Genomic DNA, 91,798 nt, shown 5'->3' with positions numbered 1-91,798 from the left:
GGGGATCCAGCTCTTGAATCTTCTTGAAAAAAGCTGGAACGCCAGCCCGGTGGATCCCCACTGCGCGAGGATGACGATTCCCCATTTAAGCTGGAATATAAATGCAATCACTCACCATCGCAAATTGCTTAAAACTTTCATCCCAGCTTTTGGGGGCTAGCGACAGTCCGCGCCTCGATATAGAACTTCTGCTTACCCATATTCTCCAAAAAGATCGTACTTATCTTTTCACTTGGCCTGAAAAAGAATTAACTTCTCAAGAAGCAGATCAATTCCAAACATATTTTAACCGTCGTAAAAACGGTGAACCTATTGCTCATATTATTGGCCAACGCGAATTTTGGTCGTTGCCATTGATGGTTAACAACTCCACTCTAATTCCGCGCCCTGATACAGAGCTGTTGGTTGAAGCAACTCTGGGGTTGTTTGCGGAGGACGATGATGCTCAACCTCGTCGTTTGCTAGATTTAGGTACGGGAACAGGCGCAATCGTTTTAGCCTTGGCGAATGAAAAGCCATCATGGCAATGTGTGGGAGTGGACAAAGAAATTGCTGCCGTAGAGCTTGCAGAAAAAAATCGCCTTCAGCTTAAGTTGAGTAACGTAAAGATTCACCAAAGCGATTGGTTTTCTGTGTTAGATGGTGATAAACGCTTTGACGTTATTGTCAGCAATCCGCCCTATATAGATCCCGATGATGAACATTTAACACAAGGCGATATTCGCTTTGAACCTTTGAGCGCATTGATCGCTGACAAAAACGGATTGGCTGATTTGGAATTTATTATCCAACATGCACCGTCATTTTTGCGCAGTGCAGGTTGGTTGTTGGTTGAACATGGTTATGATCAAGGTGAAGCGGTGCGCGATTCATTTGCAAGTAATGGCTTCGATAATATCAACACCTTTCGCGATTTCGGCCGAAACGAACGCGTAACCATTGGACAACGTAAATGAACGACCAACAACTCTTGCGTTATTCGCGCCAAATTATGTTGCCCGATCTGGATTTGGACGGGCAGGAAAAACTATTGGCCGCGCGTGTACTTATTATTGGGTTGGGTGGTTTAGGTTCGCCGGTAGCAATGTACTTAGCTGCAGCGGGCGTCGGTCATTTAACTCTGGCTGATTTTGATACAGTCGATTTAAGTAATTTACAACGGCAAATTGCACACACTACGGATCGCATTGGTGAAAGCAAAGTAGAATCTGCTAAAAAGACAATCAACGCACTGAACCCGGATGTACAGGTGAGTTGTATTACTGAGGTTCTGGATGCGCATTCATTGCAAACCTGTGTAAGCCAATCTTCAGTTGTGGTCGATTGCTGTGATAACTTCGCAACACGTTTTGCCGTTAATGCTGCCTGTGTCGCGGCGAAGGTGCCTTTAGTATCGGGCGCAGCGATTCGTTTGGAAGGACAGGTAGCGGTGTTTGATAGCCGTCAACCTGAATGTCCTTGCTATCGCTGTTTGTACGAAGAAGAATCTGAAGAAAACACCACCTGTGCAGCTAACGGAGTGCTCTCGCCGTTGGTAGGTGTTATTGGCAGCATGCAAGCCTTGGAAACCATTAAAGTCATTGTTGGTTTTGGAAAAACGCTTGCGGGAAAATTACTCATCTTCGATGCGCGTTACAGTCAGTGGCGTGAACTTAAGTTACCAAAAGATACACACTGTCCCGTCTGCTCCGATTCTAAATAAGCCCGCGACTCCCCTACAAAAATTTGCTAGGATCGCGGGCGTATTACCTTTAAAAATTTAACATATAAAAATCGAAACGGAGTTTTTATGTCCAATCCGCAATTTGAAGTTGTCCTCAAAGGTGTGCTTGCTGGTTTTGATGAGGCGAAAGCCAAAGCAGATTTTGCAGCGCTCTTTTCTTTGGATGCAGAAAAAGTTGATCGCTTGTTTTCCGCAAAACGCACCGTATTAAAATCTGGTATCGCTGAAGATGTCGCTAGCAAGTATGTTGCTCGGCTTGCTGGTATTGGCGTAGAAGCAGTTGCTGAGGCTATTGCAGTTGAACCTGCCGCGCCAGAATTGAGTTTGGTTCCTATAGAGTCCGGTAAAAATGAAATTGAGCCATCCGCCGTTGAGCAACAAGCAGCGCAGGAACCTGCCCAGGCTTATGCCTCAAGTGAAAACTTTATTCGCCCGCAAGTGAAGGCGGAATCCGCATCCAGCTCATATCAATCGAGTTCTGCTGATGCTTCATCGCAAGAAACTGTGCGTTACCCCTTCGCATTCACGGGTAAAGGTTTTGAGTATTTCAAAATCTGGATTGTAAATATTCTGCTGAGCATTGTTACCTTGGGCATTTACTCCGCATGGGCCAAGGTTCGCAACAAGCAATATTTCTACGGCAACACTCACATTGCCGACTCAACCTTTGAGTACACTGCGGAACCCATAAAAATTTTGAAGGGTCGCATTATTGCATTTTTGCTCTACGTGGCTATTGGTGCATCGGGGCATATTTCACCCATTTTTTCTATTGTGGTTTCGCTCTTGTTCTTGGCATTTTTACCGTGGATTATCGTTGCTTCGTTGCGCTTCAATGCGCGTCATAGTAGCTACCGCAACATTAGTTTCCGTTTTAATGGAACAATTGGTGGAGCACTGGCCGCTTTTATTGGTTGGCCAATATTGGGTGTTCTTTCTCTGGGTCTACTCCTTCCTTTCGCATGGAAAAAACAAGCCGCATACGTCACTAACAATCATTCATACGGTGCAGAACCCTTTAGCTTTGATGTGCATGTAAAAGAATATTACAAAATGTTGCTCATTTTAATCGGGGCGACGGTGGTGTTCTTTATCGCCTTAGCGGTGTTGGGTGGTGCTGCGGCAGCGTCTTTATTTACTCTTGGTAAATTTAACCCTGCCGCGCTAATGGCCTTCATTCCCATGATGATTGCCTACTTTGCATTTTATGTTGGCTTGGGCGCATATGTTGTTGTCTCTTTGGCAAACATTCATTGGAATAACACCCAATTACAACATCATAAATTTGAAGCTAATTGGTCGGTATTCTCGTATTTCAAATTATTGGTTGTTAATACATTAGGGATTTTGTTTACCTTGGGTCTGTTTGTTCCTTTCGCAAAAGTGCGTACGGCTGCATACAAAGCTGAACATACAGCTCTCTTGGTACAAGGTGACTTGGACGGATTTATTGCGAACAAACTCGAAGAATCTAATTCGCTTGCGGAAGGCGTTCATGATTTGTTTGATATAGACATCAGTCTCTAATCCTACAGACGCGGTTATCACTGGGAGTTAATAATGGTTTTGCAGGGAATTTGGTTTGACGGAAAAACATCGGCATCGCAGCCGGTGGAATTGCGCATGAATGAAGTGGGTACAATCAGCGTTATTCGTGTTAGCGATCAAACCTTATTGACGACCGCGTCTATTACTAATATTGATGTAAAATCGCGGGTGGGTAATACCCCCCGCTATATCTATTTTCCCGACGGAGAAAAATGTGAAACCCGCGATCACGCGGTCGTAGATCGTTGGTTAAAGCAATATCGTCCTTCAATCAAACATAGCCTTGCGCATAGTTTGGAATCCCATAGTTATTTTGTAGCGCTCACACTAGTGCTGGTTATTGCCTTTAGTTGGGTGACTGTTGTCTACGGTCTTCCAGCCGCTTCTCGTTATATTGCATACCATTTGCCGGAAAAGGTAATGGACAGAGCAGCAACAGAAACGCTGCAATTTCTTGATAAGGTTCATTTAAAACCCACAAGTTTGGATGAAGAAACTCGCGCTCGTATTCTCAAACATTTTGCGCCGGCTATTGCGCAAAATAGCGATCTTCGCATTAAAATCATTTTTCGTGGCGGTGGCGACATAGGCGCAAATGCTTTTGCGTTGCCAGATGGAACGGTTTTATTTACTGACGAAATTGTGCATTTGGCAAAAAATGACGATGAATTATTATCTGTGCTTGCGCATGAAATTGGCCACGTAAAATATCGCCATTCATTGCGGTCTGTTATTCAAGGTTCTGTTATTAGTTTCGCGGTGGCTATGGTGACTGGCGATGTATCAGCCGCATCAAACTTGCTCGCGAGTTTGCCCGTGGTATTTACTACCCTGTCATATTCGCGTGATTTTGAGCGCGAGGCTGATAATAATTCGCTCCTATTTCTCGATGCTAATCATATTGAGCGGCATTATTTTGTAGACCTTATGGAGCGCTTGAGCTACCAGGTTGAATGTTCGCTTCTGCTGGGGGATAAGGGAGACAATTCTTCCAGCGACTCGTCAACAAATGAATCTGCTGGTAGCAGCTCATCAGAAAGCGGATCAGTTGATAAAAAAGAAGCTGTAGATAAGAAAGAAGTTGTAGATAAAAAAGGCTGGCAGTATGTAGAAGCGCATCGTGAAGAATGCGATAAACTGATGGCTTCCCGCGGCGACAGCATTTTTGATTCTAAAGTGCTCGGTTATTTTTCTTCGCATCCGCAAACAAAAGAACGTACCGCTAAGTTTAAGCAACCATCGGCTCCAACGCCGGTGTCACCGTAAAATGTTTGCAATGTTTAGTGATAGGCTTTTTATACATGTCTGCTCCGCAGTTTGATATTGTTTTTCGCGGTGTGCGTGCAGGTTTTGATCCTGCCTTGGTAAAAGGCCAATTCGCTAGTCTCTTCAAGCTCGATCCTGCAAGAGTCGAGCGAATTTTTAAATCCCAACGAGTCACCTTAAAAAATAATGCTGACGAGCGTCTTGCCAATATTTTTGTGGCACGGCTATTTGCGATTGGTGTTTTAGCAGACAAACTTCCCGTTGAAATAATCCCATCCAAAGCGATTTATACAGAAGATCGCGGCGAAGTTTCCTGCGAATCGAACAGCATGCATCAGCCTGTTGACTTTATTTATGGGGAACTAATTCGTCGCATCCCATTTGAGTTTAACGGAACAGGCTTGGGTTATTGCAAGGTTTGGCTTGTCAATTTGCTAGTGTGCCTTTTGAGCGCGGGCGTTTTATATCCGTGGGCGAGAGTGCGAACTTTGCGTTATTTTTATGAAAATACCCGTCTTGATGGCGAAGCTTTTTCTTATACATCTAATCCGCAAAAAATCTTTTTGGTTCAATTTGCTCTCGTAATTTACGCAGCCGCTTTATGTTATGCGTTTTTTAATTCGTTATGGCTAGGTTTACTGGGCGTTGTCATTTTACTAGCAGCCTTTCCTTATTATTGGGTGTTGCGTAATCAATTTCAGCTCAATCATTCCTTCTATTGTGATACGCATTTTCAAAAAATTATGAATCTAAGGGAAGCCTATGAGGTGCTTTTGGTATTGCCTTTGGTTGCATTAGTCACTTTTGGGGTTGCGGTTCCTTACATTGTTTATAGAATTCAAAAGTACCGCGCCGAGTCCATTTCTATCGGCGGCTACGAGTTTAGCTTCTCTGCCCCGTTGAAACCTTACCTAGCACTTTTGCCCAGCTTATTGATAGCTGAATGCTTAACCGCATTTAGTTATTATTATCGCGAATATTTACCCACCATTTTTTGGTTGCTCTTATTGATTGGTGTGTGGCTTTTGGTGTTTATACGTTGGCGCGTTGCTTTGGTGAATTTGCAGTGGGGGTTTATCAGTAGCAAATTAGGAAATTTTGTATCAACTTGGGATATAACAAGTTACAACGCACTGGTTACCAAAAATATTCTATTGTGCGTTGTGACTCTGGGTTTGTATTGGCCGTGGGCAAAGGTAAATAACGCCAAATACAAAGCTCAATACCTAGCTTTCTTCGCGAATCAGAGATTTAGAAAGTGGAGAAGAAAAGTGAGCAAAGAAAAGTGATTAAAGCTGAATTTATATCAGAAACAACACAGTTAAGCTTGCGATAGGTCAGCGCCTCTTCGCAAGCTTAAGAGGCAACAGGCTTAGCGAAAAAATGCCTCCTTCAGCTCAGCATGTTGCTCTGCTTTCAAACGCGGCCCAAACTGAGCTACAACTTTACTCGCGGCTAGGCTTGCGAAATCGCCTGCTGTTTGAAAATTGTGGCCTTGGGTTAATGCATACAAAAATGCACCGGCAAACATGTCACCCGCACCATTTGTATCTACCGCGGTAACTTTGTTGCCTGCGATTTTAAATTGCGTGTTTCCATCAAATACCAATGCGCCGTCACTACCACAGGTAATAGCGAATTGTTTGCAATGTTTTTTCAATGCTTCGGCGGCATCTTGCAGCGAATATGTTTGCGTAAAGCTCATGGCTTCGTCGCTGTTGCAGAACAAAATATCTACACCATCGCCAATCATTTCTACTAAACCGTCGCGGAAAAATTGAACCATCGCAGGGTCAGACAAGCTCAGTGCCGTGCGGGTATTGTTAGCTTCCGCATGTTTGCGTAAAGCCACTGCTGCTGCGCGGCCTGTCGGGGAAGTGACCAAGTATCCTTCAATATAAGCGAATTGCGATTGCGCGATTGCATCTACATCCAACTCATCCTCTGACAAGGTTTCGCTGATCCCCAAGAAGGTATTCATAGTGCGTTCAGCGTCGGGTGTAATCATGACAAGGCATTTGCCGGTGGTGCCCGCCGGTGGATTGATGTGTGCAGGGTAGGTCACACCCGCCGCTTTAATATCGGCGATATAAAAGCGTCCGTTTTCGTCGTCTGCTACTTTGCAGGAGTACACATTCTTACAACCGAAATAACTCGCCGCGATAATCGTGTTCGCTGCAGAGCCGCCGCTGGCTTTATGCGATGCGACCAAATGATCGGCAAGGTAGCTGATAAGTTCGCGTTGGCGTGCTTCATCAACTAAGGTCATAACACCTTTGTCCACATTCATGGCAATAAGGTCGGCGTCGGTGAGGGTAATTTCGGTGTCTACGAGGGCGGCACCTATGCCGTATATGTGATATTGCTTGCTCATGGTAAGGCCTTGGTCAGAATCAGAATGTGAGGCGGGCATTATGCTAAAAAGGTTTAGCTCGATAAAGCCTTATCGAACCCGTAAAATGGACAATCTCAAGATGTTGGCAATTGTGGAAATTTATTTTATGTGCGCTGGCAGCCTTATTGCGGCTGTTTGATCACGGAAAATATATTTCCAGAAGTGCTTTTTCCTAGAACTTATCTTCAATTGGATATCTGAATGACTAAACGTCGCTTTCTGAGCCGTAATAAAAAATCGTCAGGTGGAAGTTCTTTCCAGATTCCGTGGAAGCTTTTGTTGTTAATCGGCTTAGGATTAATACTGGTCGGCACCATCATTCTGGGTGTGTGGAGCCTGTATCTCGATAAAGTCGTGCGTGAGAAATTTGAGGGTAAAAAATGGTCGCTCCCCGCACGAGTTTATTCTCGCCCGCTTGAGCTTTACGAAGGATTACCACTTACGCCCGTGCTTTTTGAAAAAGAATTAGAAGCATTGGGGTACCGTACAGCTGCGCCCGTAAGCTCATCGGGGCAGATGTCTCGTCGCTCTGCCAGCAGCACTGAAGTTACTTACGAGATATTCACGCGCGGTTTTAATTTTTGGGACAAGAAAGAAGAACCCCAACGCTTTAGCCTTCGTATTGATGACGGAAAAGTTGCCTCTTTGATGGATGAGAAAGGAAATGCAATTCCACTTGTTCGTATGGAGCCGGAAGAAATTGGCGGTATCTACCCAAACAATATTGAAGATCGCGTGTTGGTGAAGTTGGATCAATTACCGCCGCTGTTGGGCGAAACTTTATTGGCTGTGGAAGATAAGCACTTTCTAGAACACCACGGCGTATCTCCCGAAGCTATTTTGCGTGCGATGTGGGTGAACGCGCGCGAGGGTGAAGTTGTGCAGGGTGGAAGCACGCTTACTCAACAGCTGGTTAAAAATTTCTACCTCACATCCGAGCAAAGTTTAACGCGCAAAATTCCCGAAGCCATTATGTCTGTGTTGCTGGAACTGCATTACAGCAAATCAGAAATCTTGGAAACCTACATCAATGAAGTCTATTTGGGCCGCAGCGGATCGCGTGAAATTCACGGCTTTGGTTTAGCGGCGCAGCATTATTTCCGTCAACCTTTGCATGAACTCAATCCGCAAGAAATTGCGTTACTGGTTGGCTTGGTTAAAGGTGCTTCCTTTTACAACCCATGGCGTAATCCTGAGCGCGCAAAAAAACGCCGTAATTTGGTGTTGGATGTGATGCGTCAGGAAAACCTTATTGACGATAAACAGCTGAAGCTTGCCCAAGCAGCACCGCTCGGTTTAGCGGCTGAGTCTGATGTCAGCTTGATTAATTACCCCGCCTTTGTGGATTTGGTTAAACGCCAACTCAAGCAAGATTATCAAGAAGATGATTTGCGCAAAGAAGGCTTGCGTATTTTTACGACCATTGCGCCCATGGTCCAGCGTCTTGCGGAAAAAGCAGCGGCCACGCGCGTCGCTCAGCTTGAAAAGCAATACAAACAAAAAGACCTGCAAGTCAGCATGGTGGTGACGTCCGTCGGTAGCGGCGAAATTCTTGCACTCATTGGCGATAAAAATCCGCGCTTCCCCGGATTAAACCGTGCGCTGGATGCCCACCGCCAAATTGGTTCTTTAATGAAGCCTTTCGTGTATTTAACGGCACTTGATCAACCGCAAAACTACAATCTGGGCACTCTAATCAGCGACGATCCCGTTAGCATTAAAGGCGGCGATGGAAAATTGTGGGAGCCAAAAAACGCCGACAATTTGAGTCATGGAAATATGCCTTTGTATCGCGCGCTTGCGCAGTCAGAAAACCAGGCAACTGTGCGACTGGGCATGCAGCTCGGTGTTAAGACCGTTATACAAACTGTTAAAGCCGCAGGTTATCCCGGTGAAATTCCTCAAGTGCCCTCGATTTTAATTGGCGCTGTAGACATGTCACCGATGGAAGTTGCAGGTATGTATCACACGCTCGCAGCGGAAGGCGTCTACACGCCCTTGCATGCCATTCGCGAAGTCTTAAATGCTGAAGGCCAACCACTTAAGCGTTACCCCATTGAGCTGGACCAACGCTTCTCCGGCCAGAGCACCTTTGAATTACAGTACGCTTTGCAGGCCGTGTTGCGCGAAGGTACAGGGCGCAGCGTTTACAATTCCTTCCCAGCGTCGCTTCCATTGGCAGGAAAAACCGGCACTACCAACGACCAGCGCGACAGTTGGTTTGCAGGCTTTAGTGGCGAGCATCTCGCCGTAGTCTGGGTAGGCAAAGACGATAACGCCAAAACGCCCTTCAGCGGGGCGACCGGTGCCTTGCAAGTCTGGGCAGATTTAATGCGTCAATTACCAACGCAAGGCGTTAATCAGCAACCACCGGAAGGTGTGAGCTATGATTGGATTGATACATCGACAGGTTTGCTGAGTGCTGAGCATTGTGAAGGTGCGGTTTGGTTGCCTTTGCATAATGATTTCAAGCCAAAAGAATCGGTTGAATGTAAAATTAATGGCGATACTGAAGAGCATTGGTGGCAAAAGATTTTCCACTAATTGGCTGCAACATTGATTAGGAAAGTTACTCAGTGAAAAGACATTTATTAATTCCCGTTGCGATTTTTATGCTCACTCAACTAGTGGGTTGTGCAACACACACGGCAACACAATCTGCACCACCGGTCGTCGAAAAATCGCAGCCCACACCTCCACCCGTTGTAAAACAACCTGAAAAACCGGTGGAGCCTGTAACACCACCTCCCGCCGTTCCGCAAACGCAAGCACCTGCGCCTTCTGCAACCAGTAACGCAACGGCAAGTTTGGTAGCGCAAGCGCGTGCTCAATACCAAGCCAAAAATTATCAAGGTGCAATTGCAACTGCTGAGCGAGCTTTGCGTATTGATCGGCGTTCGCCCGAAGTGTATTTAATTTTGGCGCAGAGTTATGTGCAGTTGGCTAATAAACAATTAGCCATGCAGTTTGTGCAGCAGGGGATTCGTTATTCGCAAGCTGGAACAGAATTGGCGCAGGCGTTGATGCAGGTAAGAGATTCAATTCAGAAGTGATGTGTGAAGAGTCGTCCGAGCGACGACTCTTTATGATGTAAATAATCGAACTGCGATTACTTTTTAGCGTCAGCTTTATATGAATAAAACAACAACAAAATAACACCCGCCATAATCGCCATATCGGCCACATTAAAAATGCCGGTGCGCAAACTTCCAATTCCCATATTCATAAAATCCACCACGCCGCCGTTATTTGTCACGCGGTCATATAGATTACTAAAGCCCCCGCTCAAGACTAAACCGCAAGCGAGGTTTTGCAGTTTGTTCATGGATTTGTCACGTACGGCGTAAATGGTAAAGCCAATCAAAAAAACGCTGACCAGACCACTGAAAATAGTATCGCGTACACTCTCGGGCAAATCTTTACCTAAACCAAGAAACGCGCCGTGATTTATTGAGTAGGTGAGTACAAAGAAATCATTCCACCAACTTAATGTTTCTCGGCCAAGTAAATAAGCTGTGGCGAGGTACTTTGTCCATTGGTCAATAAGAATAGAGATAAAAGACGTTACACCGATTAATAATAATTTTTGTTTCATCGAACATTTCCTGAAAGCGCCATAAAAATTCCGGCGGCAACTAATATAAACCCTGAGGTACTGTTAAACAGTTTTTGGTGATTAGGTGCTTTAAGCCATTGCATAATTTTGTTTCCCGCAAGGGCGTAGATCAGCATCCAAATTAAATCGGTCACCAAAAACGTAATGGTTAATACCAAAAACTGTAAAGCGAGTGGTTGTTGATAATTAATAAATTGCGGAAACAATGCCCCGAAATAAATAAGTCCTTTGGGGTTGCTGAGCGCGATAAAAAACGAACTCCACCATACTGATTTTGTAGAGCTTAACGCCGGTGTATCTTCGGTGCTCTCTAGCTTTATCGGCGTTCTCACAATTTGGATGCCCAGGTACACGAGATAAAGTGCGCCCAACCATTTCATCGCATTAAATAGAAAATCGTTTTGGCTGACGATAAAGCCCAACCCTAATGCCGAGAGACCAAGCAGCACTAAGTTTCCCGCGCTTGCGGCTATCATTCCCACAATGGCTTTGCGTAAACCCAAGCGGCCACCGTTGCTCATGCACGAGAGCATCACCGGCCCCGGGCTGGCGGATACAACGAAAGTCACTGATAAAAATAAACTGAAATTATTAATGGGCATCGGTTATCTCGCACAAGGCCGCTATCTTAGTTGAGCTGGGCGCAGGCAGCTAGTCTAAGTGCGTATTTAGCGGGTATCCGTAAAATTCTCTTCTATACTCAATGCAATATCGATCTTAGAACGGGTGATCTATGACAAATGCCAGCATTGCGAAAGCCGTGAAAATTCTTGAAGGGCTTGCAGCCGGTTTAAATGATGCTTACTGGGAGGCGAGTACCGTTGACCGTAAGGATTTCTTTTACGACATCATTAGCGCCGTTCATTCAGAACTGTCGGAAATTGGGAAGTTAAGTGTGTTGGATCATGACTTGGTGTACGAACCCATTACCGCCGATTTCCGTGCGGCGCGTACCAAGTTAACTCGTTTGCGTAAGGTGTTGGATGAGTTTGTATTGCGCTCAAGCACAGCAACTCGGTTGGATAGCTTGATTAATGACGCTGTTTCCTTGCCTGCAAGATGATTTTTGTGGCTTTGATAACTTTAAGCATCCTAATTTGTGCGGTTTATCTCAAATTAGTGCAAAAAAACATCAGTTGAAACTGGCAATTTTTTAATCTGCGCTAATACTTAAGTTACTGAAAGTGCATTGCGATGCACGCTGTGTCAGGTGGGTAAGGTTGTAACCCAGTTTGGATTTCCCCTTTATTTGTACTCTAGTATGGTCTTGGCCGGTGTTGTTATCAGCACCGGTTTTTTTATGCCCACAAGAAGATCCCCCAACTAAAAGCTGTTTTCTTCGCTCGGGAAAATTCCCGCTTTTACATCAGCCACGTACTTTTGCATGGCGCCGGGAATATCATTAGCTTCCAGCAAGAAATTTTTAGAGAACTTGGGTGGCTGCTCTGTTAAACCCAATATATCGTTAATGACAAGCACCTGCGCATCCGTATCTTTTCCAGCGCCTATACCAATAGTAGGGATAGGGATTTCAGCCGTAATTTGCGCAGCGAGCGCGGCGGGGATGCATTCCATCAATAATAAATCCGCGCCCGATTCGGCCAAAAGTTTTGCATCTGCGAGCAGTTTGTCTGCTTGAGATTGTTCGCGCCCCTGCACACGAAAGCCACCAAACTTATTTACCGATTGGGGGGTTAGGCCAATGTGGGCGCAGACGGGAATGCCTCGATCGGAAAGCATACGCACGGTCTCTGCTAGCCATGCACCACCTTCCAGCTTCACCATGTGTGCGCCAGCTTGCATGATACGCGCACAATTGCGTAAAGCATCTTCCGGTGTCGCATAGGTCATAAAGGGCAAGTCGCCCATAATCAGGGATTTTTTATTGCCGCGAGCGACGGCCTCAACGTGGTAAATCATCTGCTCCATGGTGACGGGAATGGTACTGTCGTAACCCAAAACCGTCATTCCTAGCGAATCTCCCACCAGAACTACCTCAACACCACAACGTTGCGCCATGGCGGCCATATGGGCGTCATAGAGGGATATAACAACGAACTTCTCGCCAGAACCTTTAAGCTTGTGCAATGTATTGACGGTAACCGCTTTCGTCAGCGCACTGTTAGTGGTTGGGGTGCTAGTGGTAATGGTTCCGTAAGGCATGATGTCGTCTCGTAAATGCGCTTGCTGTAAGCAAGACGTGATGCGAATTAGTGAACTCAGCCCACTTACAACATGGGCGTAGGATTGTAGTAATGTCGGCCGCTTTTGATGGTTAGAATATATTCCACCAACTGCTTAAAGTGCTCGCGGTTTTGCGCCAGGTTTAAATCCTTCGCGTTGACGATAAGTAAGGGTGCGCCGTCGTAATAATGGAAAAATTCAGTGTAGGCATCGTTAAGCGCTTTTAAATATTCCGTGCTGATGTGCTGTTCACTGGCAATACCGCGCTGGCGGATGCGATCCGAGAGTACATCCAGCGGTGCTTGCAGGTAAATCACCAGATCGGGCCGCGGGGCGTTAATCAGCAGCTTTTCGTAAACCTGACGATAGATATTGAGTTCGTCGTCATCCAAGGTAACGCGTGCGAAGAGCTGGTCTTTTTCAATCAGGAAATCCGCAACACGCACAGGTTCAAACATGTCGCTTTGACGCAAACTTTGCAATTGATTGGCGCGCTGGAACAAAAAGAATAACTGTGTAGGCAAGGCCGTAGATTTCGGATCTCGGTAGAAACGTTCCAAAAAAGGGTTTTCTTCGGGCTGCTCTAGCAACATGTCGTAATTGAATAACTTGGCGATGTTGCGAGCGAGTGTGGTTTTGCCTACGCCTATACAGCCTTCAACCGCGATATAGCGCGGCAGCTCGGTGTTACTTAAATCCAAAGACAAATCTTCAAACACAGGGTTCACAGCAAGCTCCTGATGCGCAATCGACTGCGCTGATTATTCTAGTCGTGCCAGCCCGTCTTGTGGGCAAGATGAAATAAGTTCTTGCAGGCTTTCGCCGTTAGGTAAATTTAAGTCCGGGGCGATATCTACCAAGGGGTAAAGCACAAAGTTACGCTGGGTAAGGTATGGATGAGGAACCTTTAAGCGTTCGCTATCAATACAGCGGTCATCCAACAATAAGATATCCAAATCCAGCGTGCGCGGCCCCCAATGTTCTATACGAACGCGCCTATGGCTTTGTTCGATTGCTTGTAGGGCGTCGAGTAACTCAAGAGGCTGTAAATCGGTTTCCAAGAGGGCGACTGCATTGACGTAATCTGGCTGCTCGCCCGGGCCAACGGCTGTGCTGCCATAAAGGGGCGAGCGTTTTAACAGTTGGCTAGAGGCTAGGGTGGATAATTCGAAGAATGCTTGTTCCACTTGCGCGCGTGGATTTTCGAGATTACTACCAAGACCTATGTAAGCAAGCATGGCGACTATTCAGCGCTGGCGGCGCCTGCGGGCTTGCGCGGACGGCGACGACGCGGACGGCTATTGGAATTTTGTTTGCCAAGATCCTTAACCATTTGCTCCCGCTCGTCTTCGCTAGCGCTTTGAAAACTCGTCCACCAGCTGCCCAACCCATTGAGTTTTTCGCCAGCATCTTCGCGCATCAACAAAAAGTCGTAAGCTGCGCGGAAGCGTGGGTGATCTAAAAGCCGCAGGGCGCGCAGGCCTTGTCGGCTAGGCAGGCGAGCCTGCAAATCCCAAATCTCACGCATAGGAATCAGGAAGCGCTTGGGGATAGATGTGCGTGATAACTGACGGCTAATCACCGTTTGGCAGGCTTCCAAGTAGGCGGCTTGCGGTGGCATTTTTCCTTCCAGCAACTTCAACTCGTGCTGAAGCGCCGGCCATAATAAGGCAGCGTAGATAAACGCGGGCGTGACGGTTTTGTCGGAACGTATGCGTTTATCGGTATTGATCATGGAGCGCTCAATCAAGGCCGCGCCCAGCTCATCGCCTGATTTAATGGCTGTGTCCGCGCCAGGAAAAAGTTGCTTCAGTAGATCGTATTCGCGCAATAGGGTGAAAGTGGCGGTAGCCGATCCGTTTAGAAACAGCTTTAACACTTCCTCAAACAAGCGCGCTTCGGAAATATTGCTTAATAAGCTGCCTAGCTCACGAATAGGCTTAGCGGTGTTGGGCTCAATTTTAAAACCTAACTTGGCCGCAAACCGAATGGCGCGTAGCATACGAACTGGATCTTCTTTATAGCGCGTTGTAGGGTCGCCAATGATGCGGAGGGTGCGGTTCTTGATATCTTCCAAGCCGTTACAGTAATCGTGAACGGAAAAGTCGCGCGTGGTGTAGTAGAGCGCGTTAACGGTGAAATCGCGGCGTGCGGCGTCTGTTTCTATGGTTCCGTAGACGTTATCGCGCAGTAACATTCCGTCTTCGGTTTTGGATTTTTCGTGTGCGACATCTTCGTGATGACCACGGAAAGTCGTCACTTCAAACACTTCGCGCCCGAAGCGTACATGCACAATCTGGAAGCGACGCCCAATAATGCGAGCGCTACGGAACACGCGTTTAATTTCTTCGGGCTTTGCATCAGTCGCAATATCAAAATCTTTGGGATGCCCACCCAACAGCAAGTCGCGCACACCACCACCGACCAGATAAGCCGTAAAACCGGCATCTTCCAGTTGTTTAATGATCTTGATAGCGGCAGGGCTGATATTTTTACGTGAAATATTGTGCTGATCGCGCGGAATCACCACCAATGAAGCCTCTTTAGGCTCAGCAGGTCGCGAAGAGAAAAAATTGATCAAACGTTTCAGCATAATATCCATGCACAATTGATAGGAAGGGCAAAACAAGGCCGCGAGTTTATCAGAACCCGCATTGCAGAGGAAATCAAAGCCGTTATTCGGCTGTCGGACTATTGTATATGGTTCAATCAGTCCCAAGAGCACGGTCATAAACGATGGATCCCCGCTACGCGAGGATGACGACTCCCTTCTTCCGTTAATCGGATCAAAAAATGGCATTAGGAATAAAGGTAAGGAATGAGGGAGGATTTGAATCAGCCGTGAGCTTCGAAGGAATAGCGTGGTTAGCAAATGGACAAAAATGCAGGAAAGCATTTTTGCACAGCCGAAGGCTGTCCGAGGGGTTTGCGCCATGAATGGCCAAACGACTAATCAGTAGGAGGGCTGCTCAAAATAGGTCGGACTATGAGGAAGCTGATTCCGTCCCAGCAAATGACCAAAAATGCAGGAAAGCATTTTTGCACAGCCGAAGGCTGCCCGAAGGGTTTGCGCCATGGACGACCTACATGGATGTGGGAAGTTTCTTGGAGTGTCTGGAACACGGAAAGATGGCGCAAATGAAAACGGGAAAGCTTTGTAAGCTTTCCCGTCAGGAGGGTAGCACAACTGAGGTGCTCATATAAGGCAACTAATGGGGCGCTTCCATACACAAATCCAAACTCGCTTGCTATCCCATCCTCTGCCTAATCTGTCTTCCGCTTTATTTTTGTATCTTATTGCTTTTTTCTTCTAGCGCTGGTCTTGCTTAATCTACATGTCGTTATTGTTATGTTTCTGCTTTTTATTGTTTTTTGTTGTTATTAAATATTTCAGTTTCTTATTGTTTGTTGTTGTTATTGTAAATTTTCAGTTTCTTATTGTTTCTTGTTGTTATTGTCATTAGTGCTTTTTTTATTATCGTTTATTGTTTTTAGTGTCCGATATATAGCACTTGTTGTGCCAATAAAAAAAAATCCTTTTATAACAATGCGTTAGGTTTTGTGGATGTTCTTTTATAACTATTTGTTATTTCGAAGGGTTACAAAATTCTGAGTTTTGTTACCTAACATTGAGTGCGGTAACACTTTTCTTGCGGTAACAGTTTCGTGGATGGGGGTAACGGATTGGCGCGTGGATCAACGTGTTGGTTAAAAAATAAGCAAAAATGTAACTTTAACTTGATGGGTTAGTGCGTGGACGGAAGAGCAAAACGCCATCAGATTGCTGATGGCGTACGTAGAGTTTTTACTTAGCTAGACTTGAAGCGCTGTTCTTGGTGCGGGGGATACCGAGGCGTTGACGGCGTTCCCATAGGCATTTACGGCTTACGCCAAGCTTACGAGCCAGCTCGGTTTCACTCATGGTGTCCTGATGCTCAATAACAAAGCGCTGGAAATAATCTTCTAAAGAAAGGTCTTCGCTAGTCTCTTTGGCGGGGCGAGAGTTCCCCCCAAGAGTGCGCGGTTGTCCAAACAGCATATTGCTTTCGTTGATGGGCGTATCTTGCGTTGCGGAATCACCGTCAATCGACAGCAGGTGAGAGCCAATTTCGTTACTGTCTTCGCAAAGAATAACCGCACGTTGCATGGCGTTTTCCAGTTCACGCACATTACCCGGCCATGGGTAGGCCATTATGGCATCTACCGCGTCGGCAGACAGCTTAAGTTGCGGCTTGCCGAATTGGCTACAGTAGCGTTGCAACAGGGATTCAGCGATGTTGATGATGTCACGTCCACGCTCGCGTAGTGGTGGTAGTGTCAGCTGAACAACGTTGATGCGGAAGTACAAGTCTTCGCGGAATTTGCCTTCTTTGGCGAGCTTACGCAGGTCGCGGTGGGTTGCTGCAACCAAACGAACATCTACTTTACGGGATTCAACAGAACCCAACGGGCGAACTTCGCCTTCCTGCAATACACGCAACAAGCGCGCTTGAGCCTCCAGTGGTAATTCGCCAATTTCATCGAGGAAAAGAGTTCCCCCATCGGCAGCGGCGACTAAACCTTCGCGGTTGCTTTGTGCGCCGGTAAATGCACCTTTTTCATGGCCGAAGAGTTCGGATTCGATCAAGGTATCTGGAATGGCGGCGCAGTTTACGGAAATCATTAAATGGTTGTTGCGTTGGCTCTCTTCGTGAAGCGCGCGGGCAACTAGTTCTTTCCCGGTTCCCGTCTCACCGTGGATTAATACGGTAGCGGCGGTGGGGGCAACTTTGTGGATGCGGTTGTAGAGGTCTTGCATAACATCGCTGCTACCTATCATGCCGGCGATGGCTTTACTTGCGGTAAGACCTTGGGGTGCAGCTTTGTTAGCGGCTTTGGCTTTGCCGATCACACGTTTAACGGCATTGACCATCTCATCGTGGTCGAAAGGTTTGGCGACGTAATCCACTGCACCCATGCGCATAGAATCCACGGCGGAGCGCAAGCTGGCGTAACTGGTCATGATCAGCACGGGGGTTTCGCCAGCGAGCTTGATAAGATCGGTTCCGGGCGCACCTGGCAGGCGCAGGTCGCTGATAATTAAATCAAAATCTTTGAGATTAAATTTGCTGGTCGCCTCCTTCACGGAAGGGGCCTCACTGACCTCATACTGATTGCGCTCTAACAGCTTGCGCAACGCATTGCGAATGATGTTTTCATCTTCAACAATCAGAATTTTGCTCATAGCGATCGACTTGTCTAAACAGTTATCAGTACACGGGTTTTGTTTGCCTGCGCCAAGCGCGGCATCTGCCCAAAACCTGGGCAGCTATCCTACCTTAAATATCTACCAAAGAATCAACATGCCGCGGTAATTTCACAATGAACTGGGCTCCGCGGTTGCGCACCGTATCCACTGGGCTGACGATATCAAGCAGTCCTCCATGGTCTTCCACAATGCTATAAACCATAGCCAAGCCAAGGCCTGTACCTTCGCCGGGTTCCTTGGTGGTGAAGAAGGGTTCCAAAATTCGGTCTTGGATGTGGGGCGGAATACCGCTGCCCTCGTCGGTGACGGTGACTTCAATCGAGTATTCATCTTCGATGCTGGCAAGCAACACGCGACCGTTTTCCGGGCTCGCGTCGCGCGCGTTTGAAAGCAGGTTGATGAATACTTGAATCATACGCTGCGTATCGCCCGCCACAATAGCATTAGACGCAATTTCGTTAATAAATTGCACCTGTTGCTTATCTTTTTGCAGCGATAAGAGGCTGATGGCTTCTTTCGCGCAATCGCGCAGTATCACCGCCTGAAACTCGCTCTTTGCCGTATGACCTGTGTGCGAGAAGCCCACTAGCGACTGCACAATGCGCGTAACGCGATCAGTCTGGCTGAGAATCTGGTCTGCGGTTTCCAGCACCTCTGGGTTGTCTGAATCATAGCGCAAGTTTTGCGCAAGACAGGCGATACCGGTAATGGGGTTGCCGATTTCGTGGGCAACACCGGCGGCTAATCGGCCGACCGACGCCAAACGCTCGCTATGTACGAGTTCCTGCTCCAGCAACTGGGTTTCAGTAACGTCTTCCAGCATCATCACCTGATCGTAAACACCTTCAGTAATGGGGCCTTCAATGGTGGCTTTGTGCAGGCTGATCCAGTGGGGGCGGCCCTCCAACTCAATCTCACGGCGGTAATAGTGCATCTCGCGGCTTTTGCTGAAATCTGTCAGCAGGCTACGCCAAGGTTCGGCAATGTCCTCTAAGTAAGAACCTGTCACCTCATCGCTGGGCGTGTGCGTTAGCTGCGCCATAGCGTGGTTCCACATCAGAATTTCGGTGTCGGGACCCAGTGAACAAACCGCCATCGGCAGTTCTTGCAGGGTTTTGCGGTGATAAAGGCGCAGGTTGTTGAGTTCCGCCGCCATACCGGTCAGATGGTTTTGATATTGGGCCAAACGGTTTTCAATCAAGTTGATGTCCAGCGTTTCGCGCTCGTCAGCCACTTTAAAGGGTAAGTGGTTATCCATAATCTCGCTCGCGACGTGAATCCCCATCAATGCGGACAAGTTACCTTCCAGCTGATCGCGCAGGCGTCGTAGCGCGTAAGGGCGGCGTTCATTAATGCTCAAATCTAATTGTTTGAGTGCGTTATCCACTTCGCGGCTGGCGATGACTTTGCCCAAGGGCTTGGCCAAACGTTCTTTAAATTCCGCAGCAGAGTGCACATCCAAGGCTTGGCGCACGGGGTGGCTGAGTTCGTCAGCAGCGCAAAGATCGGCGCTGTAATGTTCTTCTTCCGATTGCTCCGTGAGCAGGGATACACCAATAAAAATCGCGGTATTTAAGCCAAGCGAGAAGAGGGTGATGCTGTTCCAGTATTCGTTGCCCACCGAGATATAAAGCTCTGTGAAAGGAATGTGCAGCACCTTGATGCCAGTAAAAATTGGTAGCAGCAGGCCGAAGAACCAAATGGATGTACCGACAGATAAGCCAGCCAGCATGCCGCGACGGTTGCCCGGGCTCCAAAAGATAATGGCGAAAATTCCCGGCAAGAATTGTAGGGTTTCGATAAATGCCGCAAAGGCCAAATCGGTGAGGCTGTAGCGATTATTGAGCACCCAATAAAACAGGTAGCCACCGAGGAAAATGGTGCCTATGAGAATTCTGCGCAGCCAGATCAACTGGCTATAGAGATCGTTGCGGCCCGCGAGACGCAAGCTGGGAAGCAGCCAGTGGTTCATCACCATGGTTGCCAGAGCGAGGGTGATGATAATCATCGCCCCTGTTGCAGCGGATAAGCCGCCGATAAACGCGAAAATCGTAAGCGATGGTGAGTTAAAAAGAATCGGCACACCCAGCGTGAAATATTGCGGGTCAAGCGGAACAGCAAGTTCAGAGCCAGCCCAGAGGATGGGGAATATAGGCAACGCCATGAACAGCAGGAACAGTGGAAATGCCCAAGTAACAGTACGCGAATTGCGCATCAAAGGGTTTTCTGCCAAGCCCAAATGGAAGATGTGAGGCATGGTCACGGCGGTGGCGACGAACACGAGCAAAAGCGTGTGGGATGAACCATCCTGAATGGGCGTATGCAAAAGCGCGAGGTTTTCCGGGTGATCCGCAAGCCATTCGTTCAAGCCGTCCAAGCCGTTGAATACGCCAAAGACGGCGACCAAACCTACGGCGAACATGGCGCATACTTTGAGTAAGCTTTCGAAGGCCATGGCGGTAATAAGGCCGCGGTGCTGGTCGCGGTTAGAGCCGAACAGAATTGTGAAAAGTGCCAGGATCGCGCAATAGCAGGCCGCCATTACATCCTTAAAGGTGAGGCCATTTTCCGCCACGCTGAGCGATGGATTACCATCACCACTAACCACCAAAATATGCATGGTGTCTGCAATGGCCTGAATCTGTAAGGCCATTAAAGGCATGATTCCCAGCAGCATGCACAGGGTTGTTAGGGCGCCAACCGCATTGCTGTGGTAACGGAAAACCAACAAATCTGCCAATGAGTGAACTTGATGGCGGCGCGCCAACTCAGCCAAGGGAGCCAACGCGACAGGCGCAAAGAGAAAGAGCGCGCCAGTGCCCAAGTAATACGCGAGCGCGCCGTAGCCGAACTGAAATGCTAAATCGATAACGCCATAAAATGCCCAAGCACTGGCAAAAATACCCAGCGAAAAAATATAGGTTACCGGATGGTTGGTAATGCGTTCAGGAACCCAGCCGCGCTCGGTGATGTAGGCAATCCCGAACAGCAAGAGAAGATAGCTAACGCCAATGATGGCGACTTGCAAAAAATCAAAAGTCATAAAGTTGGTTCTGTTTTTTTTGTTATTCGAAACTAATCAAAATTTTGTGGCTTTTTGCGGCGCCACTGAAAAATAAAAGTCACTAACACCAGTCCCATCCAAAACAAATAGGGCCTATACCAAACGCCGTCGGGGCTGATAATCCAGGTAAAAAGAGATGGCGAAAACAAGTACGCAATCAGCAACAGCAAAATAATGAGGCGTTGATGGTTCATGGGGAGACCGTTGGTGAAATAGGTATTTAATATAGCGCTTTAAGGGAGATTCGTCGCCACAAAAAAGGGGAGCAGATAAGTCTGCGCCCCTTTTTTAGGTGTTGTGACAATTAGGGTGCTACTGCACGCCCGGTAGACGGGTCAATTTTACCCGGGCACAAACCTTTGTTGCGCAGATTGGCAGCTATTTGAGAGATGGCATTATTAGTTGTGGTGTAACCATCATGCATCAAAATAATCTGTCCGTTTTGGAGTTGGTTTGCCGCGTTCACAATCGCGGCCGTACTTGCTCCATTCCAGTCTTGCGAATCAACATCCCAAGTAACCACGCGCAGTCCCAAGGCTTGTGCAGCTTGTTGTACGTTGGTGTTAGTTTCACCGTAAGGTGGGCGCAAAATGCTGGGCTTAGGTGCACCCGTAGCCGTAATGGCCTGATTGGTACGGTTTAGCTCATCGTAAATTTGCTGGTAGGTGAGAGTTGGTAAATGGGGGTGAGTGTAGCTGTGGTTTTGTACCACGCCGACGCTGCGTTCTTGTGTAACTAAGGACCCGTTAGCAGCCACGTTTTGCCCCTTATTGAACCAAGTGACAGGTGTAAGGCCACTTTGGCGCAGTTGGTTGATAAGTGTGGCGGTATTGGAAGTTGGACCATCATCAAAGGTAATGCCGACGTAGCCTTTGCATGAAGTTCCACTGCTTACGCTGCTGCTTGAACCACCGCTACCGCATTGGCCGCTAAAACAATCGTAAGTGTTGCCGAAGCCAATTACACCGTTGCAACTCATGGTTTCTGTGTAGGAGCCACCTCCACATTTACCATTTCCATAAGCAGCTGTGTTGTACTGCATATTTTCCGCTTGACGGGTTTCGTTGTTTACTTTGATGTAATCGATGATGGCGTCGCGCCCAGTTGCGTCATTGTCATACTGAACTTGAATATCACCACTTGCCGTGCCGCTATAGATATAGTCTTTAGCTGCTGTGGTGAGTGTCCATTGAGCAACTGCGGTGCCCCCGACTCTGAGGTTAATGTGTTCATCACCCTTCAAACCACGCGCGCGGACAGTAATTCCACTGGTGGTTTGTGCGAACGCATCAACTACACATAAACATCCAATACAAACGAGGCACACGACAGCATTTCTGCCGATAAAGTTTATTTTCATTATTAGACTCTCTTTTTGTCGTCGTCCCACCCAAGCTGCCTCGAGTGGGCGGTTAGGTTGATCCTATCCCGAAGGGATAATCTCCACGCTGGCAGGCTTACCCATTGCGGATAGGCGTTTATCAGTAACTTAAGCGATTGTTATGTTTTTACCTGAGCTACTGACGGGGCGACTTATAGCATATTGTCATTTGAACAATAAGTTCGCTGAGCGTAAAGATTCGTTAGATTAGAGGGGTGTAGACGGCGCTGAGGCCTTTAATATTTTTCAGCGTCCAGTGATCCTTTGCCCACATCAATATCTCAGATGGGCTGTACTCTAAAAGTTCTTGCGGAGGTTTTTGTCCCAAAAATATAAGAGCATGCCAAAGGTTCGTGGCGGCGTCTTCAAACCTAAGTGCGGGCGCTAGGTTTTGCTTGCTGAGCTTTTGGCCGTTGGGCTGACTAGCGAGGGTAACATGGCCAAACGTCGGTACAGGCGCACCCAGTAATTGAAAAAGGAATATCTGGCGGGCGGTGACCTCGAGCAAATCGCTACCACGAATAATATGGGTGATACCTTGCTCGATATCGTCTACTACAACCGCTAGCTGGTACGCATAAAGACCATCTTTGCGCTTCAGGATTTGGTCGCCCGCTTGGGTGCGAAGATTTTGGATTTGCTCTCCCTGAATGAGATCGGTAAAGCGCAGCTCTTCGCCAAGATTAAAACCTGTTGGCAAATCATAAAGCTTCAAGCGCTGGGCGTGAGCTTGGGTGGTATTGATCTGACGATGGCGGCAGCGGCCGTTGTAAATGCCGCCCATTGTTTGCAAGTCCTGACGGGTGCAATCGCAGGGGTAGAGTAAGTCTTGTTTGCGTAACCGGCTTAGATATTTTTCGTAGAGATCCCAGCGCTGGCTTTGGTATACCACCGAGTCATCCCATTCCAAACCGTAAGCTTCCAAACAGCGCAAAATTGCATCTGCGGCGCCAGCTTGCTCGCGCGGAGGGTCAAGGTCTTCCATACGGACCAGCCATTTGCCATTGTGGTGATGGGCATCCAAATAACTCGCGAGGGCACTCACGAGCGAACCGAAATGAAGCGGCCCGGTAGGAGAGGGGGCGAAACGACCGATGTAGGGCGAAGGGTTTAGCTGACGCATACAAAAACGGCGAGGTTTCCCTCGCCGCCTGTTTTAGTTTTGCTATGTACGGGCTTAACCGCCGATTTGTTTTTCTTTAATTTCTGCAAGGGTTTTGCAGTCAACGCAGAGAGTTGCAGTTGGGCGCGCTTCAAGGCGACGAATCCCGATTTCTACGCCGCAGGCGTTGCAGTAGCCGTAGTCATCGTTTTCGATCAATTCTAGGGTGCTATCGATCTTCTTGATGAGTTTGCGCTCGCGATCACGGGTACGCAGTTCAAGGCTAAATTCTTCTTCCTGGCTGGCGCGGTCGGCTGGATCAGGGAAGTTCGCCGCTTCGTCTTTCATATGGGTTACGGTGCGGTCTACCTCTTCCATCAACTCAGCGCGCCAGTTCAACAGCAAACCGCGGAAATGCAGTTTCTGGTCATCATTCATGTATTCCTCGCCTTTTTTCTCCACATAAGGAGTAAAAGGGCGTAGCGCAAAAGTTTCAGTTGAAGGAGTTTTTTTCGCCATATCGTTAGCGCCTCATTAGAGCTAGTTATCTCGTTCTTGAAAAACCGGCAGACGGCGTGGTCCACACGGGATGCAGCTGCTTCGTGCAACCACAGAGAATTTGAAGGGGAGGCAAGCTACCAGATAATAAAACAGGGTGCCAGCGATTTTTTGCCTGCCGCTTTATAAGCGTTAAAGATAACCCAAAATCGCTCAAAATGTGGTTCAATCCTGCGCAATTGTTACTCTTTCGCTCATCCTGATTCACCCTCATCCCTATCTTATTAGTATGACTAACCACCCCAAAAATAATCAGTTATTTTCCGCACACTTGGTTCAGCGCTACAAACGCTTTTTGGCGGATATCGTTTTGCCGACAGGTGAAACCATTACGGTGCATTGCCCGAACACGGGTTCGATGAAAAATTGTATAGCGCCCATGGCTCCCTGTTGGTATTCCGTGTCTGAAAGCGCGGCCCGTAAATATCCACAAACCTTGGAGGTGGTGACGACCCCAAGTGGAGATTTGGCTGGAATTAATACCGCGCGATCTAATGGTTTAGTTGAACTTGGTATTCGCTCAGGTGTGATTGCGGAGTTGCAGGGCTACGAAACAATTCGACGCGAAGTGTTATATGGAAACGAAAAATCACGCATCGATTTTTTGCTGGAACGCGTGAACGAAAAATGCTTTGTTGAAGTTAAAAACGTAACCCTTATGGAAGCCAGCGGCCAAGGATTGTTTCCCGATGCCGTCAGCGAGCGCGGCACTAAGCATTTGCGTGAGTTGATGCAAATGGTGAGCGATGGACATAGAGCCGTTTTATTATATTGCGTGCAGCATACCGGAATAAATTGGGTCGAACCCGCCGATGCAATTGATCCGCTCTACGGAAAAACTCTGCGTGAAGCAATTGCGGTGGGTGTTGAAGTAATTGCGTATAAAGCGGAAATTAAACCGGAATTGAACGTGATTTTTCTGCAGAAAAAGTTGGAAATAAAAACCTAAACCTCCTCCAATTCCCATCCAAAATGCGGAACTGGAGGAGGGATATAATTAAGCTGCAGCTTGCAAAATTTTGCGTGTCACTTCAGCTGTAATATCACCATGCTCACCCAACGGATTTGGGTTGTGTTTGATAACATTTTCTACCAGTGCAGGAATGGAGCTTCCATCCAAACCGTAACCTTTGAAGGTCGTGGGGACTTCCATTTGCTCGAAGAAATTTTTAGTCGCTGCAATAGCCGCATCAATTAATTCATCTTCGTTTGCGTTATTCAAATTCCAAACACGCTTACCGTATTGAATCAACTTACCGCGTTTTTGATTGCGTTGTTGATTCATTACGGAAGGCAACACAATCGCCAAGGTTTGCGCGTGATCCAAACCGTGCATTGCCGTGAGTTCGTGACCAATCATGTGCGTTGCCCAATCTTGCGGAACACCAACACCAATCAAACCGTTCAATGCCATGGTGGCAGCCCACATAACATTTGAACGGATTTCGTAATCGGTTGGATTCGCCAAAGCTTTAGGACCTTCTTCAATCAAGGTCATCAACAAACCTTCCGCAAAACGGTCTTGTACTTTTGCGTTCACGGGATAAGTCAAATACTGCTCCATGATGTGAACGAAAGCATCCACAACACCGTTTGAAATTTGGCGCGGTGGTAATGAGTAAGTTGTGGTTGGATCAAGAATAGCGAATTGCGGATAAACCAGTGGGCTACCGAATGCGAGCTTTTCTTGTGTCGCTGCTTTGGTCACCACAGAGTTACCGTTGCTTTCTGTTCCGGTTGCTGGAAGTGTGAGCACGCAACCAATGGGTAATGCACTGGTAACGGGTGCGTGTTTTTCCAAAATATCCCATGGCTCGCCATCGAAGTTCACGCCAGCTGCAATTAATTTGGTGGCGTCCACAACGCTACCGCCGCCAACCGCCAGTAAGAAATCAAGGTTTTTTTCTTTGATCAATGCAATCGCTTTTTGGCAGGTTTCGTAATGTGGGTTTGGCTCTATACCTGAAAATTCAAAAAAGGTTTTACCTTCCAGCGCTTTAATCACTTGGTCGTACACGCCATTTTTCTTAATGGAACCGCCGCCGTAAGTTAAAAGAACGCGAGCGTTTGCGGGAATCAAATCGGCAAGTGCACTAATTTGGCCTTCGCCGAACACAATTTTGGTTGGGTTGCTGAAGCTGAAGTTATTCATGATGAAATCCTCGTGGCGAGTAAAAAAACGGAATGTAAATCAACGGTGGCAATAAGGTGAGTTTATTTACCCATGTTTACCGATTAGGTGAGGCTGGGCCGCCTTTGGTTGATTTTTACGAGCGGTTCGGAATCTTTAAATTTAACGATTTAAAAAAATCATGTCATCAACGAGCGTAAAATTCACGGCGTTTAATTTTTTTCCCATACATGGGCCAGTGACGCAAGCGCCGGTTTCAATGACAAAAAGCGCACCGTGGTTTGCGCATTGGATCATGGTACGGCTGTGATCTAAAAAAGTATCTTCGACCCATTCAAGCGCAACGCCAATATGGGGGCAAGAATTGATGTAAATGTAAATCTGATTTTGTTTTTTAACGGCGAAATATTTTTCGCCGTTGCATTCAAAGCCTTTGCTGCCGTTTTCGGGAATGTTGCTCGCCAGTAAACCAGTGGGCAGTATTTTAGGTTCGATCATCTTGGTGGTGCGGCGAGGGTTAACGTGCGTTTTATGACTTTGCCTTCGCGTACCAATTGAATTTCAACCGTATCACCGGGCTTATGGGTTTCCAGAATGCTCATATAGGTGTCGTTGTTGGGAGTGAGTTTTCCGTCGATAGCGACAATCACATCACCTAATACAAGTTGACCCCAATTGTTGCGCGACACACCACGTAAACCAGCCGCCTGAGCGGGAGAATTGTTGAATACACGCAAAATCGGCAAGCCTTCTATACCGCTTTGCAATGCCCATTGTTCCGGGGCAGATTCAAAACCCATCACGGGGCGAATGATGCGGCCGTTTTTGATGAGCTGGGGCACAACGTCTTTAACGGTATTCACCGGAATAGCGAAACCTATGCCTGCGCTGGCACCACTCGGGCTGTAAATCATGGTGTTTACGCCAATAAGCTGGCCTTGAGAATTCAGTAATGGGCCGCCCGAATTGCCGGGGTTGATAGCGGCATCCGTTTGAATGACGTTGCCAATTTTGCGTTGGTTTGGGGATTCAATTTCACGCCCCAGAGCGCTAACGACGCCAGTGGTTAGTGTTGCGTCCAAACCAAACGGGTTGCCGATGGCTAAGACTTTACGCCCAACAGACAGCTGACTGGAATCGCCCAAGGGTAAGGCAATCAGCTTCTCATTGGGTGCGGTAATTTTAAGTACGGCGAGATCACGTTCCGGTGCCAAGCCAACCACTTTTGCGGGCCAAGAAGATTGATCCTGTAACGTGATCATCACCTTATTGGCACCTTCAACTACATGGTAATTGGTGACTATGTAGCCTTCGGTGTTCCACACAAAGCCAGTACCTGAGCCGGCTGGAACGCTCATGATGTCCCATGAACGCGGGTCGCGCGCCAGTTGCTCGTTGGTCACGAACACAACGCTGGGGCGAGCATGCTCGAACACTTGCATGCTGTTGCGTTCATCGTCAGTGGCGAATTCCGGCGCGGCTTTGGCTGTAGTCGCCATAGCCGCCAATCCAAATACTAAACCGCGTAACCATTTAGAACCTGGCATTCCTTAAGCTCCTGATACCTTTTACTGTGTTGCAGGTTGGTGAGAGTTACAGGTAACTATTAGGACAGACTTTGGCGCAAAGAGTCCGGGCTGTTGTGGCCATTGCGCAAAGCTTGGATACGGTCTTCCAAGGGCGGATGACTCGCAAACAAACGGCCCATACCACCGGAAATACCAAAGGCTTGCATGCTGGCGGGCATTGAGGTTTGGCCGCTTTCAACTTGCAAGCGTTGCAGAGCACGGATCATAGCGTTGCGATCAGCTAGGTTCGCACCGGCTTCGTCAGCACGGTACTCACGGTAGCGGGAGAAGGCAGCAACGATCATAGATGCCAAAATACCGAACACAATTTCTGCGACGAATGAACCTACGTAATAGCCAATGCCGGGACCGCTGCTTTCGCTGTCGCGGTTACCTTGAAGGGCACGGTCAATGGCAAAGCCAACGATACGGGCAAAGAACATCACAAAGGTGTTTACGATGCCTTGAATCAAACTCAAGGTAACCATGTCGCCATTCGCAACGTGACCGATTTCGTGGGCAAGTACAGCACGCACTTCGTCACGCTCAAAACGTTGGAGCAAGCCGAGACTTACCGCAACCAAAGCGTCATTACGGTTCCAGCCAGTCGCGAAAGCATTGGATTCTTGTGCAGGGAAAATGCCTACTTCAGGCATTTTGATACCTGCTTTTTGGGCGAGATCTGCAACTGTATCCACCAACCAGCGTTCATCAGCGTTGCGTGGATTTTCAATCAGCTCGACGCCCATGGAGCGTTTTGCCATCCATTTGGAAATAAATAGGGAGATGAAGGAGCCGGTAAAGCCAAACACGGCGCAGAAGATAAACAGGCTTTGCAGGTTCAGTTGGCCGTGGCTGATGAACTTACCTACGCCCAACAGATTAATCACAATACCCGCAACGATCATGATGGCGAGGTTGGTTAATAAAAATAAGCCTATGCGTAACACAGTGAATCTCCTCAAGTGAATAGTGAATTGCCCGATAAGACAATCTATCACCTATATATGTTCACTTGGACGAAATTCAACGCAGCAGGAACGGTAAATAAAACGACAATTCACCGTTGCGGGCTTCAGGGCAAAATCAGGTTATTGTTTTGCGAGCAACTGGTTGTTGAGCTGATTGATCTTGGAGGCCATTTCTTCAATTAAGCCCATGCAGATTTGGGGTTGGTGATCGATCAAATCAACAAATTCTTCTTTGCGTACCGCCAACACTGTGCAATCGCTAGTCGCGATGACTGAGGCGATACGTGGTTGGCGGGTGAATACGGCGAGCGCACCGAAAATTTCATTGGTGTTAATCTCCCCAACTTTTACGCCGTCACACACCGCGTCCGCGCTACCGTCCAGTAAGGTATAAACCTTATCGGCTTCGTCGCCCTGCCGGATGATGACTTCACCTTTGTGAAAATGAATAAACCCGGCTTGTGGTTGGAATTCGGCGCGAATTTCTTGCGCTAAAGCGTTTTGGAAGAAGGCAACGTTACACACCAGATAATGCGCCCAGTTTTTTTGGAGCTTCAGGTCTGCGTTGACGTGTGCGATTAGCTCATCGCGCTCGTAGGGGACAAGCTGAACCTTATCGATGCAGCTAAATACGCCTTCATTCAGGTTAAGCGAGCGGGTCAATCCAATAAGATCGCCTTCTTCGAAAACCGCCACGAGTTTGCCGCGGACGCGGTAATACACTTGGCCTTCTGTGATTAATAGCAGGCGTGTAGAAGGCTGGTTAGCAAAAATATCGTTACTAACACTGATCTCAATGGGGTTTGCTACTGGCAACAGGTTTTGCAGAAACAGTTCCGTCAAACTGCGAGATTTAACCGCTATATCAGAGATTGAGTCGGATTGTTTGGTTGGTAAATGCATGGCACCCTCAGTAAAAGCTACACAAATTATTACTTAAGTGTAGCGTGTTACTGAGGAAATTCTGCGCACAACGCCCCAGACTTGAGAATTTAAGGGTCGTGTTACCCGACCGCGTGTGCTTCGTGATTTACTATGCCGTTCTCAGCTTCATTCACTAGCTGAAGCTTTAATTCCGGTGAGAGATCGTTCCAATGTACATTCATCAATGCACCCTGCAAGGCGTAAAGCATGACTTTGGAAACGTTGATGTCGCGCGCTTTTATTCGTAGGTAAGCTTCTACAGCGCCAATCTTTTTTAAGTCTGCATAGGTATTGATTCCTACCGCATGCAGAATGTTAACTGACGCCATACCGAGGTTTTTCAACTGTAGTAATTCACTGCTGCTTGCCATCTTGAAGATCCTGCTCCGTACAATTGAGTTATGATTATTTCCCCGCTATCTATAAATATCCATTTATAGTCAGTCCTTATAGTAACCTGTTAATGCTGCGCCGCAAGTTTTAATTCTTCACGGCGCCCATAACGGTTTAACAAAGGTGCAAACATGAAATTGGGTACACCAAACGCCCTCGACCAAGAGGTTAAAACACCTTTGTTGCCGGATTGTGACCTAATTGGCGAAACTGATCAACATTTAGTCAGGTTGTTTGATAATGGACCAATGATCCATCCCGGAATCACAGATGCTGTTCAGGCTCTTCGGCAAAAAGCCTCGAATGCCGGTTTTGACATGCGTATCGCCAGCGGTTTTCGCAGTTTCGATCGACAGCTGCTCATTTGGAACAATAAGGCACTAGGGTTGCGCCCGGTGTTGGACGATGTGGGGCGGCCGGTTGATATGAGCCAATTGAATGATGACGAAAAGGTTTTCGCCATTTTGCGTTGGTCCGCTTTACCGGGTGCATCAAGACATCATTGGGGCACAGATGTTGACGTCTACGATGCCTCGCGCATGCCGGATCACTACGAGTTGCAATTAACCACAGAAGAAACCGAAGGTGATGGCGTTTGTGCGGAGTTTCACCAGTGGCTAACGGTAGAGTTACAGGATAATCCAAGTGAGTTTTATCGCCCCTATGTAAAGGGTGTTGGAAGCATTTCCCCCGAGCCTTGGCATTTAAGCTACGCGCCACTCGCACGAATATTTGCAACACAATTGACGGAATCTGTATTGCGCGAAAAGTTGCAGACAACGGACATTGCCTTGAAAGATAGTGTGCTGAAACTCTTACCCACTATTTACCAAAACTACATAAAACCTTATCAACTTTAATGAGAATCCATGAGCGACTCCGTCTTGCCTAATTCAAATAAAAAGCGCGGCATTATCAGTTGGATGTTTTACGACTGGGCGGCACAACCTTTTTTTACTGTTGTACTTACTTTTATTTTCGGCCCCTATTTTGTGTCGAGATTGGTGGCGGACCCCACTGCTGGGCAAGCCGCCTGGGGTTATACGGTAACGATTTCTGGCATAGCAATCGCGTTGTTGTCGCCTGTAATGGGGGCCATTGCCGACGCATCCGGTTCGCGCAAAAAATGGATTGGCTTTTTCGCGGTAATAAAAATTTCTTCGCTTATGTTCTTATGGTTCGCCGCGCCCGGCTCTGCACTTTGGCTACCTATGTTATGCATTATTCTGGCGACCATAGCAGCAGAATTTTCTATTGTATTTAACGATTCCATGTTGCCGCGTTTGGTCAATAAAACGGAAGTAGGGCGCTTGTCTAATAGTGCGTGGGGTTTGGGATACGCAGGAGGTTTGGTTGCGCTTTTTATCGTCTTGTTGTTACTAGCGGGGAACCCTGCAACAGGAAAAACATTAATTGGATTAACTCCTCTATTTGGTTTGGATGCATCGGCCGGTGAAGACGCTCGCATTACCGGCCCCTTAGCGGCGCTTTGGTATTTTGTTTTTCTCATTCCATTATTTTTGTTTACGCCAGACACAAGTACTGGTTTGCCGTTTAATACCGCGATTAAACACGGCTTGAGTGAATTAAAACAAACCTTACTGGAACTAAAAGATCGCGCACCCGTGTTGAAGTTTTTGGCGGCGCGTATGCTGTACCAAGATGGTATCAATGGCTTGCTCGCACTCGGTGGCACTTTTGCGGCGGGCATGTTTGGTTGGAAAACCGTTGAGATGGGCGTATACGGAATTTTGCTTTTGGTCATCGCCATATTCGGCTGCTACTTTGCAGGAAAACTTGATGTTCGAATGGGTTCAAAAAAAGTAGTCTCTGTTAGCCTCGTTTGTTTGATTATTGCAACGCTCGGCATTGTGTCTACCGGGCCGGGCTATACCTTGTTTGGATTATTGCAATTATCGCAGGCAGATTCAGGCGGTTTGTTTGGAACAGCAGCCGAAAAAGCCTATGTGCTTTTTGGTTTATTGATTGGGTTGGTGTTTGGCCCCGCGCAAGCGTCGTCCCGTTCCTTTCTTGCGCGCAGTGTTAGTGTGGAAGAAGCGGGGCGTTATTTCGGTTTGTACGCATTTGCGGGGCGCGCAACCTCTTTCTTTGCGCCTTTGTCGGTTGCAACACTGACAGTCCTTACCGATTCTGTACGAATAGGTATGTGCGCATTAATTGTGTTTTTAGTTGCAGGTTTCGCGTTGTTATTAATTGCACCTTATCCTGCAGTTGATAACGCAAAAGCGTCTTTGTCTCCAGTGAATATTGAGTAAGAAATTTTATGTTGGTTATTTTTGATTGTGATGGTGTGTTGGTCGATAGTGAAATTTTGTCGGCGCAAGTTTTTTCAGAATGTCTTGCTGAACGTTACGGAATTCACGTCAGCCCTTATTATTCGCTGGAGTCTTATCGCGGCAAATCAGTGCCTGATTGCATCAGCATGATTACCGCTGAGTTAACCGAAAAGTTAAGTTGGCAAGACGTTCCGCAAGCAGAGCGCGATGAGCGCGGCAGAGCCTTTTGGCGTCACGTACAATTACAAACCTTGGTTGCTTGTGATGATCGCCTGTTTGCCGTTGAAGGTGTTGAGTCCGTATTGAAACAATTGCAAGCACGCGGCGTTCCGTTTTGCGTTGCCTCAAACGGTAAACATGAAAAAATGGCCGTTACCTTGGTGAAAACGAATTTAATGCCCTATGTAGACGGCAATATTTTTAGCTTTGAAGATGTTGCTCGCGGCAAACCTGCGCCAGATTTATTTTTACACGCCGCAAAAACCATGAATGTTCCCGCCGCACAGGCAATTGTGGTGGAAGATTCGCTCACCGGCGTTATGGCCGCCAAAGCAGCGGGCATGCGTGCGCTGGCTTATTGCCCGCCCGATCATGATGGCAAGCCAAATAGCTTGGTCCCGCAAATGCAAAACTTGGGTGCAAAATGTTTCTTCCACATGGATGAACTCATAGCACTCATATTTGAAACTCAATAGTTGGATACGGCAGTGAAGATTGCGTCCTTATCAAGCTCTACCGCTAATTCGGCACATTTCGATGTCTGGAAAATAATTCGTGCAGAGGCCGAGGTGGCGAGCCAGCAGGAACCCGTGTTGGCAAGTTTTTATCACGCGGCCATTTTGAATCACGCTGATTTTCAGGCGGCTATTAGCTTTCATTTGGCGAATAAACTGGATTCGCAGGCCATGCCCGCGTTGATGATTCGCGAAGTATTTGTGGAAGCCATGAATGCAGATCCGTCGATTGAAATTGCCATGCGCGCGGATATCTGCGCGCACCGTGAACGCGACCCGGCCTGCAGCACTTATTCAATGCCATTGCTTTTTTTTAAGGGCTATCAGGCATTACAAACTCACCGCATCGCCCATTGGTTATGGACGCAAGGCCGCCAATGCTTGGCGTTATTTTTACAGAACCAAATTTCGCAGCAGTTTGATGTAGATATTCACCCCGGTGCCACAATTGGCAAAGGCATTATGGTTGATCACGCCACTGGCGTAGTCATGGGTGAAACTGTGGTGATGGAAGATAATGTATCGCTGCTGCACGGTGTAACGCTCGGTGGTTCGGGCAGTGCCAAAGGTTTGCGTCACCCTATTATTCGACGCGGTGTGCTTATTGGCGTAGGCGCAAAAATTTTAGGGCGAATTGAAATTGGTGAAGGGGCAAAAATTGGAGCAGGAAGTTTGGTGTTAGAGCCGGTTGCTCCACACACAACCGTCGCTGGGGTGCCGGCTAAAGTTGTGGGCAAGCCCGTGGTCGCTGAGCCAGCCTTGAATATGGATCATCGTTTAACAGAAGATTAAAAAAGAAAAATAAGATTGACGGAATGCGGAGGGAGGAGCCTTTGATAACCAAAGGCTAAACCAATTTAAGTTCTTGCTCGCTATTGCCATCTTGCAGCCAAGCCAAAACGGATTGACGACTTTTCAGCATGTTCTCGTAAGTTTCGATGACAACGCTATTGGGGATTTTTTGTTTCTTCATCAAGTTAATGCGGTGCTGCAGAAAAGCAATGTCCTGCTCCACTTTGGTCTGCACACTGGATGCTTCTTTGAGCTCTCCGTTCACCACAATCTTGCGTTGGTACAAAGCATTCATTTAACAACTGCTCCTTTAGTAAATGCTTAACTGCTAAATTCGGCTATGGTTAGAGTATGGTTTGGTATTTTGGGCTTGCCACAAGCGATTGATACCTTTTTGGAACATATACCAAGGTTCATATGGCTAAACAGTGATTTTGATGCCGCATAAGAGTGCATCTGTGCGAAGATAATAAAAATTTGTGAACGAGTTAACAAAATTATGAGCGATCAACAATTCGACATTATTTTTCGTGGAGACATCGTTTTGGGTCACCAATTGGCCGATGTGAAGTTGCGGCTGCAGCAATTATTTAAAGCTGATGCGGCGAAAATCGATACGCTCTTTAGTGGCCGCCCAGTTCCCCTGAAACGCGGTTTGGATTTAGCGAGTGCGCAAAAATATAAAGAGGCGCTGATCAAAACGGGCGCTCAGGTTGATGTTGTGCCTATGGGCGAAACTCGTCCTGCTCCTGCTCCTGCTCCTGCTCCTGCTCCTGCTGCGCCTGCACCCGCTGCTCCGCTAACGCTTGCACAACGATTAGCTCAGCAAGAGGAAGTGGCCAAACGTGAGGCAGAAGCGGCAGAAGCACGCGAAGCCGCCCGGCGAGAACAAGCTGCGAAAGACGCTGCGCAAAACCCAACGCCTCAATTCGGCTGGAGCTTGGCGCCAGTAGGTTCCGATTTGTTGCAAGCTGGTGAAAAGAAAATTGAAGAGCCGCGCGATATAGATACAAGTGCGATTAGCTTGCGCCCCGAAGGCGGCGATATTTTGGATGCAAGTGAAAAAGCGCCTGCACCTGTTGCAACGGTTGTTGCGCCTGATTTTGGGATTGCGGACGTGGGTGCCGATTTAATTGCGCCAGATGAAAAATTGGATTTACCTTTGCTAGAAATCGAACTCGAAGATTGGACCTTGGCTGATTTGGGAGAGGATTTGATTGCCGCCACTGAAAAGCCCATCGTTCAAGCACCGGTAATTCATATTCCTGAGGTTGGCCTTGCTCCTGTGGGAGCAGATTTGGGGCAATTAAAATCGCAAGTTCAGGTTGTTATTCCTGATACGAGCGGGCTTCGCTTAGTAGATTGATGCAGATTTCAATCGAGCGCGGTTATTAACTAAAAATATCGCCGCGCTTAGTTGCCTTAAGCTTTAGCAAGAGATTTGTGTAAGAAAGTTTTTGTCCAAGAGCGCATTCATGCAATCACCTGTGTTCAATATCCACGATTTAATTCTTGTCCTAACACTGGCCGTGTGTTTGTTGCTGGTGGTTTTTCAATTGTTACTGTCCCAACAAAAAGAAATAGCATCGCGTTTGTTGTGCACCTTTTTTCTGTGTGTTGGTGTTAATGCATTGTGCAATCTATTGCTATGGAATAACTACTTGCACATTGAATCGCCCTTGTTGAAATGGTTGCTGGCGTTCGGGTTGAGCTTAAGCGTCGTAGGGAAAAGTAGTAGTCTTTTTCTTTACGTGGATTCGCTAACGCGCGCAAATTTTCGATTTGGTGGGTGGCAGGCAATCCATTTATTTAACGTTTGTGTTGTTATTGGTTTGTTGTTTTTTGGTCGTATTGATAGCGATCAATTACGTTACACCTCCGCTACACAAACGGCGTTTACCGTTAAGGTAACCAGTCTTTTGTGGCATTACCTAAAATTTATAACCGTTATTTACGCGGCGAGTGCGGTGTGGATAGTGTGGCGATACAAGCAACAACTTAAGGCATTTTATTCCAGCTTGAGTATGGAAGGGCCGCAGTGGTTAATGCTGCTGACTTTGGGCTTTGCGTTGAATTGGTTTTGGTCGCTGGTGGTTCACATTCTGGGTGAATCGGTGGGCATTAGCCGAGCAGATAGCTTGGGCATTTTGGATAACTACATTACTTTTATTTTGGTTAACGCCTTGTTTGTTTACAGTTTGCTTTACGCGCACCAATTGCTTGAGACCAAACCGGTAGAAACCAAAAGCATTGACCTTGGAAACCCAGAAGCCGAAAGCCAACCAAAAGAAAAAACTGCCGCTGTCGCTGAGCATTCGCCTGAGTTGATTAATCGCATTCGCGAAGGGATGGATGTTCAACAGCTTTATCTAAGGCCAACCTTGAATATTGAAGAGTTCGCCAAACAGGTAGGTATTCATTACCGCGAAGTATCGGCGATTATTAACCAGCATTTCGAGACGAATTTTTTTGAATTCGTAAATTCCTATCGCGTCAACAAAGCCAAAGCAATGTTGGTTGATCCAGCTTATGAAGATAAAACAATCTTAGAAATTTTGTTGGAGTGCGGCTTCAACAGCAAGTCATCCTTCCACCGTTTTTTTAAACGCTATACTGGAATGTCAGCGGCGGATTATCGAAAACAACACGCCGCTGGTTCATCATTAAACTCGTCTACGAATCAGTAACAGGCTTGCAAGACCTGCTAATTCAATCCACCCAATCGCACCTCCGCCGGAAGAACCGCCGCCGCTCGAACCACCAGAATTGTTCGTTGGTGTCGAGGACGCTTGTGCGGATGAAGCGCTAGAAGAAGCAAGGCTTGAAGAGGTTGCATTTGAAGATGCTGCGCTCGATGAAACGGAACTCGACGAACTCGCAACGGAAGAGCTTGTCGCCGCTGAACTGGAAGTCTTGCTGGAACTGCTGGTTGAGCTCGTGTCATCCGCAGGAGCGTTTCCGCTAAAGCCAGTCGCGCCTTCTTTAGTCAAAGCCAGCACCAAAATACCGTCTTTCACCACTATATTTTCCGGCACAAAGTCCACGCGGTTTTCATCAAATGTCCAGTTGGCTTTACCCCAACGGCTGCTGTCAAAGCTATTGAAGTCATCGCGCCAGCCACCTTCAAATGTTTTGGTGGTTGTGTTGTAAGCTTTGTAATCCAAGTAGTTGATGAACTGATAAACCGGTAATTGGCTGTCATCAAACGGGCCAACCCAAGTTTCGGCAATCGACGACCACAAGTTAAAGCGAATGGATTGAGGGTTGGTCAAACTGGTTACTGTGCTGGTGCCGTTTATACGTCTGACTTCAGCGCCATCCAAATACCAAGCCACGTAGTCGGGTGTCCATTCCAGCGTGTAGGTGTGGTAAGCGTCTGCCAGTGAGCTTGCGGCGGTATGGACGACTTCGGTTTTAAGTGTTGGGCGCTGGGTGCCCAAAATAATATTGCTTTGCCATTCGGTTGCGTTGTTTTTGCCGAAGACTTCTATATCAATTTCCTCCCAAAAGGTATTCGCAACTTCTGAGCCGTTTTTGTAGGTGAAGAAAGTAGACAGGACGCCGCTTGCTTTGGCGACGCGCATACGCATTTCATAGCGGCCGTATTGGTAGCTTTGGTTGGAGTAGAGTTCGGCACCTTTGTATGGCTTGGCGATGCTTTGGTTCATAACCAAAGTGCTGGCCAAGCCCAGAAGGAAAGCAGACAAACGCAAATAAGAACGCATGGTAAAGCCTCATAAAAAATGGGTGGTAAAAGCTTACCACCCGAGTTGGAACAGTTTTCTGTGGTTAAATCTTGGTGAGCTTAATCCAGTCGATATTAAAGCCGCCGGTGTTGGCGTATATCGCCAGGCTTTGTACGCCCGCCGTTAAAGAAACGTTGTGTGAGATGGTGGTGTATGTTCCCCATCCGCCCGTGTTAGGCACGCTGATGGTGCCCAAGCCAACGCCGCTTTTATCCAGCGTGAATTGCGCAGTGGTGACGGCTGATGCCACGCGGTATTCGACCTTGTAGGTACCTGTGGCGGGGATGTTTATGTTGTTATATTTCATCCACTCGCCTGCATCTATATAGCCCACGGTGCCACCAGAAACGGTCACGCTACCGCCCACTTGGTTAAAGCTTTCTGCTTCGATAAATACGCTCGGCGCCGGAGTAGAGCCTCCATCGGCAGGTACGGTTCCGTTAAAACCGGTCGCGCCTTCTTTGGTTAAAGCCAGTACCAAGGTTCCATCTTTTACGACGACGTTATTGGTATCGAAATCCGCGTAGTTTTCCGCGAATGTCCAGTTGGCTTTGTTCCAACGATTGGTGTCAAAACTGTTGAAGTCATCGCGCCAGCTGCCAGTGGTGGTGAAGCTGTTGGTGGATGCGTTGTAAGGTTTGTATTCGATGTAATTAACGAACTGGTACACCGGTAAAATATTAGGATCAAACGCGCCCACCCATTCAGCAATATTGGCCGCCCAGATGTTAAAGCGGATGTCTTGGTTGCTAGTCAGGCTGGTTACAAACTGGCCGCCATTGATACGACGAACCTGTCCGCCATCCACGTACCAGGCAATGTAGCTGGGTGTCCACTCCAACACATAGGTGTGGTAGCCGTCGCCCAGTGAGGATGTGGTGTGCAAACCCTCGGTTTTTGTTGTTGGGCGGTTGGAGCCGATGATGACGTTGCTTTGCCATTGGGTTGCGTTGTTTTTGCCAAAGACTTCTATGTCTATTTCTTCCCAGAAGGTGTTGCCGATTTCTGATCCATTTTTGTAGGTGAAGAAAGTAGAAAGCACGCCGCTACCCTTGGCGACCTTCATACGTACTTCGTATCGACCATATTTATAGGTTTGCTTGGAGTAGATTTCTGCTGCTTTATAGGGTTTTGCCTGAAGGCTTGTGGCGAACAGGCTGGCGGCCAACAGCGCTGACCAACCCAGCAACCTTGAGAGTTTTAACATGTTGAGTACCTTTATTGGTTATTAGACGACTCTATGGGTTAATGAAAGACTCTTTTCGCGCGAACTATGGAGAAGCTCGCCAGTTCATGGTGGTATCCCGCCGCATTTTTTGCGCACCAGTTTGCGCAAACTGCTTAAGCTGGTGCCTTACAGTGTGGTTCGCGTTACTTTCGGTAAAGTCACCACTTTTGTTTTTGCGGGATGTGGAAACTGATTGAGCGAAAACTCCGGCATCGTCGTATCAACCCCATCAGCATGAGCGTGGAGTTTTCATGAAACAGTTTTTAGTGGTGGGTGGAACATCGGGGATTGGCTTGGCGGTAACGCTCGCGCTTATCAATCAGGGGCATGGCGTACACGTATGGGCACGCACCCCAACCCAAATCCAAGGCGCAGAGGTCTGCGAGAATGACGCTACCGCGAGCTTGGATGTCAGTTCGTTACCCGAGCGGCTGGATGGTGTTGTTTACTGCCCCGGCAGCATTAACCTCAAGCCGTTTCATCGCCTAAGCGCGGAAGACTTTGTGCATGATTGGCAAGTTAACGTCATGGGTGCAGTGAATTGTTTACAGGCTGTACTGCCGTACTTGAAGAAGGCGGAGCGTGCGAGTGTTGTGCTGTTTAGTACGGTTGCCGTGGGTGTTGGAATGCCATTTCACGCGAGCATCGCCAGCGCTAAAGGCGCGGTAGAAGGGCTTACAAGATCACTGGCGGCAGAGTGGGCACCCAAAATCCGTGTGAACGCCATAGCGCCATCGCTCACGCAAACACCGCTCGCCCAAAAGCTGTTAGCGACTGAAGAGAAAGTGGAAGCCGCTGCCAAGCGACATCCGCTCCAGCAGATTGGTTCACCAGAAGATCTCGCGGCCATGGTGAGTTTTTTACTGGGCGACGAGTCTAAATGGATGACGGGGCAGATTCTCCATATAGATGGAGGCCTATCCTCAGTTAAGACATCGTGATGGATGTTTGTGATAGCTGAAAAGAAAAACGGCCGCTCAATGCGGCCGTTTTTGGTTTTGCTTGTTAGGCATCGTCTTTTTGGTGGAAAGGCGCGTACCAGCAGATCAGGAAAGAGGGGATGGTCGCAATCATCACAAAGATGAAGTAATTGATGTAACCCATCATTTGCTGCAAGTAGCCACTCACCATACCGGTCAAAATCATACACAGCGCCATTAACGCAGTACCAAACGCGTAGTGGGTGGTTGCGTATTTGCCCGGTGCCAATTGCTGCATGAGGTAAATCATGAAGCCGACAGACCCGATACCAAAGAAGAATTGCTCAATAATCACGCCGCTAGCAATTAGGAAGTAACTTTGGGGGTGGAAAATCGCCAACAACAAGAAGGTGATGTTGGGTACGTTAATGCAAATACACAGTGGGAAAAGTGCCGTTTTCAGCCCTCGCTTGGCCACGTACAGGCCGCCGATGAAGGAGCCGATAATGTTGGCGATAAGGCCAAACACTGAGTAGATCAAGCCAAGCTCTTGGTTAGACATAGCCAAACCGCCGTTCGTCACAGAATCCTTCATAAAGAGCGCGCTTGGTGCGAGCAAGAAGCCGTAACTGATGCGGAATAGGAACGCGAAACCAATCATTAACCAAATACTTTTCTTTTGGAAAAAGGTAACGAAAGCGTCGATCAACATTTCCACGGCTTTAGTGGCATTTGGCGGAGCATTCTCCGACTTCGCACCATCAGGCATGTGCTTGTAGTGCCACGCCGCCATCACCAACATAACAACACCTAACAATACAAAGGCTGCTTGCCACGAATCAATCCATTGCGGGCCGTTAACTAAAGGATCGTGCTTGAACACGTATTGATGCATCACACCAGTGAAAATAACGATACCGCCGGTGATGGCGAGCTTACCAAGGTTCCAGCTGAAACTTTGAATGCCGCAATAAGTGGCTTGTTGCTTGTTGTTGAGCGAGGTTACATACACACCGTCACAGGTGATGTCTTGTACAGAGCCAATAAAAGAAATGACCCAGAAAAGCACCATCATTGGGATGAAATAGTTGGGTAAGCCTAGTACCAAGGCGATTCCAATAAACCCGACACCTTGCAAAACCTGAGTTAAAAGTACAAAGAATTTTTTGGTTTTGTACATTTCCAAAAAGGCCGCGAATGCGGGTTTGAAGGTGTAAGCCAAACCGAGTGCACTTGCGTAACCCGCAGCTTGCGCGTTATCCATGCCCAAATTACTAAACATAATCACGCAGGCTGCGGTGAGAATGTTGTAGGTGAGCGCCATAGTGAAGTAGCCGGAAGGCACCCACAAGATTGGGTTCTTGGTACTGGTTGTCATGTCGTTTTTCCGCTTTATTTGAGGTGGATACGCACCAATTTTTTAGAAGTTGGGTTGATAGTGCGCAGATCTATTCTTTTTGTATGTAACACTTTTCCGTAGCGCTTTTATTTTACTTTTTATCTCTCAATTTTTTTAAAGCTTATATTTATAGGTAAAACATAACGGCCGCGCGAGGCGGCCGTTGATAATGCATTAGTTGCCTGCTTTGTAGCGTTCGGCTGCATCAAGGATTTCCTTACGTGCAGCTTCCAAATCGCCCCAGCCTTCAACCTTAACCCACTTACCTTTTTCGAGATCTTTGTAGTGCTCAAAGAAGTGTTCAATTTGTGAAAGAACAACAGGTGGTAAATCGGCAGATGATTTCACGTGGCTGTAGAGTGTGGTGAGCTTGTCGTGCGGAACAGCAAGGATTTTTGCGTCTTCGCCGGCTTCGTCGGTCATTTTCAACACAGCGATTGGGCGGCAGCGAATCACGGAACCCGCTTGTACTGGTTGTGGGAAAAGTACCAATACGTCAGCGGCATCGCCATCACCACAAAGAGTTTGTGGAATGTAACCGTAGTTTGCTGGGTAGTGCATGGGGGTGCTTACCAAACGATCAACAAACAGGGCATCGGCGTCTTTGTCGATTTCGTACTTGATGGCGCTGTTCATGGGGATTTCAATCACAACGTAGAAGTCGTCTGGAAGGCTCTTGCCCGCCGGTACTTTTTCAAAACTCATATTGCAGTTCCTAAAGGAGGTTGTCGTAAAAAATAATCGGTGCGGATTCTACCACAAGAATTTGCTGGCAATGAGCGCTAAAACCCCGAGCACTGTTACCCCGATAAGCAGCCATTTCCACGAGCTAGGCGAGGATTCTTCGTAGGTTGGCTCAGTGCGGTTGCCGGGTGAGGTCGGGCGCGTTTTAAAACGCTTGGGCTCGTTACTGGCTTGTTTACGCTCAACAGGCTTGCTGATGCTATCTATAGATGCGCGAATACGCGTTTTGTTACCGTCCACATCCGGCGCCACCAAGCGAAAGGTGTATACATCCAAGCGTAAACGGTCACCATTTTGCGCGACAGCCTCGGTAACTTGCTTTTCATTAAGGAAGGTGCCGTTCGAGGAGCCCAAATCTTTTACAAGCAGGTTTGAGCCTTGAATCTTCAGTTCCGTGTGACGGCGCGACAAATGCGTGCCGGGGATGGTGATATCGCACTGATCGGTGCGGCCAATCACAACAGTGCGCTCCGGCATGATGATAAAAGTCTTACCCGGTAGCCAACTGCTATCTGAAACCAGACGCCAAGGCGCAGATTGCATAGGTTCGTCATCGTTAAGCTTACGAGGGTCGAGCACAATCAGCTCGATTTTGCCTAAACGCACTATGTCGCCTGGAAGGATCTCTTTTTGGGTAATGCGTTGACCGTTGATAAAGCAGCCGCTGGTGCTGTTGTTGTCTTTAAGAACGTATTTGCCATCCTCCAAAACGAGTTTCGCGTGTACAGGATCGAGGCTTTGGTCTTGGATGGTGAGTTGGTTGTCGTGTGATGATCCAATGCTATACAGCTTCTCCGTCACCCAAACTGCAGGTTGGCGGTTATCCTTGAAATGTAGTTTCAGCATTGACGATTCCGTTGGGCGAATGTGACGTTTTATAATAAACGCGATTGTAGCAATTCACATTAGGTTTGTTTATGACCATTTCGAATGACTTGTCGTCAGAATCATCATTGTTAAGTAATAAAGTGATTATTCATTACTGCAACCAATGTCGCTGGATGCTTCGCTCTGCCTGGTTAGCACAAGAGCTGCTCTCTACTTTTGATGGGGATTTGCACGAAGTGACCCTAAAGCCTGGCACTGGCGGTGTATTTGAAGTCTGGCTAAATGGTGAGCTGATTTGGGAACGCAAGCGCGACAATGGTTTTCCAGAGGCTAAGGAACTCAAGGTTCGCGTGCGCGACCTGTTGTGGCCGGATAAACCCTTGGGTCATATTGATGGTCACACCAAGTCAAAGACTGACGGCGCAGAATAATTCGCCTGTTAATTTCCTGTTCAGTTGCCGGCCTGATAATTGTCACCCTTTGCGGTGAAGCCATTAATAAAGATTCTCATCGCTGGCACGCTCCCTCATAATAGCTATAGGTTTTTGCTATCCGCTGGTGAGTTTGCACAAATTCTCATATGTCATTCGCTTCTCGCCGTAGAAACTGACTAACCGGTTTCTTAAAACATTGAGTTAATTGAAAAGGTTTTTCCCCTCATGTCAAATCGACTGCAAAAGTTTCACAACACTGTTGCTTCACTTTACGAATCCACCATTATCAAACGCCCCTTTGCAGTTCTAACATTTTTGTTCGCCCTGACAACGCTGGCGATTTTGGGTTTACCCAATTTTAAATTAGATGCTTCTGCGGATTCGCTTACCTTAGAACACGACGACACCATCGATTACTTTCGCGAAATTAACCAACGCTACCAGCGCGGCGATTTTTTGGTGGTGACTTACTCGCCCAAAGCGGAAATGTTTTCTGACGAATCCATCAATACTTTAAAAAACCTGCGCGATGATCTGGCGAAAGTGGAAGGCGTACAAAGCGTCAATTCCATGATCGACGTTCCGCTCATTTACAGTCCTATGCGTTCGCTTGCCGAACAAAAGGAATCGACGCGCACTTTGTTAACCCCCGGCGTAGACCGCGCACAAGCTAAACAGGAATTTTTAACCAGCCCCATCTATCGCAACATGCTATTGAGCCCAGATGGTAAAACGACAGCATTGTTGATGAATCTCGACGTTAACAATCACGCTATTGAACTCGTACGTAAACGCGACGCGTTACGTGCAAAACGTGATGCCGACGGTTTAAGTTCTGAAGAAAAAATAGAATTGGAGCGCGTGTCAGAAGAGTATCTGCAATACCGTACGGCCGCTGCCGCAACGGATAGCGCTCGTGTAGAAATCGTTCGTCATATAGCCGCCAAATATCACGACCACGCCGAAATCTTTTTAGGCGGTGTGACTATGATTACTTCCGACATGCTCACCTATATTAAGAGTGATTTGATTGTATTCGGCGTAGCCTTGGTTGCATTTATTGTATTTGTGCTCGCGATTATTTTCCGTCAGTGGCGCTTTATCATTTTGCCTTTGGCGACTTGCTTAACTTCGGTTGCGCTCATGCTCGGCTGGCTCAGCTGGATCGATTGGCGGCTAACGGTTATCTCATCAAATTTCGTGGCGCTGTTATTGATTATGGCGTTCGCGTTCACTATTTATGTTGTGGTTCGCTACCGCGAGATTCATGCAAAGCACGCCGATTGGTCGCAGGCGCATTTGGTAATGGAAACCGCTAAAGCCATGGTCGAGCCGTGCTTATATTCCGCGCTCACCACCATCGTTGCATTTATGTCTTTAGTGATGAGCGGTATTCGCCCGGTGATTGATTTCGGCTGGATGATGACCATCGGCCTCACAGTCGCGTTTATTTTATCGTTTGTGATTGTGCCTGCGGGTTTGATGTTATTGCCAAAAGGCGAACCGCGTGATGGCGGTGACAAGTCCGCAAAATTAACCTTGCCTTTCTCACGCATGGCGGAGTTCCATGGTGGAAAAATTGTATTGATCACCATTCTTCTTTCGCTCGGTTCCGTGTGGGGTTTGAGTAAGCTGGAAGTTGAAAACCGTTTTATCGATTACTTCCATTCCGATAGCGAAATCTATCGCGGGCTTTCGGTTATCGATAAACAATTAGGTGGAACCGCCACTCTGGAAATTATTTTGGATGCACCTAAAGTACCCGCCGTTACTGAAAAAGCTGACACAGCCGCGACTGCCGAAGAAGATCCATTCGCGGAGCCAGCACAAGCAAAAGCGAGTGCCGATTCAGATGATCCTTTTGTTGAAGCAGGTTCGTCCAGCGAAGCCAAAGCCGTTCCAAAAAGTTACTGGTTTAGCGTTGGCGGTTTAGATCAAATCAAGCAGCTGCATGATTACCTTGAGAGTTTGCCAGAGGTGGGTAAGGTTCAATCTTTAGCGATTAGCTACCAAGTTGCGCAAGATATTAATGGCGGTAAGTTAAACGATTTTGAACTGGGCGTTATGCGCAGCGCTTTATCGAAAGACATTAAAGATATTTTGATTGCACCTTATTTGTCCGATGAAAAGCAGCAAGCGCGCATTACTTTGCGCGTAAAAGAAACTACGCCTAATTTGCGCCGCGCGGAGCTGGTAGAGCGTATCGGTCACTACGCTACTGAACAAATGAAGTTGCAACCAGAACAAGTTCACTTCACGGGCATGCTCACGCTTTACAACAACATGTTGGCAAGTTTGTTTGAGTCGCAAATCAAAACCATATTTGTAGTTTTCATTTCCATTATGCTGATGATGTTGCTTTTGTTCCGTTCCATCAGTATCGCTTTGATTGCAATCTTCCCCAATATTTTGGCCGCGGGTATCGTATTGGGCGGTATGGGTTTAGCAAAAATTCCGTTGGATATGATGACTACTACCATTGCGGCAATCGTCGTCGGTGTTGGTGTGGATCAGGCGATTCAATATATCTATCGCTTTAAAGAAGAGTTCGCGCACTGCGGAAGTTATATCGAATCTATGCATCGCTCTCATGCATCTATTGGCCGCGCCATGTTTTATTCGTCTGCAACCATTGTGATCGGTTTTTCTATTCTCGCGCTGTCGCAATTTATCCCGTCGATTTATTTTGGTGTTTTAACATCCTTTGCAATGTTTACGGCAATTATAGGAACACTCACTTTGCTGCCGAAGCTGCTGCTTATCTTCAAACCGCTTGGTCCAGAAAAAATCTAACCTACAAAAAATGGGTTCAGTTGAACCCCTTTTTTATTGGTGTTTTATTGTTTAATAATTCAACCTCTCGTGGCTGCTATTACATATAAAGATAATATTAAAGATGCAGCCCACAAAAATAATGAAAAAACTTTTTTGCTAGTGTCTTTATTTCCATTAAAGAAGTTGATTTTCAGCAGACCTATGAGCTGAAGCCCTAAGATTCCAGCCACAAAATACAAAACTAACGCCGAAATAAATAAAAAACTCATTCTCACTCCTTAAATACTCGTGTTGATCCTTTGCTTTAGCCTTGTCCAAGCATGAGTTTGTTTGGACAAGGCGTATAGTCACAACATTAATGTTGTGATGCTTCACTAATTCCTATGCCGGTTTGAGAGCGTACAAATTGCGTGTCGAAGGCTTCTTCCTCTGCTTTCGCATTCGCTGATTTATCGGTAATGGAGAAAATCCAAATTGCGATAAAGGCAACGCTTACGGAGAAAATAGCAGGATATTTAAATGGGAATATCGCCTTTTCATAATGTAAGGTATCAACCCAAACGGTTGGGCCAATCACAACTAACACTAACGCGGTAATCAAACCGAGAGTGCCGCCGATCACCGCACCGCGTGTGGTTAATTTGCGCCAGTACATGGAGAGCAACAGAATCGGGAAGTTCGCGCTTGCAGCTACGCAGAACGCCAAGCCCACCATAAAGGCAACGTTTTGGTTTTCAAACACAATGCCGAGCAATACCGCGATCACACCCAAGCACACAGTAGCAATGCGTGATGCCTGCATTTCTTTTTTCTCGTTGCGAACACCTTTAAGAACAAGTGTGGAATAGAGATCGTGAGAAATTGCGCTTGAACCCGCGAGCGTTAAGCCGGATACCACCGCGAGAATCGTTGCGAAAGCGACGGCAGAAATAAAGCCCAACAAAATATCGCCGCCCAACGCGTGCGATAAATGAATGGCCGCCATGTTGGTGCCGCCTACCAATTTACCGTCAGCAAAATAGCCTGGGTTATTGATAAGCAATACGATAGCGCCGAAGCCAATAATGAAGGTTAGTATGTAGAAATAACCAATAAAACCGGTGGCGTAAAATACCGAACGGCGTGCTTGAACGGCATCTTTTACGGTGAAGAAACGCATCAAAATATGCGGCAAACCAGCAGTACCAAACATCAGCGCCATGCCCAGAGAAATAGCAGAGATGGGGTCAGAAACCAACGTGCCGGGCGCCATAATCGCTGTACCTTTGGTGTGAACTTTAGTGGCTTCGGCAAACATATTTTCGAAGCTAAATCCAAAATGCCAAAGCACTAAAAGCGCCATTAAACTTGCGCCGGACAATAGCAGAATTGCTTTAATTAATTGCACCCAAGTTGTTGCCAACATGCCACCGAAGGTCACATAGAGTGTCATCAAGATGCCGACAATAATCACAGCTGATTGATAGGGAAGGCCAAAAAGTACTTCAATTAATTTGCCCGCACCTACGAGTTGGGCGATCAAATAAAAAATCACAGTCACAAGCGAGCCGCTAGCAGCGAGAATGCGGATGGGTTTTTGTTGTAAACGGAAAGAGGCAACGTCCGCAAAGGTATATTTGCCTAAATTACGCAGAGGTTCTGCGATGAGTAACAGCACAATGGGCCAGCCCACCAAAAAACCAATGGCGTAAATCAACCCGTCGAAGCCTGAGGTATAAACCAAACCGGCAATGCCTAGGAAAGACGCAGCTGACATGTAATCGCCAGCAATTGCCAATCCATTTTGGAAACCCGTAATCCCGCCACCCGCTGCATAAAAATCTGCAGTCGTTTTTGTGCGGCGCGCCGCCCAATAGGTGATTCCGAGCGTAACCAAAACGAAAGCCAAAAACATGCTGATCGCAGTCATGTTAACGGGCGCTTTAGGTGCTGAGTCGGCCCAAGCGGCAAGCGAAAAGAAACCTAAAGAGCAGGCGAATAAAGCTTTTAATTTCATTTCAACTCTCCCGCTTTTTGCGCAATCGCACGCGTGAGAGGTTCGATAACGCGGTTAGCGTAGCTTACGTAAATACCGGTAATAATCATGCAGAACACAATGATACCTAAGCCGAGTGCTACACCTATAGAGGTAACGCCCTTACCGATGGGGTTGCCTAGTGAGGCAGGCCAAAATGCAATAGCAAGGATGAGCGCGAAATAAGCCACTGTAACGGCGATTGAAAGCGGCCATACAATTTTTTTGCGTGCGCGTGTGAGCTCCGCGTATTCGGGCAGTCGCCGGATTTGGTCAGGTTGGTTCATGGATTTTTCCTTTTTATAAATAAGTTATAGTTGGTTGATGTTGGTCAGGTCTTTCGAAATTTGGCCGCCGGTGTCGCTGATGTTATTGTTATGATGCTTCTGTTTTCTTTCTTTCCTGTCGATTTCTATTTTCTGTTTTTTTAAGTGTAAGTATTTTTCCGCAGTGTTTTATAAAGTAAAAATTTCTAATCAGGACGACTGCCTATGTTTAACTTCTTCGGTCACTTGCAAGAATTGCGCGCAACCCTTATTGGATTGGTCTTATTATTGGGCGCAACGATCATTGGTTTTGTCTGGGTCAGTATCGGCCTCAATCATTGGCTGAGCACACAGCTGGGTTCTGTATGGGGCCCTATTGTGCTGGGTTTGATTTGCTTTCTACCCATTACGATATTCGCGTTTATTAAAGCCTTTGTTCGGCAATCTAAACAGTCGCCTTCATCACACAACGACGCTGCTGATATTGCAACAGCAAACATGACCGCCGTGGTGGAGAGCCTTTCAGGGCTATCACCCTTTGCGGTTGCTGCTGCCGTTATTGTCGCTACCTTTTTAGCAAACCGCTTTCCCGGGCTACTCGCCACCTTTATGCAACTTCTCACCGCCTATGCAGACGATGTTAAACATCGCACCGCAAAAGCAGCTACGAAATCAGCAGAAGGTGATTCAACGCAAGCCTAGGTTGTACACAAGTGCGGGCGATTCTAGCAAGCGGGACTGTAGCTTCCAAGTTAATTAATACTTAGCTCTAAAGAAGCTTTGGGAGTGAGAAGTGTGACAAGCGTGTGACAGGTTTGCGGTGGAAAAGAGAAAACTGCTTTTTTACCTAAGGCTGGATTAAATCCACCCTTTCTGCCGGGCGATACGCGCGGCGTCAACACGGTTTGCGGCATTCAATTTGGCGATAGCTTCCGACAAATAATTGCGCACGGTTCCTTCCGATAAAAATAAGGTGTTAGCAATTTCTGCGGTTGTTTTTCCTTCACTGGCAAGGCGTAAAGCGCGGCGCTCTTTATCGCTCAATGGGTCGGTTTCGCCCAGCGCCATCATGGCTAGTTCACCGTCGATAACGCGTTTGCCATCCATAATTCGGTAGATGGCTTGGATCAATTGCTCGGACGGAGCATCCTTCAATAAAAAGCCCGACACGCCCATATCAATAGCGCGGCGAATATAACCAGAGCGGCCAAACGTGGTCACGATAATGATTTTGGTGGGAGATTGCTGCTGAATAAGGTATTGCGCCAATTCCAAGCCAGACCGGCCCGGCATTTCAATGTCAGTTAGCAAAATATCGTAGCTGTTTTGTTTTAACAAAAGCCAAGCTTTGTCACCGTCTTCGGCTTGTGTAATTTCAAAATTGGGTTCCATGCTCAGGAGAGCGGCAAGGGCGCCGCGCACCATGGCTTGGTCTTCAGCTAACAAAATTTTCATATCAGGAGGCCTGGGTGGTGAGTTCGTGGGCTGGCAGGGTGATATCGAAGCGAGCACCATTGGAAATTTGCGCGCTTACGTCACCCGCCAAAGCGTGGAGTCGTTCCTGGATTCCATTAAGGCCGTTCCCGGGTGTGATTGATTTGATGCAACCATTATCCTGCATGCTGATAACGACATTGTCGCCATCCAATTGAAAGGAGATCTTGCAATGGTTGCCGTTGCTGTGGCGCAGCACGTTGGTTGTGAGTTCGGTAAGCGCCAAAATTAACGCGGTTTCTGCGCGGGCAGACAGCGTAGGAATTTCGCCCTGCAGATCCACTGAAAAACCATTTTGACGAAGCTTGTCGCACAGCTGAATCACTTCGCCAGATAAGCCGCGATGTTTGTAACCCGATACGGTTTGGCGAACAAGGCTCAAACTTTCACGGGCAATTTTATGTAAGTCGGAAAGATGCTCGCCCACGTGTTCAATTTTTTCTTGCTTTAAAAGCTTCTCTGCCAATTCTGCTTTAAGCGCGATAGAAGAAAGGGTGTGCCCCAAAATATCGTGCAAGTCGCGCGCAATACGCTCGCGTTCAGCAATAACTGCAAGCTGCTCGATTTCCTGACGGCTTTGCAGCCAGTGCGCTGCCGCTGCGTTGCGGATTCGTTCGATATAACCCCACAAACTGATGGTCACAATTCCGGAAATGGCAGGCAAGGCAAAGAAAGGAACTTGATATTGGTAGTAATAATGCAACCCGAGGATCATCAAAATAGCGCTGCCCAGTAAGGTCATATAGGTGCGCGTGCTGTAGCAATAACCAATCAGGAATCCGACGTAAGAAAAAAAGGTGCTGGAGCCGGGGGAGAGTGGTGTGACTATAAGAGCGAGCGCAATGATGGCGGCGATGGGTTGCCATACGTATTTAATATTCATCACAGTCGCGCGCAAATAAAGTGCTACGAATGCGATGTAGGCGCCAACAAGAAAGAAAAGTTGTGCTGCGCTGTATGAGGTGTAATAAATGGGAACAAAATAATAGAGACTAAAAACAAGCCAAATCCAGGGCTTCTCTAAAAAGAGTGGAGAGCGACAGGTTTTCATTAGGGCCTCAATAAGTCGTAAATTTTCGGTAAAAGCCTTGCGGGCGGCAATCTTCAATAGTTTACCCCAGGTGGTAATAGATGCCTTAGAATTTTCCGTAGCGGCAAGGAACCCCGAATTTTTGTATGGTTATTATGGTTAATGTCGGTTTTCCCAGCCATCCACGAAAGTCACAAGCTCAAAGTGACAATTGTCAAAGCACTGTGTAAAGAAATTTTTAGCTACATAAATAGCTGCTTAATCCCTCTGGCAAACTGGTTATACTGCTGGTCACTCGATCGCGCCACCACATCAAATGGCGCGGTTTATAAAACGACGACAAAGATAAAAATAAGGTGCTCTGTGCGTACATTAAAAAAGCTGGCATTGGCGGTTTCGGTTTGTTTTGCAAGCCAATTGAGTTACGGCGCGGAATCCGACAGAACCAATATCATTTTTCTGATTGGTGATGGCATGGGCGTGGCTTACACCAGCGCCTATCGACTTTTCCAAGACAACTTGGCCACTCCTGAGTTGGATAAAACCATCTTCGACGAAATGTTGGTCGGTATGGCCACAACCTACCCGGATGATCACAATCAGGTGACAGATTCTGCCGCCGCCGCTACTGCCTTGGCGACAGGGATAAAAACCTTCAACGGCGCGATAGGCGTGGATGCACAGCACCAACCTGTCATCAGCATATTAGATAAAGCTCGTGAATTAGGTTACCTAACAGGTGTTGCGGTGACTTGCCAAGTGAATCACGCAACTCCGGCCGCTTTTATTGCTCACTCCGATAGTCGCCAAAGTTACGAGGCGATTGCTGATCAATACATTGATTTGAAAATAAACGGCAAACCCAAAGTCGATTTAATTTTTGGGGGCGGCCAAGAGTATTTCGTTCGTAAAGATCGCGATCTAGTTAAGGAGTTTGAGGCGCAAGGCTACAAATATATCGATGACATTAATAAGTTACGCAAGGTTAAAAAATTGCCAGCGTTGGGGTTATTTTCAACAGGCGGTTTGACTCCTGCAGTGGAGAGTGATCATCCGCTACGTCTTGCAGAGATGACGCAAAAATCCCTTGAATTACTAACCCAAAAATCCGCACATCCAAAGCCATTTTTGTTGATGCTGGAAGCAAGCCAAATTGATTGGTGTGGTCACGCAAATGATATTGCATGCGCGATGGGCGAAATGCGTGATATGGCCGAAACCATGAAAATTATCAAACAATTTATAGATGCTAACCCCAACACTATTTTAGTTGCCACTGCAGATCATTCCACCGGCGGTTTGTCATTAGGAGCTAAAGGGCGTTATCAGTGGGAGGCTCGCGTGGTTCGCAACATTAAAGCAACAGCGCCGAGTATCGCGCGGCAATTGTTGGATTCCAAAGCAAATTGGAAAACTGTATGGCAATCGCTTACTCAAATTAAATTGGCCGAGGATGAACAAAAAGCAATGGATGCACTTATTGTTCAGGCAAACGAAAATAATCAGGAATTCATTTCTGGCCAAGTAACGGCTCAGGTACTGACTTTCTTTGACAAATACACTTCAACTGGCTGGACGACAAAAGGCCACACCGGAGAGGATGTTCAGATTTTTAGTTATGGAAAGGGTAAGGAAACCTTTCAAGGCGCTATGGATAATACTGACATCGCTAAAAAATTATTTACTTACTTAAAATAAAAACTCCATTTTAATCGAGGTGCTCCAATGAAATTAAGGCTGGCATTAATCCTAACAGCGAGTTGCTTGTTTATGACCGCGTGTCAAACGCAGCTTGGGAAAAAATCATCTTCAACTGAGCAATTGTTGCGAAAGGATTACACCAGTACGGTTGATAAAGAAGTGCACCAATATTTCGTTTACCTTCCTCGCGGTTACGCCGACCAACCTAATAAAAAATGGCCGGTCATGTTGTTTTTACATGGCAATGGCGAACGTGGTAACGGTCGCGATGAATTGGATTACGTAATTTCCCACGGGCCGCTTTACGAAGCGTGGGTTCAGAAAAAAGATCTGCCTTTTATTATTATTTCGCCTCAGTTGCCCATGTTTGGTATGGAAAAAGTTCCTTACATTGCTAACCGTACTCGCGCGCAAATTCCGCAGCGTTTGGCAGAGGGTGTTCCGGCGCGTGATCCATTTTTTGCAACACAAGGTGCGCTCTATCCCGCGCCAGTTGTCACACAAGACGACATGAAAACCGTTCCACCTTTATTGCCTGTCGGTTGGGATTATGTGGAGCAAGATTTGTTAGGAATGTTGGCTGCTGTTCAACGTGACTATCGTACTGATTCTTCCCGTCTTTACTTAACGGGCTTGAGCTACGGCGGTTTTGGTACTTGGTATATGACGAGCAAACACCCGGATATGTTCGCGGCTGTTGTTCCGGTTGTCGGTTGGGGACATCCCGATTTGATTGCACCTATAGCAGCGCATAATGTTCCCGTGTGGGCATTTGCCGGCGGTCGCGATACGGCAGTCAACAAAAAATATTTCTATCCGGGCTTAGCAAAACTCGAAGAGCTTGGTGATAAAGAAGTTCGTTTCACGGTAGAGGAAGATATGGCGCACGACACCTGGAAGCGTGTGTACGCACGTGATGACGTTTATCAATGGTTACTAGCCCACTCCAAAAAATAAACTGGTGGAGTCCCAGCCTTAACAATCCAAACTCGTCTTAAGGAGAAACGCAATGAATCCAAAGGTTGATGAATATTTTGTTAGGGCTAAAAAATGGAAAGAAGAATTGCAGGCGCTCCGCACCATTCTTCTCGATACAGAGCTAACCGAAGAGCTTAAGTGGGGTGAGCCCTGCTATACCTTGGGAAAAGCTAACGTCGTTTTAATTCACGGGTTTAAAGAATATTGCGCTCTGTTGTTTTTTAAGGGCGCTTTATTGAAAGATTCCAAGCAACTCTTGATACAACAAACTAAAAACGTTCAGTCCGCTCGGCAAATTCGCTTTACCGATTTGCAACAAATCACGAAGCTGCAATCCACATTAAAGTCATACGTCAAAGAAGCCATCAAGGTTGAGCAGGCTGGCTTGAAAGTCGAGTTTAAAAAGACAGAAGAGTTCGCAACTCCTGAGGAGCTTGAGCAGGCATTTAAACGTAATCCTGAACTGAAAAAAGCCTTTGAGGCCCTAACTCCCGGCCGCCAACGCGCCTATCTTTTGCATTTTTCGTCAGCTAAGCAGTCCAAAACCCGCGACGCGCGCATCGAAAAAGCAACTCCGGACATTCTGGCGGGGAAAGGTCTGAACGACTAATCCTTTCCCGTCCCCTCAGTTTTATATCTCCCAAGAAACTGATTTTTCCGATCAGAGGCTATTTACATTTCTAAAAATGCAGTTTAAATTTGGATTCATTGTGATATCTAATAGATATCATATTTGTAGACAAACCTAGGGAGTGAAGCAATGAATCAAGAAATTGAAGCTAATACTGGCTCTGGCTACGTATTGTTATTTGTATTGTTTTTGGCACAGCTTGGGTCTGTTGCGGGTGTTGTTTTTATGCCCCCCTTGCTTAAGGTCGCATCTGTCTTGGTCGGCATTATCGTGTTTATGTGCTGGTGGGGCTTTTATATGGTTGGTCCCAACCAGGGCAAGGTGCTCCAGCTTTTCGGGCGCTATGTGGGCACCGATAGAAATAACGGTTTGCGCTGGGCTAATCCGTTTTACAGCAAACAATCCGTAAGCCTTCGAGTGCGCAACTTTGAAAGTGGTCGTTTAAAGGTTAACGACGCAAACGGTAATCCCATCGAGATCGCTGCCATTATTGTCTGGCGCGTGGTGGATACAGCAGAAGCTGTGTTTGAAGTGGATAACTACGAGAATTACGTGACCATTCAAAGCGAATCGGCATTGCGTAACTTGGCGACGACTTATCCCTATGAGCATGATCAGGAAGACGGCCGTCTTTCGCTACGCAGCGACTCAAATGCAATCGCGAAGAAGCTATTGGTTGAGGTGCAAGATCGCTTACAAAAAGCGGGTGTGGAAGTCATGGAAGCTCGTTTAAGTCACTTGGCTTACTCGCCTGAAATTGCGCAAGCCATGTTACAGCGTCAGCAGGCGAGCGCAGTATTGGCTGCGCGGAAGATCATTGTTCAAGGTGCAGTAGGTATGGTGTCTGACGCATTGGATCAGCTGGCTGAGCAAGGTGTCGTTGAGTTAGATAATGAGCGAAGAGCGGCGATGGTGAGTAATTTGCTGGTTGTTTTGTGTGGCGACCAGCGTGCCCAGCCAGTTATCAATGCGGGCAGCCTTTACTAAGCTAACAGGTGTTGATTGTGTCTAAAAAAGCCTACCCCCTCAGAATTAACGAACAAGTTCTGGCTGCGTTACAGCGCTGGGCTGACGACGATTTGCGCAGTTTAAATGCGCAGATTGAATATGTGTTGCGCGATGCCTTGGTCAAAAATGGAAGGGTTAAATTGGTTCAAAAAGTAGTAACGGACATAGAGCATCTGGAAGACGAGAACGAACCTGAACCGGAAAAATAGGAGTACTAAATGCGCTGGGAATATAAAATTATTGAAATCAAACGCCGGTTTTTTACTGGAGGCATAAACCCAGAGGCGTTCGAAGAGCAATTAAATGGCTTGGGGCGTGAAGGTTGGGAGCTGGTCGCGGTTAATCAAAGCCAAGTACAACATGCAGTAGCTATTCTTAAGCGATCCAAAGACGCTAAATAAAAACACGCTAGATAGTTTTTACCTGAATTAAAAAACGCAGCCTAGGCTGCGTTTTTTAATTTCAATCCATCACACAAAATATTCAGGATGTTCTTGCGGAATCACCTTGAGTACGTTGTAAACATCCTTCAAATGCACGCTCATTGCTTTGCTGGCTTTTTCAGGCACGCCGGATTTAATGGCTTTGATGATAGCTGTATGTTGCGATAAAACCCGCTTAAATTGATCTTGGTACTCCAGGCTCAAGCAACGCACGCGGTCCATGTGAGCTTTTTCAGCCTCAATAACTTGAGCGACGCGCGCGTACTTAGTGTGGTTTGCCAGGGTTTGATGAAACTTGTCGTCCAAGCGCTGGAAAGCCATTGCATCGTGATCATCGGCCGCTGCTTTTTGCTCCAAAATGATTTGTTCACCTTCCGCAATAATGTCGTCAGTAACGTTTTCGGCGAGGTAAGAAACGACCGAGACTTCAATTGCTTCGCGAATAAAACGTGACTCCAGAATTTTATCCATGCTGAAGCGGGTTACATAGGTTCCACGCTGAGGCAGCACCTCCACAAATCCTATGTTTGCCAGCTGAATAAGCGCCTCACGAACAGGTGTGCGGCTTACGCCAAACTGATTAGCGAGGGATGTTTCAGAAATCATTTGGCCGGGTTTGAGATCCATACTGATGATGGCATCGCGGACAAAACCGAATATTTGAATTGCGGTGGGGCGATCAAACGAAAGCCCCTTCGCATCTGACCGAAGGGTAATGGGTGGCTGTTTCGCCATTCTTATCTCCAACATGGGGCTTATGAAACTAAACCACCAACAAAATTGAGCAATTACGCTTTTTTTAGGTGTTTAAACACCTTTGGTTTTTAAGGGTTTGATGCTAATGGGTTCGCCCTGAAAAGTATAGCTGTGGCTCGCAAGCAGCTTTTTTACTAATCGTAGTCATCCAGCTGCGTGTCGGTCTATTTTGGCTATTGTTATTGACGCACTAGTATACAAGTAATATTATTAGTCCAACGCAGATCACGCCCTTAGGGCTTGAGCTGACGACCTGTTTATGGGTTGCGCCTTAGGTGCGGAGCCTATAGCCGATGTGTTTGGCCTTTTGCTAGCGAAGGTTTCTTCGCTAGTTTTTTTCCGCTACAGAATTTTATATTGAGGGATAAGAAATTCTCGATCAGCTATTCGGGGCTTTGCAAGAAATATGCGAGACATCGTTAAGTTGCGTAAACTTTTTTGGTTTAAGTGTAACTAGGCGGCTACTATAGAATTATTAATGTTTTGTTAGTGTTTGTTTGTAAGTGAGTTAGTAATCCCGCTCTGGATTTTGTTTCCAGTTATTCAAGCCCCGTTAAACGGGGCTTTTTTTCGCCTGTTATTTTTGTTGCGCTAATAAAATTTGCAGAGGATGTGGCAGGGTAACTTTATCGATACGTTTGGTTTGGCTGCGGCATGAATAACCCGTTGCCGTTAATTTGCCGCTGTTCGCTGGATTATTGACGACGTTGCTCCAGGATAATTGATAGATTTTCTTGGATGTTTCAACATTAGCGGCTTCGTGACCGTAAGTACCGGACATACCGCAGCAACCGGTTTCAATCACTTTGAGTGATTGCCCTAATAGTGCAAATACTTGCTGCCAATCTTTTACCGAACTTACCGCGTTAGTTTTTTCTGTGCAGTGCGCTAACAAAGAATAATCACCTGAGCGGAAGCTTTCTTTTTTCTCCGTTAACCGATCTTTTTGCGCAGCCAACCATTCTTGAATGAGCAAGACTTTGGGCGCGTGAGCGCCAAGGAGTTTTTGATATTCGCCGCGATAAGCTAAGGTCATTGCCGGGTCTAAGCCAACCAATGGAATGCCAGAGGAGGCCAAACCATTCAGCAGTGTTGCGTTTGCATCAGCGGCTTTGGCGAAGGCTTTTAAAAAACCGTGAACCTGAAGTGGTTTTCCGTTCGGTTTAAACGGAGCAACCAAGGGAACAAATCCTAACGCTTTTAACAGTTTTAACGAATCCAATACGACCGGTGTTTCAAAATAGGTTGTAAAAGCGTCCTGCACAAAAATAACGGCTTTTGATTTTTGTTCTGCGCTCAGGCCGTTAATGTTTTCTAGGGTTGCCCACTGGACACCAAGGTTATTTAACGCCGTTTGTAAGTTAATGCCGGTGAGAAGCGGGCTGTCCACCATACCAGCAACTTTAGCTAGCATGCGCTGCATAAATTTAGGTTTCATTGCAGCGTTATAAAGCCAGGGCACGCGGGCGAGGGTAGGAATCATATATTCCAACCCACCGATGAAATAATCTTTCAGCGGGCGCAAATAGCGGCTGTAATAAAGTTCCAAAAACTTACTGCGGAATTCAGGAACATCAACCTTAATTGGACATTGGCCCGCGCAGGACTTACAGGCAAGACAGCCCATCATGGAGTTATGAACTTCGTGGGAGAAATCATACTCGCCGTTGCGTTTGCCGATGGTGTTAATGATGCGTGAAGGTAACGACAGCACAAAGCTACTGTGTTTGATGTTTTTACTCTCAACGAGCGGATTAACGCCGCGCTCGCTCATTTGTTTTAGCCATTCGCGCATAAGCGATGCACGCCCTTTCGGCGAGTGCACGCGATCGCGAGTGCCTTTCCAGGATGGGCACATGGCATCGTTTGGGTTCCAGTTGTAGCACAAGCCATTGCCGTTGCAGTGCATGCCTTCGCTGTAACCTTCCCATACTTGCACGGGAATTTTTCTATCGAGTTGCCCGCGTGTTGTTACGCCATCGATCTTTAATAATTCGAGATGAGGTGCAGGCGTTGCGATTTTTCCGGGGTTCAACTGGTTGTGCGGATCAAACACCGCTTTAATGCGTTGCAGTTGTGGATAGAGTTCACCAAAAAATTTTGGCGCATATTCTGAGCGAACACCTTTTCCATGCTCACCCCACAGCAAACCATTGTATTTATGCGTGAGTTCCGCAACGCGGTCGCTGATAAATCGCACCAGCTTTTCTTGCTCTGGGTCTTTCATATCGATAGCAGGGCGCACGTGTAATACGCCAGCATCCACGTGCCCAAACATGCCGTAGGCCAAATTGTTTTCATCCAACAGCTGGCGAAACTCAAAAATAAAATCAGCCAGATTTTCTGGCGGTACAGCGGTATCCTCTACAAATGGAATAGGGCGCGCTTCCCCTGCCGCATTGCCTAACAGGCCCACGGCTTTTTTACGCATGCCCCAAATTTTATTGACCGATTCATTGCCCCAGGCAACGGAATAAGAAATGCGAACAGAAGCGCCTTGTTGGGCCTCGGCGTCTAACTGATCGGTAAACTTTTTAACAGCTGCGTTCAATTCAGCTTCATCATGCGCAGTGTATTCGACGAGATTAATACCTTGGATTTTTTCGCCGCTCGCAGGCTCAGGAAAAAATTCTGCAACGCTGTGCCACACTATGTCTTTCATCGCCAGATTCAATACTTTTGAATCGACGGTTTCGATAGAGGTGGGCTCAGCTTTCATCAGTTGCGTCGCGTCGCGCAGCGCGGCATTGAAATCGCGGTAATTAACATTAATCAGTGCGCTGTATTTTGGAATTTGTAACAGGTTGATTTTTGCTTCAACGATAAACCCGAGCGTACCTTCGCTACCGCACAAAATATTGTTGAGATTAAAGCGACCTTGTTCATCGCGAATGTGCGCAAGATCGTAACCGGTCAGGCAGCGGTTGAGCTTCGGGAATTTCGCCGCAATCAGTTCGGCGTGATCGCGCTGGATGTTGTCAATGAGAGTATGGATTTGACCAACGCGGTCTTTGCGCGAACAAAGTTGCGCAAGCTCGTCATCGTTAATCGCTTTGGAAGTCCACTCACTTCCATCTAATAAAACTGTTTTGAGTTCCAGCACGTGGTCACGGGTTTTGCCGTAACGGCATGAGCCTTGGCCGGATGCATCGGTATTAATCATGCCGCCAATGGTGGCGCGGTTACTTGTGGAAAGCTCTGGTGCAAAAAATAAACCGTAGGGCTTAATGGCTGCATTAAGTTGGTCTTTCACGACGCCGCATTGCACGCGCACCCAGCGTTCTTCCGCGTTGATCTCCAAAATTTGATTCATGTGCTTGGAGGTATCTACCACCAAGCCGTCGGTAAGCGATTGACCATTGGTGCCAGTACCGCCGCCGCGTGGGCTGAGCACTATACCGGTGAACTCCGGTAACTGGCTGAGCTTGGTAAGCATGACAATATCAGCTGCATTTTTCGGGTAAATCACACCCTGGGGTAACACTTGATAGATAGAGTTATCGGTAGCCAAGACTGTGCGAGTTGCGTAGTCGGGGCTCAGGTCGCCTTGAAAGCCGTGCGCGCGCAGGCGGTCGATAAACGACAAGTACAGGGATTGCAGGGGAGAGGTTTGGTCAATGCGTGGGATCATAAGGTTTCATCAATCGTAGGGGCGGCGCAGGTAGTAAGTCGCGAGTGCTTGGCTGGCCGCAATGCGGTGCCGGCATTCTACCCGTTTGTACGGTGCGAGGCCACGAAGAGGTCACTGGAGTAGGTCCCAAAAGGATTCAAATGCCCGGATTAACTGTGTTAGGGTTCGCGGGTGCCGAACTTAGACGACAGTTCGGTGGTTTTTATACCTGCGTCTTTAGCGACGAGGTCCGCGCTTACGATAACAATATCCCAAGGATTGCACATGAAAAAATGGTTGCCAGGAATCGGGCTGCTTGTAACGGTTTCGATAATATTTCTATACGCGGCTTATGGTGGCTTTGAAGAAGCGCCGGTCGCGCCCCAAGGTACGCCCTTTGTTAAAACAGTTCCCGATAATTGGATTGACTATCGTCAAAGCCGAATGGCAGCGCGCGATGCGCACATTGCCAAGCATCAAGCTGCCTATAATCGCTTTGCAGATTTCGCGCAAAGTGAAACGGATGGTGCGCCCTACATCATTTTAAAATTGTTGCCGCTGCTCGCGCCCGAATACTGGGGTACAGAAGATAATTTTTTAAGCGTGATGGGGTTGTTTTCAGACGAGCGTTTAGTTGGTGCACCATTACCTCGTGGTATGGGTTTTAGCGGAATGTCGCGCGTTGATCCGCAGGGAAATATTGATTACGCGTCCTTTTCCTGCGGGGCTTGCCATATAGGGCGTATGCGTTTGGATAATGGAAACTATTACTACCTTGACGGTGGTGCCAACGCCGAATTCAACGTGGTGGGCTATCGTAAGCGAATTGTACAAACGCTTAAAAAAATCACCGGCAATGAAGTTGATCCTGCGAAACGCGTTGCTTTAGTTGTCGAAAAAATTAACGCATTGATAGATAAGCTCCACGCCCAAAACCCAAACTATTTCTACCAAAACTTTGTCTACGAAAATCGAAAATTCGATGCTGATTACGAGCAGGCGCAAATTAATTTATTTAAACAAGCTGCGAATACTGCTGTTGCTCAATTTATTAAACATCATGAAGGCGAATACCAAGGTTGGGAAAAATTTGTAGAAAAGTATTACGCCGGTGCTCAACCACAATTGTTAAATGGCCTGCCCGGCATGGAAGACGCCATTGGGTTTAATACCGTCAAAGCAAATTCAAATTTAAAGGAAAATCTGTTTACCAAACCTTTTGCATCCTTGGCATTGCCGTCTAGCGCTGGCGTAACGGACATTATGATGGTTTGGGAGCAAAACCTGCGCGATCCTGTGTGGAGTAAAGACAAAAAACATTTAATTAATGGAGGCGGGCAGTGGAATGGTCATATTCCCTTGCCTATCTATAAAAACATCGCTGCACAGTTAACCATCGGTTACGAGAATGTGGATATAGGTGTATCTGCCATGTCGGAGCAAGTTTTAGATCAATTACCTGCACCCGTTTACCCATTTGATGTGGATGTTGAATTGGCCAAAAAGGGCCAACAATTGTTTGCAGAAAATTGCGCGGCTTGCCATCAGCCACATAATGGAAAGGTCTATACCGATATAGGAACTGACATGGGGCGCGCAAAAATTGCCGGTCTGTTTGTCACTATCGGTGCCATAAGTGGCTTCACTGATATTTGTAATACTGAAACGCGAGTGAACATTAATGGTGGGAGCCTGAAGCCGTGCGCTAATTACAAAGGCGTATCATTGGAAGGTAAAAAGCGTTTAGCAATGGCTCCGCCCAAACAGCGACAAGGCTACAATGCCTTGCCTTTGGTTGGGCTCTGGGCACAAGCGCCTTATTTACATAACGGTTCTGTTCCAACCTTGTATCATTTGCTTGTCCCAGATGAACGCCCCGCTGCGTTTGTTAAAAGCCGTTTGGATTACGACCAGAAACTTGGTGGTTTTGTGTGGGACTTGAATGCAGCGAATCCCAACAAGGAAGGCTACGAATTCGATACTCGCCTGACACCAGCCATGAGCAACAAAGGCCATGACAAAGACATTCAGCAGGACGGAAAAACCTTTAAGCTGAATTGGTCTGACAATAAAGAAGGCGCTTTCGCCATTATCGAATATTTGAAAACCCTTTAATCCGCGTTTTGCCTTGGTTTCACCTGCCAAACAATGAATGAGTTGCACCCGCCAAACAATGGCGGTGTAACTCATGGTTCTGCTCCCACGCTCTTAATCTCCGAGTGTTACTTGCCTTAATCTTTGTCATCCTCCTGAACCTAAAACTCTGTAAAGCCACGTTAACCATTGATTGCATTGACACCCCAGCGTTTGGAGCGGTAGGATGATTTTCTTGTATACAAGTGCCCAAGAAAATCATAACTGTCAGAGGGGTGACGCGTGAAATTCTTTATTAATAGTCTGTTTGCATTGTGTGGCGGTGTATTGGCATCGCTTTCCTTCGCCTGTGAGCTGCCCGCTTCGGTGTGTTTTACCAAGCAATCTGGCAACTTCGAGCTTATCCAAGCTGGTAAACCGGCCAGCATTTTTGTTGATAAGGACGCTAACCCTGCGGTTCGTCGGGTCGCTAATAGTTTTTCCGCTGACTTAGGTCTCGTGGGTGGTTCGTCCGCCCCCGTGGTTTCGGATATCGCGCGGGCAAAAGGCAACCTCGTCATTGTTGGTGTGGTGGGCCAAAGTCCCGTAATTGATGAATTAATTCGTAGCGGCAAGCTTAAAATTGACGGCCTTAACGGCCAGTGGGAAGCTTTTCAACGAGTCGTTATCGAACGGCCTTTTCCTAATATTCTCAAGGCCTTGGTCATTGTTGGTTCAGATAGACGTGGAGCCGTGTTCGGAACCTACGACATTTCTGAAAACATGGGCGTTTCGCCCTGGTACTGGTTTGCTGATGTACCTGTCCAGAAAAAATCTAATGTATTCGTGACCGCCGGTTCGTTCACCGACGCACCCAAAATTAAATATCGCGGCATCTTCATCAATGACGAAGACCCCGGGTTCAGTTCGTGGGCAAAAAATCATTACGGCGGCATCAACGCCAAAATGTACGAGCACGTATTTGAGCTTTTGCTGCGCATGAAAGCAAATTACTTATGGCCAGCCATGTGGCCGCCTAAAGCATTTTATGAAGATGATCCGCAAAACAAAGTGATTGCCGATGAAATGGGGATTGTAGTCGGTGCATCGCATCACGAGCCTATGACCCGCGCGCACGACGAATGGCACAGAAATACAGAACAAGGTGTAACGGGCGGGAAATGGGATTACGCCACTAACGCAGCAAATTTGCGCACCTTTTGGCGCGGCGGTATTGAACGCATGATGTCTAAAGGAAATGGCCAAGCCTACGACACACTGGTAACCGTTGGCATGCGCGGCGATGGCGATGAAGCCATGAGCGAAGGTACCGCAACCCAACTGTTGGAAACCATTGTTACTGACCAACGCAAAATAATTGCAGAGGTGACCGGCAAACCTGCCGATCAAACACCGCAAGTCTGGGCGCTCTATAAAGAAGTACAAGATTATTACGATCACGGTATGAAAGTACCGGATGACGTTACCTTATTATTTGCTGATGATAACTGGGGACAAATTCGTCGTCTGCCTATGACGGATTTGAATCGAAAAGGCGGTTACGGTGTTTATTACCACTTCGACTACGTAGGTGCTCCGCGTAACTACAAATGGACCAACACGGTTCAAATTGAAAAAACCTGGCAACAAATGGATTTAGCTTACGAGCGCGGTGCGCGTAATTTGTGGATTGTTAACGTGGGCGATATCAAACCTTTGGAATTTCCGATCAGCTTTTTTATGAAGCAGGCTTGGAATCCAGCGGCGATGAATTTGGATGCATTGAAGCAATATCCCGATGCTTGGGCGCGCGCGACCTTTGGTGCTAAACAAGCGAAAGAAATTGCAGATTTAATGAATCGTTACAGCCAATACGCCGCGCGCAAAAAGCCGGAGCTTATTGACTCAACCAGCTTCCGTTTAAACGAGGGCGTGGGCAGCAAATTGGATGGCGGCGAGTTTGGTTATTTAGTCGCGCAGTGGGAAGCCTTGGAAAAAGATATGCTGAAAGTCAAGGCGTCTTTACCGGCAAATCAACAATCGGCTTATTTTCAGTTAATTGAATATCCAATTGCTTCTTTGTCGAATCTCTACAAGCTTTACTATGCGGTTGCGTGGAATCGCCGTTTAGCGGCTGCTGAAGATGCACGCGCAAATGTGTTTGCAGATCAAGCGGAAGCTGCATTTAATCGCGACAAGGTTTTAATGGACGCGTATCACCAACTTGAAGGCGGTAAATGGAATGGCATGATGCTCCAAACTCACATTGGCTACACGAATTGGCAGCAACCGGATGTACAAGTCATGCCAGCCGTGAAGCGCGTTCAGGCAAAAACAGACGCTAAACCGATTGTATTTGCCAGCGAAACCAAAAAAGAAAATCAACCCATCGCCATCGAAGCTCCGAATTTCAGTCGTGCAGTAAACGGAGCTGATTTAACGTGGAAAGTTATTCCAAACCTGGGGCGTACCTTGGGCGCGGTGACAGCCTTTCCGCAAGGGCGCAAGCCAACAACGCAGCAAGACGCGGTGCGGCTTGAGTACGATGTGAATGTAAAAACCGCGGGCGATCTCAGCCTACAATTATTCCTTGTGCCTACTTTGGATACGACAGGAAGGGGCAGTTTGCGTGTAGGTGTTTCTATAGATGACGGCCCAATGCAAACACTTGTTGATAAATTATTGCCAGCACCCAACGCAACCACCTTGCAGGAACAGTTCAATTGGAATCGTGCCGTGGAAAATAATGCGCGAATTCTAGAAACTGCATTCATCGGTGTGAGCGCTGGAAAACACACCATAAAAGTGTGGCGCTTGGATGATAATCTTGTAATTCAAAAATTGGTTGCGAGCACGGGGCCAATTCCTTTGAGCTTTTTAGGTGTACTGCCGTAAAGCAATTGAGTTTGAATAAAAATTAAATAGATCGAGGAAATGTTGATGTTTTTAAAAGAAATACGATGTGCGGCTGCTGCTTTAGTTTGCCTGTTCCTATCAAGTCAGGTAATTGCGCAACAGACCACGTCTGTTCCTTACATCGACAAATCCTCCAAGCAATTATTTGTAAATGGTCAGCCATATTTGATGCTGGGAGGGGAGCTGGCGAATTCCAGTGGCGCCAGCTCCGCTTACTTAACTAAAATTTGGCCGACGCTAAAAGCCTTGCAGCTGAATACCGTTTTGGTGCCTGTGTATTGGGAGCTCATGGAGCCGCAAGAAGGAAAGTTTAATTTTGATTTGGTGGATGCGGCGATTAAAAACGCGCGCGCGTCGAACATGAAACTCGTTTTTCTGTGGTTCGGTTCTTGGAAAAACAGCATGTCCTGCTATACGCCTGCATGGGTTAAAAATGATCCCACTCGTTTTCCCTTGGTAGAAAATCGTGATGGAAAAAAGCAGGCGATACTCAGTCCCTTTTCAAGTAACAATTTACAGGCCGATATTCGCGCCTATTCAGCTTTGCTTTCTTACTTGAAAAAAGTGGACAACGAAAAAACGGTTGTTATGGTTCAGGTTGAAAACGAAGTAGGCATGCTGCCAGATGCACGCGATTTCAGCCCAGCCGCCAACGCAGCTTATGATGCTGCAGTTCCCATCGAGTTGATTACTTATTTGCAAACCACCAAAAAGTCCGATGCAGTTACCAACGCTTGGCACAAGCAAGGCAGTTTAACCAGCGGTTCGTGGCGTCAGGTTTTCGGTGATTTAATTGCAACAGAAGAATTTTTTATTGCATGGCATTTGGCGCGTTACACAAACGCAGTTGCAGCAGCGGGCAAGGCGATTTATCCACTGCCAACTTACGTGAACGCGGCGTTGAACAAAGCAGGTTTATTACCGGGCCAGTATCCCAGTGGCGGCCCCCTACCACACTTGTTTTCGATTTGGAAAGCGGCTACACCTCATATAGATATTTTATCCCCTGACTTCTACAACCCGCTTTTTACCCAGTGGAATGATTTGTTCTACAGCGATGAAAACCCGTTGTTTATCCCCGAAATTAAAATGGAAGATAGCAATGCAGCAAAAGTCTATTTTGCCATCGGCCATTACAAGGCAATGGGGTTTTCACCTTTCTCGATTGACTCCGCGCACAAGCCTGAAGAAATTCCGCTAGGAAAAGCCTATCGCCATTTAGCGAGCATTGCGCCACTCATTGCGCAAGCAAAAATGAATTCTGTCGGCAAAGAAAATCTTATCGATGGTGTTTTGCTGGATAAAGAACGTCAATCTGCCAAAGTGGTTTTCGGTGATATCGAAATTACATTGAAACACGAATTCACGCTGTCTTGGTCGTCTGGCGCGAAGCAAGAAATCTGGCCCGAAGTAGGTGCATTGATTATTCGCCTGAGCGAAAAAGAATTTTTGTTTGCCGGATCGGGTGTGGTGGCGACCTTTAAAGATGCCGCTCAGAAAAACACCTTGGGAATTGAATCTGTTTGGGAGGGCGATTACACCCGCGATAAGAGTTCAAACATGCCAACTTGGAATCCGGGGCGTTTGCTTAATGGTGATGAAAGCCATCAAGGCCGCCATTTAAATCTCCCTTATGGCGAATATCAAAATCAACGCATCGTACTTTATAAATATTAAAAAAATGCGGTAGAGCTGTTGAGCGCTACCGCATTTCAGTTGCATGTATTGGATGCTAACTAATTAATGTTTGCCGTGTCCCTTACCGTGCTCCTTGCCATGCCCGCGCTCTTTGTGATCATCTTCGCGCACATACCCAGAGTCATATTCTTCGCTACGCACGAAATAAACACGGCGTTCGCAGGCGTGGTACTCGCCGCAATGCTTGTCCCAGTGTTTTGCGTGGCCTGGTGGAACGTGCAGATAAATTGGCGGTTCATTTATGTAGCGTTTGCTCACAACAATTACCCGAGGTTGGTCGTAAACCACAACTGGACGTGGGGCATTGCCAATTTGCACTTCGCCGTAGACGCCCGGCTTTATTTCTCCCGAGAGAATAACGTTAATTCCCAAATCTCCCGCAAAACTCTGGGGTGCAGCCTGTAAGCTTAAAAGAACGGAAAGGGAAAGAATGTATTTACGCATAGTTATCTCCAGTTATGTTTGTTGTTCAAATTATGTGGTCGGGGCTGAATTAAAAATGAATAGGACGTGGCGGAAGCGCGCAAATGCCAGATGCGTCGCAAAACCAACATAAACTGGCGCATTTCTTATCTGTCTGGTTAGGCGTAATGAACTGTGTAATCCCACACAATCAACATCCAAATTAAAAGAATGCAAAGGTTTCCCGCCATAAACGCCTGCATACGGCGAATAACATTATTGCTGGTGATGTGAATCAATGAATGAACAATACGGCTAACCACGAATAACCAAGCCAGAATACTTATCGCAATCGAGTTTAGGTTTAGCGCTAAGGTGACCGCTCCAGCAGCATAAAAGAGTACCGGCATTTCAAAAAGGTTGCTGTAGTTTCGCGCAACTTGCAGCATGCGGGGCGACATAGTGTCTTCATTATTGAGGCGGAAAGCACTCAGTTTGACGCGGCCAGACCTTACGGCGGAAACTCGCAAGCTCAGCATATAAATCGCAATTACAAAAGTCAGCACAATCATGGCGAACATGGGATAGATCATAAAAACCTCTTTTAAAGGATATTGCGCTTGTTGCTCGGGGAAGTTCAGGTGCCTGTGAGATTGGCCTTCTTTCTGTATAATGCCCCATTTTCCGTTTCCCGTATTTAGCTTGGGCGCATCAGCTGCTCAAACCTGTTTAACATCAAAAGGTTAACTCCATGATTATCAAGCCAAAAGTTCGCGGTTTTATCTGTACCAATGCCCACCCACAAGGCGCTGCTGCCAACGTGCAAGAGCAAATCGCTTACACCAAAGCCAAAGGCCCCATTGCGGGCGCGCCTAAGAAAGTCTTGGTATTGGGTTGCTCTACCGGTTTCGGATTGGCATCACGTATCACTGCAGCCTTTGGTGGCGGAGCAGATACGCTGGGCGTGTGCTTTGAGAAAGAGCCTTCTGAATCTAAAACAGCAACCGCTGGTTACTACAACACCTCAGCATTCCACGATGCTGCTAAAGCTGCCGGTTTATACGCGCACACCTTAAATGGCGATGCCTTCTCTGATGAAATGAAAGCCAAAGTTATCGATGAGCTGAAAAGCGGCATTGGTAAAGTTGACCTGGTTATTTATAGTTTGGCGTCACCCCGCCGCACCGATCCCAAAACTGGCGAGGTGTACAACTCCGTTCTTAAGCCGATTGGAAAATCCTACGTTTCCAAAAATTTGAATACCGACACCTTGAAAATTGGTGACGTTTCGATTGAGCCCGCAACTGAAGAAGAAATCGCCAACACCGTAAAAGTGATGGGTGGTGAAGATTGGGAAATGTGGATTGATGCGTTAAAAAATGCCGGTCTGCTTGCCGATAACTTCCAAACTGTTGCCTACACCTACCTCGGTGACAAGTTGACTTGGCCAATTTATGGCAAAGCGACTATCGGTAAGGCTAAAGAAGATTTGGATCGCGCTGCTAAAGCCTTGAGTGCGAAACACGGCGGTAAAGCGCGCGTGGCAGTGTTAAAAGCTGTTGTTACCCAAGCGAGTTCTGCAATTCCGGTAATGCCCTTGTACTTGGCCATTTTGTTCAAAGTGATGAAAGAGCAGGGCACTCACGAAGGTTGTATTGAGCAAATCCAACGTTTGTTCACTGAATGTTTGTATTCAGCTAATCCACGTTTGGATGAAGAAGGGCGTTACCGTGTTGACGAGTTGGAATTGCATCCTTCTGTGCAAACTAAAGTAGAAGCATTGTGGGATCAAGTTACTGAAGAAAATCTGTTTGAGTTAACGGATTTTGCTGGCTACAAAGCTGAGTTCTTGCGCTTGTTCGGTTTCGGTATCGACGGCGTAGATTATGATGCAGAGACATCGCCGCTGGTGGAAACCAATTTTTAAGCCAAAAGCTTAATTGTGTTGAAGCCCCTCTTTAGGGGCTTTTTTATTTTAAGGGTTTTAATTCTGCGTTTTAAAATTGTGAGGGGACATGATGCGTAAACGAATTGCGATAGATATGGATGAAACCATTTGTGACACCATGGCGCGCCACTTGGATTGGTACAATCAGGAATTTGGCCAGCGCCTTACCAAACAAGATTTAATGGGCACAAAAATTTATCATCGCGTTCCTGCGGAGCACGAAGCGCGCGTTCGTTCTTACCCCGACAACCCAGATTTTTTTGTGGACTTAGCGCCATTACCGGATGCGATTTGCACTATCCAGCAGTTGAGCCAGCGTTTCGATATTTACATAGCCACCGCGGCCATGGAGCACCCCACATCCTTTACCGCAAAATACGAATGGTTGGTAAAACATTTGCCATTTTTATCGCCCATGAATTTTATTTTTTGTGGCAATAAAGGCATTGTTAACGCAGATTATTTAATTGACGACAGCTCGCGCCATTTTCAGTTTTTTTCCGGGCAGGGTGTGCTATTTACTGCTCCGCATAATGTGAATGAAGCGGCGGATGTGCGGGTGAATAATTGGTTGGAAGTGGGGGCGATGTTTTTAGATAACTCTATTGAGTAAGCGAGAAATACGGGCTGTTTTGTTGTTTTATTAATTTGTTTTTTGTCATCCTCGCGCAGCGGGATCCGGCTGTTAGAACTAAAATCAAAAGCTGGATCCCCGCTGCGCGAGGATGACGATTCCTTTCTTAGTATCTGCATCAGCTATTTCTAAGAGTTAATCATAAACTTTTAAAAAACCGATCTGCACGTGGCAAATAAAAATTATCGTAATTGAGCGATATAACTACGGCGCGCGATCTACCTACAAACTCATCGCGCGGAACAAAACCTATCACACGTGAATCAGCGCTCACATCGCGGTTGTCGCCCATCATTAAATACTGATCTGCAGGAACAATCACCGTGGGGAAGTTGGCAAATGCGTGATTTTCGGGGTTGCTAATTCGCACAATGTGCGCTGTGTTGAAGAGATGTTCTATTTGATCTTGGTTGCCTGGTGTTTTGTCGTATTGAATGCTCGTACCGTTAATAATCAACTCATTGTTGATCATGGTAACCGCATCGCCGGGCACACCGATCACTCTTTTTACCAAACGTTTGTCGGACACTTTGGAATCGAATACTGCTATATCGCCACGCTGCGGATCACCAAATTTAATGAGTGAAACGTGCGTGAAAGGGATGCGCAAATCGTAAGCCATTTTGTTAACAGCAATACGATCACCTTCCATTATTGTCGGTTTCATCGATGCGGTGGGCACCGTGTTCCAATCCGCGCAGGCGCTTCTGAAAATAAACATTAAGCTCAGGAAAAAGATAAATGACTTATTTTCTTTCCAAAGGTTTGCCCAACTGGTTTTCACGGTTTTCTCCTTAAGCGGTATCTCAAGCTGTTACAATGCGTTTAAAGACTCAACTCTGGAAACTAAGTTCATCCAACGCAGACATGTCATTACTTTTATCACCTTTTCGGCATTTGCTCGGCATAGTCACCACAGCGTTGTTTGTGGTGATTACTGTTATTGTGTTTATTCCGCTCATGCCGCTTGCGCTTTTGAAATGGTTAATTCCTTACAACCCTTGGCGGGTACTGTGTAACCGTTGGCTCGATTGGCTAGCAAGTCACTGGATGGACGCCAATGCTCGTCATCAAGCAGCGATTTTGCCGACCAGGCTCGAGGTAGAAGGCTTAGGTAATTTGAAGGTAAGCGAGTGGTACATGCTGATTGCGAACCATCAATCCTGGGTGGATATTTTGGTTCTACTGCGCGTGTTTAATCGCCGCATTCCTTACTTGAAGTTCTTTCTTAAACAATCCCTGATTTGGGTGCCCTTGCTGGGGTTGGCTTGGTGGGCGTTGGAGTTTCCCTTTATGCGCCGCTACACCAAGGCGGAAATCGAAAGGAACCCAGCGCTCAAAGGAAAGGATATTGAGGAAACCCGTCAGGCATGCGAAAAGTTTCGTCATAACCCCGTGACCATCATTAACTTCCTTGAAGGAACTCGGTTCACGCTTGCCAAGTACGCGCAGCAAAAATCCAGTTACACGCATTTGCTGATGCCCAAGGCAGGCGGTTTAGCCTTCACCTTGGCGGCCATGAACGGGCAGCTTCACAGTTTGTTAGACGTAACAATCTTTTACCCGGAAGAGCGCCCAAGTTATTGGGATTATGCCTGTGGCAAAGTTGGTCTGATTCGGGTTGATGTGCGTGAACGCCCAATACCGGAAGAGATGTTGGGCGATTACATCAATGATGCCGAATTTCGCGGGCGCTTTCAGGCTTGGGTAAATCAAATCTGGGAGGAAAAGGATATTTTGCTAAATCAGATGCAATCTCGCTCATAAAATCGCAGAAAATTTTAGTGGTTCAAGGTATGCTAAAGGCATATCTTGTTGATAGTGCGATTGTTTTAAAGGAGGCTAGTATGCTGTATTCGCTCAAAGATCTATTTGCAAAGCTAGGTTTACCTAACTCTGACAAGGATATAGAGGCGTTTATTGAGCGTCACCGTCCGCTTCCCCAAGCTGAGCCTCTCGCTAATGCGAGTTTTTGGACGCCCGAGCAAGCCGCCTTTTTACGTGAGGCGCGTCAGCCTTACTCAGATTGGGAAGAGGTTGTGGACGAGCTGAACTGCTTGCTCCGTGACTAATTATGCCTCGCTATGGATCACTCAATAACGCGCCTTAAAGGCGCGTTATTTTTTTGTGCTCGGCTAACGCCTGTACGCTTGCACCATCAAATAGGCTAGAATGCCGACCATTCGCGACAGCCCCCTTTTCAAGCGGTTCTGTTCCTTCTCAACCTCCTAAAGTATTGATTGCCTGTGACTGACTTAAGCCATATCCGTAACTTTTCCATCATCGCCCACATTGACCACGGTAAATCCACCATCGCCGACCGCTTTATCCAGATGTGCGGTGGCTTGAGCGACCGTGAAATGGAGGCGCAAGTACTTGATTCTATGGATTTGGAACGCGAACGCGGCATCACCATTAAAGCCCACAGTGTGACCTTGCACTACAAGGCGCGGGATGGCAAAACCTATCAGCTCAACTTTATTGATACGCCCGGCCACGTGGACTTCACCTATGAAGTATCTCGTTCGTTGGCAGCCTGTGAAGGTGCGTTGCTCGTCGTTGATGCGGGCCAAGGTGTGGAGGCGCAGTCAGTTGCTAACTGTTACACCGCTATCGAGCAAGGTTTAGAGGTTATTCCCGTACTTAACAAAATGGATTTGCCACAGGCAGAGCCAGACCGTGTAGCGCAAGAGATTGAAGATATTATCGGTATAGATGCCACCGAAGCAGTACGCTGCTCGGCTAAATCTGGCATGGGTATGGAAGACGTACTGGAAGAACTAGTGCGCTTGGTTCCTCCGCCTCAAGGCGACGTTGATGCACCCTTACAGGCATTGATTATTGATTCCTGGTTCGACAACTACCTCGGCGTTGTGTCTTTGGTTCGTGTGAAACAAGGTACCTTGCGCCTCAAAGACAAGATTATCGCCAAAACCATCGGCAAGCCCCAAATCGTAGATGGCGTAGGCGTATTTAGCCCCAAGTTGACTCAATTGAAAGAACTCAAGGCCGGTGAAGTGGGCTTTGTTGTGGCGGGTATTAAAGACATTCAGGGCGCACCCGTGGGCGATACCATTACCCATGCACAAACGCCAGATGTTGAAGCGCTCGCTGGATTCCAAAAAATCAAACCGCAAGTCTATGCGGGTATGTTCCCGATCAGTTCCGATGACTTTGAGGACTTCCGCGAGGCCCTCGCCAAGCTGACTCTGAACGATGCTTCTTTGTTCTATGAACCGGAAAGTTCGGATGCCTTGGGCTTTGGCTTCCGTGTTGGCTTCCTCGGCATGCTGCACATGGAGATCATTCAAGAGCGTTTGGAGCGCGAATACGATCTCGACCTGATTACCACGGCACCCACGGTAGTTTATGAGATTGAAAAACGTGGCGGCGAAGTTGTCTACGTTGATAACCCGTCCAAGTTGCCCGATCCGGGTTCAATTCAAGAAATGCGCGAGCCGATCGTTGAAGCCAATATTTTGGTGCCGCAAGAACACTTGGGTAACGTGATTACTTTGTGTATCGATAAGCGCGGTGTGCAAAAAGATTTGCAGTTCACCGGTTCTCAAGTGCGCGTTCGTTACGAGTTACCTATGAACGAAGTGGTAACGGATTTCTTCGATCGATTGAAGTCAGTAAGCCGTGGCTACGCGTCTTTGGATTACACCTTTGTACGCTTTGATCCCGCCAACCTTGTACGTTTGGATGTATTGATTAACGGCGAGAAAGTAGATGCGCTGGCGATTATTGTGCATCGCGACAAAGCGCAACGCATGGGCCATTCGTTAACCGATAAAATGAAAGAACTCATTCCTCGCCAGATGTACGATGTTGCTATTCAAGCGGCAATTGGCGGGCAAATTGTGGCGCGCTCTACTGTAAAAGCGCTTCGCAAAGATGTAACGGCGAAATGTTACGGTGGCGACGCAACGCGTAAGAAAAAGCTACTCGAAAAGCAAAAAGCCGGTAAGAAGCGCATGAAGCAGGTGGGAAGTGTAGAAATTCCACAAGCCGCATTCTTTGCCGTACTTAAAATCGATTCCTAAGGATTTTGGGGCTGCGACCCCAATCGTCAGGCTGACCAACAACCATAAAAGGCTTCCACATTCATGGGCAGTATAAATCTTCCGTTAATTCTTACGCTCGCGGTATTGATCACGGGCGTTATTTGGCTCTTCGACATTCTGTTTTTGGCTAAACCGCGAAAAGCGCGAGTTGCTGCCGTTGAGCAACAGTTTCCCGGCATCGAGTCTGCAGACGAGCATCGTAAAGCGGCATATCAAACCGCAGTGGATGCGGTGGGCAAAGAGCCCGTCGCAGTTGAATACGCGAAGTCGTTTTTCCCCGTATTGTTTATTGTATTTTTTCTCCGCTCTTTTTTGGTGGAACCCTTCCAAATTCCGTCAGGCTCTATGATTCCTACCTTACAAGTAGGCGATTTTATTCTGGTTAACAAATTCGCCTATGGTTTGCGCGTTCCTGTGTTGAATAAAACGTTTATTCCTGTGGGTAAGCCAAAGCGCGGCGATGTCATGGTGTTTTTCCCTCCGCATCAGCCTAAAACCTATTTTATTAAACGCGTGATTGGTGTTCCGGGCGACCGCGTTCGTTACGCCAATAATGTGCTTTACTTGAATGGCGTAGAAGTTAAGCAGGAGTATGTTCAGAAGGCATCGCCTGAGCTAGGTTCATTCTGCATGAATCACAGACAGCAGCTTACTGTTGTCAATGAAATGCTTGATGGTGTGCCCCATAAAATGCAGAAGTGCGATGAACCAAGTGGATTAAGCGCGGACGATAGAACTTGGGTTGTCGAAGATGGCCATTATTTTATGATGGGCGACAATCGTGACAATAGTGCTGACAGTCGCGTCTGGGGCACTGTTTCCGAAGATGCGATTGTAGGTAAGGCTTTTGCGGTTTGGATGCATTGGGAAGAGCTGCTGAGCATCCCCAGTTTTTCGAATGTAGGTGTTGTTAAATAATCCATTAAAAAATTAACAGGTGCCACTATGAAATCATTGTTAAACCAAAAACGCATCTTAGATCGCAGCCTTAAGAAGCAGAAGGGGCTCACCTTAATTAGCTGGATTTTCGTTATAGCGATATTGGCGTTTTGTGGAATGTTTGCGTTTGCAGTGGTGCCTATGTACGCAGAAAATATGTATGTTGTTAACGCGTTAAAAACATTGGCAGAACCCGGTGCTCAGGTTAATGAAATGTCTGACTCGGAAATTAAAAAACGCATTCAAAACTTTTATCTTGTTAATAACGTGCGCAGTGATGGTCCGCAAAATATCGTAATCGATCGTAGATCAAAAAATCTTTTAATTAAAATTGATTACGAAAATCGTACTAACTTGTTTTACAACATTGATATTGTTACTACCTTTCAAAACCATTTGGATGGTGATCACTTAAGTTTATGTTGTAAACCTGCGGCAGATCAGCGTGCAAAGCATTAAGTTTCAACAATTACAACAACGTTTAGGCTATGAATTCAAAGCGCCGTCTTTACTGAGGTTAGCGCTGACTCATCGCAGTCATGGTGCGCACAATAACGAGCGGCTGGAGTTCCTGGGCGATTCCATTCTAAATCTTGTTATTGGTGACGCGCTGTTTACACGTTTCCCGAACGTTCGTGAAGGCCAGCTCAGCCGGTTGCGCTCGCAATTAGTTAAGGGTGAAACCCTTGCAGAAATTGCACGTGAGTTTGAGCTTGGTGAGTGCTTGATTCTCGGTGAAGGCGAAATGAAATCCGGCGGGCACAGACGCGATTCTATTTTGGCGGATTCGGTGGAAGCATTAATTGGTGCTATATATACCGAAACTGATTTTGATACTTGCCGTAAGCACGTATTGTCATGGTTTGCTAAGCGCTTGGAATCCTTAACGGTAGACACCTCTGCAAAAGATCCAAAATCACGTTTGCAGGAACATCTGCAGAGTCTGCGCAAACCTCTCCCCGAGTATGAGGTTGTTGAAGCGGCAGGCGAATCTCACGCCCAGATTTTTACGGTTGAGTGTCGCGTTGTTTTGTTGAAGCAAAGCGTACGAGCACAAGCCAGTAGTCGTCGCGAAGCTGAAAAAATCGCGGCGACTGAAGTTCTCCGATTGCTTGATATCCAGTAATTCCTGGTTCTATTTATCTTTCCGTTCAGGTTTTTTTATGTCAGATCATTCTGATTCATCTACGACTCGTTGTGGTTATGTTGCTATTGTTGGTCGCCCTAATGTGGGTAAGTCTACGTTGCTCAATCATATTCTTGGGCAGAAGATCAGCATCACATCGCGTAAGCCTCAAACCACGCGCAATAATGTTGTGGGCATTAAAACCGAGGGTGATATCCAAATTATGTTCGTGGATACACCGGGAATGCATCTCGGACAACAAAAAGCGATTAATCGCTACATGAACCGCGCCGCCAACACAGCAATGAAAGATGTTGATGTGGTTGTATTTGTGGTTGACCGGTTTATATGGACTGAAGAAGACGAAGCCGTTGCAGAAAAATTGCAGCATGCTTCCTGCCCCATAATTTTGGCTGTTAATAAAGTAGACCAAGTAGAAGATAAAGAAACACTTTTGCCACACCTTGAGAGTTTATCCAAAAAATTAAATGTGGCTGAAATTGTTCCGCTGTCTGCGTTACGGAATATCAATCTGGATCGTCTGGAACAGCTGATCGTCGAGCGCATGCCGGAAGGTATGCATATGTACCCTGAAGATCAGATTACGGATCGTAGTTCTCGCTTCATGGCTGCAGAAATTGTTCGTGAAAAAATCACACGCCAATTGGGTGATGAGTTGCCCTACGAAATGGCAGTAGAAATAGAAGAGTTTAAACAAGAAGGAAATTTATTAAATATAGGCGCGTTGATTTTAGTAGAGCGCGATGGACAAAAGCGGATTTTGATCGGTGAAAAAGGCGAGCGTATTAAGTTAATAGGGATAGAAGCTCGTAAAGATATGGAAAAACTCTTCGATATGAAAATTATGTTAAAACTTTGGGTGAAAGTTAAATCAGGTTGGTCAGATGATGAACGTGCTTTACGCAGCCTCGGTTATAATGATTTTTAAAATCAGCAGAGCTTATCAATGAGTGTTGAGCTTCAGCCGGCTTACGTGTTGCATACGCGTCCTTATCGCGATACAAGTATGTTGGTTGATTTCTTTACCCCTGACTATGGGCGTATCACCGCGGTTGCGCGCGGGGTTCGTTCACGTAAGGCGCCCAAACGTAATTTGCTAAATCCTTTCACGCGCTTATTAATTTCTTTTCAAGGCAAAGCCGATTTAAAACTGCTTACGCATTTCGAGGCCGAAGGCGAGCATTCCACCTTGGCCGCCAAACACTTATTTAGCGGCTTCTATTTAAATGAACTTTTAGTGCGGCTACTACCTGAATTGGATGCGCACCAAGAGATATATGGGCTTTATGAGCAGAGCTTGCGCATGCTCAACATGCAACAAGATTTAGAACCAATATTACGCAACTTCGAATTCGAATTGCTCGGCGAATTGGGATATGGAATCCCTTTTGATGTTGACGCAAAAACAGGTCTTCACATATCCGAAGAAAAATATTACTGTCTTGATGCAAACTTAGGATTCTATCTGATCGATCCCGATTTGCCACCAAGCACAACCTATTCCGGCAGACATTTGCTGGCAGTCGCGGCAGGTGATTTTTCAAACGCTGACGTAAAAAAAACTGCAAAGCATATAGCTCGCGCGTTACTCAAACCTTTACTAGGCACAAAGCCACTCACCAGCCGGGATTTGTTTAGCTAGTTATCGCAATCTCAATACCAAAAACCTCGTTTAAATCCCGGTTTTTTCCCCAAGCTAAAATGTCCTCTATTGCGTGGTTGAGCGATGGGATTGCCGCTTTTGCGTTATCAATATCTTTAGCTTGAATCAGTTTGTCCAAAAGTCCGCTAATACTTTTAAGGCGTGGAACCCCGCAGTAACAGCTGCTTCCATAAAGACGGTGTATTAATTCGCCAAATAAGTTTGTGTTACCTTGCTCAAATGCTTGGTTAATCTGTTGTTTTTCGTTGGGCAGACTATCCAACATCATTTTCAGCATGTCGCGCGCGAGTAGTGGTTTATTGTTCGCCAATTTCAAACACAAGCTGACGTCCACAGAGCCACTCGCGTCCGTATCTCTTAGTGGCAATTTATTTTGCTCTTTGGGGGCGGCGTTAGGTATCACAATCTCTTTTTTCCCACTGAGTGATGTCCAGCGGTTGATGATATGTGCGAGCTGACTTTCGCTCACTGGTTTGCTGATGCAATCATCCATTCCCGAAATTAATAGCTCAGCTTTTTGTTCTGTGAGTGAGTGTGCCGTTAAAGCAATTATTGGTGTGCGCTGGTTATCTTTCTCCATTTCGCGAATGCGCTTGGTGGTTTGGAAGCCATCCATGCCTGGCATTTGGATATCCATAAAAATTACGTCAAACTTTTGGGTTTTACAGGCATCTATTGCTTGCAAACCATTGCATGCCTGGACTACCTGAGTGTGGAGCCCGCGCAGTAATTCTGATGCAAGCTGTAAGTTTGCTGGATTGTCATCAACGAGAAGAACGGATGCGAGTGGAGCATCGTTTTTTTGGCCTAGTGGGTATTCATTGCGAGTTTGCGACAAATTTATATTGAGCTTGTCGCACAGCAATTTTAACAGTACGTCATAGGCGATGGGCTTGTTAATAAACGGCGTATTCATGTTTTGTCCGTTAGTTCGCAGCAGACGCTGGTGCGCCGGAGTGCAACAGGCAATAACAGTACAGCCAAATTCTTCCGCCAATTGCTCGCTCAAATTATTTAGCAAAGAGGGGGCTATTTTTCGTTCATCTGCAGCAATATCGAGCATCAAAATTTTGAACGGGTCTGTCGCATAAGCACCGCGGATGCGAGGGAATATGTCGTGAATTTCACTGATAGAGGTGTGACGCATTTGCCATTCGCCTAGCAAGATCTCGAGTTGTTCGCAAGACGCTTGGTTGCTACTGCAAATAAGCGCTCTATGTTGGCCGAGATTTGGTAGAGCATGTTGGATATGGTGCTTTTGATCGATGCCAAGTCTTGCCGTAAACCAAAATGTTGAGCCTTCGTTTAGTTCACTTTCAACACCGATCTCTCCGTTCATGCGTTCAACTAAGCCTTTACAGATGGCGAGTCCGAGACCGGTTCCGCCCTGTTCGCGGGAGTTGGATGAGTCGGTTTGCGAAAAGGGTTTAAACAAATCTTTTTGCTGCGTGCTTGTAAGGCCGATACCTTGATCGCTAACGCTAATCTTCAGCATTAAATGTGTTTCTTGCTGCGCTATCGCCGAGACTTTTATTCGAATAGTGCCGTGTTCGCTGAATTTAATGGCATTGCTAATCAAATTGGAAAGTACTTGTTTGAATCTTAATGAGTCGCCAAGAAGTTGGGTGGGAATGTGGGGATCGACCTGCGCAATTAATTGCAGATTTTTTTCGTGCGCGTCCGGCGCCATCATATGTAAGGCTTCATCAATTGTTTGGCGTAAGGGGAGCGGTGCATATTCAAGTGTAAGTTTGCCTGCTTCTATTTTGGAAAAGTCCAAAATGCCATTAATTACCGTTAACAAGTTTTGCGCCGAGTCACGAATGGTATGTAAGTATTCTGCTTGTTGTTCGTCAATATCGGTTTTTAACGCAAGCCCTACAAAACCTAAAATGCCATTTAACGGAGTACGAATTTCGTGGCTGGTGTTTGCAAGAAACTCTGATTTAATCCTGCTTGCTTCAATAGCTTCTTTGCGCGCTATATCCAGCTCGATATTTTTAATTTCAATAGTCTCTAGTGTTTCAATTAAGTCTTTTGTGGATTGTTCGATATGGTTTTGTAAATCCTGTTGCGCGCTTTCTAATGAATCAGCCATGGTGTTTGTGGCGTCGGCGAGATAAATAAATTCGCGACTTTTTTGAGGATTAACCCGCGTTTGCAGCTTGCCTTGGGCAAGGTGGTTGATTACTTCTTTAATGTGATTTAGAGGCTCGGTGATATTGGCAAACAATCGCGCGGCGAGGAAGCCCGCCATCATTAAGCACGCGATTGTAATGGCAACTGTGATTAAAATGGTTTGGTAGTGAATCACCATGTAGGGAGAGGAAAGCATTTCCACTTCAACCCAACCGATGGGATTCATTCCACTTTTATCAACGATTGGATGCGAAAATAAAATTGTTCGCCGCGTTTCGCGACGCACGGGTTCTGCGCTATTGGGCGATAAACCCACGTCATTGGTGGGTAAAAACTCTGGCCCGCTGTGAAAAGATTCGTTCGTTTTTTCCAAGCGAACATGCACCGCACGTATATAAGGATCTTCTAGCGAGCCATCCAGAATTTCTTGCAACAAAACTTTGTCGTTACGAATAATAGGCGAGTAAACCAAGTGTGCTGTTTTGCGTGTCATTGCCGATCCGCGCATGTCAACGAACTTACTCAGCTCGTACAAACAAAATGAAACGAGTGATACTGACAGTAGTAGAACGACAGCAATCGCGGGCGTGAAGATCAAATGCCAAACATTGTACTTAAAACTTTTTGAGGCGCTGGCCATGGAGTAATCCTTCGCTCTAAACAGAGTGTAACTGGGCTAAAAATTCTTATACGTTTATCGGGGTTTTAATGCCCCTTAGTTTGTTGCTAGCAGTAGTGCTTGCCGGTGGTTGAGCGTTAGAATAGCTGCCCTTTGTCATGCTGTACATTCAAGATTTTGTTAGAGGCTCTTATGGATTTCCCCACAATTGAAGCTTTTGTTGGTAACACCCCTCTGGTGCGCTTGCAGCGGCTTCCGGGTGAGACGACGAATACTATTCTCGTGAAATTGGAGGGCAATAACCCCGCGGGCTCGGTGAAAGATCGTCCGGCGATGTCCATGATTCAGCAGGCCGAATTGCGCGGTGATATAAAACCGGGCGATACCTTAATCGAAGCTACCAGCGGTAATACGGGCATTGCGTTGGCGATGGCGGCGGCGATTAAAGGCTACAAGATGATTCTTATCATGCCGGATAACAGTACCGCCGAGCGCAAGGCGGCTATGACGGCCTATGGTGCTGAATTGATATTGGTTACCAGAGAGCAGGGCATGGAGGGGGCACGTGATCTTGCTTTGGCAATGCAAGCTCAGGGTAAGGGGAAAGTGCTCGATCAATTTGGTAACGGCGATAATCCGCTAGCCCATTACAAAACTACGGGGCCTGAAATTTGGCAGCAAACGGCAGGCCGCATCACACATTTTGTCAGTTCTATGGGTACAACAGGTACCATCATGGGAACATCACGTTATCTCAAAGAAAAAAATCCCGAGATTAAAATTATTGGGCTTCAGCCGGATGACGGCGCAAGTATCCCTGGTATTCGGCGCTGGCCCGAGGCATATCTGCCTAAGATTTACGATAAAAATCGCGTAGACGACATTGTGGGTATGTCGCAGCAAGAAGCAGAACACACTATGCGTGAGCTGGCACGTAAAGAAGGTATCTTCTGCGGCGTTTCGTCCGGAGGAGCTGTTGCCGCTGCTCTACGGTTGAGTGAAAAAGTGAGTAACGCGGTTATAGTTGCGATTATTTGCGACCGAGGTGACCGCTATTTATCGTCTGGGCTATTTAATGAATGATGTGAATTTAAAAAATAGAGGCATGTAATTTGGAGAGCAAGTGGGAAGCAAAATTGGGTTAATTAAAACCAATAAAATTTTCAAGGTTGTGCGGAATTTTTTTAACAATAACTAGGAGTTTATATGTCGGTTAAACACATTGTGTTTGTTGCGGTTGCTTTGCTTCTCCAAGCCTGTGGTGGCGGTGGAGGAGGTGGCGGCTCGACAGACCCCGTTGCCTCATCTCAAGCATCACTATCTTCAAGTTCTGTTTCCAGCATAAGTTCGAGTTCTTCAAGCAAAAGTTCAAGCAGTATGCCCGCAGATTACCCTGTAGGTACCGCCGATAGCTTGCCCGTGCTGAACCTAAAAACGGACAACTCAGCACCCATCATTTCAAAAGTTGATTATTTGAAAGGTAGCTTTTCACTGAAAGACACTGATGGTACGACGGTGGATGGCACTCTGGAAGTTCGCGGTCGTGGTAACTCTACTTGGGATTGGCCCAAGAAGCCCTATCGGTTGAAGCTCACAAACTCGACTGCTCTTTTAGCTATGCCTGCTGGAAAAAACTGGGTGTTGCTAGCCAACTATGCTGATAAAACCATGGTTCGCAACGATGTTGCCTTTATGTTCAGTCGTAACCTGGGTATGGAATATACGCCCAGATCTCAATATGTTGAGCTTAATTTAAATGGTGCGTATCAAGGCGTATACCAATTGGTAGAACATATTCGTATCGACAAAAGCCGGGTCAATATTCCGGAAATGAAAGTAACAGATACAGATGCGGACAAAATCACCGGTGGTTATTTGCTCGAGGTGGATTTCCGCCACAATAAAAATTACTGCAGCACCAGTTCTGGGGATCCGGTATGTAAGAATGGAGTGAATACTTCGCGCGATGTGGATTTCTGCATAGATTCTACCCACGGAATGGATCCGGTGTGCTTGTCTAATCCTGACACCCTGCACGATGTTGCTTGGTCAGCGCAACGCGACTACATCGTAAAGTATTACAACGATTTTGAAGCAGCGCTTTTCGGTAGCAATTTCACAGATCCCAACGTGGGTTACGCGGCTTATGTCGATGTGGATTCAGTGGTGAATTATTACCTTGCTAATGAAGTGCTTAAAAACGTGGATGGAACGGCTTCCAGCTTTTTCATTTACAAAAAACGTGGCGGAAAATTCTTCTTCGGGCCTATTTGGGATTTCGATCTCTCTATGGGCAACGCCGGGTACAATGACGTTGATAAATCCTACGGTTGGCATATTCGCAAAGCGGCTTGGTACGATCGCTTTTTCCAAGACCCTGCTTTTGTTGCCAAAGTTAAAGAGCGTTGGACGAAGCTAAAAAGCGAAGGGAAAATTGAATACCTTGCTCAATATGCTGAGGCACGCGGTGCTTGGTTAGATAAGCAACAAAAAGCAAACTACCAAATCTGGTCGGTGACTGATTTTGCGGGTTGGATTATGCATGTTCCGCGCGGTTCCTATTCTGCAGAAGTGACCGAGATGGTTCGCTGGCAACGCGAGCGTAACGCTTGGATCGACTCTCAACTGCAGTAATAGTTAAACCTCTTTACAGCAGTTAGCGTAAAATGCCCCTCCCGCGCCCCAGGTGCCGGAGGGGTTCGTTTTTTAACTGAGAGTAAACATGTCCAATCGCAAAGGCCCAAACAAGCCATCTACCTTCAAACCGGGCAAGCTGGGGCAGAAGCCGCGTTCATCCAAAACGGCAGAGCGCATGGCGGCCGATAAGCCTTTCGCCTTTGAAGAAGAAAATGCGCCACGCCTGAATAAGCCGCGTGTTGAAAAGCAGGCGCAGCCGCTTAATGACATGCGTTTGGGCGAATTTACGATTGACCGCATGAGCCACGATGGCCGCGGTATAACCCAGTGGAACGGTAAAACATTGTTTGTCGGTGGTACTCTCGCGGGTGAACGAATCAGCGCGCGGTTAGTGCGCGATCACGCGCGTTATGCGGAAGGTCGATTGGATAAGCTGTTGGAATCGTCACCCGATCGCGTTCAACCGGTATGTGCGCATTACGCAGAATGTGGCGGCTGCCAATTGCAGCATCTCGATGCCAGCCGGCAAATCAGCTTCAAGCAAACTTCCGTTTTACAACAGCTGGAAGTTTGGGGCGGTGTAAAGCCCAAGCAGGTTTTGCCGCCTATAGAATCAGAACCCCAAGGGTACCGTCGTTGTGCGCGGCTTGGTATTAGCTACCTAAACGGCGAGGTTATCTTAGGCTTCCGTAAAAACAATAGTCGCCAGCTCGTTCAAGTTGAGGAGTGTAGTGTCTTGTCGCCCGAGCTCAATAGACTTTTGGCACCGCTTAAAGGTTGGTTGGCAAGCTTGGTCGCAGCGGAAGCTGTTACACACTTGGAACTCATTCAAACGCAGGATCAGACTGCTGTGGTGCTGCGTCATGTTAAACCGCTCGAAGAGGCAGATTTGACGAAGCTTGCCAGCTTGTCCCAAGCCCACAACTTCAATGTTTGGTTAAAAGGCGGCGAATCACCGCAGCTTAAGGATTTGTCGGGTCAGGATGTTGATCCCCGCCTTTCATACGATTTGAGCGGTCTTCAGCTCAGTTTTCATCCCTTGGATTTCATTCAAGTAAATCCGCAAGTAAACACGCAGATGGTGGCGCAGGCTTTGCAGCTTTTGTCCCTGAAGGGGAACGAGCGTGTGCTGGATCTGTTTTGCGGCATTGGTAACTTCACGCTGCCCTTGGCGTCTAAGTGCGCGCAAGTGATCGGTATTGAGGCCGTGGAATCCATGGTGCAGCGCGGGCGTGAAAATGCATCTAAATCGGGCATCACAAACGTCCAATTTATGGCGGCAGATTTGTCCAAAATGTCTGAGCATCGCCTGAATCAAACCTGTGGCAAGGTAGATGCAGTATTGCTGGATCCTCCGCGCGACGGTGCTAAGGAGATCGTGGAAAAGCTGCCGCAACTTTCGCCCAAGCGAATTGTCTACGTCAGCTGCAATCCCGCTACCCTGGCGCGCGATGCCAAAATACTGACCAGCGCCGGCTATCAGCTAGACTCAGTGGGAGTGTTGGACATGTTCCCCCACACCTCTCATGTGGAATCTATGGCGCTGTTTGTTCGGCGCTAGGTTTCTATGAGTGAGCCGCTAACAGAGACATTTACACGAAGTAACGAGCGATGACAGAACAAGGCAAAAATCATTAAAAAAGCGGAGTTTACACGGAGTAAATGAGCAGTTTTTAATGATTTTTAACGCAGTAATGTCGAGCGCAGTATTCGTGCAAAGGTATCTAACAATAAGAATGTGGAGCTTTTATGGTTAAAGTTCGTCAAGACCATCCCATAGCGGCAGATGGTCAGGTAGACATTGAAGCCTGGATTGACCGCCTCAACAGTCACCACGCGCAAACTGACGCAACTCGCGCTGAGTTAGTGCGCGCAGCGCAAGTCAGCCTATCGCTCGTTAATATCCATAGCGAAGACGACCACAATTGGGGTGAAGACTTCAGTTGTTTCCGCATTGGTTTGGAAATGGCGGAGATTCTGGCGGATTTGCAACTCGATCAAGATGCCTTGGTGGCAGCCATTCTTTATCGCGCCGTGCGCGAAAACAAAATTACTCTCAGCGAAATTCAAACCGGCTTTGGCGATACTGTATCCAAGTTGGTGAAAGGTGTGCTGCGCATGGCGGCGATTAGCTATCAGCGCAACGAAAATGAAGACCGCGTACTGGGTAACCAAGCGGAAGTCCAAGCTGAAAAAATCCGCAAAATGCTCGTGGCGATGGTAGATGACGTTCGTGTTGCGCTCATCAAATTGGCGGAACGTACCTGCGCGATTCGTGCGGTAAAAACCGCAAGCGCTCAACGTCGCCGTCAAGTTGCGCGTGAAGTATCGGATATTTACGCCCCGCTTGCGCACCGCCTCGGTATCGGCCACATCAAATGGGAACTGGAAGATCTTTCATTCCGTTACCTTGAGCCGGAAGAATACAAACAAATCGCCACTTTGTTAGATGAGCGTCGTTTGGCGCGTCAGGAATACATCGACAAGATGCTCGCGCTTTTGCGCGGCGAATTACAAAACGCAAAAATTGATGGCGAAGTTTCCGGTCGCGCAAAACACATCTATAGCATTTGGCGGAAGATGAAGCGCAAAGCGATTCCCTTTTCGCAGGTGTATGACATTCGCGCTGTCCGTATTCTTGTTCCAACAGTTCGAGATTGCTACGCGGTGCTAGGGATCGTTCACAGCTTGTGGCGAAATATTCCGCACGAATTTGATGACTACATAGCATCGCCCAAAGAAAACGGTTATCGCTCGCTACACACTGCTGTGTGGGGGCCTGAGAACAAAGTGCTCGAAGTGCAAATTCGTACCTACGAAATGCACGAAGAATCTGAACTCGGCGTTTGTGCGCATTGGCGTTACAAAGGTACAGATACCAACGAAGCGCAAGATAGCTACGAGCAAAAAATTGCGTGGCTGCGTCAAGTGTTGGAGTGGCATGAAGAGCTGGGCGGCGATAGCGCGCAATTGCAAGATGACTTGCGCGCGGTAGATCAAGATCGTTTGTATGTGTTCACTCCCGATGGCCACGTCGTGGATTTGCCACGCACGGCAACACCGCTGGATTTTGCATACCGCATTCATACCGATGTCGGTCACCATTGCCGCGGCGCAAAAGTTAACAACCGCATTGTTCCCCTGAATTATCAATTGAACAACGCGGATCAAGTTGAAATTCTCACGGGTAAACGTGAAGCGCCAAGTCGTGATTGGTTAAATCCTGCGTTGGGTTATGTAAACACAGCACGCGCTCGCGCAAAAATTCAGCACTGGTTTAAGCAGCAAGCACGCGATCAAAATATTGCCGAAGGTCAAACGCTGCTTGATCGTGAATTTAAACGTTTGGCTTTATTGGATTTGGATTTTGAAAGCCTCGCCAAAAAATTAAAATTCAATTCGCTGGATGACTTGTATTGCGCAGTGGGTGCGAGTGATATTGGCGTTGGCCAAGTTTTAAACGCGGCGCAAAAACAATTGGACGAAGCGGATCCGCAGCAACCGCTCATTCCGTTTAAAGCGAAATCGCCGACCAAGAAAAAGGATTCCGATTTCTACATTGAAGGCGTGGGTAACCTTCTTACGCAAATTGCCAACTGCTGTAATCCTGTGCCGGGTGATGCCATCACGGGTTACATTACTTTAGGCAAAGGCGTTTCAATTCATCGTCAGGATTGTACGAATATTTTGCAGCTGCAAACGGATGAGCCACAGCGCATCATTAAAGTTGAGTGGGGCAATGCGCCGCAAAGTTCATACTCGGTAGATATTATTATTGAGGCCTATGACCGTTACGGTTTGTTGCGCGACATTACCACCTTGTTGGATAACGAGCGCATTAACATCAGCGCCATGCAAACCTTATCGGACAAGCGCAAAAATACCGTGGATATGCAAGTCACCGCTGAAATTCGCAGCTTTGATGAGCTCAGCCGTATTCTGACCAAGTTAAATCAATTGCCGAACATTGCATCGGCGCGCCGCAAACATTAATTCGTATTTAACCTCCGCTCTTAACAGAGTGGGGGTGTATTTATTGGTAGATTGATTAAGAGATTTATTTGAATGTCTTCGTTTAAAGTAATGAGCACCAAAAGCCGTTTAAAGCTCGGCATCGCTGTTGTAGTAATTATTCATATCGGAATGTTTTACGGCTTCTGGCGTGTGCATGCAAAACAAATCGGTGACAAAGTCTATGAAATGGATATTTACGCCGCGCCAGCTGCGCAAGGCCTAACTTTTTATGAAGCGATTCCCACCGCAGATTGCGTGAAGGTATTGAACGAGCAAGCTCCAAAGCTCGGTATGCCAATCGTAGAGGAGCCTGCAGCAGACTCGACAGGAACCGATACTGCAAAAAATTCCTCAAATAAAAAAGATGGAACAACAAAAACTCAACCTAAAGAAGTCAAGCTGGCGCCTTCTTTGTATTACGCGAGCTCACCCACGTGTAAAAGTATTGCGACTGTTCCCGCCGGAGCTGAAAAATTAGGTGCCGATGGTTTTGTCGGTTTGGAATTAAATATTGATAAAGATGGCGTGGTTAAGCGCGGCGAAATTAGTCGCTCAAGTGGTTTTGCTGAACTGGATGATGCTGCCTTAAAACAAGCTACCGAAAATCTAAGCTTTAAACCCTGTCACAAAGGCGACGCGGCGGTGGGTTGCAAACAAATTATCAAATACCGTTGGAAGATTCAGTAATTTATTCTTGGTAAATAAAAAGGCGACCTAAATAGTCGCCTTTTTTTATGCTTTAAAATTTACATTCTTTCCATTACTTCGATGCCGAGTAAATCCAAGCCTTGCTCAATCGTACGTGCCACTAAATGACACAAACGCAAGCGGCTGTCGCGGATTTCTGGTTCGATACCGTCTTTCAAAATCGGGCAAGCTTCGTAGAAGCTCATGTACAAACTGGCAATATCGTAAAGGTAGGTGCACAGCAAATGCGGTAAAGCTTCACGAGCAACTTGGTCGAGCACTTCACTAAATTGCAGTAATTTAATTGCGAGTGCTTTTTCTTGTTCGGTGCCGACAATAATGTCGCTTTGCAAAGATTCTGGCGTAACGCCCGCTTTGCGAAAAATGCTTTGTACTCGGGTAAACGCATATTGCATATAAGGTGCAGTGTTGCCCTCGAAGCTCAGCATGCTATCCCAGCTGAAAATATAATCGTTCGTGCGGGTTTTGCTGAGGTCCGAATATTTCACCGAACCAATGCCTACCTTGCGCGCAATTTCGGTAATTTCATTTTCGCTTAAATCGCTGCTACGTTCGCGAACTAATTTGTCGGCACGTTCCACAGCTTCGGTTAAAAGCTCAGCGAGTTTTACAGTTCCGCCGGTGCGAGTTTTGAAAGGTTTGCCGTCATTGCCCATCATGGTGCCGAAGGCCAAGTGTTCCAAGCTCACGCTGTCGTCTGCAAATTTTGCTTTGCGTGCGATGGTGAACACTTGCTGCATGTGGAGCGATTGGCGCGCATCGATAAAATACATAATGCGATTGGCATGCAGCGTTTTAACGCGATAACGCAAGGCCGCAATGTCAGAGGTGGAATATAAAAATCCACCACCTTGTTTTTGCACAATCACAGGCGAGGGGTTGCCGTCTTTATCTGCCAGCTCTTGCAAAAACACCACTTGCGCACCGTCATTTTCAACGGCCATGCCTTGGTCTTGTAATTCTTTTACCACGGGGGCGAGGTCGTTGTTGTAAAAACTTTCGCCGCGTACGTGCTCATCGGTGAGGGTTACATTTAATTGTTGGTAAATTTCGGTGCTGTGGTGCAAGGAGATGTCTTTAAACTGCTGCCAGAGTTTAAGCATCTGTTCGTCGCCGGATTGCAATCGCACAACATAATCGCGTGCTTTGTCGGCGAAGGCTTCGTCATCATCAAAATGTTTTTTGGCTTGTTGATAAAAAACTTCTAAATCTTTGAGTGCCATTTCGCCATCTTTATTCGCACCCAGCTGTTCCTCTAATTCGGCAATCAACATTCCAAATTGCGTTCCCCAGTCGCCTACGTGATTTTGGCGAATCACCTTATGACCTTGGAATTCCAACAAACGCGCGAGTGCATCACCAATAATGGTCGAGCGTAAGTGACCCACGTGCATTTCTTTCGCGAGGTTGGGGCCTGAGTAATCGATGATGACGGTTTGTGGAGCTTCGACCGTGGCAATACTTAAGCGTGTGTCGGTTTGCGCCTTAGCAATTTGTTGGCCCAACCAGCTTGGGTTTAAATCGATATTGATAAAGCCGGGGCCAGCGATTTCCAGTTTGTCCGCAATACCTGCGAGTTCGGGTTGTAAAGCCGCCACGATTTTGGTGGCCAGCTCGCGTGGGTTGGTTCCCATGGCTTTAGCGGCGCCCATCGCACAGTTGGCTTGGTAGTCGCCGAACCCGGCTTTTTTGCCAGGAGCGATTAAGGCGGGTAGATCGGCCGGAACACCACAAGCGTTCATGGCGTTAAGGACTTTTTCGTTGAGCAATTCGCGAATATTCATGGATTTGATCTGGTATTTCTGGCTAATAAGTGAGGGGGCGAATTGTACCCTATACTGATAGCCAGTTCGCCATAACTACCGAAGGAAGTTGCCATGAGCACGATTACCAGCAGTAATCCCCAGATTCTGGTCGCGCAAGATGAACGGATTTTACGCATTCAATTTAACCGCCCGGAGCGTAAAAACGCGCTGTCTCTAGCCATGTACGCGACCTTGGCCGATGTCATACATGCGGCCAGTACCGACCGCAATGTGAGAGTTGTGGTGCTTAGCGGCGTCAATGAGTGTTTTACCAGTGGCAATGATCTGCTGGATTTTATGAATGAACCTGAAATCCATGACAAACACCCAGTCGTGCGGTTTATGGTCGCGTTGCAGAACTGCCTTAAACCCGTGGTCGCGGTAGTGCAGGGGCACGCAGTGGGAATTGGTACCACACTGCTATTGCATTGCGATTTGGTCTATGCCGCGCAAGATGCGCGCTTACAGCTCCCCTTCGTGAATTTGGGTTTGTGCCCTGAGTATGCCAGTAGTTATTTGGTGCCGCGTTTGGTGGGGCAACAAAAAGCAGCTGAGCTTTTGTTGTTGGGCGAATCGTTCAGCGGGAAGGATGCCGAAAAAATGGGCTTTGTGAATGCAGCTCTTCCCTCAAACGAATTGCTGGCTTTTGCCGAAACCAAAATTCAACGTCTCGCCAACCAACCGCCCGCAGCAGTACGCCGAGCAAAATCTTTGTTAAAGAAAACTCAACATCAAGGTGTTGAAACGGCGCTTGCTGCTGAATTTATCGGCTTTGCGGAAGGGTTAAATTCGGATGAATGCAAAGAGTCAGTAACAGCGTTTTTTGAAAAGCGTACACCGGATTTTTCGAGATTCGAATAAGAAGTCGGGCTTTGAACAATCATCAGCGAAATAGCGAGCAAATATCATGACCTCTCCGTTTAATTTTCAAGATAAAAATGTACTCGTGGTTGGTGGTACTAGCGGCATCAATCGCGGCATTGCGGAAAGCTTCGCAAAAGCCGGTGCGCGCGTTGCGGTGGTGAGTCGTTCACAAGAAAAAGTGGATGACACTATTGTGTCGCTCAAACAAAAAGGCGCAGCTGACGCAACGGGCTTTGCAGCTGATGTGCGTGAACTTGAAACAATAAAAACCGGTGTAGCGGAGCTTCATAAACGCTGGGGAAATTTTGATGTGGTTGTTTCGGGAGCGGCGGGAAATTTCCCGGCGCTGGCAATGGGAATGTCCGCAAACGCATTTAAATCGGTAGTGGAAATTGATTTGCTCGGCACCTTCCACGTAATGCAGGCGGTTTACCCCTTTCTCACTAGACCGGGCGCATCGGTCATTAATATTTCTGCTCCCCAAGCGTTTATTCCTATGGTGGGGCAATCGCATGTGTGTGCTGCAAAAGCGGGTGTGGATATGATCACCCGAAGCCTGTGTTTGGAGTGGGGGGGCGAAGGTATACGAATTAACTCGATTATTCCGGGGCCAATTGATAATACCGAAGGTATGAAACGCTTGGCGCCTACCGAGGGAATTCGCAAAGCGGTGACCAAATCGGTTCCATTACAACGCATGGGTTCTGCAGAGGATATTGCCAATGCTTGTATGTTTCTGGCGTCAGATTATGCGAGCTATATTAGTGGTGCGATCATCCCGGTAGATGGCGGTTGGGCGCAAGGTGGCGCAGCATTGGTTGGGGCAAGCTTGGCAGAGATGTTAAAAGGGAAATAAATAAAAGCTTTTAGCGGGAGGTTCCTTGTGTGTTGGGCGACCAGATCTATGTCTACCCAACCCACGTGTAAACCAAATCAGCTTGTCATCTACGACAAGCTGGTGCTCTTTCCTTGAGCTACCACGTCATCCTTAAAGCAGCTGTCTGGCGATCCATGCAGAAATCAAAATGTTGATTGCAGGTAAGCTAGAGCAATATGCAAGCCAATAAAAATTTGTGTAATGAAATCAAGCCTATCTCTGCTGTGAAACTGAGATTGGTTTCAAGAAGTGTTAAGTATACCGACAAGCTGGCAGCCGAAGTTCGTCCAACTTCGTTGCCAGAATGTGATCTAAAGCACGTTTGCGAGAGCTTGTGAGCTAGTCATTTTTTGCTTCGGTTAGTTCAATCTTTGTTGCGGTAAAAATGCCATTTTTGAGCACGCCTTCTACCTTGGCTCGTTGCCCAAGCGCCAAGAGATAAAATTGTGTTTCAGATATTTTATCGCCTTTGGTGTCTTTAAACTCAGTTTGGCCGTTGGTCACTATAGTTCGCCCATAAAGCGTGAAGTTATGGCTGCCAATGCCCAAGACAATGCCAACAATTTTTAACTCTGTTGCGTTTTCCTTTTGAATGTCTTCGCGCTCAATTTTGGTCGCAATGAAAGTTCCTTCATTGTTATAGCCAGAAACTTTTAGGAAATCGCCCAGGTTAATGCTCGTAAAATTAAAACGCTTAAGGCTGGAGCTTCCTTTATCTTCAAATAAAGTTTTCGCATTGGTTTGAATG

General features: G+C 47.0%; 81 protein-coding genes and 1 pseudogene. 45 read left to right on the top strand and 37 right to left on the bottom strand.

Features of this window, described 5'->3' with window-relative positions; all coding sequences use genetic code 11:
• The first annotated feature begins 101 nt into the window (after positions 1-101).
• From prmC to U1F02_RS14875, 5 genes are all read left to right on the top strand, one after another.
• Positions 102-956, top strand: coding sequence for a peptide chain release factor N(5)-glutamine methyltransferase (gene prmC / locus U1F02_RS14895; RefSeq protein WP_409991204.1), 855 nt, complete (start codon positions 102-104; stop codon positions 954-956).
• Positions 953-1,702, top strand: coding sequence for a HesA/MoeB/ThiF family protein (locus tag U1F02_RS14890; protein ID WP_409991203.1), 750 nt, complete (start codon positions 953-955; stop codon positions 1,700-1,702). Before prmC ends, U1F02_RS14890 begins: the two co-directional genes overlap by 4 nt.
• An 87-nt stretch (positions 1,703-1,789) precedes the next feature.
• The gene (locus U1F02_RS14885; RefSeq protein ID WP_409991202.1) at positions 1,790-3,250 is read left to right on the top strand and encodes a YjgN family protein; all 1,461 of its coding nucleotides are present in this window, start codon (positions 1,790-1,792) and stop codon (positions 3,248-3,250) included.
• Between the two features lie 33 nt (positions 3,251-3,283).
• Positions 3,284-4,537, top strand: coding sequence for a M48 family metallopeptidase (locus U1F02_RS14880; protein WP_409991201.1), 1,254 nt, complete (start codon positions 3,284-3,286; stop codon positions 4,535-4,537).
• 35 nt (positions 4,538-4,572) lie between these two features.
• Positions 4,573-5,826 carry a DUF898 family protein gene (locus U1F02_RS14875; protein WP_409991200.1) on the top strand — a complete coding sequence of 418 codons (1,254 nt, stop codon included), beginning with the start codon at positions 4,573-4,575 and terminating at the stop codon, positions 5,824-5,826.
• 83 nt (positions 5,827-5,909) lie between these two features.
• Here the strand turns inward: U1F02_RS14875 and U1F02_RS14870 are convergent, their stop codons facing one another.
• Positions 5,910-6,911: an adenosine kinase gene (locus U1F02_RS14870; RefSeq protein ID WP_409991199.1), complete on the bottom strand. Its 1,002-nt coding sequence runs from the start codon at positions 6,909-6,911 to the stop codon at positions 5,910-5,912.
• A 222-nt stretch (positions 6,912-7,133) separates the two neighbouring features.
• Between U1F02_RS14870 and mrcB the strand changes: the two genes are divergently transcribed.
• Complete coding sequence (gene mrcB / locus U1F02_RS14865; protein WP_409991198.1) at positions 7,134-9,476, top strand: penicillin-binding protein 1B; 2,343 nt, start codon at positions 7,134-7,136, stop codon at positions 9,474-9,476.
• A 32-nt stretch (positions 9,477-9,508) separates the two neighbouring features.
• Positions 9,509-9,985, top strand: a complete 477-nt coding sequence (locus tag U1F02_RS14860) for a tetratricopeptide repeat protein (protein WP_409991197.1) — start codon at positions 9,509-9,511, stop codon at positions 9,983-9,985.
• 56 nt (positions 9,986-10,041) lie between these two features.
• On the opposite strand, the gene lspA is transcribed toward U1F02_RS14860, so the two are convergent.
• Together lspA and U1F02_RS14850 are read right to left on the bottom strand one after the other, a co-directional pair.
• Entirely contained in the window at positions 10,042-10,527 is a 486-nt protein-coding gene (gene lspA / locus U1F02_RS14855; protein WP_409991196.1) for a signal peptidase II, read from the bottom strand.
• Entirely contained in the window at positions 10,524-11,150 is a 627-nt protein-coding gene (locus U1F02_RS14850; protein WP_409991195.1) for a LysE family translocator, read from the bottom strand. Before U1F02_RS14850 ends, lspA begins: the two co-directional genes overlap by 4 nt.
• Before the next feature lie 131 nt (positions 11,151-11,281).
• Here U1F02_RS14850 and U1F02_RS14845 point away from each other — a divergent pair, with 131 nt between their 5' ends.
• On the top strand, positions 11,282-11,611 hold the full coding sequence (locus U1F02_RS14845; RefSeq protein ID WP_409991194.1) for a hypothetical protein: 330 nt from the start codon (positions 11,282-11,284) through the stop codon (positions 11,609-11,611).
• Positions 11,612-11,871: 260 nt separating this feature from the next.
• On the opposite strand, the gene panB is transcribed toward U1F02_RS14845, so the two are convergent.
• The 9 genes and pseudogenes from panB to dksA all read right to left on the bottom strand — a co-directional run bounded on the left by panB (position 11,872) and on the right by dksA (position 24,046).
• Entirely contained in the window at positions 11,872-12,711 is an 840-nt protein-coding gene (gene panB / locus U1F02_RS14840; RefSeq protein ID WP_409991193.1) for a 3-methyl-2-oxobutanoate hydroxymethyltransferase, read from the bottom strand.
• Positions 12,712-12,776: 65 nt separating this feature from the next.
• The gene (locus U1F02_RS14835; protein ID WP_409991192.1) at positions 12,777-13,460 is read right to left on the bottom strand and encodes a deoxynucleoside kinase; all 684 of its coding nucleotides are present in this window, start codon (positions 13,458-13,460) and stop codon (positions 12,777-12,779) included.
• A 33-nt stretch (positions 13,461-13,493) separates the two neighbouring features.
• The gene (gene folK, locus U1F02_RS14830) at positions 13,494-13,970 is read right to left on the bottom strand and encodes a 2-amino-4-hydroxy-6-hydroxymethyldihydropteridine diphosphokinase (protein ID WP_409991191.1); all 477 of its coding nucleotides are present in this window, start codon (positions 13,968-13,970) and stop codon (positions 13,494-13,496) included.
• Positions 13,971-13,975: 5 nt separating this feature from the next.
• A complete protein-coding gene (pcnB, locus tag U1F02_RS14825; RefSeq protein WP_409991190.1) occupies positions 13,976-15,325 on the bottom strand; it encodes a polynucleotide adenylyltransferase PcnB in 1,350 nt (449 codons plus the stop codon).
• Between the two features lie 1,212 nt (positions 15,326-16,537).
• Positions 16,538-17,956 (bottom strand): sigma-54-dependent transcriptional regulator, encoded by a 1,419-nt coding sequence (locus tag U1F02_RS14820; RefSeq protein WP_409991189.1) that lies wholly within the window; start codon positions 17,954-17,956, stop codon positions 16,538-16,540.
• Positions 17,957-18,050: 94 nt separating this feature from the next.
• Positions 18,051-21,023: an ATP-binding protein gene (locus U1F02_RS14815; protein WP_409991188.1), complete on the bottom strand. Its 2,973-nt coding sequence runs from the start codon at positions 21,021-21,023 to the stop codon at positions 18,051-18,053.
• Positions 21,024-21,351: 328 nt separating this feature from the next.
• A pseudogene (locus tag U1F02_RS14810) lies at positions 21,352-22,311 on the bottom strand (polysaccharide deacetylase family protein); the annotation flags it as partial.
• Between the two features lie 316 nt (positions 22,312-22,627).
• Positions 22,628-23,548 (bottom strand): tRNA glutamyl-Q(34) synthetase GluQRS, encoded by a 921-nt coding sequence (gluQRS, locus tag U1F02_RS14805; RefSeq protein ID WP_409991187.1) that lies wholly within the window; start codon positions 23,546-23,548, stop codon positions 22,628-22,630.
• A 54-nt stretch (positions 23,549-23,602) separates the two neighbouring features.
• Positions 23,603-24,046 carry an RNA polymerase-binding protein DksA gene (gene dksA / locus U1F02_RS14800; protein WP_409991186.1) on the bottom strand — a complete coding sequence of 148 codons (444 nt, stop codon included), beginning with the start codon at positions 24,044-24,046 and terminating at the stop codon, positions 23,603-23,605.
• A 268-nt stretch (positions 24,047-24,314) separates the two neighbouring features.
• On the opposite strand from dksA, the gene sfsA reads away from it, so the two are divergent.
• On the top strand, positions 24,315-25,034 hold the full coding sequence (sfsA, locus tag U1F02_RS14795) for a DNA/RNA nuclease SfsA (RefSeq protein ID WP_409991185.1): 720 nt from the start codon (positions 24,315-24,317) through the stop codon (positions 25,032-25,034).
• A 48-nt stretch (positions 25,035-25,082) separates the two neighbouring features.
• Here the strand turns inward: sfsA and U1F02_RS14790 are convergent, their stop codons facing one another.
• From U1F02_RS14790 to U1F02_RS14765, 6 genes are all read right to left on the bottom strand, one after another.
• On the bottom strand, positions 25,083-26,237 hold the full coding sequence (locus tag U1F02_RS14790; protein WP_409991184.1) for an iron-containing alcohol dehydrogenase: 1,155 nt from the start codon (positions 26,235-26,237) through the stop codon (positions 25,083-25,085).
• 141 nt (positions 26,238-26,378) lie between these two features.
• Entirely contained in the window at positions 26,379-26,714 is a 336-nt protein-coding gene (locus tag U1F02_RS14785) for a Rieske (2Fe-2S) protein (RefSeq protein ID WP_409991183.1), read from the bottom strand.
• A complete protein-coding gene (locus U1F02_RS14780; protein WP_409991182.1) occupies positions 26,711-27,763 on the bottom strand; it encodes a S1C family serine protease in 1,053 nt (350 codons plus the stop codon). Before U1F02_RS14780 ends, U1F02_RS14785 begins: the two co-directional genes overlap by 4 nt.
• A 59-nt stretch (positions 27,764-27,822) precedes the next feature.
• A complete protein-coding gene (htpX, locus tag U1F02_RS14775; RefSeq protein ID WP_409991181.1) occupies positions 27,823-28,734 on the bottom strand; it encodes a protease HtpX in 912 nt (303 codons plus the stop codon).
• Positions 28,735-28,875: 141 nt separating this feature from the next.
• Complete coding sequence (locus tag U1F02_RS14770; RefSeq protein ID WP_409991180.1) at positions 28,876-29,658, bottom strand: Crp/Fnr family transcriptional regulator; 783 nt, start codon at positions 29,656-29,658, stop codon at positions 28,876-28,878.
• 101 nt (positions 29,659-29,759) lie between these two features.
• The gene (locus U1F02_RS14765) at positions 29,760-30,050 is read right to left on the bottom strand and encodes a TfoX/Sxy family protein (RefSeq protein WP_409991179.1); all 291 of its coding nucleotides are present in this window, start codon (positions 30,048-30,050) and stop codon (positions 29,760-29,762) included.
• A gap of 153 nt (positions 30,051-30,203) precedes the next feature.
• On the opposite strand from U1F02_RS14765, the gene U1F02_RS14760 reads away from it, so the two are divergent.
• Genes U1F02_RS14760 through cysE form a run of 4 tightly spaced genes read left to right on the top strand, consistent with a single transcriptional unit; the run spans position 30,204 to position 33,895 of the window.
• Complete coding sequence (locus U1F02_RS14760) at positions 30,204-30,932, top strand: M15 family metallopeptidase (RefSeq protein ID WP_409991178.1); 729 nt, start codon at positions 30,204-30,206, stop codon at positions 30,930-30,932.
• A gap of 9 nt (positions 30,933-30,941) precedes the next feature.
• On the top strand, positions 30,942-32,348 hold the full coding sequence (locus U1F02_RS14755) for an MFS transporter (RefSeq protein WP_409991177.1): 1,407 nt from the start codon (positions 30,942-30,944) through the stop codon (positions 32,346-32,348).
• 8 nt (positions 32,349-32,356) lie between these two features.
• Entirely contained in the window at positions 32,357-33,064 is a 708-nt protein-coding gene (locus U1F02_RS14750; RefSeq protein ID WP_409991176.1) for an HAD family hydrolase, read from the top strand.
• A gap of 18 nt (positions 33,065-33,082) precedes the next feature.
• A complete protein-coding gene (gene cysE, locus U1F02_RS14745; protein WP_409991205.1) occupies positions 33,083-33,895 on the top strand; it encodes a serine O-acetyltransferase in 813 nt (270 codons plus the stop codon).
• A gap of 55 nt (positions 33,896-33,950) precedes the next feature.
• Here the strand turns inward: cysE and U1F02_RS14740 are convergent, their stop codons facing one another.
• A complete protein-coding gene (locus tag U1F02_RS14740) occupies positions 33,951-34,190 on the bottom strand; it encodes a hypothetical protein (protein WP_409991175.1) in 240 nt (79 codons plus the stop codon).
• A gap of 204 nt (positions 34,191-34,394) precedes the next feature.
• Between U1F02_RS14740 and U1F02_RS14735 the strand changes: the two genes are divergently transcribed.
• Both U1F02_RS14735 and U1F02_RS14730 read left to right on the top strand, forming a co-directional pair.
• Positions 34,395-35,261, top strand: a complete 867-nt coding sequence (locus U1F02_RS14735) for a hypothetical protein (protein ID WP_409991174.1) — start codon at positions 34,395-34,397, stop codon at positions 35,259-35,261.
• Between the two features lie 109 nt (positions 35,262-35,370).
• Positions 35,371-36,582: a helix-turn-helix domain-containing protein gene (locus U1F02_RS14730; RefSeq protein WP_409991173.1), complete on the top strand. Its 1,212-nt coding sequence runs from the start codon at positions 35,371-35,373 to the stop codon at positions 36,580-36,582.
• Here the strand turns inward: U1F02_RS14730 and U1F02_RS14725 are convergent.
• Positions 36,559-37,620: a family 16 glycosylhydrolase gene (locus tag U1F02_RS14725; RefSeq protein WP_409991172.1), complete on the bottom strand. Its 1,062-nt coding sequence runs from the start codon at positions 37,618-37,620 to the stop codon at positions 36,559-36,561. The two genes, U1F02_RS14730 and U1F02_RS14725, sit on opposite strands and share 24 nt — an antisense overlap.
• A 64-nt stretch (positions 37,621-37,684) precedes the next feature.
• Positions 37,685-38,848, bottom strand: a complete 1,164-nt coding sequence (locus U1F02_RS14720) for a carbohydrate-binding protein (protein ID WP_409991171.1) — start codon at positions 38,846-38,848, stop codon at positions 37,685-37,687.
• 272 nt (positions 38,849-39,120) lie between these two features.
• On the opposite strand from U1F02_RS14720, the gene U1F02_RS14715 reads away from it, so the two are divergent.
• Positions 39,121-39,810, top strand: a complete 690-nt coding sequence (locus U1F02_RS14715) for an SDR family NAD(P)-dependent oxidoreductase (RefSeq protein ID WP_409991170.1) — start codon at positions 39,121-39,123, stop codon at positions 39,808-39,810.
• Between the two features lie 64 nt (positions 39,811-39,874).
• Here U1F02_RS14715 and U1F02_RS14710 read toward each other — a convergent pair whose 3' ends face one another.
• From U1F02_RS14710 to U1F02_RS14700, 3 genes are all read right to left on the bottom strand, one after another.
• Entirely contained in the window at positions 39,875-41,167 is a 1,293-nt protein-coding gene (locus tag U1F02_RS14710) for an MFS transporter (RefSeq protein WP_409991169.1), read from the bottom strand.
• Between the two features lie 195 nt (positions 41,168-41,362).
• Entirely contained in the window at positions 41,363-41,893 is a 531-nt protein-coding gene (ppa, locus tag U1F02_RS14705; RefSeq protein WP_409991168.1) for an inorganic diphosphatase, read from the bottom strand.
• A gap of 48 nt (positions 41,894-41,941) precedes the next feature.
• Positions 41,942-42,778 carry an FHA domain-containing protein gene (locus U1F02_RS14700; RefSeq protein WP_409991167.1) on the bottom strand — a complete coding sequence of 279 codons (837 nt, stop codon included), beginning with the start codon at positions 42,776-42,778 and terminating at the stop codon, positions 41,942-41,944.
• Positions 42,779-42,849: 71 nt separating this feature from the next.
• On the opposite strand from U1F02_RS14700, the gene U1F02_RS14695 reads away from it, so the two are divergent.
• Positions 42,850-43,191, top strand: a complete 342-nt coding sequence (locus tag U1F02_RS14695; protein WP_409991166.1) for a SelT/SelW/SelH family protein — start codon at positions 42,850-42,852, stop codon at positions 43,189-43,191.
• 228 nt (positions 43,192-43,419) lie between these two features.
• On the top strand, positions 43,420-45,987 hold the full coding sequence (locus U1F02_RS14690) for an efflux RND transporter permease subunit (protein WP_409991165.1): 2,568 nt from the start codon (positions 43,420-43,422) through the stop codon (positions 45,985-45,987).
• 59 nt (positions 45,988-46,046) lie between these two features.
• Here the strand turns inward: U1F02_RS14690 and U1F02_RS14685 are convergent, their stop codons facing one another.
• From U1F02_RS14685 to U1F02_RS14675, 3 genes are all read right to left on the bottom strand, one after another.
• The gene (locus tag U1F02_RS14685) at positions 46,047-46,238 is read right to left on the bottom strand and encodes a hypothetical protein (RefSeq protein WP_409991164.1); all 192 of its coding nucleotides are present in this window, start codon (positions 46,236-46,238) and stop codon (positions 46,047-46,049) included.
• 86 nt (positions 46,239-46,324) lie between these two features.
• Complete coding sequence (locus U1F02_RS14680) at positions 46,325-47,965, bottom strand: cation acetate symporter (protein ID WP_409991163.1); 1,641 nt, start codon at positions 47,963-47,965, stop codon at positions 46,325-46,327.
• Positions 47,962-48,270, bottom strand: coding sequence for a DUF485 domain-containing protein (locus tag U1F02_RS14675; RefSeq protein ID WP_409991162.1), 309 nt, complete (start codon positions 48,268-48,270; stop codon positions 47,962-47,964). The genes U1F02_RS14680 and U1F02_RS14675 overlap by 4 nt, the downstream gene beginning before the upstream one ends.
• A gap of 204 nt (positions 48,271-48,474) precedes the next feature.
• On the opposite strand from U1F02_RS14675, the gene U1F02_RS14670 reads away from it, so the two are divergent.
• Positions 48,475-48,951, top strand: a complete 477-nt coding sequence (locus U1F02_RS14670) for a hypothetical protein (protein WP_409991161.1) — start codon at positions 48,475-48,477, stop codon at positions 48,949-48,951.
• 156 nt (positions 48,952-49,107) lie between these two features.
• Here the strand turns inward: U1F02_RS14670 and U1F02_RS14665 are convergent, their stop codons facing one another.
• Positions 49,108-49,704 carry a response regulator gene (locus U1F02_RS14665; protein ID WP_409991160.1) on the bottom strand — a complete coding sequence of 199 codons (597 nt, stop codon included), beginning with the start codon at positions 49,702-49,704 and terminating at the stop codon, positions 49,108-49,110.
• Between the two features lies 1 nt (position 49,705).
• Positions 49,706-50,794 (bottom strand): sensor histidine kinase, encoded by a 1,089-nt coding sequence (locus U1F02_RS14660; protein WP_409991159.1) that lies wholly within the window; start codon positions 50,792-50,794, stop codon positions 49,706-49,708.
• 342 nt (positions 50,795-51,136) lie between these two features.
• Here U1F02_RS14660 and U1F02_RS14655 point away from each other — a divergent pair, with 342 nt between their 5' ends.
• The 6 genes from U1F02_RS14655 (at position 51,137) to U1F02_RS14630 (ending at position 55,492) form a co-directional block, all read left to right on the top strand.
• A complete protein-coding gene (locus tag U1F02_RS14655; protein ID WP_409991158.1) occupies positions 51,137-52,471 on the top strand; it encodes an alkaline phosphatase in 1,335 nt (444 codons plus the stop codon).
• Positions 52,472-52,498: 27 nt separating this feature from the next.
• The gene (locus U1F02_RS14650) at positions 52,499-53,431 is read left to right on the top strand and encodes a prolyl oligopeptidase family serine peptidase (RefSeq protein ID WP_409991157.1); all 933 of its coding nucleotides are present in this window, start codon (positions 52,499-52,501) and stop codon (positions 53,429-53,431) included.
• Positions 53,432-53,483: 52 nt separating this feature from the next.
• The gene (locus U1F02_RS14645; protein WP_409991156.1) at positions 53,484-54,062 is read left to right on the top strand and encodes a YdeI/OmpD-associated family protein; all 579 of its coding nucleotides are present in this window, start codon (positions 53,484-53,486) and stop codon (positions 54,060-54,062) included.
• A 150-nt stretch (positions 54,063-54,212) separates the two neighbouring features.
• Positions 54,213-55,070 carry an SPFH domain-containing protein gene (locus tag U1F02_RS14640; protein WP_409991155.1) on the top strand — a complete coding sequence of 286 codons (858 nt, stop codon included), beginning with the start codon at positions 54,213-54,215 and terminating at the stop codon, positions 55,068-55,070.
• A 17-nt stretch (positions 55,071-55,087) separates the two neighbouring features.
• Positions 55,088-55,300 (top strand): hypothetical protein, encoded by a 213-nt coding sequence (locus U1F02_RS14635; RefSeq protein ID WP_409991154.1) that lies wholly within the window; start codon positions 55,088-55,090, stop codon positions 55,298-55,300.
• Positions 55,301-55,309: 9 nt separating this feature from the next.
• On the top strand, positions 55,310-55,492 hold the full coding sequence (locus tag U1F02_RS14630; protein ID WP_409991153.1) for a DUF4177 domain-containing protein: 183 nt from the start codon (positions 55,310-55,312) through the stop codon (positions 55,490-55,492).
• A 69-nt stretch (positions 55,493-55,561) separates the two neighbouring features.
• Here the strand turns inward: U1F02_RS14630 and U1F02_RS14625 are convergent, their stop codons facing one another.
• Positions 55,562-56,269, bottom strand: coding sequence for a GntR family transcriptional regulator (locus U1F02_RS14625; RefSeq protein WP_409991152.1), 708 nt, complete (start codon positions 56,267-56,269; stop codon positions 55,562-55,564).
• Positions 56,270-56,867: 598 nt separating this feature from the next.
• Entirely contained in the window at positions 56,868-59,921 is a 3,054-nt protein-coding gene (locus U1F02_RS14620; protein WP_409991151.1) for an FAD-binding and (Fe-S)-binding domain-containing protein, read from the bottom strand.
• A gap of 264 nt (positions 59,922-60,185) precedes the next feature.
• On the opposite strand from U1F02_RS14620, the gene U1F02_RS14615 reads away from it, so the two are divergent.
• The 3 genes from U1F02_RS14615 to U1F02_RS14605 all read left to right on the top strand — a co-directional run bounded on the left by U1F02_RS14615 (position 60,186) and on the right by U1F02_RS14605 (position 66,566).
• Positions 60,186-62,015 carry a c-type cytochrome gene (locus U1F02_RS14615; protein WP_409991150.1) on the top strand — a complete coding sequence of 610 codons (1,830 nt, stop codon included), beginning with the start codon at positions 60,186-60,188 and terminating at the stop codon, positions 62,013-62,015.
• A 261-nt stretch (positions 62,016-62,276) separates the two neighbouring features.
• Positions 62,277-64,868 (top strand): glycosyl hydrolase 115 family protein, encoded by a 2,592-nt coding sequence (locus tag U1F02_RS14610; protein WP_409991149.1) that lies wholly within the window; start codon positions 62,277-62,279, stop codon positions 64,866-64,868.
• 45 nt (positions 64,869-64,913) lie between these two features.
• Positions 64,914-66,566 (top strand): DUF5597 domain-containing protein, encoded by a 1,653-nt coding sequence (locus tag U1F02_RS14605; protein ID WP_409991148.1) that lies wholly within the window; start codon positions 64,914-64,916, stop codon positions 66,564-66,566.
• Between the two features lie 63 nt (positions 66,567-66,629).
• Here the strand turns inward: U1F02_RS14605 and U1F02_RS14600 are convergent, their stop codons facing one another.
• Both U1F02_RS14600 and U1F02_RS14595 read right to left on the bottom strand, forming a co-directional pair.
• Positions 66,630-67,031 (bottom strand): hypothetical protein, encoded by a 402-nt coding sequence (locus U1F02_RS14600; protein WP_409991147.1) that lies wholly within the window; start codon positions 67,029-67,031, stop codon positions 66,630-66,632.
• Between the two features lie 137 nt (positions 67,032-67,168).
• A complete protein-coding gene (locus U1F02_RS14595; protein WP_409991146.1) occupies positions 67,169-67,582 on the bottom strand; it encodes an MAPEG family protein in 414 nt (137 codons plus the stop codon).
• A 158-nt stretch (positions 67,583-67,740) separates the two neighbouring features.
• Between U1F02_RS14595 and fabV the strand changes: the two genes are divergently transcribed.
• A complete protein-coding gene (fabV, locus tag U1F02_RS14590; RefSeq protein WP_409991145.1) occupies positions 67,741-68,916 on the top strand; it encodes an enoyl-ACP reductase FabV in 1,176 nt (391 codons plus the stop codon).
• Positions 68,917-69,004: 88 nt separating this feature from the next.
• Complete coding sequence (locus U1F02_RS14585; RefSeq protein ID WP_409991144.1) at positions 69,005-69,550, top strand: 5' nucleotidase, NT5C type; 546 nt, start codon at positions 69,005-69,007, stop codon at positions 69,548-69,550.
• A 160-nt stretch (positions 69,551-69,710) separates the two neighbouring features.
• On the opposite strand, the gene lepB (U1F02_RS14580) is transcribed toward U1F02_RS14585, so the two are convergent.
• Positions 69,711-70,355: a signal peptidase I gene (lepB, locus tag U1F02_RS14580; RefSeq protein WP_409991143.1), complete on the bottom strand. Its 645-nt coding sequence runs from the start codon at positions 70,353-70,355 to the stop codon at positions 69,711-69,713.
• A 35-nt stretch (positions 70,356-70,390) separates the two neighbouring features.
• Here lepB (U1F02_RS14580) and U1F02_RS14575 point away from each other — a divergent pair, with 35 nt between their 5' ends.
• From U1F02_RS14575 to recO, 8 genes are all read left to right on the top strand, one after another.
• On the top strand, positions 70,391-71,338 hold the full coding sequence (locus tag U1F02_RS14575) for an acyltransferase (protein ID WP_409991142.1): 948 nt from the start codon (positions 70,391-70,393) through the stop codon (positions 71,336-71,338).
• Positions 71,339-71,418: 80 nt separating this feature from the next.
• Entirely contained in the window at positions 71,419-71,643 is a 225-nt protein-coding gene (locus U1F02_RS14570; protein WP_409991141.1) for a DUF2789 family protein, read from the top strand.
• 174 nt (positions 71,644-71,817) lie between these two features.
• Positions 71,818-73,617, top strand: a complete 1,800-nt coding sequence (gene lepA / locus U1F02_RS14565) for a translation elongation factor 4 (protein WP_409991140.1) — start codon at positions 71,818-71,820, stop codon at positions 73,615-73,617.
• Between the two features lie 63 nt (positions 73,618-73,680).
• A complete protein-coding gene (lepB, locus tag U1F02_RS14560; protein WP_409991139.1) occupies positions 73,681-74,556 on the top strand; it encodes a signal peptidase I in 876 nt (291 codons plus the stop codon).
• Between the two features lie 27 nt (positions 74,557-74,583).
• Complete coding sequence (locus tag U1F02_RS14555) at positions 74,584-75,036, top strand: DUF4845 domain-containing protein (protein WP_409991138.1); 453 nt, start codon at positions 74,584-74,586, stop codon at positions 75,034-75,036.
• Positions 75,023-75,703 carry a ribonuclease III gene (gene rnc / locus U1F02_RS14550; RefSeq protein ID WP_409991137.1) on the top strand — a complete coding sequence of 227 codons (681 nt, stop codon included), beginning with the start codon at positions 75,023-75,025 and terminating at the stop codon, positions 75,701-75,703. Before U1F02_RS14555 ends, rnc begins: the two co-directional genes overlap by 14 nt.
• Before the next feature lie 37 nt (positions 75,704-75,740).
• On the top strand, positions 75,741-76,652 hold the full coding sequence (era, locus tag U1F02_RS14545; protein WP_409991136.1) for a GTPase Era: 912 nt from the start codon (positions 75,741-75,743) through the stop codon (positions 76,650-76,652).
• Positions 76,653-76,670: 18 nt separating this feature from the next.
• The gene (gene recO, locus U1F02_RS14540; protein ID WP_409991135.1) at positions 76,671-77,366 is read left to right on the top strand and encodes a DNA repair protein RecO; all 696 of its coding nucleotides are present in this window, start codon (positions 76,671-76,673) and stop codon (positions 77,364-77,366) included.
• On the opposite strand, the gene U1F02_RS14535 is transcribed toward recO, so the two are convergent.
• Positions 77,359-80,166: a response regulator gene (locus U1F02_RS14535; protein ID WP_409991134.1), complete on the bottom strand. Its 2,808-nt coding sequence runs from the start codon at positions 80,164-80,166 to the stop codon at positions 77,359-77,361. The genes recO and U1F02_RS14535 overlap by 8 nt on opposite strands.
• 171 nt (positions 80,167-80,337) lie before the next feature.
• Here U1F02_RS14535 and cysM point away from each other — a divergent pair, with 171 nt between their 5' ends.
• From cysM to U1F02_RS14510, 5 genes are all read left to right on the top strand, one after another.
• Positions 80,338-81,228: a cysteine synthase CysM gene (cysM, locus tag U1F02_RS14530; RefSeq protein WP_409991133.1), complete on the top strand. Its 891-nt coding sequence runs from the start codon at positions 80,338-80,340 to the stop codon at positions 81,226-81,228.
• Between the two features lie 123 nt (positions 81,229-81,351).
• Complete coding sequence (locus U1F02_RS14525) at positions 81,352-82,779, top strand: CotH kinase family protein (protein ID WP_409991132.1); 1,428 nt, start codon at positions 81,352-81,354, stop codon at positions 82,777-82,779.
• An 88-nt stretch (positions 82,780-82,867) separates the two neighbouring features.
• Positions 82,868-84,343, top strand: coding sequence for a 23S rRNA (uracil(1939)-C(5))-methyltransferase RlmD (gene rlmD / locus U1F02_RS14520; RefSeq protein WP_409991131.1), 1,476 nt, complete (start codon positions 82,868-82,870; stop codon positions 84,341-84,343).
• A gap of 188 nt (positions 84,344-84,531) precedes the next feature.
• Positions 84,532-86,775: a GTP diphosphokinase gene (relA, locus tag U1F02_RS14515; protein ID WP_409991130.1), complete on the top strand. Its 2,244-nt coding sequence runs from the start codon at positions 84,532-84,534 to the stop codon at positions 86,773-86,775.
• Positions 86,776-86,847: 72 nt separating this feature from the next.
• On the top strand, positions 86,848-87,483 hold the full coding sequence (locus tag U1F02_RS14510; protein ID WP_409991129.1) for an energy transducer TonB: 636 nt from the start codon (positions 86,848-86,850) through the stop codon (positions 87,481-87,483).
• Positions 87,484-87,542: 59 nt separating this feature from the next.
• On the opposite strand, the gene argS is transcribed toward U1F02_RS14510, so the two are convergent.
• Positions 87,543-89,288, bottom strand: a complete 1,746-nt coding sequence (argS, locus tag U1F02_RS14505; RefSeq protein ID WP_409991128.1) for an arginine--tRNA ligase — start codon at positions 89,286-89,288, stop codon at positions 87,543-87,545.
• A 93-nt stretch (positions 89,289-89,381) separates the two neighbouring features.
• Between argS and U1F02_RS14500 the strand changes: the two genes are divergently transcribed.
• Complete coding sequence (locus U1F02_RS14500) at positions 89,382-90,170, top strand: enoyl-CoA hydratase (protein WP_409991127.1); 789 nt, start codon at positions 89,382-89,384, stop codon at positions 90,168-90,170.
• Between the two features lie 46 nt (positions 90,171-90,216).
• Positions 90,217-91,029 (top strand): SDR family oxidoreductase, encoded by an 813-nt coding sequence (locus U1F02_RS14495; protein WP_409991126.1) that lies wholly within the window; start codon positions 90,217-90,219, stop codon positions 91,027-91,029.
• 360 nt (positions 91,030-91,389) lie between these two features.
• On the opposite strand, the gene U1F02_RS14490 is transcribed toward U1F02_RS14495, so the two are convergent.
• A partial coding sequence (locus U1F02_RS14490) for a DUF5666 domain-containing protein (RefSeq protein WP_409991125.1) occupies positions 91,390-91,798 on the bottom strand: 409 nt, incomplete at its 5' end.

Source organism: Cellvibrio sp. (assembly GCF_046347455.1).
Classification (GTDB): Bacteria; Pseudomonadota; Gammaproteobacteria; order Pseudomonadales; family Cellvibrionaceae; genus Cellvibrio.
This window is presented reverse-complemented; position numbering and strand designations above follow the sequence as displayed.

Excerpts from the sequence above, each read along its gene's own strand:
- U1F02_RS14615 (WP_409991150.1), top strand. The coding sequence starts at position 60,186 with ATGAAAAAATGGTTGCCAGGAATCGGGCTGCTTGTAACGGTTTCGATA.
- panB (WP_409991193.1), bottom strand. The coding sequence starts at position 12,711 with ATGCCTTACGGAACCATTACCACTAGCACCCCAACCACTAACAGTGCG.
- U1F02_RS14675 (WP_409991162.1), bottom strand. The coding sequence starts at position 48,270 with ATGAACCAACCTGACCAAATCCGGCGACTGCCCGAATACGCGGAGCTC.
- U1F02_RS14660 (WP_409991159.1), bottom strand. The coding sequence starts at position 50,794 with ATGAAAACCTGTCGCTCTCCACTCTTTTTAGAGAAGCCCTGGATTTGG.
- lepB (WP_409991139.1), top strand. The coding sequence starts at position 73,681 with ATGGGCAGTATAAATCTTCCGTTAATTCTTACGCTCGCGGTATTGATC.
- U1F02_RS14720 (WP_409991171.1), bottom strand. The coding sequence starts at position 38,848 with ATGTTAAAACTCTCAAGGTTGCTGGGTTGGTCAGCGCTGTTGGCCGCC.
- U1F02_RS14820 (WP_409991189.1), bottom strand. The coding sequence starts at position 17,956 with ATGAGCAAAATTCTGATTGTTGAAGATGAAAACATCATTCGCAATGCG.
- U1F02_RS14780 (WP_409991182.1), bottom strand. The coding sequence starts at position 27,763 with ATGCCAGGTTCTAAATGGTTACGCGGTTTAGTATTTGGATTGGCGGCT.
- U1F02_RS14605 (WP_409991148.1), top strand. The coding sequence starts at position 64,914 with ATGTTTTTAAAAGAAATACGATGTGCGGCTGCTGCTTTAGTTTGCCTG.
- U1F02_RS14510 (WP_409991129.1), top strand. The coding sequence starts at position 86,848 with ATGTCTTCGTTTAAAGTAATGAGCACCAAAAGCCGTTTAAAGCTCGGC.
- U1F02_RS14680 (WP_409991163.1), bottom strand. The coding sequence starts at position 47,965 with ATGAAATTAAAAGCTTTATTCGCCTGCTCTTTAGGTTTCTTTTCGCTT.
- U1F02_RS14880 (WP_409991201.1), top strand. The coding sequence starts at position 3,284 with ATGGTTTTGCAGGGAATTTGGTTTGACGGAAAAACATCGGCATCGCAG.
- U1F02_RS14665 (WP_409991160.1), bottom strand. The coding sequence starts at position 49,704 with ATGAAAATTTTGTTAGCTGAAGACCAAGCCATGGTGCGCGGCGCCCTT.
- U1F02_RS14600 (WP_409991147.1), bottom strand. The coding sequence starts at position 67,031 with ATGCGTAAATACATTCTTTCCCTTTCCGTTCTTTTAAGCTTACAGGCT.
- U1F02_RS14570 (WP_409991141.1), top strand. The coding sequence starts at position 71,419 with ATGCTGTATTCGCTCAAAGATCTATTTGCAAAGCTAGGTTTACCTAAC.
- U1F02_RS14735 (WP_409991174.1), top strand. The coding sequence starts at position 34,395 with ATGAGCGATCAACAATTCGACATTATTTTTCGTGGAGACATCGTTTTG.
- era (WP_409991136.1), top strand. The coding sequence starts at position 75,741 with ATGTCAGATCATTCTGATTCATCTACGACTCGTTGTGGTTATGTTGCT.
- recO (WP_409991135.1), top strand. The coding sequence starts at position 76,671 with ATGAGTGTTGAGCTTCAGCCGGCTTACGTGTTGCATACGCGTCCTTAT.
- U1F02_RS14625 (WP_409991152.1), bottom strand. The coding sequence starts at position 56,269 with ATGGCGAAACAGCCACCCATTACCCTTCGGTCAGATGCGAAGGGGCTT.
- rlmD (WP_409991131.1), top strand. The coding sequence starts at position 82,868 with ATGTCCAATCGCAAAGGCCCAAACAAGCCATCTACCTTCAAACCGGGC.
- U1F02_RS14620 (WP_409991151.1), bottom strand. The coding sequence starts at position 59,921 with ATGATCCCACGCATTGACCAAACCTCTCCCCTGCAATCCCTGTACTTG.
- U1F02_RS14595 (WP_409991146.1), bottom strand. The coding sequence starts at position 67,582 with ATGATCTATCCCATGTTCGCCATGATTGTGCTGACTTTTGTAATTGCG.
- U1F02_RS14875 (WP_409991200.1), top strand. The coding sequence starts at position 4,573 with ATGTCTGCTCCGCAGTTTGATATTGTTTTTCGCGGTGTGCGTGCAGGT.
- U1F02_RS14730 (WP_409991173.1), top strand. The coding sequence starts at position 35,371 with ATGCAATCACCTGTGTTCAATATCCACGATTTAATTCTTGTCCTAACA.
- U1F02_RS14535 (WP_409991134.1), bottom strand. The coding sequence starts at position 80,166 with ATGGCCAGCGCCTCAAAAAGTTTTAAGTACAATGTTTGGCATTTGATC.
- sfsA (WP_409991185.1), top strand. The coding sequence starts at position 24,315 with ATGACTAACCACCCCAAAAATAATCAGTTATTTTCCGCACACTTGGTT.
- U1F02_RS14650 (WP_409991157.1), top strand. The coding sequence starts at position 52,499 with ATGAAATTAAGGCTGGCATTAATCCTAACAGCGAGTTGCTTGTTTATG.
- U1F02_RS14765 (WP_409991179.1), bottom strand. The coding sequence starts at position 30,050 with ATGGCAAGCAGCAGTGAATTACTACAGTTGAAAAACCTCGGTATGGCG.
- U1F02_RS14770 (WP_409991180.1), bottom strand. The coding sequence starts at position 29,658 with ATGCATTTACCAACCAAACAATCCGACTCAATCTCTGATATAGCGGTT.
- U1F02_RS14885 (WP_409991202.1), top strand. The coding sequence starts at position 1,790 with ATGTCCAATCCGCAATTTGAAGTTGTCCTCAAAGGTGTGCTTGCTGGT.
- U1F02_RS14495 (WP_409991126.1), top strand. The coding sequence starts at position 90,217 with ATGACCTCTCCGTTTAATTTTCAAGATAAAAATGTACTCGTGGTTGGT.
- U1F02_RS14640 (WP_409991155.1), top strand. The coding sequence starts at position 54,213 with ATGAATCAAGAAATTGAAGCTAATACTGGCTCTGGCTACGTATTGTTA.
- gluQRS (WP_409991187.1), bottom strand. The coding sequence starts at position 23,548 with ATGCGTCAGCTAAACCCTTCGCCCTACATCGGTCGTTTCGCCCCCTCT.
- U1F02_RS14670 (WP_409991161.1), top strand. The coding sequence starts at position 48,475 with ATGTTTAACTTCTTCGGTCACTTGCAAGAATTGCGCGCAACCCTTATT.
- U1F02_RS14685 (WP_409991164.1), bottom strand. The coding sequence starts at position 46,238 with ATGAGTTTTTTATTTATTTCGGCGTTAGTTTTGTATTTTGTGGCTGGA.
- U1F02_RS14585 (WP_409991144.1), top strand. The coding sequence starts at position 69,005 with ATGATGCGTAAACGAATTGCGATAGATATGGATGAAACCATTTGTGAC.
- U1F02_RS14525 (WP_409991132.1), top strand. The coding sequence starts at position 81,352 with ATGTCGGTTAAACACATTGTGTTTGTTGCGGTTGCTTTGCTTCTCCAA.
- U1F02_RS14695 (WP_409991166.1), top strand. The coding sequence starts at position 42,850 with ATGACCATTTCGAATGACTTGTCGTCAGAATCATCATTGTTAAGTAAT.
- cysM (WP_409991133.1), top strand. The coding sequence starts at position 80,338 with ATGGATTTCCCCACAATTGAAGCTTTTGTTGGTAACACCCCTCTGGTG.
- U1F02_RS14740 (WP_409991175.1), bottom strand. The coding sequence starts at position 34,190 with ATGAATGCTTTGTACCAACGCAAGATTGTGGTGAACGGAGAGCTCAAA.
- argS (WP_409991128.1), bottom strand. The coding sequence starts at position 89,288 with ATGAATATTCGCGAATTGCTCAACGAAAAAGTCCTTAACGCCATGAAC.
- U1F02_RS14870 (WP_409991199.1), bottom strand. The coding sequence starts at position 6,911 with ATGAGCAAGCAATATCACATATACGGCATAGGTGCCGCCCTCGTAGAC.
- dksA (WP_409991186.1), bottom strand. The coding sequence starts at position 24,046 with ATGGCGAAAAAAACTCCTTCAACTGAAACTTTTGCGCTACGCCCTTTT.
- U1F02_RS14710 (WP_409991169.1), bottom strand. The coding sequence starts at position 41,167 with ATGACAACCAGTACCAAGAACCCAATCTTGTGGGTGCCTTCCGGCTAC.
- mrcB (WP_409991198.1), top strand. The coding sequence starts at position 7,134 with ATGACTAAACGTCGCTTTCTGAGCCGTAATAAAAAATCGTCAGGTGGA.
- U1F02_RS14630 (WP_409991153.1), top strand. The coding sequence starts at position 55,310 with ATGCGCTGGGAATATAAAATTATTGAAATCAAACGCCGGTTTTTTACT.
- fabV (WP_409991145.1), top strand. The coding sequence starts at position 67,741 with ATGATTATCAAGCCAAAAGTTCGCGGTTTTATCTGTACCAATGCCCAC.
- U1F02_RS14500 (WP_409991127.1), top strand. The coding sequence starts at position 89,382 with ATGAGCACGATTACCAGCAGTAATCCCCAGATTCTGGTCGCGCAAGAT.
- U1F02_RS14725 (WP_409991172.1), bottom strand. The coding sequence starts at position 37,620 with ATGCGTTCTTATTTGCGTTTGTCTGCTTTCCTTCTGGGCTTGGCCAGC.
- pcnB (WP_409991190.1), bottom strand. The coding sequence starts at position 15,325 with ATGCTGAAACGTTTGATCAATTTTTTCTCTTCGCGACCTGCTGAGCCT.
- U1F02_RS14890 (WP_409991203.1), top strand. The coding sequence starts at position 953 with ATGAACGACCAACAACTCTTGCGTTATTCGCGCCAAATTATGTTGCCC.
- U1F02_RS14645 (WP_409991156.1), top strand. The coding sequence starts at position 53,484 with ATGAATCCAAAGGTTGATGAATATTTTGTTAGGGCTAAAAAATGGAAA.
- ppa (WP_409991168.1), bottom strand. The coding sequence starts at position 41,893 with ATGAGTTTTGAAAAAGTACCGGCGGGCAAGAGCCTTCCAGACGACTTC.
- relA (WP_409991130.1), top strand. The coding sequence starts at position 84,532 with ATGGTTAAAGTTCGTCAAGACCATCCCATAGCGGCAGATGGTCAGGTA.
- U1F02_RS14790 (WP_409991184.1), bottom strand. The coding sequence starts at position 26,237 with ATGAATAACTTCAGCTTCAGCAACCCAACCAAAATTGTGTTCGGCGAA.
- U1F02_RS14760 (WP_409991178.1), top strand. The coding sequence starts at position 30,204 with ATGAAATTGGGTACACCAAACGCCCTCGACCAAGAGGTTAAAACACCT.
- U1F02_RS14785 (WP_409991183.1), bottom strand. The coding sequence starts at position 26,714 with ATGATCGAACCTAAAATACTGCCCACTGGTTTACTGGCGAGCAACATT.
- U1F02_RS14700 (WP_409991167.1), bottom strand. The coding sequence starts at position 42,778 with ATGCTGAAACTACATTTCAAGGATAACCGCCAACCTGCAGTTTGGGTG.
- U1F02_RS14555 (WP_409991138.1), top strand. The coding sequence starts at position 74,584 with ATGAAATCATTGTTAAACCAAAAACGCATCTTAGATCGCAGCCTTAAG.
- U1F02_RS14750 (WP_409991176.1), top strand. The coding sequence starts at position 32,357 with ATGTTGGTTATTTTTGATTGTGATGGTGTGTTGGTCGATAGTGAAATT.
- folK (WP_409991191.1), bottom strand. The coding sequence starts at position 13,970 with ATGCTTGCTTACATAGGTCTTGGTAGTAATCTCGAAAATCCACGCGCG.
- prmC (WP_409991204.1), top strand. The coding sequence starts at position 102 with ATGCAATCACTCACCATCGCAAATTGCTTAAAACTTTCATCCCAGCTT.
- U1F02_RS14815 (WP_409991188.1), bottom strand. The coding sequence starts at position 21,023 with ATGACTTTTGATTTTTTGCAAGTCGCCATCATTGGCGTTAGCTATCTT.
- U1F02_RS14690 (WP_409991165.1), top strand. The coding sequence starts at position 43,420 with ATGTCAAATCGACTGCAAAAGTTTCACAACACTGTTGCTTCACTTTAC.
- lspA (WP_409991196.1), bottom strand. The coding sequence starts at position 10,527 with ATGAAACAAAAATTATTATTAATCGGTGTAACGTCTTTTATCTCTATT.
- U1F02_RS14715 (WP_409991170.1), top strand. The coding sequence starts at position 39,121 with ATGAAACAGTTTTTAGTGGTGGGTGGAACATCGGGGATTGGCTTGGCG.
- U1F02_RS14755 (WP_409991177.1), top strand. The coding sequence starts at position 30,942 with ATGAGCGACTCCGTCTTGCCTAATTCAAATAAAAAGCGCGGCATTATC.
- U1F02_RS14850 (WP_409991195.1), bottom strand. The coding sequence starts at position 11,150 with ATGCCCATTAATAATTTCAGTTTATTTTTATCAGTGACTTTCGTTGTA.
- U1F02_RS14845 (WP_409991194.1), top strand. The coding sequence starts at position 11,282 with ATGACAAATGCCAGCATTGCGAAAGCCGTGAAAATTCTTGAAGGGCTT.
- U1F02_RS14575 (WP_409991142.1), top strand. The coding sequence starts at position 70,391 with ATGCGTTTAAAGACTCAACTCTGGAAACTAAGTTCATCCAACGCAGAC.